This window comes from Streptomyces sp. NPDC058685 (assembly GCF_042714725.1).
Lineage (GTDB): Bacteria > Actinomycetota > Actinomycetes > Streptomycetales > Streptomycetaceae > Streptomyces.
In genome coordinates, this window is the sequence record NZ_JBHXSL010000001.1 from 56,425 (window position 1) to 150,726 (window position 94,302).

102 protein-coding genes and 4 tRNA genes (1 of these 106 only partly in view) are annotated in these 94,302 nt (G+C 69.3%); 85 read left to right on the forward strand and 21 right to left on the reverse strand.

Translation table 11 applies throughout. The annotated features are described in order from the left end of the window. The 5 genes from ACFWU3_RS00260 to ACFWU3_RS00280 all read left to right on the forward strand — a co-directional run. On the forward strand, window positions 1–1,998 hold the 3' portion of the coding sequence (locus tag ACFWU3_RS00260) for an NADH-quinone oxidoreductase subunit L (RefSeq protein ID WP_384428932.1). Its footprint begins 9 nt before the window's first position; only the last 1,998 of its 2,007 coding nucleotides appear in the window; its start codon lies off the left edge, out of view; its stop codon occupies window positions 1,996–1,998. A 27-nt stretch (window positions 1,999–2,025) separates the two neighbouring features. Next, window positions 2,026–3,585: a NuoM family protein gene (locus tag ACFWU3_RS00265; protein WP_384429558.1), complete on the forward strand. Its 1,560-nt coding sequence runs from the start codon at window positions 2,026–2,028 to the stop codon at window positions 3,583–3,585. Further along, window positions 3,582–5,123, forward strand: coding sequence for an NADH-quinone oxidoreductase subunit N (locus ACFWU3_RS00270; protein ID WP_384428935.1), 1,542 nt, complete (start codon window positions 3,582–3,584; stop codon window positions 5,121–5,123). The genes ACFWU3_RS00265 and ACFWU3_RS00270 overlap by 4 nt, the downstream gene beginning before the upstream one ends. 146 nt (window positions 5,124–5,269) lie before the next feature. Further along, the gene (htpX, locus tag ACFWU3_RS00275; RefSeq protein WP_384428938.1) at window positions 5,270–6,133 is read left to right on the forward strand and encodes a zinc metalloprotease HtpX; all 864 of its coding nucleotides are present in this window, start codon (window positions 5,270–5,272) and stop codon (window positions 6,131–6,133) included. Next, window positions 6,130–6,522 (forward strand): YccF domain-containing protein, encoded by a 393-nt coding sequence (locus ACFWU3_RS00280; protein ID WP_384428940.1) that lies wholly within the window; start codon window positions 6,130–6,132, stop codon window positions 6,520–6,522. The genes htpX and ACFWU3_RS00280 overlap by 4 nt, the downstream gene beginning before the upstream one ends. Window positions 6,523–6,583: 61 nt before the next feature. On the opposite strand, the gene ACFWU3_RS00285 is transcribed toward ACFWU3_RS00280, so the two are convergent. After that, a complete protein-coding gene (locus ACFWU3_RS00285) occupies window positions 6,584–7,804 on the reverse strand; it encodes an APC family permease (protein ID WP_384428943.1) in 1,221 nt (406 codons plus the stop codon). Window positions 7,805–7,890: 86 nt separating this feature from the next. On the opposite strand from ACFWU3_RS00285, the gene ACFWU3_RS00290 reads away from it, so the two are divergent. Further along, the gene (locus tag ACFWU3_RS00290; RefSeq protein WP_313944718.1) at window positions 7,891–8,160 is read left to right on the forward strand and encodes a GlsB/YeaQ/YmgE family stress response membrane protein; all 270 of its coding nucleotides are present in this window, start codon (window positions 7,891–7,893) and stop codon (window positions 8,158–8,160) included. Between the two features lie 126 nt (window positions 8,161–8,286). Here the strand turns inward: ACFWU3_RS00290 and ACFWU3_RS00295 are convergent, their stop codons facing one another. The 3 genes from ACFWU3_RS00295 to ACFWU3_RS00305 all read right to left on the reverse strand — a co-directional run bounded on the left by ACFWU3_RS00295 (window position 8,287) and on the right by ACFWU3_RS00305 (window position 10,220). Beyond that, window positions 8,287–9,000 carry an alpha-ketoglutarate-dependent dioxygenase AlkB family protein gene (locus ACFWU3_RS00295; protein WP_384428947.1) on the reverse strand — a complete coding sequence of 238 codons (714 nt, stop codon included), beginning with the start codon at window positions 8,998–9,000 and terminating at the stop codon, window positions 8,287–8,289. Continuing rightward, window positions 8,997–9,509, reverse strand: coding sequence for a methylated-DNA--[protein]-cysteine S-methyltransferase (locus ACFWU3_RS00300; protein WP_384428950.1), 513 nt, complete (start codon window positions 9,507–9,509; stop codon window positions 8,997–8,999). Before ACFWU3_RS00300 ends, ACFWU3_RS00295 begins: the two co-directional genes overlap by 4 nt. Window positions 9,510–9,731: 222 nt before the next feature. Beyond that, window positions 9,732–10,220: a YajQ family cyclic di-GMP-binding protein gene (locus ACFWU3_RS00305; RefSeq protein WP_313944715.1), complete on the reverse strand. Its 489-nt coding sequence runs from the start codon at window positions 10,218–10,220 to the stop codon at window positions 9,732–9,734. A gap of 193 nt (window positions 10,221–10,413) precedes the next feature. On the opposite strand from ACFWU3_RS00305, the gene ACFWU3_RS00310 reads away from it, so the two are divergent. Together ACFWU3_RS00310 and ACFWU3_RS00315 are read left to right on the forward strand one after the other, a co-directional pair. Next, window positions 10,414–10,495, forward strand: a tRNA-Tyr gene (locus tag ACFWU3_RS00310). A 225-nt stretch (window positions 10,496–10,720) separates the two neighbouring features. Further along, entirely contained in the window at window positions 10,721–11,188 is a 468-nt protein-coding gene (locus tag ACFWU3_RS00315; RefSeq protein ID WP_384428954.1) for an SRPBCC family protein, read from the forward strand. Between the two features lie 71 nt (window positions 11,189–11,259). Here the strand turns inward: ACFWU3_RS00315 and ACFWU3_RS00320 are convergent, their stop codons facing one another. The 4 genes from ACFWU3_RS00320 to ACFWU3_RS00335 form a co-directional block, all read right to left on the reverse strand. Then, the gene (locus ACFWU3_RS00320) at window positions 11,260–11,826 is read right to left on the reverse strand and encodes a GNAT family N-acetyltransferase (RefSeq protein ID WP_384428957.1); all 567 of its coding nucleotides are present in this window, start codon (window positions 11,824–11,826) and stop codon (window positions 11,260–11,262) included. A 77-nt stretch (window positions 11,827–11,903) separates the two neighbouring features. Beyond that, entirely contained in the window at window positions 11,904–12,401 is a 498-nt protein-coding gene (locus tag ACFWU3_RS00325; RefSeq protein WP_384428960.1) for a GyrI-like domain-containing protein, read from the reverse strand. A gap of 89 nt (window positions 12,402–12,490) precedes the next feature. After that, window positions 12,491–13,147 carry an SDR family oxidoreductase gene (locus ACFWU3_RS00330; protein WP_384428963.1) on the reverse strand — a complete coding sequence of 219 codons (657 nt, stop codon included), beginning with the start codon at window positions 13,145–13,147 and terminating at the stop codon, window positions 12,491–12,493. 255 nt (window positions 13,148–13,402) lie between these two features. Further along, window positions 13,403–14,635 (reverse strand): amidohydrolase family protein, encoded by a 1,233-nt coding sequence (locus ACFWU3_RS00335; protein WP_384428966.1) that lies wholly within the window; start codon window positions 14,633–14,635, stop codon window positions 13,403–13,405. 274 nt (window positions 14,636–14,909) lie between these two features. On the opposite strand from ACFWU3_RS00335, the gene ACFWU3_RS00340 reads away from it, so the two are divergent. The 8 genes from ACFWU3_RS00340 to ACFWU3_RS00375 all read left to right on the forward strand — a co-directional run bounded on the left by ACFWU3_RS00340 (window position 14,910) and on the right by ACFWU3_RS00375 (window position 19,767). Further along, a tRNA-Thr gene (locus ACFWU3_RS00340) sits at window positions 14,910–14,982 on the forward strand. 46 nt (window positions 14,983–15,028) lie between these two features. Further along, window positions 15,029–15,101: transfer RNA gene (locus ACFWU3_RS00345), tRNA-Met, on the forward strand. A gap of 89 nt (window positions 15,102–15,190) precedes the next feature. Further along, window positions 15,191–15,355, forward strand: coding sequence for a 50S ribosomal protein L33 (gene rpmG, locus ACFWU3_RS00350; RefSeq protein WP_003956487.1), 165 nt, complete (start codon window positions 15,191–15,193; stop codon window positions 15,353–15,355). Window positions 15,356–15,439: 84 nt separating this feature from the next. Next, window positions 15,440–15,892, forward strand: coding sequence for a MaoC family dehydratase N-terminal domain-containing protein (locus ACFWU3_RS00355; RefSeq protein WP_313944709.1), 453 nt, complete (start codon window positions 15,440–15,442; stop codon window positions 15,890–15,892). Further along, window positions 15,892–16,320, forward strand: a complete 429-nt coding sequence (locus ACFWU3_RS00360) for a MaoC family dehydratase (RefSeq protein ID WP_340474744.1) — start codon at window positions 15,892–15,894, stop codon at window positions 16,318–16,320. Before ACFWU3_RS00355 ends, ACFWU3_RS00360 begins: the two co-directional genes overlap by 1 nt. A gap of 137 nt (window positions 16,321–16,457) precedes the next feature. Further along, window positions 16,458–17,015, forward strand: a complete 558-nt coding sequence (locus ACFWU3_RS00365) for a TetR/AcrR family transcriptional regulator (RefSeq protein ID WP_384428970.1) — start codon at window positions 16,458–16,460, stop codon at window positions 17,013–17,015. A gap of 76 nt (window positions 17,016–17,091) precedes the next feature. After that, entirely contained in the window at window positions 17,092–18,531 is a 1,440-nt protein-coding gene (locus ACFWU3_RS00370; protein WP_384428973.1) for an MFS transporter, read from the forward strand. 135 nt (window positions 18,532–18,666) lie between these two features. Further along, window positions 18,667–19,767, forward strand: a complete 1,101-nt coding sequence (locus tag ACFWU3_RS00375; protein ID WP_384428976.1) for a UDP-N-acetylmuramate dehydrogenase — start codon at window positions 18,667–18,669, stop codon at window positions 19,765–19,767. A gap of 179 nt (window positions 19,768–19,946) precedes the next feature. On the opposite strand, the gene ACFWU3_RS00380 is transcribed toward ACFWU3_RS00375, so the two are convergent. Beyond that, the gene (locus ACFWU3_RS00380; RefSeq protein ID WP_384428979.1) at window positions 19,947–21,008 is read right to left on the reverse strand and encodes an adenosine deaminase; all 1,062 of its coding nucleotides are present in this window, start codon (window positions 21,006–21,008) and stop codon (window positions 19,947–19,949) included. Between the two features lie 119 nt (window positions 21,009–21,127). Further along, entirely contained in the window at window positions 21,128–22,354 is a 1,227-nt protein-coding gene (locus ACFWU3_RS00385) for a pyridoxal phosphate-dependent aminotransferase (RefSeq protein WP_327681310.1), read from the reverse strand. Window positions 22,355–22,523: 169 nt separating this feature from the next. Between ACFWU3_RS00385 and ACFWU3_RS00390 the strand changes: the two genes are divergently transcribed. The 14 genes from ACFWU3_RS00390 (at window position 22,524) to tuf (ending at window position 40,550) form a co-directional block, all read left to right on the forward strand. Further along, window positions 22,524–22,596: transfer RNA gene (locus tag ACFWU3_RS00390), tRNA-Trp, on the forward strand. A 107-nt stretch (window positions 22,597–22,703) separates the two neighbouring features. Then, window positions 22,704–22,985, forward strand: coding sequence for a preprotein translocase subunit SecE (gene secE / locus ACFWU3_RS00395; RefSeq protein ID WP_313944702.1), 282 nt, complete (start codon window positions 22,704–22,706; stop codon window positions 22,983–22,985). Between the two features lie 76 nt (window positions 22,986–23,061). Continuing rightward, window positions 23,062–23,961 carry a transcription termination/antitermination protein NusG gene (gene nusG, locus ACFWU3_RS00400; protein WP_384428983.1) on the forward strand — a complete coding sequence of 300 codons (900 nt, stop codon included), beginning with the start codon at window positions 23,062–23,064 and terminating at the stop codon, window positions 23,959–23,961. 163 nt (window positions 23,962–24,124) lie between these two features. After that, window positions 24,125–24,559: a 50S ribosomal protein L11 gene (rplK, locus tag ACFWU3_RS00405; protein ID WP_123188882.1), complete on the forward strand. Its 435-nt coding sequence runs from the start codon at window positions 24,125–24,127 to the stop codon at window positions 24,557–24,559. Window positions 24,560–24,641: 82 nt separating this feature from the next. After that, complete coding sequence (gene rplA, locus ACFWU3_RS00410; RefSeq protein ID WP_352205671.1) at window positions 24,642–25,364, forward strand: 50S ribosomal protein L1; 723 nt, start codon at window positions 24,642–24,644, stop codon at window positions 25,362–25,364. A 136-nt stretch (window positions 25,365–25,500) separates the two neighbouring features. Beyond that, the gene (locus ACFWU3_RS00415) at window positions 25,501–26,442 is read left to right on the forward strand and encodes a hypothetical protein (protein WP_384428987.1); all 942 of its coding nucleotides are present in this window, start codon (window positions 25,501–25,503) and stop codon (window positions 26,440–26,442) included. 351 nt (window positions 26,443–26,793) lie between these two features. After that, entirely contained in the window at window positions 26,794–27,321 is a 528-nt protein-coding gene (gene rplJ, locus ACFWU3_RS00420) for a 50S ribosomal protein L10 (protein WP_384428990.1), read from the forward strand. A gap of 108 nt (window positions 27,322–27,429) precedes the next feature. Beyond that, window positions 27,430–27,810, forward strand: a complete 381-nt coding sequence (gene rplL, locus ACFWU3_RS00425; RefSeq protein WP_384428993.1) for a 50S ribosomal protein L7/L12 — start codon at window positions 27,430–27,432, stop codon at window positions 27,808–27,810. Window positions 27,811–28,360: 550 nt separating this feature from the next. After that, entirely contained in the window at window positions 28,361–31,843 is a 3,483-nt protein-coding gene (rpoB, locus tag ACFWU3_RS00430; RefSeq protein ID WP_384428996.1) for a DNA-directed RNA polymerase subunit beta, read from the forward strand. Between the two features lie 96 nt (window positions 31,844–31,939). Then, window positions 31,940–35,854: a DNA-directed RNA polymerase subunit beta' gene (locus ACFWU3_RS00435; RefSeq protein ID WP_384428999.1), complete on the forward strand. Its 3,915-nt coding sequence runs from the start codon at window positions 31,940–31,942 to the stop codon at window positions 35,852–35,854. A gap of 331 nt (window positions 35,855–36,185) precedes the next feature. Beyond that, entirely contained in the window at window positions 36,186–36,557 is a 372-nt protein-coding gene (gene rpsL, locus ACFWU3_RS00440; protein ID WP_003948652.1) for a 30S ribosomal protein S12, read from the forward strand. Between the two features lie 2 nt (window positions 36,558–36,559). After that, on the forward strand, window positions 36,560–37,030 hold the full coding sequence (gene rpsG / locus ACFWU3_RS00445) for a 30S ribosomal protein S7 (RefSeq protein WP_147987673.1): 471 nt from the start codon (window positions 36,560–36,562) through the stop codon (window positions 37,028–37,030). A 38-nt stretch (window positions 37,031–37,068) separates the two neighbouring features. Continuing rightward, on the forward strand, window positions 37,069–39,195 hold the full coding sequence (fusA, locus tag ACFWU3_RS00450; protein WP_384429002.1) for an elongation factor G: 2,127 nt from the start codon (window positions 37,069–37,071) through the stop codon (window positions 39,193–39,195). Between the two features lie 161 nt (window positions 39,196–39,356). Continuing rightward, window positions 39,357–40,550, forward strand: coding sequence for an elongation factor Tu (tuf, locus tag ACFWU3_RS00455; protein ID WP_384429005.1), 1,194 nt, complete (start codon window positions 39,357–39,359; stop codon window positions 40,548–40,550). A gap of 119 nt (window positions 40,551–40,669) precedes the next feature. On the opposite strand, the gene ACFWU3_RS00460 is transcribed toward tuf, so the two are convergent. Continuing rightward, entirely contained in the window at window positions 40,670–42,784 is a 2,115-nt protein-coding gene (locus ACFWU3_RS00460) for a PIG-L family deacetylase (protein WP_384429561.1), read from the reverse strand. A gap of 942 nt (window positions 42,785–43,726) precedes the next feature. Between ACFWU3_RS00460 and rpsJ the strand changes: the two genes are divergently transcribed. The 31 genes from rpsJ (at window position 43,727) to truA (ending at window position 60,908) form a co-directional block, all read left to right on the forward strand. Next, entirely contained in the window at window positions 43,727–44,035 is a 309-nt protein-coding gene (gene rpsJ / locus ACFWU3_RS00465) for a 30S ribosomal protein S10 (RefSeq protein WP_003948644.1), read from the forward strand. A gap of 14 nt (window positions 44,036–44,049) precedes the next feature. Further along, complete coding sequence (gene rplC, locus ACFWU3_RS00470) at window positions 44,050–44,694, forward strand: 50S ribosomal protein L3 (RefSeq protein WP_313944689.1); 645 nt, start codon at window positions 44,050–44,052, stop codon at window positions 44,692–44,694. A gap of 5 nt (window positions 44,695–44,699) precedes the next feature. Further along, entirely contained in the window at window positions 44,700–45,359 is a 660-nt protein-coding gene (gene rplD, locus ACFWU3_RS00475; protein WP_313944688.1) for a 50S ribosomal protein L4, read from the forward strand. Beyond that, window positions 45,359–45,682, forward strand: coding sequence for a 50S ribosomal protein L23 (gene rplW / locus ACFWU3_RS00480; protein WP_313944687.1), 324 nt, complete (start codon window positions 45,359–45,361; stop codon window positions 45,680–45,682). Before rplD ends, rplW begins: the two co-directional genes overlap by 1 nt. Window positions 45,683–45,721: 39 nt before the next feature. Further along, the gene (gene rplB / locus ACFWU3_RS00485; RefSeq protein WP_384429010.1) at window positions 45,722–46,558 is read left to right on the forward strand and encodes a 50S ribosomal protein L2; all 837 of its coding nucleotides are present in this window, start codon (window positions 45,722–45,724) and stop codon (window positions 46,556–46,558) included. 12 nt (window positions 46,559–46,570) lie between these two features. Then, complete coding sequence (gene rpsS, locus ACFWU3_RS00490; protein ID WP_030351437.1) at window positions 46,571–46,852, forward strand: 30S ribosomal protein S19; 282 nt, start codon at window positions 46,571–46,573, stop codon at window positions 46,850–46,852. A 40-nt stretch (window positions 46,853–46,892) separates the two neighbouring features. Further along, the gene (rplV, locus tag ACFWU3_RS00495) at window positions 46,893–47,240 is read left to right on the forward strand and encodes a 50S ribosomal protein L22 (protein WP_004571827.1); all 348 of its coding nucleotides are present in this window, start codon (window positions 46,893–46,895) and stop codon (window positions 47,238–47,240) included. After that, window positions 47,240–48,088: a 30S ribosomal protein S3 gene (gene rpsC / locus ACFWU3_RS00500; RefSeq protein WP_313944686.1), complete on the forward strand. Its 849-nt coding sequence runs from the start codon at window positions 47,240–47,242 to the stop codon at window positions 48,086–48,088. The genes rplV and rpsC overlap by 1 nt, the downstream gene beginning before the upstream one ends. Window positions 48,089–48,093: 5 nt before the next feature. Next, a complete protein-coding gene (gene rplP / locus ACFWU3_RS00505) occupies window positions 48,094–48,513 on the forward strand; it encodes a 50S ribosomal protein L16 (protein WP_313944685.1) in 420 nt (139 codons plus the stop codon). Continuing rightward, a complete protein-coding gene (rpmC, locus tag ACFWU3_RS00510; RefSeq protein WP_142214203.1) occupies window positions 48,513–48,737 on the forward strand; it encodes a 50S ribosomal protein L29 in 225 nt (74 codons plus the stop codon). Before rplP ends, rpmC begins: the two co-directional genes overlap by 1 nt. Continuing rightward, window positions 48,737–49,021 (forward strand): 30S ribosomal protein S17, encoded by a 285-nt coding sequence (rpsQ, locus tag ACFWU3_RS00515; RefSeq protein WP_313944684.1) that lies wholly within the window; start codon window positions 48,737–48,739, stop codon window positions 49,019–49,021. Before rpmC ends, rpsQ begins: the two co-directional genes overlap by 1 nt. Window positions 49,022–49,145: 124 nt before the next feature. Beyond that, a complete protein-coding gene (gene rplN, locus ACFWU3_RS00520; RefSeq protein WP_003956455.1) occupies window positions 49,146–49,514 on the forward strand; it encodes a 50S ribosomal protein L14 in 369 nt (122 codons plus the stop codon). A 2-nt stretch (window positions 49,515–49,516) separates the two neighbouring features. After that, complete coding sequence (rplX, locus tag ACFWU3_RS00525; RefSeq protein ID WP_142214201.1) at window positions 49,517–49,840, forward strand: 50S ribosomal protein L24; 324 nt, start codon at window positions 49,517–49,519, stop codon at window positions 49,838–49,840. Beyond that, on the forward strand, window positions 49,840–50,397 hold the full coding sequence (rplE, locus tag ACFWU3_RS00530) for a 50S ribosomal protein L5 (RefSeq protein WP_313944683.1): 558 nt from the start codon (window positions 49,840–49,842) through the stop codon (window positions 50,395–50,397). The genes rplX and rplE overlap by 1 nt, the downstream gene beginning before the upstream one ends. Window positions 50,398–50,400: 3 nt before the next feature. After that, complete coding sequence (locus ACFWU3_RS00535; RefSeq protein ID WP_003948630.1) at window positions 50,401–50,586, forward strand: type Z 30S ribosomal protein S14; 186 nt, start codon at window positions 50,401–50,403, stop codon at window positions 50,584–50,586. A 209-nt stretch (window positions 50,587–50,795) separates the two neighbouring features. Further along, window positions 50,796–51,194: a 30S ribosomal protein S8 gene (gene rpsH, locus ACFWU3_RS00540; protein WP_005313538.1), complete on the forward strand. Its 399-nt coding sequence runs from the start codon at window positions 50,796–50,798 to the stop codon at window positions 51,192–51,194. Between the two features lie 21 nt (window positions 51,195–51,215). Continuing rightward, a complete protein-coding gene (gene rplF, locus ACFWU3_RS00545; protein WP_313944682.1) occupies window positions 51,216–51,755 on the forward strand; it encodes a 50S ribosomal protein L6 in 540 nt (179 codons plus the stop codon). A gap of 3 nt (window positions 51,756–51,758) precedes the next feature. Next, a complete protein-coding gene (gene rplR, locus ACFWU3_RS00550; protein WP_313944681.1) occupies window positions 51,759–52,142 on the forward strand; it encodes a 50S ribosomal protein L18 in 384 nt (127 codons plus the stop codon). Window positions 52,143–52,188: 46 nt separating this feature from the next. After that, window positions 52,189–52,794, forward strand: coding sequence for a 30S ribosomal protein S5 (rpsE, locus tag ACFWU3_RS00555; RefSeq protein ID WP_313944680.1), 606 nt, complete (start codon window positions 52,189–52,191; stop codon window positions 52,792–52,794). Continuing rightward, window positions 52,794–52,976, forward strand: coding sequence for a 50S ribosomal protein L30 (gene rpmD, locus ACFWU3_RS00560; RefSeq protein ID WP_018550611.1), 183 nt, complete (start codon window positions 52,794–52,796; stop codon window positions 52,974–52,976). Before rpsE ends, rpmD begins: the two co-directional genes overlap by 1 nt. 1 nt (window position 52,977) lies before the next feature. Further along, complete coding sequence (gene rplO / locus ACFWU3_RS00565; RefSeq protein WP_313944679.1) at window positions 52,978–53,433, forward strand: 50S ribosomal protein L15; 456 nt, start codon at window positions 52,978–52,980, stop codon at window positions 53,431–53,433. A 250-nt stretch (window positions 53,434–53,683) separates the two neighbouring features. Next, window positions 53,684–55,003, forward strand: coding sequence for a preprotein translocase subunit SecY (gene secY / locus ACFWU3_RS00570; protein ID WP_384429021.1), 1,320 nt, complete (start codon window positions 53,684–53,686; stop codon window positions 55,001–55,003). Then, window positions 55,003–55,662 carry an adenylate kinase gene (locus tag ACFWU3_RS00575; protein WP_384429024.1) on the forward strand — a complete coding sequence of 220 codons (660 nt, stop codon included), beginning with the start codon at window positions 55,003–55,005 and terminating at the stop codon, window positions 55,660–55,662. Before secY ends, ACFWU3_RS00575 begins: the two co-directional genes overlap by 1 nt. Before the next feature lie 100 nt (window positions 55,663–55,762). Then, window positions 55,763–56,605, forward strand: coding sequence for a type I methionyl aminopeptidase (gene map, locus ACFWU3_RS00580; protein ID WP_384429027.1), 843 nt, complete (start codon window positions 55,763–55,765; stop codon window positions 56,603–56,605). 157 nt (window positions 56,606–56,762) lie between these two features. Beyond that, entirely contained in the window at window positions 56,763–56,984 is a 222-nt protein-coding gene (gene infA, locus ACFWU3_RS00585) for a translation initiation factor IF-1 (protein ID WP_003956442.1), read from the forward strand. Between the two features lie 58 nt (window positions 56,985–57,042). Beyond that, window positions 57,043–57,156 carry a 50S ribosomal protein L36 gene (gene rpmJ, locus ACFWU3_RS00590; protein ID WP_003956441.1) on the forward strand — a complete coding sequence of 38 codons (114 nt, stop codon included), beginning with the start codon at window positions 57,043–57,045 and terminating at the stop codon, window positions 57,154–57,156. A 202-nt stretch (window positions 57,157–57,358) separates the two neighbouring features. Continuing rightward, on the forward strand, window positions 57,359–57,739 hold the full coding sequence (gene rpsM, locus ACFWU3_RS00595) for a 30S ribosomal protein S13 (RefSeq protein ID WP_313944675.1): 381 nt from the start codon (window positions 57,359–57,361) through the stop codon (window positions 57,737–57,739). 65 nt (window positions 57,740–57,804) lie between these two features. Next, on the forward strand, window positions 57,805–58,209 hold the full coding sequence (rpsK, locus tag ACFWU3_RS00600; protein ID WP_003956432.1) for a 30S ribosomal protein S11: 405 nt from the start codon (window positions 57,805–57,807) through the stop codon (window positions 58,207–58,209). Window positions 58,210–58,339: 130 nt separating this feature from the next. Further along, window positions 58,340–59,362: a DNA-directed RNA polymerase subunit alpha gene (locus tag ACFWU3_RS00605; RefSeq protein ID WP_003956430.1), complete on the forward strand. Its 1,023-nt coding sequence runs from the start codon at window positions 58,340–58,342 to the stop codon at window positions 59,360–59,362. Between the two features lie 97 nt (window positions 59,363–59,459). Further along, window positions 59,460–59,960, forward strand: a complete 501-nt coding sequence (gene rplQ, locus ACFWU3_RS00610; RefSeq protein ID WP_313944674.1) for a 50S ribosomal protein L17 — start codon at window positions 59,460–59,462, stop codon at window positions 59,958–59,960. A 78-nt stretch (window positions 59,961–60,038) separates the two neighbouring features. Then, the gene (gene truA, locus ACFWU3_RS00615) at window positions 60,039–60,908 is read left to right on the forward strand and encodes a tRNA pseudouridine(38-40) synthase TruA (protein ID WP_384429032.1); all 870 of its coding nucleotides are present in this window, start codon (window positions 60,039–60,041) and stop codon (window positions 60,906–60,908) included. On the opposite strand, the gene ACFWU3_RS00620 is transcribed toward truA, so the two are convergent. After that, entirely contained in the window at window positions 60,879–61,808 is a 930-nt protein-coding gene (locus tag ACFWU3_RS00620; RefSeq protein WP_384429035.1) for a hypothetical protein, read from the reverse strand. The two genes, truA and ACFWU3_RS00620, sit on opposite strands and share 30 nt — an antisense overlap. Window positions 61,809–61,863: 55 nt before the next feature. On the opposite strand from ACFWU3_RS00620, the gene ACFWU3_RS00625 reads away from it, so the two are divergent. From ACFWU3_RS00625 to glmM, 4 genes are all read left to right on the forward strand, one after another. Further along, a complete protein-coding gene (locus tag ACFWU3_RS00625; RefSeq protein WP_384429038.1) occupies window positions 61,864–63,486 on the forward strand; it encodes an ABC-F family ATP-binding cassette domain-containing protein in 1,623 nt (540 codons plus the stop codon). Window positions 63,487–63,712: 226 nt separating this feature from the next. Next, on the forward strand, window positions 63,713–64,156 hold the full coding sequence (gene rplM, locus ACFWU3_RS00630; RefSeq protein WP_266381617.1) for a 50S ribosomal protein L13: 444 nt from the start codon (window positions 63,713–63,715) through the stop codon (window positions 64,154–64,156). A 44-nt stretch (window positions 64,157–64,200) separates the two neighbouring features. Next, complete coding sequence (gene rpsI / locus ACFWU3_RS00635; RefSeq protein WP_313944669.1) at window positions 64,201–64,719, forward strand: 30S ribosomal protein S9; 519 nt, start codon at window positions 64,201–64,203, stop codon at window positions 64,717–64,719. Window positions 64,720–64,860: 141 nt separating this feature from the next. Beyond that, window positions 64,861–66,219 (forward strand): phosphoglucosamine mutase, encoded by a 1,359-nt coding sequence (gene glmM, locus ACFWU3_RS00640; protein ID WP_384429043.1) that lies wholly within the window; start codon window positions 64,861–64,863, stop codon window positions 66,217–66,219. A 206-nt stretch (window positions 66,220–66,425) separates the two neighbouring features. Here glmM and ACFWU3_RS00645 read toward each other — a convergent pair whose 3' ends face one another. Next, window positions 66,426–67,370, reverse strand: a complete 945-nt coding sequence (locus tag ACFWU3_RS00645) for a DUF389 domain-containing protein (protein WP_384429046.1) — start codon at window positions 67,368–67,370, stop codon at window positions 66,426–66,428. A gap of 11 nt (window positions 67,371–67,381) precedes the next feature. Next, a complete protein-coding gene (coaA, locus tag ACFWU3_RS00650) occupies window positions 67,382–68,377 on the reverse strand; it encodes a type I pantothenate kinase (protein WP_313944666.1) in 996 nt (331 codons plus the stop codon). A gap of 78 nt (window positions 68,378–68,455) precedes the next feature. Between coaA and glmS the strand changes: the two genes are divergently transcribed. The 7 genes from glmS to ACFWU3_RS00685 all read left to right on the forward strand — a co-directional run bounded on the left by glmS (window position 68,456) and on the right by ACFWU3_RS00685 (window position 76,099). Beyond that, on the forward strand, window positions 68,456–70,303 hold the full coding sequence (gene glmS, locus ACFWU3_RS00655) for a glutamine--fructose-6-phosphate transaminase (isomerizing) (protein WP_313944665.1): 1,848 nt from the start codon (window positions 68,456–68,458) through the stop codon (window positions 70,301–70,303). Then, complete coding sequence (locus ACFWU3_RS00660) at window positions 70,300–70,668, forward strand: holo-ACP synthase (protein ID WP_384429049.1); 369 nt, start codon at window positions 70,300–70,302, stop codon at window positions 70,666–70,668. Before glmS ends, ACFWU3_RS00660 begins: the two co-directional genes overlap by 4 nt. 100 nt (window positions 70,669–70,768) lie before the next feature. After that, the gene (locus ACFWU3_RS00665; protein ID WP_384429052.1) at window positions 70,769–72,211 is read left to right on the forward strand and encodes an NAD(P)H-hydrate dehydratase; all 1,443 of its coding nucleotides are present in this window, start codon (window positions 70,769–70,771) and stop codon (window positions 72,209–72,211) included. Window positions 72,212–72,605: 394 nt separating this feature from the next. Then, window positions 72,606–73,757: an alanine racemase gene (gene alr, locus ACFWU3_RS00670; RefSeq protein WP_384429055.1), complete on the forward strand. Its 1,152-nt coding sequence runs from the start codon at window positions 72,606–72,608 to the stop codon at window positions 73,755–73,757. A gap of 10 nt (window positions 73,758–73,767) precedes the next feature. After that, window positions 73,768–75,003 carry an alpha/beta fold hydrolase gene (locus ACFWU3_RS00675; protein WP_384429058.1) on the forward strand — a complete coding sequence of 412 codons (1,236 nt, stop codon included), beginning with the start codon at window positions 73,768–73,770 and terminating at the stop codon, window positions 75,001–75,003. Beyond that, window positions 74,975–75,487: a tRNA (adenosine(37)-N6)-threonylcarbamoyltransferase complex ATPase subunit type 1 TsaE gene (tsaE, locus tag ACFWU3_RS00680; RefSeq protein ID WP_313944660.1), complete on the forward strand. Its 513-nt coding sequence runs from the start codon at window positions 74,975–74,977 to the stop codon at window positions 75,485–75,487. Before ACFWU3_RS00675 ends, tsaE begins: the two co-directional genes overlap by 29 nt. 432 nt (window positions 75,488–75,919) lie before the next feature. Then, a complete protein-coding gene (locus tag ACFWU3_RS00685) occupies window positions 75,920–76,099 on the forward strand; it encodes a hypothetical protein (protein ID WP_384429062.1) in 180 nt (59 codons plus the stop codon). Between the two features lie 141 nt (window positions 76,100–76,240). Here ACFWU3_RS00685 and ACFWU3_RS00690 read toward each other — a convergent pair whose 3' ends face one another. Beyond that, window positions 76,241–76,792, reverse strand: a complete 552-nt coding sequence (locus tag ACFWU3_RS00690; RefSeq protein WP_384429065.1) for a L,D-transpeptidase — start codon at window positions 76,790–76,792, stop codon at window positions 76,241–76,243. 133 nt (window positions 76,793–76,925) lie between these two features. Here ACFWU3_RS00690 and tsaB point away from each other — a divergent pair, with 133 nt between their 5' ends. The 7 genes from tsaB (at window position 76,926) to ACFWU3_RS00725 (ending at window position 82,674) form a co-directional block, all read left to right on the forward strand. Beyond that, window positions 76,926–77,579, forward strand: a complete 654-nt coding sequence (gene tsaB, locus ACFWU3_RS00695) for a tRNA (adenosine(37)-N6)-threonylcarbamoyltransferase complex dimerization subunit type 1 TsaB (protein WP_384429068.1) — start codon at window positions 76,926–76,928, stop codon at window positions 77,577–77,579. 26 nt (window positions 77,580–77,605) lie between these two features. Next, complete coding sequence (gene rimI / locus ACFWU3_RS00700; protein WP_384429564.1) at window positions 77,606–78,058, forward strand: ribosomal protein S18-alanine N-acetyltransferase; 453 nt, start codon at window positions 77,606–77,608, stop codon at window positions 78,056–78,058. 3 nt (window positions 78,059–78,061) lie between these two features. Then, entirely contained in the window at window positions 78,062–79,177 is a 1,116-nt protein-coding gene (gene tsaD, locus ACFWU3_RS00705; RefSeq protein ID WP_384429071.1) for a tRNA (adenosine(37)-N6)-threonylcarbamoyltransferase complex transferase subunit TsaD, read from the forward strand. Further along, entirely contained in the window at window positions 79,174–79,431 is a 258-nt protein-coding gene (locus ACFWU3_RS00710) for a hypothetical protein (protein WP_384429074.1), read from the forward strand. Before tsaD ends, ACFWU3_RS00710 begins: the two co-directional genes overlap by 4 nt. A gap of 217 nt (window positions 79,432–79,648) precedes the next feature. Continuing rightward, window positions 79,649–80,002 carry a YciI family protein gene (locus tag ACFWU3_RS00715; protein WP_313944653.1) on the forward strand — a complete coding sequence of 118 codons (354 nt, stop codon included), beginning with the start codon at window positions 79,649–79,651 and terminating at the stop codon, window positions 80,000–80,002. 50 nt (window positions 80,003–80,052) lie between these two features. Further along, on the forward strand, window positions 80,053–81,285 hold the full coding sequence (locus ACFWU3_RS00720; protein ID WP_384429076.1) for an RNA polymerase sigma factor: 1,233 nt from the start codon (window positions 80,053–80,055) through the stop codon (window positions 81,283–81,285). A 495-nt stretch (window positions 81,286–81,780) separates the two neighbouring features. Then, the gene (locus ACFWU3_RS00725) at window positions 81,781–82,674 is read left to right on the forward strand and encodes a hypothetical protein (protein WP_384429078.1); all 894 of its coding nucleotides are present in this window, start codon (window positions 81,781–81,783) and stop codon (window positions 82,672–82,674) included. 77 nt (window positions 82,675–82,751) lie between these two features. Here ACFWU3_RS00725 and ACFWU3_RS00730 read toward each other — a convergent pair whose 3' ends face one another. After that, complete coding sequence (locus ACFWU3_RS00730; protein ID WP_384429081.1) at window positions 82,752–83,918, reverse strand: SAM-dependent methyltransferase; 1,167 nt, start codon at window positions 83,916–83,918, stop codon at window positions 82,752–82,754. A 118-nt stretch (window positions 83,919–84,036) separates the two neighbouring features. Here ACFWU3_RS00730 and ACFWU3_RS00735 point away from each other — a divergent pair, with 118 nt between their 5' ends. From ACFWU3_RS00735 to groL, 4 genes are all read left to right on the forward strand, one after another. Continuing rightward, a complete protein-coding gene (locus tag ACFWU3_RS00735) occupies window positions 84,037–84,963 on the forward strand; it encodes a polysaccharide deacetylase family protein (protein WP_384429084.1) in 927 nt (308 codons plus the stop codon). After that, window positions 84,960–85,358, forward strand: a complete 399-nt coding sequence (locus ACFWU3_RS00740) for a hypothetical protein (RefSeq protein ID WP_384429087.1) — start codon at window positions 84,960–84,962, stop codon at window positions 85,356–85,358. The genes ACFWU3_RS00735 and ACFWU3_RS00740 overlap by 4 nt, the downstream gene beginning before the upstream one ends. A gap of 298 nt (window positions 85,359–85,656) precedes the next feature. Further along, a complete protein-coding gene (gene groES, locus ACFWU3_RS00745) occupies window positions 85,657–85,965 on the forward strand; it encodes a co-chaperone GroES (protein WP_108151600.1) in 309 nt (102 codons plus the stop codon). Between the two features lie 118 nt (window positions 85,966–86,083). Next, complete coding sequence (gene groL / locus ACFWU3_RS00750) at window positions 86,084–87,712, forward strand: chaperonin GroEL (RefSeq protein ID WP_384429090.1); 1,629 nt, start codon at window positions 86,084–86,086, stop codon at window positions 87,710–87,712. A gap of 184 nt (window positions 87,713–87,896) precedes the next feature. Here groL and sigJ read toward each other — a convergent pair whose 3' ends face one another. From sigJ to ACFWU3_RS00770, 4 genes are all read right to left on the reverse strand, one after another. Then, window positions 87,897–88,778 carry an RNA polymerase sigma factor SigJ gene (sigJ, locus tag ACFWU3_RS00755; RefSeq protein WP_384429093.1) on the reverse strand — a complete coding sequence of 294 codons (882 nt, stop codon included), beginning with the start codon at window positions 88,776–88,778 and terminating at the stop codon, window positions 87,897–87,899. Window positions 88,779–88,926: 148 nt separating this feature from the next. Then, window positions 88,927–89,955 carry a hydroxyacid dehydrogenase gene (locus ACFWU3_RS00760; RefSeq protein WP_384429096.1) on the reverse strand — a complete coding sequence of 343 codons (1,029 nt, stop codon included), beginning with the start codon at window positions 89,953–89,955 and terminating at the stop codon, window positions 88,927–88,929. A gap of 235 nt (window positions 89,956–90,190) precedes the next feature. After that, window positions 90,191–90,964 (reverse strand): SDR family NAD(P)-dependent oxidoreductase, encoded by a 774-nt coding sequence (locus ACFWU3_RS00765; protein ID WP_384429099.1) that lies wholly within the window; start codon window positions 90,962–90,964, stop codon window positions 90,191–90,193. 98 nt (window positions 90,965–91,062) lie between these two features. Then, window positions 91,063–91,731 (reverse strand): MOSC domain-containing protein, encoded by a 669-nt coding sequence (locus ACFWU3_RS00770; RefSeq protein ID WP_384429102.1) that lies wholly within the window; start codon window positions 91,729–91,731, stop codon window positions 91,063–91,065. An 80-nt stretch (window positions 91,732–91,811) separates the two neighbouring features. Here ACFWU3_RS00770 and ACFWU3_RS00775 point away from each other — a divergent pair, with 80 nt between their 5' ends. Next, window positions 91,812–92,702, forward strand: a complete 891-nt coding sequence (locus ACFWU3_RS00775; RefSeq protein ID WP_384429105.1) for a LysR family transcriptional regulator — start codon at window positions 91,812–91,814, stop codon at window positions 92,700–92,702. Window positions 92,703–92,823: 121 nt separating this feature from the next. Here the strand turns inward: ACFWU3_RS00775 and ACFWU3_RS00780 are convergent, their stop codons facing one another. After that, window positions 92,824–93,147, reverse strand: a complete 324-nt coding sequence (locus tag ACFWU3_RS00780; protein WP_384429108.1) for a WhiB family transcriptional regulator — start codon at window positions 93,145–93,147, stop codon at window positions 92,824–92,826. A 442-nt stretch (window positions 93,148–93,589) separates the two neighbouring features. Here ACFWU3_RS00780 and ACFWU3_RS00785 point away from each other — a divergent pair, with 442 nt between their 5' ends. Beyond that, window positions 93,590–94,201: a response regulator transcription factor gene (locus ACFWU3_RS00785; protein WP_003948568.1), complete on the forward strand. Its 612-nt coding sequence runs from the start codon at window positions 93,590–93,592 to the stop codon at window positions 94,199–94,201. Window positions 94,202–94,302 lie beyond the last annotated feature (101 nt).

Genomic DNA, 94,302 nt, shown 5'->3' on the forward strand with positions numbered 1-94,302 from the left:
ACGACCCTCGCCGTCCTCGTCCCTCTCCTCCCCTTTCTCGGCGCGGCGGCCGGACTGCTGCTCGGCCGGACCGCCCCCGGATTCGTCCGCCCCCTGGCGGTCCTGCCCACCCTGACCGCGTTCGCGCTCGCCGTGGTGGTCGCCGTGCGCCAGGGCGGGGGCAAGGCGATCGACGCCTCGACCCAGCTCACGCCCACGGGTTCGGTCCCCATCGACCTCGCGCTGTACCTCGACGGCTTCGCGGTCCTGGTCGCCGTCCTCGTCGGCTTCGTCGCGACCTGCGTGCAGATCTACTCCACCGGCTATCTGCGCGACGACCCGCGCTACCCCTCGTACGCGGCTCTCGTCTCCCTCTTCACCTCCGCGATGCTGCTCGTCGTCTACTCCGGCGATCTGATGGTGCTCCTGGTCGGCTGGGAGATCATGGGCATCTGCTCGTACTTCCTCGTGGGCCACTACTGGGAGACGCCCGAGGCGCGCGCCGCCTCCCTCAAGGCCTTCCTGGTCACCAAGCTCGGCGATGTCCCCTTTCTGATCGGCCTGTTCGCGCTCGCCGCCGATGCCGGCACGTTCCGGATCACCGGGATCCTCGGCTCCGTGGCGGCCGGTGGCCTCGACCATCCGACGCTGGTGGCGCTGCTGCTCCTCGCGGGTGTGGCGGGCAAGTCGGCGCAGTTCCCGCTGCACACCTGGCTGCCCGACGCGATGGCGGGCCCCACTCCCGTCTCCGCGCTGATCCACGCGGCGACCATGGTCGCCGCCGGTATCTACTTCGTCGCCCGTCTCCTCCCTGTCTTCGCGGCTTCCGCCGCTGCCCTCACCGTCCTGGCCGTCATGGCCGCCGTCACGATGGTCGGCTCGGGCCTCGCCGCCCTCGCCCAGGACGACATCAAGCGCGTCCTCGCCTACTCGACCATCGGCCAACTCGGTTACATGTCGGGTGCCCTGGCCGTCGGAGACCGTGGCGCGGCCGTCTTCCACCTCATGGCGCACGGTGCGTTCAAGGCGCTGCTCTTCCTCGCCGCCGGCGTGGTCATCCATGCCGCCGGCACCAACTCCCTGGCCGCCATGTCCCGGATGACGGGCCTCCCCAAGCGCATCCCCGACGCCTACTGGACGATGACCGTCGCCCTGCTGGCCCTTGCCGCGATCCCTCCCTTCGCCGGCTTCTTCTCCAAGGAAGCCGTTCTCGTGGCCGCCGAGCACACCGCGCTCGGAGACTCGGCCGTCGCCCCGGTCGGCGCGGGCTGGATCGTCCTCGTCGCCGGCCTGGTGACGGCCCTGCTGACCGCCGCTTACGCGATGCGCCTGTGGCTCCTCGCCTTCCACGGCCGCGGAGCCGAAGCTCCCGACCACGGCCGCGAACCCCTCTCCATGAACGCCGTGCTCTGGGTGCTGGCCGTCCCCTCTCTCGGTTTCGGTCTCACGGTCGGCTACTTCGACGACTGGTTCGACGGGCACAGCCTCACCCCGACCGTCACAACAGCCGTCCTCGGCACAGGAGTCGCCCTGGTCGGCGGACTGATCACCTACGCCGCCTGGCGCGCGCTGCAGTACCGCCGGGGCCCCGCCGCGACGCCCATGGGTGCCGTCGCCGCCCACCCCGACGCGGCTCCCTCGGTCTCCGAGGCCGAGGCCGTCGCGACCCACACCCCCGCCTACGGCGACATCGCGTCAGCCCCCGACCCGTCCGACCCGGGCCGCCTGCTGCTCGGCCCGCTGCACGGCGCGGCGGCCACCGGCTTCCATCTGGATGCCGTCTACCGCGCGCTGTTCGTCCGGCCCGTCCAGGCCGCCGCCGTACTGGTGCGTTTCCTCGACCGCGAGGTCGTCGACACCTACGTCCGCGGGGCGGGCACCGGCAGCAACTGGCTCGGATGGCTCGTCCGGCGCGCCCAGACCGGCAATGTGCAGACTTACCTCGGCGCGCTGCTCGCCGGCTCCGCGGTCCTGGCGATCGCCGCCGTCATCCTGTCCACCGTCAACGCGGGATCGTGAGCCGTGATCGATATCAGCGAGTCCGTGATGCAGTTCCTTCTCGCGTTCATCGTCGTCGCCCCGCTCGCCGGCGCGGCCGCGGCCCTGCTGCCCGCCCCGCCCGGTCTCCGCGGCACCGGCCCCGACCAGGCGGTCCTGCGCCACGGCATCACGGTCACCGGAGCCGTCCTCGTCGCCACCGTCGTGCTGGCGCTCGGCTTCGACCACGACCACCCGTCGAGGATGCAGGCCACGACGGACATCAACTGGATCCCGGCACTCGATGTGCGGATCCACCTCGGCATCGACGGCATTTCCCTCCCCCTTGTCGTGCTGACCGCGCTGCTGACCTTCCTCTGCGCTCTCTACAGCTACTTCAAGATGCCTTCGGGCCCGTCCCCGAAGGCCTTCGTCGCGCTGCTGCTCGTCCTCGAATCCGGGACGCTCGCCACCTTCGCCGTACTCGATCTGCTGCTGTTCTTCCTGGCGTTCGAGATGGTCCTCATCCCGATGTACTTCCTCATCGCCCGCTGGGGCGGGGAAGCGCGGCAGGCCGCCGCCTGGAAGTTCATCCTCTACACGCTGCTCGGCTCCGTGGTCATGCTGCTCGGCCTGCTGCTGATCGGGCTGAAGACCGGCACATTCGACATGGTGGCACTCGCCACTGACAACGGCCGTGGACTCACCTCGTCCGTGCAGGTCATCGCCGTTCTGGCGATCGGTCTCGGCCTCGCCGTGAAGACCCCGATGTGGCCGCTGCACAGCTGGCTGCCCGATGCCCACACCGCCGCCCCGACCGTCGGCTCCGTCCTGCTCGCCGGGGTCCTGCTGAAGATGGGTACGTACGGATTCGTCCGTATCGTGCTGCCGATCGCGCCCGACGGCATGCACACCTTCGCGCCGTACCTCGCTGCCTTCGCCGTCGCGGGCATCATCTACGGATCACTCGCCTGCCTCGCCCTGGCCAAACAGGGCGCCGGCGGCGACCTCAAGCGCCTGATCGCCTACTCCTCCGTCGGTCACATGGGCTTCGTCCTTCTCGGCATCGCGACGATGACCCCCACCGGCGTCAACGGCGCGCTGTTCGCCAACATCGCCCACGGCCTCATCACCGGCCTGCTCTTCTTCCTGGTCGGCGCCCTCAAGGACCGCTACGGGACCGCCGACCTCGACACCCTCGCCGGCGCCACCGGAGCCGCCCTCTACGGCCGCGCTCCCCGCCTCGGCGCCCTCCTCGCCTTCGCCGCCGTCGCCTCGCTCGGTCTGCCCGGTCTCGCCGGGTTCTGGGGCGAGATGCTCGCGCTGTTCGGCGCCTTCGACCCCGCCGACGGCCTGAGCCGGCCCGCGTTCCTCACCTTCATGGCGATCGCCGCGTTCGGCACGCTGCTCACCGCCGCTTACCTCCTGGTCGTCGTGCGCCGTGTCTGCATGGGCGCGCTGCGGTCCGAGGAGCAGGAGACCCCGGCCCTCGCCGACGTCCAGACATACGAGTTCGCCGCCTGGACGCCGCTCGTCGCCCTCACCGTCCTCGCGGGACTGTGGCCCGCGGTCCTCCTCGGCCTCACCGACCCGGCCGTGCAGAAGCTCCTCTCAGGAGGCAAGTCGTGACCGTGGCAGCCGACAGCGGCACCAGCCTCGTCCAGTCCGTCGACTGGCTCGCGATCGCACCGCCGACCATCGTGGCGGTCGTCGGTCTGGTCGTCCTGGTGGCCGACCTGTTCACGCCGGAGAAGCGGAAGCATCTGCTCGGCTTCGTCGCGACCGCCGGTCTGGCCGCCGCGCTCGTCATGCTCGTACCGCTGCGCAAGGGCGACCGGGAAACCTTCTGCCTGACCACCGACACCGCGGCGTGCAGCTACACCGCGGACCACTTCACCCTGGTCATCCAGTTCCTCGTGCTCGGCGGCGCGCTGCTCACCGCGCTGCTGTCGCTCCACGAGACGCGCACGAAGCTCCCCGCGGGCGAGTTCTGGTTCCTGCTGCTGTCGTCCGCCGCCGGAGCCGCCCTGCTGCCCGCGTCCCGGGACCTCGCCACCCTCGTCGTCGCCCTCGAGGTCGCGTCGCTGCCCGCCTTCGCCCTCGTCGGTCTCCGCCGCGGCGACCGGCTCTCCAGCGAGGCGGCGCTCAAGTTCTTCCTCTCCTCGGTCACCGCGACCGCCGTCATGTTGCTGGGCGTCAGCTTCGTGTACGCCACGACGGGCACCCTCCACCTCACGCGGATCGCCACCGAGCTCGACGACGTCCCCGCACAACTGGACACGCTGGCGCAGGCTGGGGTCGCGCTGACCCTCGTCGGCTTCGCGTTCAAGACGGCCGCCGTCCCGTTCCACTTCTGGGTTCCCGACACCTATGTGGGCGCGCCGCTGCCCATCGCCGCCTATCTCTCCGTCGTCGGAAAGGCCGTCGGTTTCTCCGGCCTCATCCTGGTCACCGTCATCGCCTTCCCGGGCTACGCGGACATCTGGGGCCCGGCGATCGCCGTGCTGGCAGCCCTCACCATGACCGCGGGCAATGTGGCCGCCCTGCGCCAGTCGGCCACGCGCGCGTGGAGCGCGGTACGCCTGCTGGCCTGGTCGTCCGTGGCCCAGGCCGGCTACCTCCTGGTGCCGATCGCTGCCGCCGCCTATTCCAGCGACGACCAGATCGGTGCCACGGTCGCGTACGCCCTCATGTACGCCGTCGTGAACCTCGGTGCCTTCGCCGTGGCGGCCCTGGTCGCCCGCAGCCGGCCGCTCAACCGCGTCGCCGACTACCGCGGTCTCTACGCCACCCGCCCGCTGGCCGCCCTCGCCATGGGCTTCTTCCTGCTCTGCCTGGCGGGCCTGCCGCCCGGCATCATCGGCCTGTTCGCCAAGGTGACCGTCTTCTCCTCGGCGGTCGACGCGGGCCTGGGATGGCTGGCGGTCGTCATGGCCGTCAACGTCGTGATCGCCCTGTACTACTACCTGAAGTGGACGGCGGTCCTCTTCCGGGCCCCCGAGGGTGTGGCCGAAGGCGCCGAGGCAGGTTCCGGCGAGGCCGAACCCGTCCACAAGGGAGCGCCGGCCCCGGTCACCGTCGTCATCGTGCTGGCCGCCGTCGCCGGCATCGCTCTCTCCGGATACCCCCAGCTGATTCTGCGCTTCGCGGCGGGCACCCTGTTCTGAGGCTCACCCGAACGGCTCACTCCGAGGCCGGTAGCACAAGGGAACTAGCGTCCTTCGCCTGGCGTTGACCAGTACAGAAGGGTCCACTGGACAGTGGAGCACCACCACGCAAAGGGTCCCCTGCCGCACCACTTGGAGGGCGTACCGTGCACCGCCGGCACAATGGGCTGAAGACCGCCGTACTCCTCGGGGGACTGTCCGCAGTCATCCTCGTCATCGGCAGCTTCTTCGGCCGTACGGGCCTGCTCGTCGCTCTCCTCGTGGCGATCGGCACCAATGCGTACGCCTACTGGAACAGCGACAAGCTCGCGCTGCGGGCCATGAGGGCCCGCCCGGTCAGCGAGTTCGAGGCCCCCCAGCTCTACCGGATCGTCCGCGAGCTCTCCACCGCCTCGCGCCAGCCCATGCCCCGGCTCTACATCTCGCCCACGCAGGCGCCCAATGCCTTCGCGACCGGCCGCAACCCGCGCAACGCCGCGGTCTGCTGCACCGAGGGCATCATGCAGATCCTCGACGAGCGGGAGCTGCGCGGCGTCCTCGGCCACGAGCTCAGTCATGTCTACAACCGCGACATCCTGATCTCCTCGGTCGCCGGAGCGCTCGCTTCCGTGGTGATGTTCCTGGTGAACTTCGCCTGGCTGATCCCCGTCGGCCGCTCGGACGACGACGACGGCCCCGGCATCCTGGGCTTCCTGCTGATCCTGATCCTCGGGCCGCTGGCCGCCTCCATCATCCAGCTCGCCATCAGCCGTTCCCGGGAGTACGAGGCGGACGCCTCGGGCGCCCAGATCACCGGCGATCCGCTGGCCCTGGCGAGCGCCCTGCGCAAGCTCGACGCCGGTACGAAACAGCTGCCCCTGCCGCCCGAGCCGCGCCTCGAGACCGCAAGCCACATGATGATCGCGAACCCCTTCCGGCCGGGCAGGGGTCTGTCCAAGATGTTCTCCACGCATCCACCGATGGCGGAGCGCATCGCCCGACTCGAACAGATGGCAGGTCGTCGACCGTGAAGACAATCCTGAACGTCATTTGGCTCATCCTGTGCGGCTTCTGGATGTTCCTCGGATACATGGTGGCGGGCCTGGTGCTCTGCATCACCATCATCGGCATCCCGTTCGGTCTGGCCGCGTTCCGGATCGGTATCTACGCGCTCTGGCCCTTCGGTTACACCGTCATCGACCGCCGGGACGCGGGCGCCCCGTCCTTCGTCGGCAACATCCTGTGGCTGATCCTCGCCGGCTGGTGGCTGGCTCTCGGCCACATCTTCACGGGCATCGCCCTGTGCATCACCATCATCGGCATCCCGCTGGGCGTCGCGAACTTCAAGCTGATCCCCGTCTCCCTCGTGCCGTTCGGCAAGGAAATCGTCCCGTCGGACGAGGCGTTCGGGGTCCGCTGACGCGCGGGGCGAACACCGCCGCGAGCGCGGACTCGCATGGGCGGTGCGCCGTGCCGGTGCCTCAGCCGCGGCGTCGTATTCCGTAGACGAGTGCGCCCGCCCCCACGACGGCCGCGCCGGACAGCACTGATGACAGGGGCAGCGCGAAGGCGAGCAGCACACAGCCGGCGAAGCCGAGAATGGCCACCACTCGCCATCGGGAACCGAGCGTGAAGGCCGAAGCGTTGGCAATTGCGTAGTACATGAGCACGGCGAACGACGAGAACCCGATGGCGCCCCGCACATCGGCCGTCGCCGCCACCACCGCGACGACGGCTCCCACCGCCAACTCCGCCCGGTGGGGGACCTGAAAGCGCGGGTGCACGGCTGCCAGAGCGGTCGGCAGGTGACCATCCCGAGCCATGGCCAGCGTCGTCCGTGAGACGCCGAGAATCAGCGAGAGCAACGACCCGAGCGCCGCCACCGCGGCACCCACCCGCACCACCGGTACGAGCCACTGCGCGTCCGCGGCCCGCGCCGCCGCCGCGAGCGGAGCGGTGGCCCGCCCCAACTCGCCCGCGCCCAGGACGGAAAGGACCGAGACGGCCACACACGCATAGACGACCAGAGCGATGCCGAGCGCCAGCGGGACGGCGCGTGGGATCGTCCGTGCCGGATCGCGCACCTCCTCGCCGAGCGTCGCGATCCGCGCGTACCCCGCGAACGCGAAGAACAGCAGCCCGGCCGCCTGGAGCACACCGCCCGCCGAGACATCCGCATCCACACCGAGGCGCCCGAAGCCGGCCGAGCCCGAGGTGAGAGAGGAGACGACCACCGCCGCCAGGACGGCCAGCACGACCGCGACGATCACCCGTGTCAGCAGCGCCGATTTCTGCACACCGGTGTAGTTCACGGCCGTCAGAGCGATAACCGCGGCGACCGCCACCGCATGCGCCTGCCCCGGCCAGGCGTACGTCCCCACCGTCAGCGCCATGGCCGCACACGAGGCCGTCTTACCAACGATGAACGCCCAGCCCGCCAGACAGCCCCAGAACTCGCCGAGCCGCTCACGCCCGTAGACGTAGGTCCCGCCCGACGCCGGGTAGCGAGCGGCCAGCCGGGCCGACGACATCGCATTGCAGTACGCGACGGCCGCGGCGAGTGCCAGTCCCAGCAGCAGCCCCGAGCCGGCGGCCCGTGCCGCCGGGCCGAGCGCGGCGAAAATGCCCGCCCCGACCATCGACCCCAGGCCGATCACCACGGCATCGGACAAGCCGAGCGACCGTCTCAGCTGCTGTGTCATGTGCCGCACCTTACGGATCTTTGCAACCGCGGCCCGACGGCGGGACGTCTTCGAGAACACCACCGTACGAAAGGCAGGTCACGGCAATGAGCATCATCGGCTGGATCATCCTCGGACTGCTCGCCGGGGCCATAGCCAAGATCCTGCTGCCGGGCCGCGACCCGGGCGGCCTGATCGGCACCACGCTCATAGGCGTCGCGGGAGCGTTCATCGGCGGCTGGATATCGGCCCGCTTCCTGGACCGGTCGATCAGCAACGAGTTCTACGACGGGCCGACCTGGGCCGCCGCGATCGGTGGATCTCTCGTGCTCCTGATCGTCTACCGGCTGCTGTTCGGCCACTCCCGCTCGCGCTGACCCGCCGGCGGGCCGTTCCACGGAAGCGAGGCCGCGCTCGCGCTGACCCGCCGAGGGGCGCGTGCCACGGAAGCGAGCCCCCGCTCGCGCTGATCCGGCCCCGGGCAGTTCCACGCAGCCGAGCCCTCAGCCGGGCAGGCCCGTCTCCCGCAGGGTGATGTTCAGCCGTCCGCTGCTCAGGCCCGTCGCGGGGTCGGCGGTGCCCGGGTACACCTTCGGCACCCCGTGGTACGCGAAACGAGCCGGCCCGCCGAAGACGAACAGATCGCCGGAGACCAGCTCCACATCGCGGTAAGGGCGCCCGCGCGTCTCGGTGTTGCCGAAGCGGAAGACGCAACTGTCCCCGATGCTCAGCGACACCACCGGGGCACCCGACCGCTCTTCCTTGTCCTGGTGCATCCCCATCCGGGCCGAGCCCTCGTAGAAGTTGATGAGCGCGGTGTCGGGGGTGTACTCCGCGCCCTCCGCGCCCTCCGCCACGTCATCGCCCTCCACGGCGGCCCGGCCGTACACACCGCCCAGGTCGTACGCCGCCTGCACAGCGGTACGGCCCAACTCGACCAGCCAGCCCGGGAACGGGGCGACCCGGGCGCCGTTCACATCGTCAGCCGTGCGGGTGTAGCGGTACGGCTGCCAGTGCCAGCCGAGACACACCGTCTGCACCGACATGACGCCCCCGCCCGGCAGCGCGGTGTGCCGGAGCGGGACGGGGCCGCGCGCCCAGGACCGGCACGCCTCGACCAGCTCCCGCTGGCCTTCCGGCGGAAGCCACCCCGGCACATGCACCGCGCCGGGGGCGATCACCGCCGGGTCCCTGGGGAACAGGGCCGCGCCGCTCACGACGCGGGCGTGCCCTCGAGACCGAGGAGCCGTTCCTTGCGCTCCACTCCGGCGGCGTAGCCGCGCAGGGCTCCGTCCGAGCCGATCACCCGGTGGCACGGCCGGACGACCAGCAGCGGATTGCGCCCGATCGCGGTGCCCACCGCCCGCACGCCGACCCGCGACGTACCGACACGGGAGGCGATCTCCGCGTACGTCGCCGTGGCGCCGTACGGGATCTCCTCCAGCGCTGCCCATACGCGCCGCTGGAACTCCGTGCCGCCGTCCACGTACTCGATGTCGAAGTGGGTGAGACCGCCGGCGAAGTACGCGGTCAGCTGCCGGCCGATCTCCTCGAAGGCGACGGGATCGTGCCGCCAGCCGTCGAGGACGACGGCGCCGCCCTTCTGCTCCGGCAGCGAGAGGGAGGCGAGCGCGGTGCCGCCGTTCGCCGTGGCCGACTTCTCGCCGACCAGCAGCAGTTCGCCCAGGGGGCTGTCGATGGTCGTGTAGACCGTCGTGGCGGTCATGGCCCTGTCCTTTCCTCGCGGCATGTTCTGCGTCCTTGCGCCTACGAGTCTGCGCCGCCCGGGCCGCCGAAGCTGGCGGGATTCGGACATCGCGCCAGGCACCGCCCACCGGTCCCGAGCCGCCTGCCACCGGCGTCCCGGTCCCGCCTCGCCCGCCCGGACGAGGCGGGGGAGGAGCGGCCCGGCCGCTCCGCCCCCGGTCCGCCCGGCGAGCACCCGTGGTCAGCGGTAGTTCACGAACTGAAGGGCGAAGTCGAAGTCCTGCCCCTTCAGCAGTGCCTGCACGGCCTGCAGGTCGTCCCGGCTCTTGGAGCTGACCCGGAGCTCCTCGCCCTGGACCTGAGCCTTGACGCCCTTGGGGCCCTCGTCACGGATGATCTTGGCGACCTTCTTGGCGTTCTCCTGGGAGATGCCCTCCTCGATGGAGGCGAAGATCTTGTACTCCTTGCCGGACAGCTGCGGCTCGCCCGCGTCCAGAGCCTTCAGCGAGATACCGCGCTTGACCAGCTTGGACTGGAAGACGTCGAGGATGGCCGTGACCCGCTCCTCGGAGTTCGCCTGCATGAGGATCTTTTCGCCGGACCAGGCGATCGAAGCCCCGACGTTCTTGAAGTCGTAGCGCTGAGAGATCTCCTTGGCGGCCTGGTTGAGGGCGTTGTCGACCTCCTGCCGCTCGACCTTCGAGACGATGTCGAAACTGGAGTCGGCCATGTCCTGTGGCTCCTTGTATCGGGTGCGTGGAGGAGCGGCCGGAATCCCCGAACCGCACGGGCAAGCCTAGCCACCCGCACCCGCCCCGAGCGCTGATCAATCCGGTGGCGGAGCACCCCCGGGCATCAGGTATCGTTTACGTCGTTGCCACGGAGCACCGCCGACAAGCGGACCTCCAGAGGCGACATCCCATGGCGGTGTGCCCGAGTGGCCAATGGGAGCGGACTGTAAATCCGTCGGCTTAGCCTACCCAGGTTCGAATCCTGGCGCCGCCACGCGAAGTGATGGCCCCTGATCTGCGGAAACGCAGGCCAGGGGCCATCGTCGTATACCCGCGGCGCGACCGTCCCGCCCGGCCCGATCGCGCTCGCCCGCCGTGGCCGTCGACGCGCCGTGGCCGCGATCCACCGGCCCGAACTGCACCGGTGCCGTGCCCTCTTCGCCGGGCCGTTCGAAGGCGACGGACCCCGCCCGGCTCTCCTTCCTCCTAGGATCGGGTCATGAGCCGGACCGACCGTGGCAGCCGCGTGATCGCGGCCCCACCGGCGACCGTCTACGGCGCCCTCCTCGACCGGACGTCCCTCGAAGCCTGGCTGCCGCCGGACGGTATGCGCGGGCGGATCGAGCGATGGGATCCCCGGCCCGGCGGCGGGTTCCGGATGGTCCTCACGTACCTCGACGCCGCCGACAGCCCCGGCAAGACCTCGGACGCGACGGATGTCGTCGATGTCGGGTTCGCCGAGCTGGTGCCGTCCGAGCGTGTGGTGCAGACGGCGGTGTTCGAGGCCGACGACCCGGCGTACGCGGGCACCATGACGATGACCTGGTATCTCACTGCCGCCGGCGACGGGACCGAGGTGACCGTCACCGCCACGGACGTGCCGCCCGGCATCGATCAGGCGGATCACGAGGCCGGGATCGCCTCCTCGCTGGCCAACCTCGCCTCGTACGTCGAAGCCCTCGGCTGAAGGTCCCCGGAGACGGGTGACAGCGAGCGCGATGCCCGGCCGGCACCGTCCGTCAAGGCCGGCGGACAGCCCTACCGGAGCGCCTGCCGCTCCCATTCCGCGCGGGTCAGTTCGTACTCGACGTCGCCGTGCTCCGAGCCCTCGATCACGTCCGGCCAGTCCTCGGTGAAGCTGCGGACGTACGACAGGCCGGCCTTCTCCATCACCCGGCGGGACCGTGTGTTGACGGTCATGGTGTTCGCGGTCACCCGCTCCACGCCGAGGTCCGTGAACCCCTTCCGGATCAGGGCGAGCGATCCCTCCGTGGCGTAGCCGGTGCCCCAGGCCGATGGGTTCAGGCGGTAGCCGAGTTCGACGACGGCAGGGCTGTCGTCGAACAGCGGACGGAAGGCGAACCAGCCCAGGAAGGTCCCCGTGGCCTTCTCCTCCGCCGCCCAGTAGCCGCGGGTGCCGAAGCACGGGTATGCGTGGAGCAGCCGGGGCAGCGTCTGTTCCCGGATCGCCTCGCGGCTCGTCGGACGGCCCCCGTTGATGAAGCGCATCACGGCGGGATCGTTGTCCAGTTCCAGCAGCCGGTCCTCGTCGGCCTCGGTGAACGCACGCAGGGCGAGCCGCTCGGTCTCCAGGAAGATGCGCATGGCCGCATCCTCACGAGCGGCCGGCGGGCCCGCCACCGGATTTCGGACCGGTGGCGGCGAGGGCCGGGCAGGCCGCCTCAGTCGGCCAGCCGGAAGGCCAGCTCCATCTCCCACTTGTTCATGTCCGGCTCGACGCGCGGGTCCGTCAGATACGACTCCAGCCGGCAGCCCCACAGCTCGGAGCCGCCGACCTCCCTCATGTCCCACACGAGGCCCTCCTGCGTGGCCCACTCGCGCAGCGCCGTGATGACGTCGAACAGCTGGTCCGGGTGGCCGACATGGGTGACGGTCGCGTAGCGCCCGGCCGGCAGCATCCCGACCCTGATGTCGCCCTCGGGCTCCGGCAGGGAGTCGACGGGCAGACCGGCCTCGACCTCCGACTCCCCTTCCATGTCGATGCTGTTGAAGCGGAAGAAGGGGGCACCGGCGAACTCGACGCCCTGGCCGGTCAGCCAGGCGATCAGCTCGCCCAGCCGATCGGCGATCGCGGCGAAGGAGTCCATCCGCACGGAACCGCGGATGAACACGTACGGCTGTTCCTCGAGCTCGACAACCGCGGGATGAATTTCAGGCATGTCTTTCCTCATGACATCAACGACTGTCCACAGGAGGCCGATTCATCGGCCCCGCCCGACGCGGTCCTGGCCGGGGGACCGCTTGACGCTCAGCCGCGCGCGACCGCCTTCACCGCGTCGATCACCGGCACCGCGCCGCTGATCAGCTCCAGCGTCAGCCCGGCCGTGCCCGGGGTCTCCAGCAACTCCGCGAGCACAGCCGCCACATCGTCCCGCGGAATCGGGCCGCGGCCAGTGGACGGCGCCAGCTGGACCAGGCCCGCTCCGGCGTCGTTCGTCAGCGCACCCGGCCGCAGGACCGTCCAGTCCAGGCCGGTGCGGGAGCTGACGTACGCGTCCGCCTCGCCCTTCGCCCGCAGGTAGTGGTCGAAGACGTCGTCACCCGTGTGCTGAGGGTCCGCACCCATCGACGACACCACGACGAACCGCCGTGCGCCCGCGCGTTCCGCCGCGTCCGCGAGCAGTACCGCCCCGTCCCGGTCCACCGTGTACTTGCGGTCCACGCTGCTGCCCGGCCCGGCGCCCGCCGCGAAGACCGCGCCGTCCGCGCCCTGCAGGACCTCGGCCACCTCGTCGACGGAGGCCGACTCCAGGTCCAGCAGGACCGGTTCGGCTCCCGCGTCCCGCAGGTCGTCGGCGTATTCCGGTTTGCGGATGAGGCCCACCGGCTCGTGGTCGCGCGCCGAGAGCAGCCGCTCCAGGCGCAGGGCGATCTGACCGTGTCCTCCTGCGATGACAATGCGCATGAGTACGACGGTACGTCCGATGCGCCCCACGCGCGCACGGACAGACACGGGCCGGGCGCGGTCGGCTCACACGGGCAGCCGCCGTTCGCACGCGGTCGGCCCGCACGCAACAGGCACCGGCAGGGCACGGCCAACGCGCCCGCACCTCACGCGCCCGCCCCGCACCCAAGCCCGCACCTCACGCGCCCGCCCCGCACCCAAGCCCGCACCCGCACGCGGCCACCCCGCACCAAGAAGGGCGCACGCCCTCCCCGTTCACGGGCAGGTGTCCGACCGTCCCTGCCGGGGCAGTTCGAGTGCGACCGCCGCCGCCGAGTCGCAGTACTCCCGTACCGCGCTCGTCCGCGCGACCACCCGCCCCCGGTGGATGACGATCCGGCTGTAGGCGAGTGACAGCACGCCCGAGAGCCGTTCGCCCCGTACCGCGAGCAGTTCCGCGGGGAAGCCGGCCTCCACCCGTACCTCCGGCAGGCCCATCGCCGCGCGCGCGTCCGCCGACACCGCCCCGTACGCCTCCCGCGGGCGCATTCCGCCCTGAGAGGCCAGCAGATAGGCGGGTTCGAGCGGATCGCCGCGGCCCACCGGGTTCGACACGTCCCGCAGTGTCCCGCCGCCGGCCGCCACCCGGACGCCGGCGGCGCGGAGCAGCCGGACCGGCGCGTTGCCGCGCTGTTCCACGGCGGCGCAGCCGCCTTGCGGCAGACAGACGACGGTCACGCCGGCGGCCGCGAGCTGGTCGGCGGTCCGGGACGCGATGTCGCGCGGCAGCCGGGCGAGGCCCGCGCACGGCCCGATGACCACACCGGGCCGCAGCCCGCCCGCCATCGCCGCCAGCCGGGCCAGCCGGGCGGGGTCGTCGCCGTGGGTGTGCAGATCGACCGGGCAGCCGTGTTCGGAGGCGACCTCCAGGACGGCTTCCACGTATCCGCTCGGGTCGGGGTCGGCGTCCGGGCAGCCGCCCACCACGCCGGCGCCCATCTTCACCGCGTCCCGCAGCATCGCCAGCCCGTCCGCGCCCGCCGTGCCGGTGAGCAGCCGGGGGACGGCGACGGCCGTCAGATCGGCGAGCCCGCGCAGCGAACGCCGCGCCTGGAGCACCGCCTCCAGCGGACCGAGTCCCTGCACGTCCCCGATGCGCACATGCGAGCGCAGCGCCGTCGCCCCGTGCCCGAGCTGGAGCAACGCGGCCTCGGTGGCGCGCCGCTGGACATCCTCGGTCTCGTACGAGACGGGGCCGGGGCAGTCCGCGGTGAGGGCGGTGTCGCCGTGACCGTGTGCCTCGGCCGGTGCGGGCAGCAGGAGATAGCCGCGGAGATCGACGCGGGAGGAGTGCGGGGTGAGGCTGCCCGCCGTGCCGACCGCCTCGATGAGCCCGCCGCTGAGCCGTACGTCGACGATGCGGCCGTCGGCCAGCCGGGCGCCGCAGAGCAGCAGCGCGGTGGTGTCAGCGGTGGCGCCGTCGAAGGGCTGCGGCTGGCTGTCGGGCATCGCGCTCCTGAGTGGGGCGGTGGGGCTCGGGCCGCGGGACGGAGAGGCATGATCACGCAGCGTGTGCTCGAGCCTAGGGGCGCACCGACCGCGCTTCGAGGAGGAGCGCAATAGTCGTACTGGAGTGGCCTCGTGTGGCGTACGGGACGGGCGGGGCGAGGTCCGTGCGTCACGCCCGCTCAGAGCCGTCCGCGCGGCGGGTCGGAGGCCGGACAGGGGGCCACGAAACGGATTTGGGCGAACGGCGAGAGACCGTGTAATGTCTTCATCGCTCGCCCCAATAGCTCAGTCGGTAGAGCGTCTCCATGGTAAGGAGAAGGTCTACGGTTCGATTCCGTATTGGGGCTCTGATGTCGGTGATCCTCGCCTTCGGGCGAGGGGATCCGGTATCGCAGCGGTGTAGCTCAGTCGGTAGAGCAAGCGGCTCATAATCGCTGTGTCACCGGTTCAAGTCCGGTCACCGCTACACACAGTAGCCGATTGCGGGGTCGGTCCTTCGATCGGCTACTCTTTTATGCGTTCATCCGTCCAATAGTCCGTCCAAGGAGCACTCACGTGGCTGCCACCGACGTCCGCCCGAAGATCACGCTGGCCTGCGTGGAGTGCAAGGAGCGGAACTACATCACCAAGAAGAACCGGCGTAACAACCCGGACCGTCTTGAGATGAAGAAGCACTGCCCGCGCTGCAACTCGCACACGGCGCACCGCGAAACGCGCTGAATCAGGCTCGTATACGAGGCCGTCCCCACTCGGGGGCGGCCTCGTGTCGTTTGTATGGTCAATCTGTCAGGAGGGAGCCAGTCCATGGCGCTCGACCAGTCCTTCGTGGGGCGGTCCTATCCGCCCACCTCGCCCTATGAGGTCGGCCGGGAAAAGATCCGCGAGTTCGCCGAGGCGGTGGGTGACGCCAACGCCGCGTACACCGACCCGGAGGCCGCGAAGGCGCTCGGGCACGCCGATGTGATCGCCCCGCCGACGTTCGCCTTCGCGATCACCTTCCGGGCCGCGGAGGACGTCGTCGCCGATCCGCAGCTGGGCCTGGACTACTCCCGTGTGGTGCACCGCGACCAGCGGTTCGCGTACACCCGGCCGGTGCGGGCGGGCGACCGCCTGACCGTCGTGTCCACCATCGAGAGCATCAAGTCCCTTGCGGGCAACGACGTCGTGGAAGTCCGCGGCGAGGTGCACGACGAGACCGGCGAGCACGTGGTGACCGCGTGGACGAAGCTGGTGGCGCGCGCCGCCGAGGAGGCGTGATGACGGCGAAGATCTCTTACGCGGACGTCGAGGTCGGCACCGAACTGCCGGCCCAGAGCTTCCCGGTGACGCGGGCGACGTTGGTGCAGTACGCGGGCGCCTCGGGGGACTTCAACCCGATCCACTGGAACGAGAAGTTCGCGACCGAGGTCGGACTGCCCGACGTGATCGCGCACGGCATGTTCACCATGGCCGAGGCGGTCCGCGTGGTGACGGACTGGGTCGGCGACCCGGGCGCGGTCGTCGAGTACGGAGTCCGCTTCACCCGGCCCGTCGTCGTGCCGAACGACGAGAAGGGCGCGCTGATCGAGGTCAGCGGCAAGGTCTCGGCGCTGCTCGACGACAAGCGGGTGCGGGTGGACCTGGTCGCCATGAGCGAGGGCGAGAAGGTGCTGAGCATGTCCCGCGCCGTCGTTCAGCTGGCCTGATCTCCGGTACGCAGCAGAGGCATACGCAGGGGCGCCCGTGGTCGCGGGCGCCCCTTCCGTATGTCACGCTCCGCGTTTTCGTACGTGATGTCCCTCACGGCTTGCCAAGCTAGTGATTGGTCACTAACTTTGTTCACATGGTCAGGATGAGCGCAGAAGAGCGACGTGAGAGCGTCATCCGTGCGGCGATCTCGGAGTTCGCGCTGGGGGGCTACCACGGCACCTCCACCGAGGCGATCGCCAAGCGGGTCGGCGTCTCGCAGCCGTATCTCTTCCGCCTCTTCAAGAACAAGAGAGAGCTCTTCCTCGCCGCCGCGCAGCGCTGCCTCGAAGAGACGCCCAGGGCGCTGGCCGATGCTCTGGAGGTGCGGTCGGACGTCACGCCCAAGGAGGCGATGGCCGCCGCGTACATGGGGCTGATCGACGACCGGGAGCAGCTGCTGATGCAGATGCAGACCTATGTCGCGGTGGCCTCGGCCGAAGCCGCGGGCGATCACGAGTTCGGGGACGCGATCCGGGCCGCCTGGGCGGAGATCTGGGACCAGGCACAGGTCGCGTTGGGGGAGGCCCGGGACACGGCCGAGTTCGCGGGCTGCGGCATGCTGATCAACGTGCTGGTGGCGTTGGGCTTTCCCCGGGATCACCGGGTGTGGTCCGGATTCAACATGGCCGAGCTGGACGCCGTGCGTCGGTGACGGACGCCCCGCCCTGTGCCGGGGTGACGTCTGTCCATAAAAGTTAGTAATCAATAACTAATCTACTGGGGGAGTTATGGACCAGCAGTCCGCCCGGGGCGGTTCCGCCGTCTGGGCGCTCGTCATCACCAGCGTCGCCGGCTTCATGGCGGCACTCGACAATCTCGTCGTCACCACCGCTCTGCCGTCCATCCGCGAGGATCTCGGCGGGGCGCTGGAGGACCTCGAGTGGACGGTGAGCGCCTACACCCTCACCTTCGCCGTCCTGCTCATGCTCGGAGCCGCGCTCGGCGACCGATTCGGCCGCCGCCGGCTGTTCATGGCCGGCCTCGCGATCTTCACCGGGGCCTCGGCCGCGGCGGCGCTCGCGCCCGGCATCGACTCCCTCATCGCCGCCCGGGCCGTCCAGGGCGTGGGCGCGGCCATCATGATGCCGCTCACCCTCACGCTGCTCACGGCCGCCGTCCCGGCCGCGCGACGCGGAGCCGCGCTCGGCATATTCGGCGCGGTGACCGGTCTCGCCGTCGCCAGCGGGCCGCTCATCGGCGGCAGTCTCACCGAACACATCTCCTGGCAGTGGATCTTCTGGCTGAACGTGCCGATCGGGATCGCCCTGCTGCCGCTCGCCCGGCTGCGCCTCGCCGAGTCGTACGCGCCGAACGCCCGGCTCGACATCCCCGGCACGCTTCTCGTCAGCGGCGGCCTGTTCGGCATCGTCTACGCGCTCGTCAACGGACAGGCGGACGGCTGGAGCAGCTTCCCGATCCTGACCGGACTCATCGTGGGCACGCTGCTGATCCTGGCGTTCATACGCCACGGCATCGTCGCCAAGAACCCCATGCTCCCCATGCGTCTCTTCCGCGACCGTGCCTTCTTCGGGATCAACATCGCCTCCCTGCTGATGTTCCTCGGCATGTTCGGATCGATATTCCTGCTCAGTCAGTTCCTTCAGGGCGTGGTCGGCTACTCGCCCACCGAGGCCGGGCTGCGGATGCTCCCGTGGACCGGAATGCCGCTGATCGTCGCGCCCATCGCCGGGTACCTCTCCGACCGGGTCGGCGGGCGGCCCGTCGTCGCCACGGGTCTGGCGCTCCAGGCGGTCGGCCTCGGCCTGTTCGCCATGGTCCTGGAGCCGGGGGTGTCGTACGCGGCCCAGCTTCCCGGCCTGATCCTCAGCGGCATCGGCATGGCGATGTACTTCGCCCCCGCCGCCAGCGTGGTCATGTCCAGCGTCAGGCCGGGCGAGCAGGGCATCGCATCCGGCGCCAACAACGCCCTGCGCGAGGTCGGCGGGGCGCTCGGTGTCGCGGTGCTGGGTGCGGTCTTCGCCGCCCAGGGCGGGTACGAGACCCCCGAGGCGTTCAGCGACGGCACCGTCCCGGCGCTGTGGATCGGAGCCGCGGCCGTCGCGCTCGCCGCGGTGACCGCGCTGATGATCCCGGGCCGCGGCCGCACGGGCGGGTCCGTGGGGGAGACGGCGCAGGATCTCAAGGAGCGGGAGCCGGCCGTGGCATGACCGGCGCCGGGCGCACCGACCCGGCCGCGGCGTGCCCGCCCTTCGGCCTGTGCACCCGGGCCGGGCCGTGGCCGTGACCCGCGGCGCCGGTCGCAGGCATCTGACCCCGACCCCGGCCGTACGCACCCCCGGTCCGTGGCCCCGCCGAGCGGCGCGGCCACGGACCGTACCCTTGTCCCCGTGCAGGAACTCCACGACGCTCCCCTCGCCCCCCTGACCACCTTCCGGCTCGGCGGCCCCACGACCCGGCTCGTCACGGCCACGACCGACGACGAGGTGATCGCCGCCGTACGCGCGGCGGACACGGCGGGCACCCCGCTGCTGATCATCGGCGGCGGCAGCAATCTCGTCATCGGCGACAAGGGCTTCGAGGGCACGGCCCTGCGCATCGCGACCGAGGGCTTCCGGCTGGAGGGCACACAGCTGGAGCTCGCCGCGGGTGAGGTCTGGACCGATGCCGTCGCCCGTACCGTCGAGGCGGGACTCGCGGGCGTCGAGTGCCTGGCCGGCATCCCCGGCTCGGCCGGCGCGACCCCGATCCAGAACGTCGGCGCGTACGGCCAGGAGGTCTCCTCGACCATCACCGAGGTGGTCGCCTACGACCGCGGCAGCGGCGAGACGGTCACCCTCTCCAACGCCGAGTGCGCCTTCTCCTACCGCCACAGCCGGTTCAAGGAGCACCCCGAGCGCTACGTCGTGCTGCGCGTCCGCTTCGAGCTGGAGGAGGCGGGAGGTCTGAGCGCGCCCCTGAAGTACGCGGAGACCGCCCGCGTGCTCGGTGTGGAGCCCGGTGACCGCAAGGAGCTCGGTGAGGTCCGCCGGGCCGTCCTGGGCCTGCGCGCGGGCAAGGGCATGGTCCTGGACCCCGAGGACCACGACACCTGGTCGGCCGGGTCCTTCTTCACCAACCCGATCCTGGAGGCCGACCAGTACGCGGCCTTCCTCGACCGCGTCCGCGAGCGCCTCGGCGACGAGACCGCCCCGCCCGCCTATCCGGCCGGCGACGGCCGCACGAAGACATCGGCCGCCTGGCTGATCGACAAGGCCGGCTTCACCAAGGGCTACGGCACGGGTCCCGCCCGCATCTCCACGAAGCACACCCTCGCGCTCACCAACCGCGGCGAGGCCACCACGGAGGACCTGCTGGCTCTCGCCCGCGAGGTCGTGGCCGGCGTCCGTGAGGCCTTCGGGGTGACGCTGGTCAACGAGCCGGTGACGGTCGGCGTCAGCCTCTGACGCCGGTGACGGTCAGCCCCCGCCCCTGACGCCGGTGAGGGGCGGCGCCCGCCCCTGACGCCGGTGAGGGGCGGCGCCCGCCCCTGACGCCGGTGACGGTGGGCCTCAGCCTCTGAGCGTCGGAGGCCGCCCGCCTCCACCCGCCGCGCGCGTCCAAGTGCCGCCGCGGGAGGCCGACTTCAGGCCCCCGGGGCGGCCAGCCAGTCGTCGACCCCCGCCAGCAGCTTCTGCTTGGTCTCGGCCGGGGCCGCGGAGCCGCGCACCGACTGGCGGGCCAGTTCCGCCAGCTCCTCGTCGGTGAAGCCGTGGTGCCTGCGGGCCAGTTCGTACTGAGCGGCCAGGCGGGAGCCGAAGAGCAGCGGGTCGTCGGCGCCCAGCGCCATCGGGACGCCCGCGTCGTACAGCGTCCGCAGCGGCACGTCCGAGGGCTTCTCGTACACCCCCAGCGCCACGTTGGAGGACGGGCACACCTCGCAGGTGATCCCGCGCTCGGCGAGCTTGCGCAGCAGCCGGGGATCCTCCGCCGCCCGGACCCCGTGGCCGACGCGGGAGGCGTCCAGGTCGTCCAGACAGTCGCGTACGGATGCCGGGCCCGACAGCTCGCCGCCGTGCGGCGCCGCCAGCAGTCCACCCTCCCGGGCGATCGCGAAGGCGCGGTCGAAGTCCCGTGCCATGCCCCGGCGTTCGTCGTTGGAGAGCCCGAAACCCACCACCCCGCGGTCGGCGTACCGCACGGCCAGCCGGGCGAGCGTCCGCGCGTCCAGCGGGTGCTTCATACGGTTGGCGGCCACCAGCACGCGCATCCCCAGACCGGTCTCCCGCGCCGCGCTGTCCACCGCGTCCAGGATGATCTCCAGCGCCGGGATCAGTCCGCCCAGCATCGGCGCGTACGAGGTGGGGTCGACCTGGATCTCCAGCCAGCCGGAGCCGTCGCGGACGTCCTCCTCGGCGGCCTCGCGCACCAGTCTCTGGATGTCCTCGGGGGAGCGCAGACAGGACCGCGCCATGTCGTAGAGCCGCTGGAAGCGGAACCACCCGCGCTCGTCGGTGGCCCGCAGCTTGGGCGGCTCGCCGCCGGTCAGTGCGTCCGGCAGGTGCACGCCGTACTTGTCGGCCAGTTCGAGCAGGGTGCCGGGCCGCATCGACCCGGTGAAGTGCAGGTGCAGATGCGCCTTGGGCAGCAGGCTCACATCTCGTACGGGAGGGGGGTTCGGGGAGTGTCCCTCGGAAAAGTCCAGCATTCCAGGATCTTGCCGCACCTCGCCGTGTCCGGGCAGCCCCTTTCCCTGATCGTGGCCTTGCCCGAACGAAGAAGCGGGCCCGGGCAGCAGCCCGGACCCGCTTCTCGTGACAGCGAACGTCAGTCGCGCGCTTCCGCGAGGAGCTTCTGGAGGCGGGAGACGCCCTCCACCAGGTCCTCGTCGCCCAGCGCGTAGGAAAGCCGCAGGTAGCCCGGCGTACCGAAGGCCTCGCCCGGGACGACCGCGACCTCGGCCTCGTCCAGGATCAGCGCCGCCAGCTCCACCGACGACTTCGGGCGCTGTCCGCGGATCTCCTTGCCCAGCAGCCCCTTCACCGACGGGTACACGTAGAACGCGCCCTCCGGCTCCGGGCAGACCACGCCGTCGATCTCGTTGAGCATCCGCACGATCGTCTGCCGCCGGCGGTCGAAGGCGGTGCGCATCTCGGCCACCGCGTCCAGGCTGCCGGACACCGCGGCCAGCGCCGCGATCTGGGCGACGTTGGACACGTTGGACGTCGCGTGCGACTGGAGGTTGGTCGCGGCCTTGACCACGTCCTTCGGACCGATGATCCACCCCACACGCCAGCCGGTCATGGCGTAGGTCTTCGCCACACCGTTGACGACGATGCACTTGTCGCGCAGCTCGGGAACGAGCGCCGGCAGCGAGGAGAAGGTGGCGTCGCCGTACACCAGGTGCTCGTAGATCTCGTCCGTCATCACCCACAGGCCGTGCTCGACGGCCCAGCGGCCGATGGCCTCGGAGTCCTCGCGGCTGTAGACGGCGCCGGTCGGGTTGGAGGGGGAGACGAACAGGACGACCTTCGTGCGCTCGGTGCGCGCGGCCTCCAGCTGCTCGACGGAGACCCGGTAACCGGTCGTCTCGTCGGCCACCACCTCGACCGGGACGCCGCCCGCGAGCCGGATGGACTCGGGGTAGGTCGTCCAGTACGGAGCGGGCACGATGACCTCGTCACCCGGGTCCAGGATCGCCGCGAACGCCTCGTAGATCGCCTGCTTGCCGCCGTTGGTCACCAGGATCTGCGCGGGGTCCACGGCGTAACCGGAATCCCGCAGCGTCTTGTCGGCGATGGCCTTCTTCAGCTCGGGCAGACCGCCGGCGGGCGTGTAGCGGTGGTACTTCGGGTTGCGGCAGGCCTCGATCGCAGCCTCGACGATGTAGTCGGGCGTGGGGAAGTCGGGCTCACCCGCGCCGAAGCCGATCACCGGACGCCCGGCGGCCTTGAGGGCCTTGGCCTTGGCGTCGACGGCGAGGGTGGCGGACTCGGAGATCGCACCGATGCGGGCGGAGACCCGGCGCTCGGTCGGAGGGGTTGCAGCGCTCATACGGCCATCGTCCCAGACGGCAAACGCGCCCGGCACACGTGTTTCGCGTAGCGGACAGGAACCGCTTCGGAGCTATCTGTTCGACGCGGGGCCCCTGACCACGTACACTCACTCGTCGTTGGCCCTCACCGACCACGTCTGCGGATGCGGTAGGTTGGGGAAACCACAAAGGGTCGTAGCTCAATTGGTAGAGCACTGGTCTCCAAAACCAGCGGTTGGGGGTTCAAGTCCCTCCGGCCCTGCTACACACACCTTCGCCAGGTTGTGTGCGCATGTACGTTATTCAATGAACCGCCGTGCGGCTCCACCGGGCGCGGCACGGCCACGACCCGGAATCAGGTGAAAGAACGTGACGGACGCCGTGGGCTCCATCGACACGCCTGATGCCGAGGACGAGGCGCCCTCGAAGAAGTCCCGCAAGGGCGGAAAGCGCGGGAAGAAGGGCCCTCTGGGCCGCCTCGCGCTCTTCTACCGGCAGATCGTCGCCGAGCTTCGCAAGGTCGTCTGGCCGACTCGGAACCAGCTGACGACGTACACCACAGTGGTGATTGTCTTCGTAGTCGTCATGATTGGTCTGGTGACCGTGATTGACTATGGGTTCCAGGAAGCCGTCAAGTACGTCTTCGGCTGATGCCCGCGAAGGGCGCCGGTAGCGGCGCCCCTTTCGCATGTTCCACCCCGTCTGTAGTCAGGAAGAAGCAGCCACCGTGTCTGACCCGAACGTGAACGACGCCGTTGAGCCGAGCGACAGCCTCGAGTCCCCTGAGGACGAGCTCGACATCGTCGAGGCGGCCGACGAGGACCAGGCGGAACTTGCTGACGCCGCCGCGGACGAGCCGGCCGAGGAAGAAGCGGTCCAGGCCGACGACGACGCTGCCGCCGAGGCAGAGGTCGACGAGGACGAGTCCGACGAGGACACTGACGCCGCCGAGGACGAGTCCGCCGAGGACGCTGCCGCCGACGAGGAGCCCCTCGTCGAGGAGGCTCCGGCCGACCCGGTCGCCGCGCTCCGCGACGAACTGCGCGGTCTGCCCGGCGAGTGGTACGTCATCCACACCTACGCGGGCTACGAGAAGCGCGTGAAGGCGAACCTGGAGCAGCGTGCCGTCTCGCTGAACGTCGAGGACTTCATCTACCAGGCCGAAGTGCCCGAGGAAGAGATCGTCCAGATCAAGAACGGCGAGCGCAAGAACGTCCGGCAGAACAAGCTGCCCGGCTATGTGCTCGTCCGCATGGACCTGACGAACGAGTCCTGGGGCGTCGTCCGCAACACCCCGGGTGTCACCGGCTTCGTGGGCAACGCCTACGACCCGTACCCGCTGACGCTGGACGAGATCGTCAAGATGCTCGCCCCCGAGGCCGAGGAGAAGGCCGCCCGCGAGGCCGCGGAGGCCGAGGGCAAGCCGGCTCCGGCCCGCAAGGTCGAGGTCCAGGTGCTGGACTTCGAGGTCGGCGACTCGGTCACCGTCACCGACGGTCCGTTCGCGACGCTCCAGGCGACGATCAACGAGATCAACCCGGACTCGAAGAAGGTCAAGGGTCTCGTCGAGATCTTCGGCCGCGAGACCCCGGTCGAGCTGAGCTTCGACCAGATCCAGAAGAACTGATTCTGGAACACACGCCTCCGAACAGGTCAGAACGGCTCTCGCAGCCGCTCTGACCTGCTCGGTTTTTGGCCGCACAGTCATACCCGTTATCGTTGTGCGGTATGCCTCCATCCGGATGATCGGCTGGAGCGCTGGAAACTCTCACTAGGACCCGGAGAGAGCAATGCCTCCCAAGAAGAAGAAGGTCACGGGGCTTATCAAGCTCCAGATCCAGGCCGGCGCGGCCAACCCGGCTCCGCCGGTCGGCCCCGCACTGGGTCAGCACGGCGTCAACATCATGGAGTTCTGCAAGGCCTACAACGCCGCGACCGAGTCGCAGCGTGGCATGGTCGTGCCGGTGGAGATCACGGTCTACGAGGACCGTTCCTTCACCTTCATCACCAAGACTCCGCCGGCCGCCAAGCTGATCCTCAAGGCCGCGGGTGTGGACAAGGGCTCTGGCGAGCCGCACAAGACGAAGGTCGCCAAGCTGACGCGCGACCAGGTCCGTGACATCGCCACGACGAAGATGCCCGACCTGAACGCCAACGACCTTGACGCCGCCGAGAAGATCATCGCCGGCACCGCCCGTTCCATGGGCATCACGGTCGAGGGCTGACAGCCCCCGTACGACCTCAGTGGTAGGGCCAAGCGCTGGTCCGAACCACGACTCCACGCCTGAACACACCACAGGAGCAGAAGTGAAGCGCAGCAAGAACCTCCGCGCTGCGGATGCCAAGATCGACCGGGAGCGCAACTACGCCCCGCTCGAGGCCGTCCGTCTCGCCAAGGACACCGCCGCCACCAAGTTCGACGGAACCGTCGAGGTCGCCTTCCGCCTGGGCGTCGACCCGCGCAAGGCCGACCAGATGGTCCGTGGCACCGTCAACCTTCCGCACGGCACCGGCAAGACCGCCCGGGTCCTGGTCTTCGCGACCGGTGACCGTGCTGCGGCCGCGGAAGCCGCGGGCGCCGACATCGTCGGCTCCGACGAACTGATCGACGAGGTTGCGAAGGGCCGTCTGGACTTCGACGCCGTCGTCGCCACCCCGGACCTCATGGGCAAGGTCGGCCGCCTGGGCCGCGTGCTCGGTCCGCGTGGTCTGATGCCGAACCCGAAGACCGGCACCGTCACCCCCGATGTCACCAAGGCTGTGAACGACATCAAGGGCGGCAAGATCGAGTTCCGCGTCGACAAGCACTCGAACCTGCACTTCATCATCGGCAAGGTCTCCTTCGACGAGACGAAGCTGGTCGAGAACTACGCCGCGGCTCTGGAGGAGATCCTCCGTCTGAAGCCGTCCGCCGCGAAGGGCCGCTACATCAAGAAGGCGACCCTGACCACGACGATGGGCCCCGGCATCCCGCTGGACTCCAACCGCACCCGCAACCTCCTCGTCGAGGAGGACCCGGCCGCCGTCTGAACCTGACGGCAGCCGCGGGTCTCGCGCACGAAGCCGGCCCCCGCACCTCTCCGGAGGTGCGGGGGCCGGTTTTTTCTCGTCCCACTGTCGTACGTGTGCGCTACGGTTCGAATTCGTTCACGACGAGGGGTGGGGCATGAGCATGTCCGCATGGAGGCGCGCGGGCGTCTCGCTGACGGCCGTGGCCGTCATATCCGCAGCAGCGGCCGGATGTCAGGGCGGGAACGGCACCGAGAAGGCCGCCGGTGCGCCGGGGAAGGACCGGACGACGCAGTCCCGCGACGCGGTGACGCAGGTCCTCACGGCGGCCTACAAGAAGACGTCGGCCGCGAAGTCGGCCAAGGTCCGGATGACGATGACCGCGCCCGCCACGATGGACGACGGCGGCACCATGGAGCTGTCCGGGGTCATGGGCTGGGACCCCACCGTGATGGACATGACCATGAAGGGGTCCATGCTCAAGGCGGACCCGGGCATGCCCGCGCAGGTCCGCATGGTCTGGCAGAACGACGTCATGTACATGGACATGGGCACCAAGATGGCTCAGGACATGGACGGCAAGCGCTGGATGAAGCTGGATCTCGGCGCCATGGCGGCCGGGTCGGGGGACAAGGCGCTGCAGAAGCAGATGACCGGCGGCCTGCAGAACATGAACCAGGACCCGGCCCAGCAGCTCGCCATGCTGCTCGACTCTCCGAACGTCAAGCACGTCGGCGCGGAGAAGATCGACGGGGTGGAGGCCCAGCACTACAAGGGAACGCTCACCGTCGCGGAGATGGTGGCCTCCAACGAGTCGCTGAAGGTGCTCGGTGAGAAGGAGCGCAAGGACCTGCTCGCCGGTGTCGAGAAGGCCGGCATCAAGGGGTACGAGACCGAGGTCTGGGTCAACGAGGACGAGTATCCGGTGCGGATGAACGTCGGCATGGACACCCCCGAGGGCAAGGTCACGATCGTCACCCACTACACGGACTACGGCTCCGAGGCCGCCGTCCAGGCGCCGCCGGCGAAGGACACCTTCGACCTCATGGGGATGCTCAAGGAGCTCGGTGAGGGCCTGGAGTCCTCCGGCCGGAGCTGACCCGAGCGGCCGTCGGCGAGCCCGTCGGCGGCCCCGTAGGCCCGATTTGCTTGACCTGGACCGCTTCACGTACTCTTCCCCAGAAGCCAAAGACCGCTGGTCGTTGCTGCTCCTTCGCAAGAGGGTGCGGCGGCCGAAGGATTCGCTGAACTGCGAACGACCCGCGCAGGTGACTGTGGAAGTACTCCCGGACGGTTCCGTCCGGTCGAGTTCACGCCCCGTGCACCTGTGCCGGGGCGTTTCGTTTTGTGCAGAGCCCCTTCTCCACGTGCCTGATTCAGGCGGTCCGGCGACGTGCGGTTGATCGAAAGGTCAGCCGAGGATCATCACCCCGGAAGGAGGCCGAGGCACATGGCGACGTCCGACAAGGTCGCAGCCGTTGCAGAAATCACGGAGAAGCTCCGCGGTTCCAATGCAGCTGTTGTGACGTCCTACACCGGACTGACCGTGGCGCAGCTCAAGGAGCTTCGCCGTTCTCTCGGCGAGAACGCTCAGTACCGAGTGGTGAAGAACACGCTGACCCAGATCGCGGCCAAGGAGGCCGGGATCGAGCTGGACGAGCACCTCAAGGGCTCGACGGCTGTTGCCTTCGTCACCGGTGACCCGGTGGTGGCGGCGAAGGGACTGCGTGACTTCGCCAAGGACAACCCCGCTCTCGTCATCAAGGGCGGTGTCCTTGAGGGTAAGGCGCTGTCCGCCGACGAGATCAAGAAGCTTGCGGACCTCGAGTCCCGCGAGGTTCTGCTCGCCAAGCTGGCGGGCGCTCTGAAGGGCAAGCAGTCGCAGGCTGCCACGCTCTTCCAGGCGCTCCCGTCGAAGTTCGTCCGCACCGCGGAGGCGCTTCGTGCCAAGAGGGCCGAGCAGGGCGGTGCCGAGTAATCGGCTCGCGCATTGACCGGGGCTATGTGACGCACCGGTCGTAGCGGGCCTGTACGCCCGCCTTCATGTACATCCGGCACCAGCCGATTTAGTGGAAGGACCGCCATCATGGCGAAGCTCAGCCAGGACGACCTGCTCGCGCAGTTCGAAGAGATGACCCTCATCGAGCTCTCCGAGTTCGTGAAGGCCTTCGAGGAGAAGTTCGACGTCACCGCCGCCGCCGCGGTTGCCGCCGCCCCCGCCGGCCCGGCCGCTGCCGCCGAGGCCCCCGAGGAGCAGGACGAGTTCGACGTCATCCTCACGGGCGCCGGCGACAAGAAGATCCAGGTCATCAAGGTCGTGCGTGAGCTGACCTCCCTGGGTCTGAAGGAGGCCAAGGACCTCGTCGACGGCACCCCGAAGCCGGTTCTCGAGAAGGTCGCCAAGGAGGCCGCTGAGAAGGCTGCCGAGTCCCTCAAGGCCGCTGGCGCCTCCGTCGAGGTCAAGTGACCTTCTGAGTCTCCCACCGCCGGTTCCGCTCAGGTTCCGCGGGAGACACAGCGAAGGGCGATCACCCATTCGGGTGGTCGCCCTTCGGCGTTGTGGACAGGGCGCATTGCGCTTCCGTTTGCGACGAGTATCGTGATCTTCGCCGTGCGTCCCGCACCCTGGTCAGTGACGATCCCGTCAGCCGGTTGGGTTGGGGGGCCTTGACGAACCGCACGGAGCGCGCAATTCTCAGGACGCGTCGTCACAACGATCCGGATCCGAGGCATGGATCGACGACCGAACGGGCAGTAAGGATGTGCGCCTCCCGGCGCGAGGGCTTACGCGGAGTTGAGAACAACGAGGGTCTCGAAAACCCGCACTGGACATCAGTGTGCCAAGTGGCTACACTGACCCTTTGCGCTGCCTGTTAGCTGCCTCCTGCCCGTCACCAGGGGCATCCCCACGCATGAGCACAGTGGACTGAACATCCCCCAGCTGGGATTTCTTCCTCTGTGTCCGGCATGGGACCGGTACGCGCGTAGTGAGTCCGAGCCCTCGGAAGGACCCCCTCTTGGCCGCCTCGCGCAACGCCTCGACCGCGAATACGAACAACGGCGCCAGCACCGCCCCGCTGCGCATCTCTTTTGCAAAGATCAAGGAGCCCCTCGAGGTTCCGAACCTCCTCGCGCTGCAGACCGAGAGCTTTGACTGGCTTCTCGGCAATGCCGCCTGGAAGTCTCGAGTCGAGGCGGCCCTGGACAGCGGACAGGACGTCCCCACGAAGTCCGGTCTGGAGGAGATCTTCGAGGAGATCTCCCCGATCGAGGACTTCTCCGGGTCGATGTCCCTGACCTTCCGCGACCACCGCTTCGAGCCTCCGAAGAACTCCATCGACGAGTGCAAGGAGCGCGACTTCACGTACGCGGCCCCGCTCTTCGTCACCGCCGAGTTCACCAACAACGAGACCGGCGAGATCAAGTCTCAGACGGTCTTCATGGGCGACTTCCCGCTCATGACCAACAAGGGCACGTTCGTCATCAACGGCACCGAGCGTGTCGTGGTGTCGCAGCTGGTCCGCTCGCCGGGTGTCTACTTCGACTCCAACATCGACAAGACGTCCGACAAGGACATCTTCACGGCCAAGATCATCCCGTCCCGGGGTGCCTGGCTCGAGATGGAGATCGACAAGCGCGACATGGTCGGTGTCCGCATCGACCGCAAGCGCAAGCAGTCCGTCACCGTCCTCCTGAAGGCTCTCGGCTGGACCACCGAGCAGATCCTCGAGGAGTTCGGCGAGTACGAGTCGATGCGCGCCACCCTGGAGAAGGACCACACCCAGGGCCAGGACGACGCGCTGCTCGACATCTACCGCAAGCTCCGCCCGGGCGAGCCGCCCACGCGTGAGGCTGCTCAGACGCTGCTCGAGAACCTCTACTTCAACCCGAAGCGCTACGACCTCGCCAAGGTCGGCCGCTACAAGGTGAACAAGAAGCTCGGCGCGGACGAGCCGCTGGACGCCGGCGTGCTCACCACCGACGACGTCATCGCGACCATCAAGTACCTGGTCAAGCTGCACGCCGGTGAGACCGACACGGTCGGCGAGAGCGGCACCCAGATCGTCGTCGAGACCGACGACATCGACCACTTCGGCAACCGTCGTCTGCGCAACGTCGGCGAGCTCATCCAGAACCAGGTCCGCACGGGCCTGGCTCGTATGGAGCGCGTCGTGCGTGAGCGCATGACGACCCAGGACGTCGAGGCGATCACGCCGCAGACTCTGATCAACATCCGGCCGGTCGTCGCCTCCATCAAGGAGTTCTTCGGCACCAGCCAGCTGTCGCAGTTCATGGACCAGAACAACCCGCTGTCGGGTCTCACCCACAAGCGCCGTCTGTCGGCGCTCGGTCCGGGTGGTCTCTCCCGTGAGCGGGCCGGCTTCGAGGTCCGAGACGTTCACCCGTCGCACTACGGCCGCATGTGCCCGATCGAGACCCCTGAAGGCCCGAACATCGGTCTGATCGGCTCGCTCGCGTCCTACGGCCGCGTCAACGCGTTCGGTTTCGTCGAGACGCCGTACCGCCGTGTCGTCGACGACCAGGTGACCGACGACGTCGACTACCTGACCGCCGACGAGGAGGACCGCTTCGTCATCGCGCAGGCCAACGCCGCGCTGACCGACGACATGCGGTTCGCCGAGAACCGCGTGCTGGTCCGCCGTCGTGGCGGAGAGGTCGACTACGTCCCGGGCTCCGACGTGGACTACATGGACGTCTCGCCGCGCCAGATGGTGTCGGTCGCGACCGCCATGATCCCGTTCCTCGAGCACGACGACGCCAACCGTGCCCTCATGGGCGCGAACATGATGCGTCAGGCCGTTCCGCTGATCACGGCGGAGGCGCCGCTGGTCGGTACCGGCATGGAGTACCGCTGTGCGGTCGACGCCGGTGACGTCATCAAGGCCGAGAAGGACGGTGTGGTCCAGGAGGTCTCCGCGGACTACGTCACGGTCGCCAACGACGACGGCACGTACACCACGTACCGCGTCGCGAAGTTCTCCCGCTCCAACCAGGGCACCTCGGTCAACCAGAAGGTCGTCGTCAACGAGGGCGACCGCGTCGTCGAGAGCCAGGTTCTCGCCGACGGTCCGGCCACCGAGCAGGGCGAGATGGCGCTGGGCAAGAACCTGCTCGTCGCCTTCATGCCGTGGGAGGGCCACAACTACGAGGACGCGATCATCCTGTCGCAGCGCCTCGTGCAGGACGACGTCCTCTCCTCGATCCACATCGAGGAGCACGAGGTCGACGCCCGTGACACCAAGCTCGGCCCCGAGGAGATCACCCGGGACATCCCGAACGTCTCCGAGGAGGTCCTCGCGGACCTCGACGAGCGCGGCATCATCCGTATCGGTGCCGAGGTCGTCGCCGGCGACATCCTCGTCGGCAAGGTCACGCCCAAGGGTGAGACCGAGCTGACCCCGGAGGAGCGTCTGCTCCGCGCGATCTTCGGTGAGAAGGCGCGCGAAGTGCGTGACACCTCGCTGAAGGTGCCCCACGGTGAGATCGGCAAGGTCATCGGCGTCCGCGTCTTCGACCGCGAAGAGGGCGACGAGCTGCCGCCGGGCGTGAACCAGCTGGTCCGCGTCTACGTCGCGCAGAAGCGCAAGATCACCGACGGTGACAAGCTCGCCGGCCGTCACGGCAACAAGGGCGTCATCTCGAAGATCCTGCCGATCGAGGACATGCCGTTCCTGGAGGACGGCACCCCGGTCGACATCATCCTCAACCCGCTGGGTGTGCCGTCCCGAATGAACCCGGGACAGGTCCTCGAGATCCACCTCGGCTGGCTCGCCAGCCAGGGCTGGAAGGTCGAGGGCAGCGAAGAGTGGATGGAGCGGCTGAAGGTCATCGGCGCCGACGAGGTCGCCGCCGGTACCAACGTCGCCACCCCGGTCTTCGACGGTGCGCGCGAGGACGAGATCTCGGGTCTCTTCGAGTCCACGATCCCGAACCGCGACGGCAACCGGATGGTCCAGCCGTCCGGCAAGGCCAACCTGTTCGACGGCCGCTCCGGTGAGCCGTTCCCGGACCCGGTTTCGGTCGGGTACATGTACATCCTCAAGCTCCACCACCTGGTCGACGACAAGCTCCACGCACGTTCGACCGGTCCGTACTCGATGATCACGCAGCAGCCGCTGGGTGGTAAGGCACAGTTCGGTGGCCAGCGCTTCGGTGAGATGGAGGTGTGGGCGCTCGAGGCTTATGGAGCCGCCTACGCCCTCCAGGAGCTGCTGACCATCAAGTCCGACGACGTGACCGGCCGCGTGAAGGTCTACGAGGCCATCGTCAAGGGCGAGAACATCCCCGAGCCGGGCATTCCCGAGTCCTTCAAGGTGCTCATCAAGGAAATGCAGTCGCTCTGCCTCAACGTGGAGGTGCTGTCCTCGGACGGCATGTCCATCGAGATGCGCGACACCGACGAGGACGTCTTCCGCGCGGCGGAGGAGCTCGGTATCGACCTGTCCCGGCGTGAGCCGAGCAGCGTCGAAGAGGTCTGACGGGCCTGACGGGGGGCTCGCTCAGAGCCCCCCGTCATCCCCGGGACCGTTCAGACCATGATTGAGACTCGACCCCGAAAGAGGGATTGACGCACAGTGCTCGACGTCAACTTCTTCGACGAGCTGCGGATCGGCCTTGCCACCGCGGACGACATCCGAACCTGGTCGCACGGCGAGGTCAAGAAGCCGGAGACCATCAACTACCGCACGCTCAAGCCCGAGAAGGACGGACTCTTCTGCGAGAAGATCTTCGGTCCGACCCGGGACTGGGAGTGCTACTGCGGCAAGTACAAGCGTGTCCGCTTCAAGGGCATCATCTGTGAGCGCTGTGGCGTCGAGGTCACGCGTGCCAAGGTGCGCCGTGAGCGGATGGGCCACATCGAACTGGCCGCCCCCGTCACCCACATCTGGTACTTCAAGGGTGTCCCGTCCCGTCTGGGCTACCTGCTGGACCTGGCGCCGAAGGACCTCGAGAAGGTCATCTACTTCGCCGCCTACATGATCACGTTCGTGGACGAGGAGCGCCGTACGCGCGACCTGCCCTCGCTGGAGGCCCACGTCTCCGTCGAGCGTCAGCAGGTCGAGAACCGTCGCGACTCCGACCTCGAGGCCCGTGCCAAGAAGCTCGAGACCGACCTGGCCGAGCTCGAGGCCGAGGGTGCGAAGGCCGACGTGCGCCGCAAGGTGCGCGAGGGTGCCGAGCGTGAGATGAAGCAGCTGCGCGACCGTGCGCAGCGCGAGATCGACCGCCTCGACGAGGTGTGGAACCGCTTCAAGAACCTCAAGGTCCAGGACCTGGAGGGTGACGAGCTGCTCTACCGCGAGCTGCGTGACCGCTTCGGCACGTACTTCGACGGCTCGATGGGTGCCGCGGCGCTGCAGAAGCGCCTGGAGTCCTTCGACCTCGACGAGGAGGCCGAGCGCCTCCGCGAGATCATCCGTACCGGCAAGGGCCAGAAGAAGACCCGTGCGCTCAAGCGCCTCAAGGTCGTCTCCGCGTTCCTGCAGACCAGCAACAGCCCCAAGGGCATGGTGCTGGACTGCGTGCCGGTCATCCCGCCGGACCTGCGTCCGATGGTGCAGCTGGACGGTGGCCGCTTCGCGACCTCCGACCTGAACGACCTGTACCGCCGTGTGATCAACCGCAACAACCGCCTCAAGCGTCTTCTCGACCTCGGCGCCCCCGAGATCATCGTGAACAACGAGAAGCGGATGCTGCAGGAGGCCGTCGACGCGCTGTTCGACAACGGCCGCCGCGGTCGCCCGGTCACCGGTCCCGGTAACCGCCCGCTGAAGTCCCTCAGCGACATGCTGAAGGGCAAGCAGGGTCGTTTCCGTCAGAACCTGCTCGGCAAGCGAGTCGACTACTCGGCGCGTTCCGTCATCGTCGTCGGTCCGCAGCTGAAGCTGCACCAGTGCGGTCTGCCCAAGGCCATGGCGCTGGAGCTCTTCAAGCCGTTCGTGATGAAGCGCCTGGTGGACCTGAACCACGCGCAGAACATCAAGTCGGCCAAGCGCATGGTCGAGCGTGGCCGCACCGTCGTGTACGACGTCCTCGAAGAGGTCATCGCCGAACACCCGGTGCTGCTGAACCGTGCGCCGACCCTGCACCGCCTCGGCATCCAGGCCTTCGAGCCGCAGCTGGTCGAGGGCAAGGCCATCCAGATCCACCCGCTCGTCTGCACCGCGTTCAACGCGGACTTCGACGGTGACCAGATGGCCGTGCACCTGCCGCTCTCCGCGGAGGCGCAGGCCGAGGCCCGCATCCTGATGCTGTCCTCGAACAACATCCTCAAGCCGGCCGACGGCCGTCCGGTCACCATGCCCACCCAGGACATGGTGCTCGGCCTCTTCTTCCTCACCACGGACGAGGAGGAGCGCGAGGTCAAGGGCGAGGGCAGGTCCTTCGGCTCCACCGCCGAGGCGATCATGGCGTTCGACGCCAAGGAGCTCTCGCTCCAGGCGAAGGTCGACATCCGCTTCCCGGTGGGCACCATCCCGCCGCGCGGCTGGACCCCGCCGGCCGCCGAGGAGGGCGAGGACGGCGTCGGCGAGCGTGTGTACCAGCAGGGCGACAGCTTCCGGCTGCGCACGACGCTGGGCCGCGCGCTCTTCAACGAGCTGCTGCCCGAGGACTACCCGTTCGTCGACTACTCGGTGGGCAAGAAGCAGCTCTCCGAGATCGTGAACGACCTGGCCGAGCGCTACCCCAAGGTCATCGTGGCGGCGACGCTCGACAACCTGAAGTCCGCGGGCTTCTTCTGGGCGACCCGTTCCGGTGTCACCGTGGCCATCTCCGACGTCGTGGTCCCCGAGGCCAAGAAGGCGATCGTCAGGGGCTACGAGGAGCAGGACGAGAAGGTCCAGAAGCAGTACGAGCGCGGCCTGATCACCAAGCAGGAGCGCACGCAGGAGCTCATCACCATCTGGACCAAGGCGACCAACGAGGTTGCCGAGGCGATGAACGCGAACTTCCCGAAGACCAACCCCATCTTCATGATGGTGAACTCGGGTGCTCGCGGAAACATGATGCAGATGCGTCAGATCGCCGGTATGCGTGGTCTGGTGTCCAACGCCAAGAACGAGACGATTCCGCGTCCCATCAAGGCGTCGTTCCGTGAGGGCCTGTCCGTGCTGGAGTACTTCATCTCCACGCACGGTGCCCGTAAGGGTCTGGCGGACACCGCCCTGCGTACCGCCGACTCGGGTTACCTGACCCGTCGTCTGGTGGACGTCTCGCAGGACGTGATCATCCGCGAGGAGGACTGCGGCACCGACCGTGGCCTCAAGCTGAAGATCGCCGAGCGGGGTGCCGACGGCTCGCTGCGCAAGACCGAGGACGTCGAGACCTCCGTGTACGCGCGGATGCTCGCCGAGGACGTCGTCGTCGACGGCAAGGTCATCGCGCCGGCCAACGTCGACCTGGGTGACGTGCTCATCGACGCCCTGGTGGGCGCCGGTGTCGAGGAGGTCAAGACCCGCTCGGTCCTGACCTGTGAGTCCGCGGTCGGCACCTGTGCCTTCTGCTACGGACGCTCGCTGGCCACCGGCAAGCTGGTCGACATCGGTGAGGCGGTCGGCATCATCGCCGCCCAGTCCATCGGTGAGCCCGGTACCCAGCTGACGATGCGTACCTTCCACACCGGTGGTGTGGCCGGTGACGACATCACCCAGGGTCTGCCCCGTGTCGTCGAGCTCTTCGAGGCTCGTACGCCCAAGGGTGTCGCCCCGATCTCGGAGGCGGCCGGCCGCGTCCGTATCGAGGAGACCGAGAAGACCAAGAAGCTCGTCGTCACCCCGGACGACGGCAGCGACGAGACGGCGTTCCCGATCTCGAAGCGTGCCCGTCTCCTGGTGGGCGAGGGCGACCACGTCGAGGTGGGCCAGAAGCTCACCGTGGGTGCCACCAACCCGCACGACGTGCTGCGGATCCTCGGTCAGCGCGCGGTCCAGGTCCACCTGGTCGGCGAGGTCCAGAAGGTCTACAACTCGCAGGGTGTGTCGATCCACGACAAGCACATCGAGATCATCATCCGGCAGATGCTCCGCCGGGTGACGATCATCGAGTCCGGCGACGCCGAGCTGCTTCCGGGCGAGCTCGTCGAGCGGTCGAAGTTCGAGACCGAGAACCGTCGTGTGGTCACCGAGGGCGGTCACCCCGCCTCCGGCCGTCCGCAGCTGATGGGTATCACCAAGGCCTCGCTCGCGACCGAGTCGTGGCTGTCGGCGGCGTCCTTCCAGGAGACGACCAGGGTTCTGACCGACGCGGCGATCAACGCCAAGTCGGACTCCCTGATCGGCCTCAAGGAGAACGTCATCATCGGTAAGCTCATCCCGGCCGGTACGGGTCTGTCCCGCTACCGCAACATCCGGGTGGAGCCCACCGAGGAGGCCAAGGCCGCGATGTACTCGGCCGTCGGCTACGACGACATCGACTACTCGCCGTTCGGCACCGGCTCCGGCCAGGCTGTTCCGCTGGAGGACTACGACTACGGTCCGTACAACCAGTAAGCAGTAGTACGTCCCTCAGGACGTCCACAGGGCGGCCATCCCTCGCGGGATGGCCGCCCTGTGTCGTATGTTGCAGGCTCGTGTGTGCTGCGCGTGGGCAGTTGTTTTGACCGGAGCCGATGCGGTAGGTACGCTCTGACCTTGTGCCTGGGGTGTGCCTGGGCTCGTGTGCGTGTCTTCAGCCGCACGGCGAGCCTGAGAACGAGGCCACCGTAATCTGCGCTCTTTTCGCCTGGCGGCGAAGGTCTGCAGTATTCGACACACCCGACCGCGTGGGTCGGAGATGTTCCAGGTTAGTTTCACTACACGGCACACAGAAACCGGAGAAGTAGTGCCTACGATCCAGCAGCTGGTCCGTAAGGGCCGGCAGGACAAGGTCGAGAAGAACAAGACGCCCGCACTCGAGGGTTCCCCTCAGCGCCGCGGCGTCTGCACGCGTGTGTTCACGACCACCCCGAAGAAGCCGAACTCGGCCCTGCGGAAGGTCGCGCGTGTGCGTCTGACCTCCGGCATCGAGGTCACGGCCTACATTCCGGGTGAGGGACACAACCTGCAGGAGCACTCCATCGTGCTCGTGCGTGGTGGCCGTGTGAAGGACCTGCCGGGTGTTCGCTACAAGATCATCCGCGGTTCCCTGGACACCCAGGGCGTCAAGAACCGCAAGCAGGCCCGCAGCCGCTACGGCGCCAAGAAGGAGAAGTAAGAATGCCTCGTAAGGGCCCCGCCCCGAAGCGCCCGGTCATCATCGACCCGGTCTACGGTTCTCCTCTTGTCACGTCGCTGATCAACAAGATCCTGCTCAACGGCAAGCGTTCCACTGCCGAGCGGATCGTCTACGGCGCCATGGAAGGCCTCCGCGAGAAGACCGGCGCTGACCCGGTCATCACGCTGAAGCGCGCCCTCGAGAACGTCAAGCCGTCTCTCGAGGTCAAGTCCCGCCGTGTCGGTGGCGCCACCTACCAGGTGCCGATCGAGGTCAAGCCCGGTCGCGCCGCCACCCTCGCGCTGCGCTGGGTCGTCGGTTACTCCCGCGCCCGTCGCGAGAAGACCATGACCGAGCGCCTCATGAACGAACTGCTCGACGCCTCCAACGGCCTCGGCGCTTCGGTCAAGAAGCGTGAGGACACGCACAAGATGGCCGAGTCCAACAAGGCCTTCGCGCACTACCGCTGGTAGTCGCTACCCACATCGAGACCGAGAGAAGATTGAGCCTTATGGCCACCACTTCGCTTGACCTGGCCAAGGTCCGCAACATCGGGATCATGGCCCACATCGACGCGGGCAAGACGACGACCACCGAGCGCATCCTGTTTTACACCGGTGTGAGCTACAAGATCGGTGAGGTCCACGACGGCGCTGCCACGATGGACTGGATGGAGCAGGAGCAGGAGCGCGGCATCACGATCACGTCCGCCGCGACGACCTGTCACTGGCCGCTCGAGGACGTCGATCACACCATCAACATCATCGACACCCCGGGCCACGTGGACTTCACGGTCGAGGTGGAGCGTTCGCTCCGCGTCCTCGACGGTGCCGTCACCGTGTTCGACGGTGTCGCCGGTGTTGAGCCGCAGTCCGAGACCGTCTGGCGTCAGGCGGACCGCTACGGCGTGCCGCGTATCTGCTTCGTCAACAAGCTCGACCGCACCGGCGCTGAGTTCCACCGCTGCGTCGACATGATCGTGGACCGCCTCGGCGCGACCCCGATCGTGATGCAGCTGCCGATCGGTGCCGAGGCAGACTTCAAGGGCGTCATCGACCTCGTTCGTATGAAGGCTCTTGTCTGGTCCGCAGAGGCCACCAAGGGCGAGATGTACGACGTCGTCGACATCCCGGCCACGCACACCGAGGCGGCCGACGAGTGGCGCGGCAAGCTGCTCGAAGCCGTGTCGGAGAACGACGACGAGATGATGGAGCTCTACCTCGAGGGCCAGGAGCCCACCGAGGAGCAGCTCTACCAGGCGATCCGTCGTATCACCATCGCGTCCGGCAAGGGCGGCGGCACCACCGTCACCCCCGTCTTCTGCGGTACCGCGTTCAAGAACAAGGGCGTTCAGCCCCTGCTCGACGCGGTTGTGCGCTACCTCCCCTCGCCCCTCGACGTCGAAGGCATTGACGGCCACGACGTCAAGGACGCGGAGCAGGTCATCACGCGCCGTCCGTCCGACGACGAGCCGCTGGCCGCCCTGGCCTTCAAGATCGCGAGCGACCCGCACCTGGGCAAGCTCACCTTCATCCGGGTCTACTCGGGTCGCCTGGAGTCCGGCACCGGGGTGCTGAACCCCACCAAGGGCAAGAAGGAGCGCATCGGCAAGATCTACCGCATGCACGCGAACAAGCGTGAGGAGATCGAGTCGGTGGGTGCCGGCGACATCGTCGCCGTCATGGGCCTGAAGCAGACCACCACCGGTGAGACGCTGTGCGACGACAAGAACCCGGTGATCCTGGAGTCCATGGACTTCCCGGCGCCGGTCATCCAGGTCGCGATCGAGCCCAAGTCCAAGGGTGACCAGGAGAAGCTGGGTGTCGCCATCCAGCGTCTCGCGGAGGAGGACCCCTCCTTCCAGGTGCACTCGGACGAGGAGACCGGCCAGACCATCATCGGTGGTATGGGTGAGCTTCACCTCGAGGTCCTCGTCGACCGCATGCGGCGCGAGTTCCGCGTCGAGGCGAACGTCGGCAAGCCGCAGGTCGCGTACCGCGAGACGATCCGCAAGGCCGTCGAGCGTATCGACTACACGCACAAGAAGCAGACCGGTGGTACCGGTCAGTTCGCGAAGGTGCAGATCGCGCTGGAGCCCATCGAGGGCGGCGACGCGACCTACGAGTTCGTGAACAAGGTCACGGGTGGCCGCATCCCCCGTGAGTACATTCCGTCGGTCGACGCCGGTGCGCAGGAAGCCATGCAGTTCGGCATCCTGGCCGGCTACGAGATGGTGGGCGTCCGCGTCACCCTCCTCGACGGTGGCTACCACGAGGTCGACTCCTCCGAGCTGGCGTTCAAGATCGCCGGTTCGCAGGCGTTCAAGGAGGGTGCCCGCAAGGCGTCCCCCGTGCTGCTCGAGCCGATGATGGCCGTCGAGGTCACCACGCCCGAGGACTACATGGGTGATGTCATCGGCGACCTCAACTCCCGCCGTGGCCAGATCCAGGCCATGGAGGAGCGCAGCGGCGCTCGCGTCGTGAAGGGCCTTGTGCCCCTCTCGGAGATGTTCGGCTACGTCGGAGACCTCCGCAGCAAGACCTCGGGTCGCGCAAGCTACTCGATGCAGTTCGACTCCTACGCCGAGGTTCCGCGGAACGTCGCCGAGGAGATCATCGCGAAGGCCAAGGGCGAGTAACTCTCCCGAGTTCACGCTTTAGGCTTGTCACCGGAGCCTGCTGGGGCATTCCGGCCGTTACGCAAGTAATCGGTGGGAATGCCCCGGGCCCCGGCATCCCAGCAAAGATCACCTGGCGCCGATGAAGCAAGGCGTACAGAACCACTCCACAGGAGGACCCAGTGGCGAAGGCGAAGTTCGAGCGGACTAAGCCGCACGTCAACATCGGCACCATCGGTCACATCGACCACGGTAAGACGACCCTCACGGCCGCCATTACCAAGGTGCTGCACGACGCGTACCCGGACCTGAACGAGGCCTCGGCCTTCGACCAGATCGACAAGGCTCCCGAGGAGCGCCAGCGCGGTATCACCATCTCCATCGCGCACGTCGAGTACCAGACGGAGTCGCGTCACTACGCGCACGTCGACTGCCCGGGTCACGCCGACTACATCAAGAACATGATCACGGGTGCCGCGCAGATGGACGGCGCGATCCTCGTGGTTGCCGCCACCGACGGCCCGATGCCGCAGACCAAGGAGCACGTGCTCCTGGCCCGCCAGGTCGGCGTTCCGTACATCGTCGTCGCCCTGAACAAGGCCGACATGGTGGACGACGAGGAGATCCTGGAGCTCGTCGAGCTCGAGGTGCGTGAGCTCCTCTCCGAGTACGAGTTCCCGGGCGACGACGTTCCCGTCGTCAAGGTCTCGGCGCTCAAGGCGCTCGAGGGCGACAAGGAGTGGGGCCAGTCGGTCCTGAACCTGATGGCCGCCGTCGACGAGTCGATCCCGCAGCCCGAGCGCGACGTCGACAAGCCGTTCCTGATGCCGATCGAGGACGTCTTCACGATCACCGGTCGTGGCACCGTCGTCACCGGTCGTATCGAGCGTGGCATCCTCAAGGTCAACGAGACCGTCGACATCGTCGGTATCAAGACCGAGAAGACCACCACCACGGTCACCGGCATCGAGATGTTCCGCAAGCTGCTCGACGAGGGCCAGGCCGGTGAGAACGTCGGTCTGCTCCTCCGTGGCATCAAGCGCGAGGACGTCGAGCGCGGCCAGGTCATCATCAAGCCGGGTTCGGTCACGCCGCACACGAGCTTCGAGGCCCAGGCCTACATCCTGTCGAAGGACGAGGGTGGCCGTCACACCCCCTTCTTCAACAACTACCGCCCGCAGTTCTACTTCCGTACCACGGACGTGACCGGCGTCGTGACCCTCCCCGAGGGCACCGAGATGGTCATGCCGGGCGACAACACCGTCATGACGGTCGAGCTGATCCAGCCCGTCGCCATGGAGGAGGGCCTGAAGTTCGCCATCCGTGAGGGTGGCCGGACCGTGGGCGCCGGCCAGGTCACCAAGATCAACAAGTAAATCTTGTCGGTCTGACCTGGTAGCTCCTGATCGAGCACCAAGCAGGAGGCCCCGCACCGAAAGGTGCGGGGCCTCTTCGCGTTGTCGGCGGGGGTGGTCAGCCGGCGGTGCGGGGGTGGTCAGCCGGCGGTGCCGGCCTGCGGGTACCAGAGCCAGGGGTGCGCGTCCGCGCCCAGGCCCACGGCCGTGGTGCCGGAGCGGGTCACCGTCAGCGTCGGTCCGGAGAGCGGCTCGGTTCCCTGAGTACGCGTCAGGACGCCCCGGGGCGTGTGGAGTTGGACCCGTCCGCGGAGGTCGGTGCCCAGCAGCACCGGGCCACCGGGCGCGGTGGCCGCGCTCACCGGGCCGTGGCCGTCGAACCGCAGGGTCCGGGCGCGCGCCGGGGCCCCGCCGGCGCGTACCGCCGTCACGGGCACCGCGGTCGGTCTGCGGTAGTAGAGCTCGATGCCGCCGCCGGGGGCGGGCAGCGCGGCGATCGCGTCGCCCGGCGCGGGCAGGTCGGCGCCGTCGTCCGCGCGGAAGGTCATCTCCTCGCCCAGGACGTCCTGCGCCCAGTGGTGCACACGCTCCCGGCCGGCCGCGAAGACATGGACCCGGCCCGAGCCGTCGACGACCGCGGACAGCCCGTCCTGGACCTCCTCGCCGCCGAGGTCCTGCCAGCGGCCCCAGCGTCCGTCGGTGGTCCGCACCCGCGTGCTGAGGCCCTTGTCCGCGTTGCGTACGAAGAGATGCACCCGGCCGTCGGGGGCGGTCACCGCGACCGGAACGCCGATGCGCCGACCGCGGTCCTCGTCCCGCTCGGGGTTGCCGAGACCGTCCCAGGCGAGGAACTCCCCACCCGGGGTGCGCTGTTCGAGAACGACCACCTCGCGGCGGTTCGGTCCGCCGTGGCCGCCCAGGGAGGCGAACCGCAGCCCGAAGACGAGCTGCCGGCCGTCGGGCAGCGCCGCCGAGCCGAGGGCGGGGGCGAGCGGGCCTCCGCCCAGGTCGTCGGGGGCGCCCCACTGGCCGCTGCCGGGCCGGGTCTCACGCCAGCGCACCGCCCGCAGTCCGAGCACTCCGTACGCAGCGAGGCGCCCGTCGGGGTCCGCGGCGACCACGGGGCGCGCGCCGGGGTAGCGGTGGTGGGTGGAGCGCACCCAGCCCTTCTTGTTGGTCAGTGGCCGCATGCCGCTCACGTTGTAGTCGCCGCAGCCGGACGGATTGCCGCACTCCCAGGCGGGGTCGCCGCCGTACGGGACGAGGTGCGCGGCCTTCTTCTGGACGACCGGCGCGGGGAGGTTCTTGGGCCAGTGCCGGTTGTAGTAGCCGCGGAAGGCGGTCGCCACGAACCCGGGCACCTGCCCGCCGTCCGCGGTCGCGTCCGCCACCCAGCGCACCATCGCGGCCCAGCTGAAGCAGGCGACGGCCGTGTGGTCGGCGTGGTCGGAGTAGCCGCGCTGCTCGCTGTCCTTCTTCCGGGTGGCCTCGTCGCTGTGCTGGATGTCCGGGTCCGGATCCAGCGTCTGGACGACGGTCGGCCGGTACTGCTCCATCAGCCCGACGAGGACGTCGACGAGGCTGTCGTAGTCGTACGCGACGGCTTTGCGCAGCGGGGAGTCCTCGGCCACGACGGTCTGGAGCCCGAGTGCCCGGTCGCGCCAGAGGCTGGGCAGCGCCATCCAGCGGCGGGTGGTGTGCATCGGCAGATTGAGGAAGATCAGCTCGACCCGGCGGTTGCCGTTGGTGAGGGTGTTGATCTCGGCGAGCCGGTCACCGCGCAGGGAGGCGATGCCCTTGGTCCAGTCGGTGAACTTGTCGAGCCCGAGGAGCGTGGCGTACGCCTGCCGCAGACCCTGGTGCCGGGCGGAGGAGTAGGCCGGCCGGTCGGCGGGGACGCCGGGAGCGCCGGGTATGTGGTTGCGCCCGTCGTGCTCGCCGGCGGAGACGTACACGCAGACGAGGGGCACTCCGGCGTCGAGCATCCGCTGGGTGTCCGGGTTCATGAAGTACAGGTCGTCGTCGGGGTGGGCGAGTATCTGCATCAGCTGGGCGCGGCGGGTGCTGGCTATCGCCAGGCCGGGGGCCGGGTCTGCGGTGCGGGTGGACCGCCGGGAGGCGGGGACGGAGCAGGAGGAGAGGACGCCGGCGCCGAGGAGCGCGGTGGCGGCGGCGACGACGCTGCGACGGCGGGGGCGGGTACGGCCGGTGCTCTGTGCGGGATCGCTTGTCGCGGCGGGCCGGTTGAGGCCGATGCCCTGCCAGGGCGCGGGGCCCGCGGGCTCGTCCGCCACGGAGGCCGCCACGGAGGGCCGGGGGCTCGTGGGCCCCTCTGCCGACGCGAGGAGCCGGGCGTCGGCGGCCGGTGCGGGACCGGCCTTTCGCGCACCCGGTATCTCCCGGCGCTCGCCGCCGGCCGTGCGCGCGCCCGGTATGCGTCCCGGGCGCGTCGGGGCATGGGCAGGTCTGTCGTTCACGTGTCGCGCTCCGTCCGCTTCCCCCGCAGCGGACGGGTCATGGCCCCCGGCTGCGTCCAGTGATGTCCCCCACAGCGCGGACGGGCTGGTCAGGGCCGCATTCCGCGATCGACTAGACGGCTGTTCGATGCCGGGGGTTGCTCTGAACGCGACTTTTGTTCGACCGGGGGAGAGGCGCCGGAGATCGTCTGTGCAAGGCTCCGGACCGGTTGGACGCGGTCGGCGGGGAGGCAGGGACCACGGCCGGGGGACTCAGCGGAGACCCGGGGAACGCCCGCGGGCAGGTCCCGCGGACGTGAGTCCGCCGCGCGCCGGGGTTTGACAGCAAAAGCCGCCGCGGTAACCTCTTCGGCTCGATTGGCCAGGGCGCGGGCCCGTATGGCAGACTATCCGGGTTGCTCGGTTGAGTGCCGATGCTGCGCGCCTCCCGCCGGGAGGACCGGAAGCGAGTCCCACAGTACTCGTCGCCCCAACTGCCCGATGGGCAGCGCTGGAGCGGACGTACGGGAATCTTCCGGGAAGTGTCAGCGGGGTACCAGCCAGGCACTCGGTGGGTGTTCTTCCCCCGATGCGCGGCTCAGGCCCGCACCCCCTTGGTTGGGAAATCCTTCGGGAGATCTTCGTAGAGGGAGTGCGACACGCCCGACCGCGGGGGTCGGAGAAGAATGCAGTACCCGCCGAGTTCCGGAGCGTTACGAGAGACAGGACTACTGAGTAGCCATGGCGGGACAGAAGATCCGCATCCGGCTCAAGGCCTACGACCACGAGGTCATCGACTCTTCGGCGAAGAAGATCGTCGAGACGGTGACCCGCACTGGTGCGTCGGTCGCAGGCCCGGTGCCGCTGCCCACTGAGAAGAACGTGTACTGCGTCATCAAGTCGCCGCACAAGTACAAGGACTCGCGCGAGCACTTCGAGATGCGCACGCACAAGCGCCTGATCGACATCCTCGACCCGACGCCCAAGACCGTTGACTCGTTGATGCGCCTGGACCTTCCGGCCGGCGTCGACATCGAGATCAAGCTCTGAGAGGCGCGGAAGAGATGGCAAAGCAGATCAAGGGCGTCCTGGGCGAGAAGCTCGGCATGACCCAGGTCTGGGACGAGAACAACCGTGTCGTCCCGGTGACCGTCGTCAAGGCCGGGCCGTGTGTTGTCACCCAGGTCCGTACGAATGACTCCGACGGCTACGAGTCGGTCCAGATCGCCTTCGGCGAGATCGACCCTCGCAAGGTGAACAAGCCCCTCAAGGGCCACTTCGCCAAGGCCGACGTGACCCCCCGCCGCCACCTGGTGGAGCTCCGTACCTCCGATGCTGCCGAGTACACGCTCGGCCAGGAGATCACTGCCGAGGTGTTCGAGTCCGGCGTCAAGGTTGACGTCACGGGCAAGAGCAAGGGCAAGGGCTTCGCCGGTGTCATGAAGCGTCACAACTTCAAGGGCCTCGGCGCCGGTCACGGTACCCAGCGCAAGCACCGCTCTCCCGGCTCCATCGGTGGCTGTGCCACCCCGGGCCGTGTGTTCAAGGGCCTCCGTATGGCGGGCCGCATGGGCAACGAGCGGGTCACCACCCAGAACCTGACCGTTCACGCCGTTGACGCGGAGAAGGGCCTGCTGCTCATCAAGGGCGCGGTTCCCGGTCCCAACGGCGGCCTGGTCCTGGTCCGCACTGCGGCCAAGGGGGCCTGAGGACTATGAGCACCATTGACATTCTGTCGCCCGCGGGCGACAAGTCCGGGACCGTTGAGCTCCCGGCCGAGATCTTCGACGCCAAGGTCAGCATCCCGCTGATCCACCAGGTCGTCGTCGCGCAGCTGGCCGCCGCCCGTCAGGGCACGCACAAGGTCAAGACGCGTGGCGAGGTCCGTGGTGGTGGCAAGAAGCCCTACCGCCAGAAGGGCACCGGCCGCGCCCGTCAGGGTTCGACCCGTGCGCCGCAGTTCGCCGGCGGTGGCGTTGTCCACGGCCCCGTGCCGCGTGACTACTCGCAGCGGACCCCGAAGAAGATGAAGGCCGCCGCCCTGCGCGGTGCCCTCTCCGACCGGGCCCGTCACTCCCGTATCCACGTCGTCTCCGGCGTGGTCGAGGGTGCGGCTTCCACCAAGGCCGCCAAGACGCTGTTCGGCAAGATCTCGGAGCGCAAGAACCTGCTCCTGGTCGTCGACCGCGCCGACGAGGCCGCGTGGCTGTCCGCCCGCAACCTGCCCCAGGTGCACATCCTGGAGCCGGGCCAGCTGAACACGTACGACGTGCTCGTCTCCGACGACGTGGTCTTCACCCAGGCCGCTTTCGAGTCCTTCGTGTCCGGCGCGCCTACTGGCCGGAACGCTGAGACCGAAGGGAGCGACGCCTGATGACTGAGGCCGTCGTCACCAGCAAGACGTACTCGGACCCGCGCGACATTCTTGTCAAGCCGGTTGTGTCCGAGAAGAGCTACGCGCTTCTGGACGAGAACAAGTACACGTTCATCGTCGACCCGCGCGCGAACAAGACCCAGATCAAGCAGGCCGTCGAGGCGGTCTTCTCGGTCAAGGTCACCGGGGTCAACACGATCAACCGCCAGGGCAAGCGCAAGCGCACCCGCACCGGTTTCGGCAAGCGCTCCGACACGAAGCGCGCCATCGTGACCCTCGCCGAGGGCGACCGTATCGACATCTTCGGCGGCCCGACCTCCTGACGGAGGTCGAGTCGTCCGGAATCGGACGAGGACTGAGAAATGGGTATCCGCAAGTACAAGCCGACGACCCCGGGCCGTCGTGGCTCCAGCGTCGCCGACTTTGTCGAGATCACGCGGTCCACGCCGGAGAAGTCGCTGGTCCGCCCCCTGCACAGCAAGGGCGGCCGTAACAACACCGGTCGTGTGACCGTCCGTCACCAGGGCGGTGGCCACAAGCGCGCCTACCGCGTGATCGACTTCCGTCGTCACGACAAGGACGGCGTGCCGGCCAAGGTCGCTCACATCGAGTACGACCCGAACCGCACCGCGCGCATCGCGCTCCTGCACTACGCAGACGGCGAGAAGCGCTACATCATCGCGCCCAAGGGCCTGTCGCAGGGCGACCGTGTCGAGAACGGCCCGGCCGCCGACATCAAGCCCGGCAACAACCTGGCGCTGCGCAACATCCCGGTCGGTACGACCATCCACGCCATCGAGCTGCGGCCCGGCGGCGGCGCGAAGTTCGCCCGTTCCGCGGGTGCCTCCGTGCAGCTGCTGGCGAAGGAGGGCACGATGGCCCACCTTCGTATGCCGTCCGGTGAGATCCGGCTGGTCGACGCCCGCTGCCGCGCCACGATCGGCGAGGTCGGCAACGCCGAGCAGTCGAACATCAACTGGGGCAAGGCCGGCCGCCTGCGCTGGAAGGGCGTCCGCCCGACCGTCCGCGGTGTCGCGATGAACCCGGTTGACCACCCGCACGGTGGTGGTGAGGGCAAGACCTCCGGTGGTCGCCACCCGGTCAGCCCGTGGGGTCAGAAGGAGGGTCGTACTCGTTCTCCCAAGAAGGCGAGCAACAAGTACATCGTCCGCCGCCGCAAGACGAACAAGAAGCGCTAGGAGCGGGTTTAGATGCCGCGCAGTCTCAAGAAGGGGCCCTTCGTCGACGACCACCTGATCAAGAAGGTGGATGTCCAGAACGAAGCCGGCACCAAGAACGTCATCAAGACCTGGTCCCGTCGCTCGATGATCGTCCCGGCCATGCTGGGTCACACCATCGCGGTGCACAACGGCAAGATCCACGTCCCGGTGTTCGTCACCGAGTCGATGGTCGGCCACAAGCTCGGCGAGTTCTCGCCGACTCGCACCTTCCGCGGCCACGTCAAGGACGACCGGAAGTCGAAGCGCCGCTAAGGCGGGGTGACTGACTATGACTTACACCGAAGGGACAACCATGGAAGCCAGGGCCCAGGCGCGGTACATCCGCGTCACGCCCATGAAGGCCCGCCGAGTGGTGGACCTCATCCGTGGCATGGATGCCACGGAGGCTCAGGCGGTCCTGCGTTTCGCCCCGCAGGCCGCGAGCGTGCCGGTTGGCAAGGTGCTGGACAGTGCCATTGCCAACGCTGCACACAACTACGACCACACCGACGCCTCTTCGCTGGTCATCAGCGAGGCGTACGTGGACGAGGGCCCGACCCTGAAGCGGTTCCGTCCGCGTGCTCAGGGCCGTGCCTACCGGATCCGTAAGCGGACCAGCCACATCACCGTGGTCGTCAGCAGCAAGGAAGGAACCCGGTAATGGGCCAGAAGGTTAACCCGCATGGGTTCCGGCTCGGCATCACCACGGACTTCAAGTCCCGTTGGTACGCCGACAAGCTGTACAAGGACTACGTCAAGGAAGACGTCGCCATTCGTCGCATGATGACGAAGGGCATGGAGCGGGCCGGCATCTCGAAGGTCGAGATCGAGCGCACCCGCGACCGCGTCCGCGTTGACATCCACACCGCCCGCCCGGGCATCGTCATCGGCCGCCGCGGCGCCGAGGCCGACCGCATCCGTGGCGAGCTGGAGAAGCTGACCGGCAAGCAGGTCCAGCTGAACATCCTCGAGGTCAAGAACCCCGAGGTGGACGCTCAGCTGGTGGCCCAGGCCGTCGCCGAGCAGCTCTCCTCCCGCGTCTCCTTCCGTCGTGCGATGCGCAAGTCGATGCAGAGCTCGATGAAGGCCGGCGCCAAGGGCATCAAGATCCAGTGCGGTGGCCGTCTCGGTGGCGCCGAGATGTCCCGCTCGGAGTTCTACCGCGAGGGCCGTGTGCCCCTGCACACGCTCCGCGCGAACGTCGACTACGGCTTCTTCGAGGCCAAGACGACCTTCGGCCGTATCGGTGTGAAGGTCTGGATCTACAAGGGCGACGTCAAGAACATCGCCGAGGTCCGCGCCGAGAACGCCGCTGCGCGCGCCGGTAACCGTCCGGCTCGTGGCGGCGCCGACCGCCCGGCCGGCGGCCGCGGTGGCCGTGGTGGCGAGCGTGGTGGCGGTCGCGGCCGCAAGCCGCAGCAGCAGTCCGCGCCGGCTGCGGAGGCCCCCAAGGCCGACGCTCCCGCCGCCGCTGCCGCTCCGGCTGAGAGCACTGGAACGGAGGCCTGACCGAAATGCTGATCCCCCGTAGGGTCAAGCACCGCAAGCAGCACCACCCCAAGCGCCGCGGTATGGCCAAGGGTGGTACGACGGTTGCGTTCGGCGAGTACGGCATCCAGGCCATGACTCCGGCGTACGTGACCAACCGCCAGATCGAGGCGGCTCGTATCGCGATGACCCGCCACATCAAGCGTGGCGGCAAGGTCTGGATCAACATCTACCCGGACCGCCCGCTGACCAAGAAGCCTGCCGAGACCCGCATGGGTTCCGGTAAGGGTTCCCCGGAGTGGTGGGTCGCGAACGTTCATCCCGGTCGGGTGATGTTCGAGCTGTCCTACCCGAACGAGAAGATTGCGCGTGAGGCGCTTACCCGCGCTGCTCACAAGCTTCCGATGAAGTGCCGGATCGTTCGGCGCGAGGCAGGTGAGTCGTGATGTCTACCGGTACCAAGGCGTCCGAGCTGCGCGAACTGGGCAACGAGGAGCTTGTTGCCAAGCTCCGCGAGGCCAAGGAAGAGCTGTTCAACCTCCGCTTCCAGGCGGCGACCGGTCAGCTCGAGAACCATGGCCGGCTCAAGGCCGTCCGCAAGGACATCGCGCGGATCTACACCCTCATGCGTGAGCGCGAGCTGGGCATCGAGACGGTGGAGAGCGCCTGATGAGCGAGAGCAACGTGACTGAGAAGACCGAAACGCGCGGATTCCGCAAGACCCGTGAGGGTCTCGTCGTCAGCGACAAGATGGACAAGACCGTCGTCGTCGCCGTCGAGGACCGCGTCAAGCACGCGCTGTACGGCAAGGTCATCCGCCGTACGAACAAGCTCAAGGCGCACGACGAGCAGAACGCTGCCGGCGTCGGCGACCGCGTCCTCATCATGGAGACGCGTCCGCTGTCGGCGACCAAGCGCTGGCGCATCGTCGAGATCCTCGAGAAGGCCAAGTAGTTCCCGCGAGGGGACCGCTGAGAAACAGAATCCCTGAGGGGTTTCCCTCAGGACAGTTCCGCCAGGCTCGGCAGGGGCACCCAGGTGCCCCTGCCGGGAACCGGCAGACGATCAGGAGATAGACGTGATCCAGCAGGAGTCGCGGCTGCGTGTCGCCGACAACACTGGTGCCAAGGAGATCCTTTGCATCCGTGTTCTCGGTGGTTCCGGCCGCCGCTACGCGGGCATCGGTGACGTCATCGTCGCCACCGTCAAGGACGCGATCCCCGGTGGCAACGTGAAGAAGGGTGACGTCGTCAAGGCGGTCATCGTTCGCACCGTGAAGGAACGCCGCCGCCAGGACGGCTCGTACATCCGCTTCGACGAGAACGCCGCTGTCATTCTCAAGAACGACGGCGACCCTCGCGGCACCCGTATCTTCGGCCCGGTGGGCCGTGAGCTGCGCGAGAAGAAGTTCATGAAGATCATCTCGCTCGCGCCGGAGGTGCTGTAAGCATGAAGATCAAGAAGGGCGACCTGGTTCAGGTCATCACCGGTAAGGACAAGGGCAAGCAGGGCAAGGTCATCGCGGCCTTCCCCCGCGAGGACCGCGTCCTGGTCGAGGGTGTCAACCGGGTCAAGAAGCACACCAAGGCCGGTCAGACCGCTCGCGGTTCGCAGACCGGTGGCATCGTCACGACCGAGGCCCCTGTTCACGTGAGCAACGTTCAGCTCGTCGTGGAGAAGGACGGCAACAAGGTCGTCACGCGCGTCGGTTACCGCTTCGACGACGAGGGCAACAAGATCCGCGTTGCCAAGCGGACGGGTGAGGACATCTGATGGCTACCACCACCACTCCGCGTCTCAAGACGAAGTACCGCGAGGAGATCACCGGCAAGCTGCGTGAGGAGTTCTCCTACGAGAACGTCATGCAGGTTCCGGGCCTCGTCAAGATCGTGGTCAACATGGGTGTGGGCGACGCCGCCCGCGACTCCAAGCTGATCGACGGTGCCATCAAGGACCTCACCACGATCACCGGCCAGAAGCCGGCCGTCACCAAGGCCCGTAAGTCCATCGCGCAGTTCAAGCTGCGTGAGGGCCAGCCGATCGGTGCCCACGTCACGCTTCGTGGCGACCGCATGTGGGAGTTCCTGGACCGCACCCTGTCGCTCGCGCTTCCGCGCATCCGCGACTTCCGTGGTCTGTCTCCCAAGCAGTTCGACGGCCGTGGCAACTACACCTTCGGTCTCACGGAGCAGGTCATGTTCCACGAGATCGACCAGGACAAGATCGACCGCGTCCGGGGTATGGACATCACCGTGGTCACCACGGCGACCAACGACGATGAGGGCCGCGCCCTCCTTCGTCACCTCGGCTTCCCGTTCAAGGAGGCGTGAGCCGTGGCGAAGAAGGCTCTCATTGCCAAGGCCGCCCGCAAGCCCAAGTTCGGCGTGCGTGGCTACACGCGCTGCCAGCGTTGCGGTCGTCCCCACTCCGTCTACCGCAAGTTCGGCCTGTGCCGCGTGTGCCTTCGTGAGATGGCTCACCGTGGCGAGCTGCCGGGCGTGACCAAGAGCTCCTGGTAATTCCCTTCTTGGGAATTCCCGGAGACTCTCGGTAAGCATCTGGTCGGCGGGAGCCCTCCCTCACATGCCGTAGGCTTGTGGGGTTGGGCGTCCGCCGCCCGTACGACTTACTACGCCGTAGGTCCCCGCACCGCACCCGTCCCGCCACTGAGTGGGGAGAGGGATGGCGCATACAGGAAACCCCGGCGAGAGAGGCCGAAGGCCAATTCATGACCATGACTGATCCGATCGCAGACATGCTCACGCGTCTGCGTAACGCAAACTCGGCGTACCACGACTCCGTCGTGATGCCGCACAGCAAGATCAAGTCGCACATCGCGGAGATCCTCCAGCAGGAGGGCTTCATCACCGGCTGGAAGGTCGAGGACGCCGAGGTCGGCAAGAACCTCGTCCTCGAGCTGAAGTTCGGCCCGAACCGCGAGCGCTCGATCGCCGGCATCAAGCGGATTTCGAAGCCGGGTCTGCGCGTGTACGCGAAGTCCACCAATCTGCCGAAGGTTCTCGGCGGCCTGGGCGTGGCGATCATCTCCACGTCCCACGGTCTCCTGACCGGCCAGCAGGCTCAGAAGAAGGGCGTGGGTGGGGAAGTCCTCGCCTACGTCTGGTAGTCGGGAACGGAGGAAAAGCTCATGTCGCGTATCGGCAAGCTCCCCATCCAGGTTCCCGCCGGTGTGGACGTCACCATCGATGGCCGCACGGTCGCGGTGAAGGGCCCCAAGGGGTCCCTCGCGCACACCGTCGCCGCGCCGATCGAGATTGTTAAGGGCGAGGACGGCGTTCTCAACGTCACCCGTCCCAACGACGAGCGTCAGAACAAGGCCCTTCACGGCCTGTCCCGCACGCTGGTGGCGAACATGATCACCGGCGTGACCCAGGGATACACGAAGGCGCTCGAGATCAGCGGTGTCGGTTACCGCGTCGCCGCGAAGGGCTCCAACCTGGAGTTCCAGCTCGGCTACAGCCACTCGATCCTGGTGGAGGCGCCCGAGGGCATCTCCTTCAAGGTCGAGTCGCCGACCAAGTTCTCGGTCGAGGGCATCGACAAGCAGAAGGTCGGCGAGGTCGCCGCTAACATCCGCAAGCTGCGCAAGCCCGACCCGTACAAGGCCAAGGGCGTCAAGTACGCGGGCGAGGTCATCCGCCGCAAGGTCGGAAAGGCGGGTAAGTAAGCCATGGCATACGGTGTAAAGATCGCCAAGGGTGACGCGTACAAGCGCGCCGCCATCAAGCGTCGTCACATTCGCGTCCGTAAGCACGTCTCCGGCACGCCGGAGCGTCCGCGCCTCGTCGTGACGCGCTCCAACCGCAACATCGTGGCGCAGGTCATCGACGACATCGCGGGCCACACGCTCGCGTCGGCGTCGACCCTGGACACCTCGATCCGCGGTGGCGAGGGCGACAAGAGCGCCCAGGCCAAGCAGGTCGGCGCGCTCGTCGCCGAGCGTGCGAAGGCTGCCGGTGTCGAGGCTGTCGTGTTCGACCGTGGTGGCAACAGGTACGCCGGGCGCATTGCCGCTCTGGCTGACGCCGCCCGCGAAGCCGGGCTGAAGTTCTGAGCCCCGGTTCCGGGACTAACGGACGTAACAGAGAGAGGTAATTCCAATGGCTGGACCCCAGCGCCGCGGAAGCGGTGCCGGTGGCGGCGAGCGGCGGGACCGGAAGGGTCGCGACGGTGGCGCTGCTGCCGCCGAGAAGACCGCGTACGTTGAGCGCGTTGTCGCGATCAACCGCGTCGCCAAGGTTGTCAAGGGTGGTCGTCGCTTCAGCTTCACCGCGCTCGTCGTGGTCGGAGACGGTGACGGCACCGTAGGTGTCGGTTACGGCAAGGCCAAGGAGGTGCCGGCCGCCATCGCCAAGGGTGTTGAGGAGGCCAAGAAGCACTTCTTCAAGGTCCCCCGTATCCAGGGCACCATCCCGCACCCCATCACGGGTGAGCGTGCCGCGGGCGTCGTGCTGCTGAAGCCGGCTTCCCCCGGTACCGGTGTTATCGCCGGTGGCCCGGTGCGCGCCGTGCTCGAGTGCGCCGGCGTTCACGACATCCTGTCGAAGTCGCTTGGCTCGTCCAACGCGATCAACATCGTGCACGCGACCGTGGCGGCCCTCAAGGGCCTGCAGCGTCCCGAGGAGATCGCGGCTCGCCGTGGTCTGCCCCTCGAGGACGTCGCCCCCGCGGCTCTGCTTCGTGCACGTGCGGGAGCGGGTGCGTAATGGCCCGCCTCAAGATCACGCAGACGAAGTCCTACATCGGCAGCAAGCAGAACCACCGCGACACCCTGCGTTCGCTCGGGCTCAAGCGCCTGCACGACGTGGTTGTCAAGGAGGACCGCCCCGAGTTCCGCGGAATGGTGCACACCGTCCGCCACCTCGTGACGGTTGAGGAGGTCGACTGACATGGCGGAGAACAACCCGCTGAAGGTCCACAACCTCCGGCCCGCCCCGGGCGCCAAGACCGCCAAGACCCGTGTGGGTCGTGGTGAGGCGTCCAAGGGTAAGACCGCTGGTCGTGGAACCAAGGGCACCAAGGCCCGTTACCAGGTTCCGGAGCGCTTCGAGGGTGGGCAGATGCCCCTCCACATGCGTCTCCCGAAGCTCAAGGGCTTCAAGAACCCGTTCCGTACCGAGTACCAGGTTGTCAACCTGGACAAGCTCTCTTCGCTCTACCCCGAGGGTGGCGAAGTCACGGTGGCCGATCTGGTCGCCAAGGGTGCGGTTCGCAAGAACAGCCTCGTCAAGGTCCTTGGCCAGGGCGAGCTTTCCGTGGCGCTGCAGGTGACGGTCGACGCCGTCTCCGGCTCCGCCAAGGAGAAGATTGCCGCTGCCGGCGGCACCGTCACCGAGCTCGTCTGAGACGAGTTCAGTGGCTGAAAGCTGAAACACCGACCGGGGATGCCTCTCAAATGGGGCATCCCCGGTTGGTCGTTCCTAGGGGGGCACATCCGCCGGTAAGGTGGCGTGCACTGTTGCTGTAACAAGGGGGTTACTGCCCCCGGACCGTGCGGTCTGTCCGACTAAGATCGTGCGGATTGCCTGTTTCGTATTCGTCGATCCTCAAGACCGTCACCTCTGACGCAGTAGCGCGGGGGTCGCAGGAGGCACCGTGCTCACCGCGTTCGCCCGGGCGTTCAAGACGCCCGACCTGCGCAAGAAGCTGCTCTTCACACTCGCCATCATCGTTTTGTACCGGCTCGGATCGCACATCCCGGTTCCGGGTGTGGACTACGGCAATGTGCAGATTTGTGTAGACGCCGCGCAGAAGAACAACAACAGCCTGTTCGGGCTGGTGAACATGTTCAGCGGCGGAGCGCTGCTGCAGATCACCATCTTCGCGCTCGGCATCATGCCGTACATCACGGCGAGCATCATCCTGCAGCTGCTGACCGTCGTGATCCCACGGCTCGAGGCCCTCAAGAAGGAGGGCCAGTCCGGCACGGCGAAGATCACGCAGTACACCCGCTACCTCACTGTCGCCCTCGCCGTGCTGCAGGGCACCGGTCTTGTGGCGACGGCTCGCAGCGGTGCGTTGTTCGGCGGCTGTCAGGTGGCCGACCAGATCGTCCCCGACCGGTCGATCTTCACCACCATCGTCATGGTGGTGACCATGACCGCCGGTACTGCCGCCGTCATGTGGCTCGGTGAGCTGATCACCGACCGTGGCATCGGCAACGGCATGTCGATCCTGATGTTCATCTCGATCGCCGCCGGCTTCCCCGGCGCTCTCTGGGCGATCAAGCAGAGCGGCAAGCTCGCCAAGGGCTGGATCGAGTTCGGCACCGTCATCCTGATCGGCTTCGTGATGGTGGCCCTGGTCGTCTTCGTCGAACAGGCGCAGCGCCGCATCCCGGTGCAGTACGCGAAGCGCATGATCGGACGGCGGTCCTACGGCGGTACGTCCACGTACATCCCGCTCAAGGTGAACCAGGCCGGTGTGATTCCGGTCATCTTCGCCTCGTCGCTGCTGTACATCCCGGCGCTGATCGCGCAGTTCTCGAGCTCGCAGTCCGGCTGGAAGACCTGGATCGAGGCGCATTTCGTCAAGGGTGATCACCCTTACTACATCGCCACGTACTTCCTCCTGATTGTCTTCTTCGCCTTCTTCTATGTGGCTATCTCCTTCAACCCCGAAGAAGTTGCCGACAACATGAAGAAGTATGGTGGCTTCATCCCGGGTATCCGGGCAGGTCGACCTACTGCCGAGTATCTGAGCTACGTGCTCAACAGGATCACTTGGCCGGGCTCGCTGTACCTGGGTCTGATTGCTCTTGTGCCGACGATGGCGTTGGCGGGCTTCGGCGGCGCGAACCAGAACTTCCCGTTCGGCGGGACGAGCATCCTCATCATCGTGGGTGTGGGTCTGGAGACCGTGAAGCAGATCGAGAGCCAGCTCCAGCAGCGTAATTACGAAGGGTTCCTCCGCTGATGCGAATCGTCCTCGTCGGGCCGCCCGGTGCCGGCAAGGGAACGCAGGCTGCGTACCTTGCCACCAACCTGTCGATCCCGCACATCTCCACGGGCGACCTCTTCCGCGCCAACATCAGCAAGGGCACCGAGCTGGGCCGCAAGGCCAAGTCCTTCATGGACGCCGGTGAGCTGGTGCCGGACGAGGTCACCATCGCGATGGCGAAGGACCGCATGGCCCAGGAGGACGCCCGCAACGGCTTCCTGCTGGACGGCTTCCCGCGGAACGTCTCGCAGGCCGAGGCGCTCGACGAGATGCTGAAGTCCGAGGGCATGACGCTGGACGCGGTGCTGGACCTGGAGGTCCCCGAGGACGAGGTCGTGCGGCGCATCGCCGGCCGCCGTATCTGCCGCAACGACTCGAGCCACGTCTTCCACGTGTCGTACTCGTCGCCGAAGCAGGAAGGTGTCTGCGACACCTGCGGCGGCGACCTGTACCAGCGTGACGACGACTCCGAGGAGACCGTGCGCAAGCGGCTCGAGGTGTACCACACGCAGACGGAGCCGATCATCGACTACTACCGGAATCAGGGCCTCGTGGTCACGATCTCGGCGCTCGGCAAGGTCACCGACGTGACCAAGCGGGCGATGGAAGCGCTGGAGAAGCTCCAGAACGACTGAGCAGTACGCGCAGTACCTGTGGCCGCGGTGTCCGACGGACGCCGCGGCCGTACTGTTGAGCCAGAGTGACGACGACGTGCAGAGGTGGAAGGCAAAGTCCATGGTGCAGATCAAGACCCCGGAGCAGATCGCGAAGATGCGCGAGGCGGGGCTGGTCGTCGCCGCGATCCACGCCGCGACGCGTGAGGCCGCCGTGCCCGGTGCGTCGACGAAGGATCTGGACGAGGTCGCCCGCAAGGTGATCGCCGACCACGGTGCCAAGTCGAACTTCCTGGGATACGGAGGGTTCCCCGCCACCATCTGCACCTCGGTCAACGAGGTGGTCGTCCATGGCATCCCCGACGAGAAGACCGTCCTCAAGGACGGCGACATCATCTCGGTCGACGCCGGCGCGATCATCGACGGCTGGCACGGCGACGCCGCGTACACCGTCTTCGTGGGCAGCGGGCACGCGCCGGAGCTGGTGGAGCTCTCCCGGGTCACCGAGGAGTCCATGTGGGCCGGTATCGCCGCGATGAAGAACGGCAACCGTCTGGTGGACGTCTCCCGTGCCATCGAGACGTACATCCGCCGGCAGCCCAAGCCCGGCGGCGGCCGGTACGGGATCATCGAGGACTACGGCGGCCACGGCATCGGCACCGAGATGCACATGGACCCGCATCTGCTGAACTACGTCGCGCGCAAGCGCGGCAAGGGCCCGAAGCTGGTCCCCGGTTTCTGCCTGGCGATCGAGCCGATGGTCTCCCTGGGCACCCCGCGGACCGAGGTCCTCGCGGACGACTGGACCGTCATCACGACGGACGGCACCTGGTCCTCGCACTGGGAGCACTCCGTGGCTCTCACGGAGGAGGGCCCGCTGGTCCTCACCGCGCCCGACGGCGGCCGGGCGAAGCTGGCCGAGCTCGGGATCACCGCGGCGCCGGACCCTCTGGCGTCGTCCTGACGCCGTGGCCGGAGTAACGATCTACGTCACTGGGCAAACTTGCCGGATTCGTCTTTTCGGATGGCCTGACGTAGACTCATGCGTCGGCTCTGGTGTACCCGTGTGTCTCCATACGGGCGCAGGAGTCGATCAAGGTAGCCGATTCGAAGGGCGAAGCGTGGCCAAGAAGCAAGGTGCCATCGAGATTGAGGGCACCGTGATCGAGTCCCTCCCGAACGCCATGTTCAAGGTGGAGCTCCAGAACGGTCACAAGGTCCTCGCGCACATCTCCGGCAAGATGCGGATGCACTACATCCGAATCCTCCCGGACGACCGGGTCGTCGTGGAGCTCTCTCCGTACGACCTGACGCGTGGGCGGATCGTCTACCGCTACAAGTAGATCTTGTCGTCGCCCCGTCCGCGGGGTGAAGGCACTGACCCGGAGAACCTCACATCCCATGAAGGTCAAGCCGAGCGTCAAGAAGATCTGCGACAAGTGCAAGGTGATCCGCCGTCACGGCCGGGTCATGGTCATCTGCGACAACCTGCGCCACAAGCAGCGCCAGGGCTGACGCACGCCGACCGACCTGCACTCCGCAGTTCTTCGCGCGACGCAAGCAATTTCGTACATACGCAGAACCCGCCCAGCCCCGCACGGGGTCGGCGGCACCTCCGGCGGGGGCCGGGGACCCGGACGTACCACTGCTTCACCCGAGGCGGTCGGCGGTCGGGATCGGTTCTGCGGAAGACCCCCGATCACACAGGAGCCATTGAATGGCACGCGTTTCCGGTGTTGACATCCCGCGCGAAAAGCGTGTGGAGATCGCACTCACCTACGTCTTCGGTATCGGGCGCACCCGGTCGAAGGAGATTCTCTCCGCGACCGACGTGAACCCGAACACCCGCGTTCGTGACCTGGCCGAAGAGGACCTGGTCAAGATCCGCGAGTACGTGGACGCCAACCTCCGCACCGAGGGTGACCTCCGCCGCGAGATCCAGGCCGACATCCGCCGCAAGGTCGAGATCGGCTGCTACCAGGGTCTGCGCCACCGTCGTGGCCTGCCGGTCCACGGTCAGCGCACCAGCACGAACGCCCGTACCCGCAAGGGCCCGCGTCGCGCCATCGCCGGTAAGAAGAAGCCGGGCAAGAAGTAGTCCTCAGCGGACGCTCATCAGCGGTCTTCGCTGTAGGACCGACCACCTCCCTGTAGGAGAAATAGATGCCCCCCAAGGGACGTCAGGGCGCTGCCAAGAAGGTGCGCCGCAAGGAAAAGAAGAACGTCGCTCACGGCCACGCGCACATCAAGAGCACGTTCAACAACACGATCGTCTCGATCACGGACCCCTCGGGCAACGTGATCTCCTGGGCCTCCGCCGGCCACGTCGGCTTCAAGGGCTCGCGCAAGTCCACCCCCTTCGCCGCGCAGATGGCCGCCGAGTCGGCCGCCCGCCGCGCGCAGGAGCACGGCATGCGCAAGGTCGACGTCTTCGTCAAGGGTCCCGGCTCCGGCCGTGAGACCGCGATCCGTTCCCTCCAGGCCACGGGCCTCGAGGTCGGTTCCATCCAGGACGTCACCCCCACGCCGCACAACGGCTGCCGTCCCCCCAAGCGCCGTCGCGTCTGACCTTCAGCGACCGCTTGACCTGAGTGCCGGGCGGTACGCCTCGAAAGAGACGTACCGCCCGTACCCTTGCAGTACGCAGTACCCGTCGGACGTCAAATAGCGGGCGTCCACGACAAAAAGGATCACAGACATGCTGATCGCTCAGCGTCCCTCGCTGACCGAAGAGGTCGTCGACGAATACCGCTCCCGGTTCGTGATCGAGCCGCTGGAGCCGGGCTTCGGCTACACCCTCGGCAACTCCCTCCGCCGTACGCTCCTCTCCTCGATCCCGGGTGCGGCGGTCACGTCCATCCGTATCGACGGTGTCCTGCACGAGTTCACCACCGTGCCGGGCGTCAAGGAGGACGTCACCGACCTCATCCTCAACATCAAGCAGCTGGTCGTCTCCTCGGAGCACGACGAGCCGGTCGTGATGTACCTGCGCAAGCAGGGCCCGGGTCTGGTCACCGCCGCCGACATCGCCCCGCCGGCCGGTGTCGAGGTGCACAACCCCGACCTGGTCCTCGCCACGCTGAACGGCAAGGGCAAGCTGGAGATGGAGCTGACCGTCGAGCGCGGTCGCGGCTACGTCTCCGCCGTGCAGAACAAGCAGGTGGGCCAGGAGATCGGCCGTATCCCGGTCGACTCCATCTACTCCCCGGTGCTCAAGGTCACGTACAAGGTCGAGGCGACCCGTGTCGAGCAGCGCACCGACTTCGACAAGCTGATCGTCGACGTCGAGACCAAGCAGGCGATGCGTCCCCGTGACGCCATGGCCTCCGCCGGTAAGACCCTGGTCGAGCTGTTCGGTCTGGCGCGCGAGCTCAACATCGACGCCGAGGGCATCGACATGGGCCCGTCCCCGACGGACGCCGCGCTCGCCGCCGATCTGGCTCTGCCGATTGAGGAGCTCGAGCTCACGGTCCGTTCGTACAACTGCCTCAAGCGCGAGGGCATCCACTCCGTGGGTGAGCTCGTGGCGCGTTCCGAGGCGGACCTGCTCGACATCCGCAACTTCGGTGCGAAGTCGATCGACGAGGTCAAGGCGAAGCTGGCCGGCATGGGCCTGGCCCTCAAGGACAGCCCGCCCGGATTCGACCCGACCGCCGCCGCCGACGCCTTCGGCGCCGACGACGACGCGGACGCGGGCTTCGTGGAGACCGAGCAGTACTGAGCCTGACGGCTCTCGCACGCCTTCCCCGTGGCGTCCGCCACGGGGGAACTGACACCGGTACCTGATACGGCCGGTGCAGCACACAAGGAGAAACACCATGCCGAAGCCCGCCAAGGGCGCCCGTCTGGGCGGCAGCGCCGCGCACGAGCGTCTGCTCCTCGCGAACCTCGCGAAGCAGCTGTTCGAGCACGGCCGCATCACCACGACCGAGGCCAAGGCCCGTCGCCTTCGTCCGGTCGCGGAGCGTCTGATCACCAAGGCGAAGAAGGGCGACATCCACAACCGTCGCCTGGTCCTGCAGACGATCACGGACAAGGGCATCGTGCACACGCTCTTCACCGAGATCGCTCCGCGGTACTCCGAGCGCCCGGGTGGCTACACCCGGATCACCAAGATCGGTGGCCGTCGTGGCGACAACGCCCCGATGGCCGTGATCGAGCTGGTCGAGGGCGAGATCGCCAAGAAGGCGACCGTCGACGAGGCCGAGGCCGCGACCAAGCGTGCGGTCAAGGAGGACGCCCTCAAGAAGGACGCGTCCACCGAGGCCGAGGCCGTCGAGGACGCCAAGCCGGCGGACGAGGCGTCCAAGGACGCCTGAGGCCCTGCCGTGCTGTGAGCGGGCCCGCCCTTCGGGGCGGGCCCGCTCTCGCGTTCCGCCTTGCGAGAGGATCTGTTTGTGAGTGACGAGGCACTGCCGGGACACGTACGGCTGAGACTGGATCTCAGTTACGACGGCAAGGACTTCTCCGGCTGGGCCAAGCAGGCCGGCGGCCGGCGCACGGTCCAGGGGGACATCGAGGACGCGCTGCGCACGGTGACGCGCTCCTCCCGGACGTACGAGCTGACCGTCGCCGGCCGCACCGACGCCGGTGTGCACGCCCGTGGGCAGGTGGCGCACGTCGATCTGCCCGAGGACGTGTGGGCCGAGCACCGGGAGAAGCTGCTGAAGCGGCTCGCGGGGCGGCTCTCGCGCGATGTGCGGGTCTGGCGGGCCCAGGAGGCCCCGGAGGGGTTCAACGCCCGGTTCTCGGCCGTCTGGCGGCGTTACGCGTATCGGGTGACCGACCATCCCGGCGGGGTCGACCCGCTGCTGCGCGGTCATGTGCTGTGGCACGACTGGCCGTTGGACGTCGACGCGATGAACGCCGCGGCCGAACGGCTGGTGGGGGAGCACGACTTCGCCGCCTACTGCAAGAAGCGTGAGGGTGCGACGACCATCCGTACGCTCCAGCGGCTCGACTGGGAGCGGGACTCCTCCGGCGTCATCACGGCGACCGTCAAGGCCGATGCCTTCTGCCACAACATGGTGCGCTCCCTGGTGGGCGCGCTGCTGTTCGTGGGCGACGGGCACCGGCCGGTGGAATGGCCCGCGAAGGTACTGGCCGCGGGCGTACGGGACTCGGCCGTTCATGTCGTACGTCCGCACGGCCTCACGCTGGAGGAAGTGGGCTACCCCGCCGACGAGTTGCTCGCCGCGCGCAACCTGGAGGCCCGCAACCGGCGGACGCTGCCCGGGTCAGCCGGCGGGGGCGGTGGCTGCTGCTGAGGCCTGGGCCTCACCCCGGCGCACGATCTGGCGGAAGGTGAACTCCGCCAGGTCGTCGCCGGTCTGGAACGCCTTGGTGTCGCCCTTCGTGACCGACTTGGCCTTGGTGTAGCCGGTCGCGGTGAAGTAGGCGTAACGGCCGTAGGAGTTGGCCGTGAAACGGCACACCGGGCCGCCCTTGCAGAAGGTCGGCACGCCGGCGCCCGGCAGCGGGGCGACATTGCCGCTCGCCTGGGCGACGGCCTTCTTCGCCTCGGCCTCCAGCCCGAAGACCGCGACACCGACGGTGACCGCGATGCCGTCCTTGCTGTAGGTGGCGCGGAAGACCTGGTCGCAGCCGTTCTTCTCGAGGACCCCGCCCAGAGCGCCCTGGGTGGCCGACGAGCAGGTGCCCGTGCGGGCGGTCGCGCCCTTGGCGTAGACCCGGTTGCCCATGGTCAGCTTCTTGCCGGGGAAGAGGGTCTCGACGCTCAGTGGCGCCGTGTCCTTCTTCTCGCTGGAGATGAAGTCCTTCGGGTTCGGCGGCGGCAGCGGCGCGACCGAGGAGAACGACGGCTCGGGCCGCGTGGAGTCACTGGGCAGCGCCGGAGCCCCGGGCAGCTGACCGGTCGAGTTCCCGGACGCCGTGTTGTTGCCGTCGCCCGAGGAGACGATCGCCGTCGCCACGATGCCCGCGATCGCGGCCGTCGCGAGCGCCCCGCCACCGATCAGCAGCCATCGCCTGCGGCGGGCGCGGGTCGCGGAGGCGTCGGCGAGCGCGGCCCAGTCCGGAGTGTCTCCCGTACGGGACGAACGCGCGCCGAAGGGATCGAACGGATCCGACGCTCCCTGACGGGAGTTGTACGGATCCTGGTTCTGTGCACCGGACCCCCACTGAGGTCCCCCCTGCCCAAAGCTCATGCCGCGCATCCTAAACCTGTTGGGAGCACAGGGCCGCCGCCCTCAGAATCGGAGCATGGGACATCTAGAGGCCGCACATCTCGAGTACTACCTGCCGGACGGGCGGGTACTGCTCGCTGACGCGTCGTTCAGGGTCGGCGAAGGCGCGGTGGTCGCGCTGGTCGGAGCCAATGGCGCGGGCAAGACGACGCTGCTGCGGCTGATCGCGGGCGAGCTCCAGGCGCACGGTGGCACCGTGACGGTCAGTGGCGGACTGGGTGTGATGCGTCAGTTCATCGGCTCGGTACGTGACGAACGCACCGTCCGGGATCTGCTCGTCTCGCTCGCGCAGCCGCGGATACGCGAGGCGGCGAAGGCGGTCGACGAGGCCGAGCACCTGATCATGACCGTCGACGACGAGGCCGCGCAGATGCGGTACGCGCAGGCGCTGAGCGACTGGGCGGAGGCGCGCGGGTACGAGGCCGAGACCCTCTGGGACATGTGCACCACGGCCGCGCTGGGCGTCCCGTACGAGAAGGCGCAGTTCCGCGAGCTGCGGACGCTCTCCGGGGGTGAGCAGAAGCGGCTGGCGCTGGAGGCGCTGCTGCGGGGCCCCGAGGAGGTGCTGCTGCTCGACGAGCCGGACAACTATCTCGACGTGCCCGGCAAGCGCTGGCTGGAGGAGCGGCTCAAGGAGACCCGTAAGACCGTTCTGTTCGTCTCGCACGACCGGGAACTGCTGTCGCGTGCCGCGGAGAAGATCGTCAGCGTGGAACCGAGTCCGGCCGGCTCGGACGTGTGGGTGCACGGCGGCGGCTTCGGGACGTACCACGACGCCCGCAAGGAGCGGTTCGCGCGCTTCGAGGAGCTGAAGCGGCGCTGGGACGAGGAGCACGCCCGGCTGAAGGCGCTGGTGCTGCGGCTGCGGCAGCAGGCGGCGATCAGCCCCGACATGGCGTCGCGGTACCGGGCGATGCAGACCCGGTTCAAGAAGTTCGAGGAGGCGGGGCCGCCGCCGGAGCCGCCGCGCGAGCAGGAGATCCGGATGCGGCTGCGCGGCGGGCGCACCGGCGTGCGTGCTCTGACCTGCAAGGGCCTCGAACTCACCGGGCTGATGAAACCCTTCGACCTGGAGGTCTTCTACGGCGAGCGGGTGGCCGTCCTCGGCTCGAACGGCTCGGGCAAGTCCCACTTCCTGCGGCTGCTCGCCGGCGACACGTCCGTGGCCCACAAGGGCGAGTGGAAGCTGGGCGCGCGCGTGGTCCCGGGGCACTTCGCCCAGACGCACGCGCACCCCGAGCTCCTCGGGCGCACGCTGGTCGACATCCTGTGGACCGAGCACGCCAAGGACCGCGGCGGCGCGATGTCGGTGCTGCGGCGGTACGAGCTGGAGCGCCAGGGCGACCAGACCTTCGACAAGCTCTCCGGCGGTCAGCAGGCCCGGTTCCAGATCCTCCTCCTGGAGCTGGAGGGCACCACGGCGCTGCTCCTCGACGAGCCCACGGACAACCTGGACCTGGAGTCGGCGGAGGCGCTCCAGGACGGCCTGGAGGTCTATGAGGGCACCGTGCTCGCCGTCACGCACGACCGCTGGTTCGCGAAGTCCTTCGACCGCTATCTGGTCTTCGGCTCGGACGGCGTGGTCCGGGAGACGGCGGAGCCGGTGTGGGACGAGCGGCGGGTCGAGCGGGCCCGCTAGGGCGGGCGCGTTTTGACCCGTACGGGGCTGCGCGGGTAGTCTCGTCGATTGTTATGCGTATCGGCTTCGTCGTTCTCACGCGAAGGGCCCATACGTAGGTTCCCTGGAGCAGTTACCAGTGGCTCGCATACGGGCTTCGTCCCCGGCAGTGTGAGCCCCAGCTGCATGATCGCTTCAGAGGATTCGTGTGTCTGGAACCCATCCACAAGAAGCGAAGGCTACGACCGTGCGTACGTACAGCCCCAAGCCCGGCGATGTCACTCGCCAGTGGCACATCATCGACGCTCAGGACATCGTCCTGGGCCGTCTGGCGACTACGGCAGCGAACCTCCTCCGGGGCAAGCACAAGCCGATCTACGCCCCCCACATGGACATGGGCGACTTCGTCATCATCATCAACGCCGAGAAGGTTCACCTCTCCGGCAACAAGAAGACCCAGAAGATGGCCTACCGCCACTCCGGCTACCCGGGTGGTCTGCGCTCCGTCCGCTACGACGAGCTGCTGGCCAAGAGCCCGGAGAAGGCCGTGGAGAAGGCCATCAAGGGCATGATCCCGAAGAACACCCTGGGTCGTCAGATGCTCTCGAAGCTGAAGATCTACGCGGGCGAGAACCACCCGCACGCTGCTCAGCAGCCGGTCCCGTTCGAGATCACCCAGGTCGCGCAGTAGTTCCGGCCACCCCCTAAGACGTACAGAAAGATCTGAGGAGAATCGTGGCCGAGACCACTGCAGAGACCCCCGTCGAGGGCGAAGAGACCTACGCCGAGGTCACCACCTTCGAGTCGGAGACGCCCGTCGAGGGCGAGTACACCTCCGAGTCCCTCGCGTCCCGCTTCGGCGACCCGCAGCCCGCTGCGGGTCTGGGCCGTCGCAAGAACGCCATCGCCCGCGTCCGGATCGTTCCGGGCTCCGGCAAGTGGAAGATCAACGGTCGCACCCTTGAGGACTACTTCCCCAACAAGGTGCACCAGCAGGAAGTCAACGAGCCCTTCAAGGTGCTCGAGCTCGACGACCGCTACGACGTCATCGCCCGTATCTCGGGTGGCGGCGTCTCCGGCCAGGCCGGCGCCCTGCGCCTCGGTGTGGCCCGTGCGCTCAACGAGGCCGACGTGGACAACAACCGCGCCGCGCTGAAGAAGGCCGGCTTCCTGAGCCGCGACGACCGTGCGGTCGAGCGCAAGAAGGCCGGTCTCAAGAAGGCCCGCAAGGCCCCGCAGTACAGCAAGCGTTAATCGCCTGCTCGGCCTGCTTGTACGTACGCCCCGGCAGCACTCAGTGCTGCCGGGGCGTACGTCTTTCCACGACCTCGGGCGTATAACGGGCAACAGGCGCTCGAAGGCCTGCATTTTTCGGAGCATTCTCGGAGGACAGCTGTGGGACGACTCTTCGGCACGGACGGCGTGCGCGGTGTCGCCAATGCGGACCTGACGGCGGAGCTCGCGCTCGGTCTGTCGGTCGCGGCGGCGCATGTGCTCGCCGAGGCGGGGACCTTTGAAGGACATCGGCCGACCGCGGTGGTCGGGCGGGATCCGCGTGCGTCGGGAGAGTTTCTGGAGGCCGCCGTCGTGGCGGGTCTCGCGAGCGCGGGCGTCAACGTCGTGCGCGTCGGCGTGCTGCCGACGCCGGCCGTGGCGTACCTCACGGGTTCGCTCGGTGCGGACCTCGGCGTGATGCTCTCCGCGTCGCACAACGCCATGCCGGACAACGGCATCAAGTTCTTCGCGCGCGGCGGCCACAAGCTGGCCGACGAGCTGGAGGACCGTATCGAGACGGTGTACGAGCAGCACCGGACCGGCGAGCCGTGGGAGCGGCCGACCGGTGCGGGCGTCGGCCGGGTCACCGACTACGACGAGGGCTTCGACCGGTACGTCGCGCACCTCATCGCCGTCCTGCCGAACCGGCTCGACGGGCTGAAGGTCGTCCTCGACGAGGCGCACGGCGCTGCGGCCTGGGTCTCGCCCGAGGCGTTCGCGCGGGCCGGCGCCGAGGTCGTCACCATCGGCGCGGAGCCCGACGGGCTCAACATCAACGACGGGTGCGGCTCCACGCACCTGGGCCTGCTGAAGGCCGCGGTCGTCGAGCACGGCGCGGCGCTCGGCATCGCGCACGACGGCGACGCGGACCGCTGCCTCGCGGTGGACGCGTCCGGCAACGAGGTCGACGGCGACCAGATCCTCGCGGTGCTGGCCCTCGCGATGCGCGAGGCGGGCACCCTGCGCGGGAACACCGTCGTCGCCACCGTCATGTCCAACCTCGGCTTCAAGCTGGCGATGGAGCGCGAGGGCCTCTCGCTCGTGCAGACGGCCGTCGGAGACCGGTACGTCCTGGAGTCGATGAAGGAGCACGGGTACGCGCTCGGCGGCGAGCAGTCCGGGCACGTCATCGTGCTCGACCACGCGACGACCGGCGACGGCACGCTCACCGGTCTGATGCTGGCGGCACGGGTCGCGGCGACCGGCCGCTCGCTCGCCGACCTCGCCGCGGTCATGGACCGGCTGCCGCAGATCCTGATCAATGTGCCGGACGTCGACAAGTCGCGGGTGAAGACGTCGGCGGAGCTGGCGAGCGCGGTGGCGGAGGCGGAGCGGGAGCTGGGCTCCACGGGCCGTGTGCTGCTGCGTCCGTCGGGCACGGAGCCGCTGGTACGGGTGATGGTCGAGGCGGCGGACATCGAGCAGGCGCGGTCGGTGGCGAGCCGGCTCGCGGACGCGGTGAAGTCTTCGCTCGGCTGACGCGACGACTGCTTCTGGGTGTGTGCCCGTGCCCCGGGGTGGGTGCGGGCACACGCATGGTGCGGGTGGTGCGCGGGGCTCTGCCCCGGACCCGCGCCTCGATCGCCGGCGGGGCTGGGTTTGCCTCGATCGCCGGCGAGGCCCGGGTTCGCCTCAGTCGTCGGCGTGGCCCGGGTTCGCCTCAGTCGCCGGCGGGGCTCAGGTGCTCACGATGCCTTGGTCGCCGTGCGGTGCCGTTGCAGGGCCCACAGTGACTTCTGGATCAGCAGCGTCAGCGTGCCCGCCAGCACGATGCCCAGCAGGTTCAGCAGCAGCTGTTCCGTCGAGCCCCACGCCTGCGCGTACTCGCCGAAGCTGAACGCGACCGCCGCGTTCGCCGCCGCCGGGACCGTCGTCACCGAGATCGCCACGCCCACCAGCGCACCCGACTTCGCCGACGTCAGCGAGAGCATGCCCGCCGCGCCCGCGAGTACCGCGACGACGAACGAGAACCAGTCCGGGTTGTAGATGAAGCTGGTGTTGGGCCGTTCGGCCCGCACCTTCGCCGCGTCGAAGAGATCGACCCAGCTCATGAAGTGGCTGAAGCCGACCGTGATCAGCATGGCGAGGGCGAAACCGACGACCAGGGCCACGAACGAGCGCCACGCCAGCCGCGGAGCGCGCTGCACCAGCGCCGTGCAGAAACCGGCCAGTGGGCCGAACTCCGGGCCCACCGCCATCGCGCCCACGATGAGGATCGCGTTGTCGAGCACCACACCGCACGCCGCGAGCATCGTCCCGAGCGTCAGAAACGCTATGTAGGTGACGGAGAGCGTCGACTCCTCGTGGGTCGCGTCGGTCAGATGCTCCCAGAGCACCGCGTCCGCGCCCTCGCCCGGTGCGTCCTTCTCGGCCTTGTCGGCCCGCTTCGACAGCGACAGTTCGATGCCCTCGACGGCGATCGAACCGTGCTCGTCGAGGCCGAGGGTCCGCAGACCCCCGATCAGTTCGTCGGCCGCCTCGCGCGCCACGTCGCACTGCACCACGTCGCCGGCGGGATCGCGAGCCGCCCCCGCGAACACGGCGAGATGGGCCGTGCCGACCGTCCCCTCGATGAGACGTACCGCCTCGTCGGTCGTGTCCGCCGGGGTGATCAGGCGCAGATGCAGCACCCGCTGCCTCCTCAGAGCTTGCGCAGGGACAGACGCTGGACCTTGTGGTCGGGACCCTTGCGGAGCACCAGGGTGGCACGGCTGCGCGTGGGTGCCACGTTCTCCAGCAGGTTGGGCTTGTTGATGGTGCGCCACATCGTCCGGGCGTAGTCCAGTGCCTCGTCCTCGGAGACCTGGGTGTACTTCCGGAAGTACGAGAAGGGGTTCTGGAACGCCGTCTCCCGCAGTTTTCGGAAGCGGTTGAGGTACCAGTGCTCGATGTCCTCGGCGCGGGCGTCGACGTACACCGAGAAGTCGAAGTAGTCGGCGAGGCCGACGCGGGTGCGGCCGTCCTTGCCTGGCAGCGCGGGCTGGAGGACGTTGAGGCCCTCGACGATCAGGATGTCGGGGCGGCGGACCGTCAGGCGTTCGCCGGGCACGATGTCGTAGATCAGGTGCGAGTAGACGGGGGCCGTGACCTCGTCCTTGCCCGCCTTGATGTCGGCGACGAAACGGGTCAGGGCCCGGCGGTCGTACGACTCGGGGAAGCCCTTGCGGGACATCAGCCCGCGAGACTCCAGCTCCTTCATCGGCAGCAGGAAGCCGTCGGTGGTGACCAGTTCGACGCGCGGGTGCTCGGGCCAGCGGGCGAGCAGGGCCTGGAGCAGTCGGGCGACGGTGGACTTGCCGACCGCGACGGACCCGGCGACTCCTATGACGAACGGCGTGCCGCGCTGCGCGCCGTGCCCGCCGCCCGCGTCGCCGAGGAAGGTGTTGAGCGCGCCCCGCAGTTCACCGGTGGCCTGGACGTACAGATTGAGGAGTCGCGACAGCGGCAGATAGACGTCCCGCACCTCGTCCAGGTCGATGACGTCGCCCAGCCCTCGCAGCCGCTCGACCTCCTCGGCCGTGAGGGGGAGCGGCGTCTTCTCGCGCAGCGCGCTCCACTCCGCGCGGGTGAGGTCGACGTACGGCGTCGACGCGTGTTCGGCCCGGCGGTGGGCGCTTCGTGGCGGCGAAGAGATCACCTACACATTGTCGGGGGTGCGGGCGGGTTCTGGGTGGTGTGCTCGGTCACGCGGCGCGCGCCGCCGTAGGCTGCCGACATGTGCGGAATCGTGGGTTACGTCGGCGGACAGTCGGCGCTTGATGTGGTCATCGCGGGCCTGAAGCGGCTGGAGTACCGGGGCTACGACTCGGCCGGGGTCGCCGTGCTCTCCGACGGCGGGCTGGCCGCGGCCAAGAAGGCGGGCAAGCTCGTCAATCTGGAGAAGGAGCTGGTGGACCGGCCGCTGCCGAGCGGATTCACCGGCATCGGGCACACCCGGTGGGCCACGCACGGCGGGCCGACCGACATCAACGCGCACCCCCATCTCGACAACGCGGGCCGTGTCGCCGTCGTGCACAACGGCATCATCGAGAACTTCGCCGCCCTGCGGGCCGAGCTGGCGGAGCGCGGGCACGACCTCGCCTCGGAGACCGACACCGAGGTCGTGGCGCATCTGCTCGCCGAGAACTTCTCCTCCTGCGGTGACCTCCCCGAGGCGATGCGCCAGGTGTGCCGCCGGCTGGAGGGCGCCTTCACCCTGGTCGCCGTGCACGCGGACGAGCCGGACGTGGTCGTGGGCGCGCGCCGCAACTCACCGCTGGTGGTGGGCGTCGGCGACGGCGAGTCCTTCCTCGCCTCGGACGTGGCGGCGTTCATCGCCCACACCCGCTCGGCGCTGGAGCTCGGCCAGGACCAGGTCGTGGAGCTGCGCCGGGACGGGGTGACGGTCACCGACTTCGACGGCGCTCCGGCGGACGTGCGCGCCTATCACGTGGACTGGGACGCCTCGGCCGCCGAGAAGGGCGGCTACGACTACTTCATGCTGAAGGAGATCGCCGAGCAGCCGAAGGCGGTCGCCGACACCCTGCTGGGCCGTATCGACGCGGAGGGCTCGCTGACCCTCGACGAGGTGCGCATTCCGGCGTCGGTGCTGCGCGAGGCCGACAAGGTCGTCATCGTGGCCTGCGGCACCGCCTTCCACGCGGGCATGATCGCCAAGTACGCCATCGAGCACTGGACGCGGATCCCGTGCGAGGTGGAGCTGGCGAGCGAGTTCCGCTACCGGGACCCGATCCTCGACCAGCGCACGCTGGTGATCGCCATCTCCCAGTCCGGCGAGACCATGGACACCCTGATGGCGCTGCGGCACGCGCGGGAACAGGGCGCGCGGGTGCTGGCCATCTGCAACACCAACGGCTCGACCATCCCGCGGGAGTCGGACGCCGTGCTCTACACGCACGCCGGTCCCGAGGTCGCCGTGGCGTCCACGAAGGCGTTCCTGACCCAGCTGGTGGCCTGCTATCTGGTCGCGCTGTATCTGGGGCAGGTGCGGGGCACCAAGTGGGGCGACGAAATCCGCGCCGTCGTACGGGACTTGGCGAAGATCTCCGGCGAGGTCGACCGGGTGCTGGAGACCATGGAGCCGGTCCGTGCGCTGGCCCGCTCGCTCGCGGACAAGAACACCGTCCTGTTCCTCGGCCGCCATGTGGGCTACCCGGTGGCCCTGGAGGGCGCGCTGAAGCTCAAGGAACTGGCGTACATGCACGCGGAGGGCTTCGCCGCCGGCGAGCTCAAGCACGGGCCGATCGCGCTGATCGAGGAGGACCTGCCGGTGGTGGTCGTGGTGCCGTCGCCGCGCGGCCGTTCGGTCCTGCACGACAAGATCGTCTCGAACATCCAGGAGATCAGGGCGCGCGGGGCGCGGACGATCGTGATCGCGGAGGAGGGGGACGAGACGGTCGTGCCGTACGCGGACCACCTCATCCGTATCCCGGTCACGCCCACGCTGCTCCAGCCGATGGTGGCGACCGTGCCGTTGCAGGTCTTCGCCTGCGAGCTGGCGACGGCCCGCGGCAACGAGGTCGACCAGCCCCGCAACCTCGCGAAGTCGGTCACCGTCGAATGATCATCGGGGTGGGGATCGACGTCGCCGAGATCGACCGGTTCACCGCGTCGATGCGGCGCACCCCCGGAATGGCCGGACGGCTCTTCGTGGAGAGCGAGTTGCTGCTCCCCAGCGGGGAGCAGCGGGGCTACGCCTCCCTCGCGGCCCGGTTCGCCGCGAAGGAGGCGCTCGCCAAGGCGCTCGGCGCGCCTGCCGGACTGCACTGGACGGACGCCGAGGTGTACGTCGAGGACAACGGCAGGCCCCGGCTGCGGGTGCGCGGCACGGTCGCCGCGCGGGCCGAGGAACTCGGGGTGCGGTCCTGGCACGTCTCGCTCAGCCATGACGCGGGTGTGGCCTCCGCCGTGGTGATCGCGGAGGGCTGACGGGGGCCTGCGCCCGCGAGCTCGGCAGGGGCAAGTGCGCTCCCGCGCGGCGCACTTGGCTGCCGCGCGGGCCGGCACCCGGTGGGGCAGACTCGGGGGCATGCGTACTGCGTACAGCGTGGAGACCGTCAGGAACGCCGAGACCGAGCTGATGGCCCGGCTCCCGGAGGGCGCCCTCATGCAGCGGGCGGCGGCCGGACTGGCCGCCGCCTGTGCCGATCTGCTCGGCCGGGTGTACGGAGCGCGCGTCGTCGTGCTCGTGGGCAGCGGGGACAACGGTGGCGACGCGCTGTACGCCGGCGCCCGGCTCGCCCGCCGTGGTGCGGGTGTCTCCGCCGTGCTCCTCGCCCCGGACCGGACGCATCAGGGCGGCCTCGCGGCCTTCAGCGGCGCGGGCGGCCGGGTCGCGGACGACCCCTTCGAGGTGCTGGCCGTCGCCGACCTGGTGCTGGACGGCATCACCGGCATCGGCGGCAAGGGGGGCCTGCGGCCGGACGCCGTGCCGGTCGCCCGCGCGGCCCGCGGCTCGAACGCCGTCGTCGTCGCCGTCGACCTGCCGAGCGGTGTGGAGGCGGACAGCGGCGAGGTGCGCGCAGAGGCCCTGCGGGCGGACGCGACGGTGACGTTCGGCACGTACAAGCCGGGGCTGCTGATCGACCCGGCCCGTGAGTACGCCGGCACGGTACGGCTCGTCGGCATCGGCCTGGAGGCTCATCTGCCGTCCGTGCCGGACCTGGAGGCGCTCCAGCACGCGGACGTGGCCCGTCTGCTGCCCGAACCGGCGGCGGAGAGCGACAAGTACCGGCGGGGTGTCGTCGGTGTCGTCGCAGGCTCCGCCCGCTACCCGGGTGCGGCGGTGCTGGCCGTGGCGGGCGCCCTGCGCGGCGGTGCGGGGGCCGTGCGGTACGTGGGCCACGCGGCAGACGCGGTGATCGCCCGGTTCCCCGAGACGCTGGTCCACGCGGGACCGCCGGCGAAGGCGGGCCGGGTACAGGCCTGGGTCGTCGGCCCGGGTCTCGGCGACGACGACGAGGCGGTACGCGACGTCCTCGCCTCGGACGTCCCGGTGCTGGTCGACGCGGACGGACTGCGGCTGCTGGACGCCGCGGCCGTACGCGACCGCGAGGCGCCCACCCTGCTGACCCCGCACGCGGGCGAGGCGGCGGCGCTGCTCGGCGTACCGCGGGAGGAGGTGGAGTCCTCGCGGCTGGCCTCCGTCCGCGAACTGGCCGCGCGCTACGGCGCGACGGCGCTCCTCAAGGGCTCGACCACGCTGGTCGCCGCGCCGGACGGCACCGGTACGCCTGTCCGGGTCAACCCGATGGGCACCCCGTGGCTGGCGACGGCGGGCAGCGGCGATGTGCTCTCGGGCCTTGCGGGTTCCCTGCTGGCGGCGGGTCTGGAGCCGCGCGACGCGGGGTCGGTGGCGGCGTATCTGCACGGTCTCGCGGCACGGCTCGCGGTGGCGGAGGGCACGCCGATCACGTCGTACGACGTGGCGTCGGCGCTTCCGTCGGCGTGGCGCGACGTGACCCACAGCTGAGGGGGTGCCCCGCGCCTCAATCGCCGGCGGGGCTTGATGTGTGGCCGCATGCCCAAGCGGGGCTGGGTGTGCGGGTCCATGCCCCGGCGGGGCGGGTGTGTGGGCCGATCCCTGGCCGGGCTTGATGTGCGGGTCCTGCTCCGGCGGGCCGGAGGTGCGAGCCCATTTCCTGGCCGGGGCTTGATATGCGGCCGCATGGCCCGGCGGGGCACGCCGGCTGTGCGGGGCAGGCAATGTCAGCCCGTCCGGCGTTTGAGGACACGCCCGCAGGGCGTGCCGTGCGACGACAGCCGCGGCCGGGCGGCGGCGCGCCCCCCGCCCGCAGGACCCGGTTCGTGCGGCCGCCAGGCCGCCCCGCAGAGGATCCTCACCGCCCTCTGAGACACTGGGCGCGATGAGCCAGACACCGCCGCCGCGCGCCCGCGCCGAGATCGATCTCGCAGCCCTGCGCGCCAACGTCCGCGCCCTGCGCGCCCGCGCGCCCCACGCTGCCCTCATGGCCGTGGTGAAGTCGGACGCGTACGGACACGGCATGGTGCCCTGCGCCAGGGCGGCCCAGGCGGCCGGCGCGACCTGGCTCGGCACCGCCACCCCTCAGGAGGCGCTGGCCCTGCGCGCGGCAGGCATCCAAGGGCGCGTGCTGTGCTGGCTGTGGACCCCCGGCGACCCGTGGCGCGAGGGCATCGAGGCCGATCTCGACATGGGGGTGAGCGGCCTGTGGGCGCTCACCGAGGTCACCGCCGCCGCTCGGGATGCGGGACGCCCGGCGAGGATCCAGCTCAAGGCCGACACCGGCCTGGGCCGCAACGGATGCCAGCCGGCCGACTGGCCCGAACTGGTCGCCGCCGCGCTCGATGCCGAGGCCGAGGGCACGGTGAAGGTGACGGGCCTCTGGTCCCACTTCGCGTGCGCCGACGAGCCCGGTCACCCCTCGATCGCCGCCCAGTTGGACGTGTTCCGCGAGATGGTGGCGTACGCCGAGAAGGAGGGCGTCGAGCCCGAGGTCCGGCACCTGGCCAACTCCCCGGCCACCCTCACCCTTCCGGACTCGCACTTCGACCTGGTCCGCACGGGCATCGCGATGTACGGCATCTCGCCCAGCCCCGAACTCGGCACGCACGAGGAGCTCGGCCTGCGGCCGGTCATGACGCTCGCCGCCTCTCTCGCGCTGGTCAAGCAGGTCCCGGCCGGACACGGCGTCAGTTACGGGCACCACTACGTCACCTCGCACGAGACGACGCTCGGGCTCGTACCGCTCGGCTACGCGGACGGCATCCCGCGCCACGCGTCCGGCCGGGGCCCGCTGCTGGTCGGCGGCGAACGGCACACGATCGCGGGGCGGGTCGCCATGGACCAGTTCGTGGTGGACCTCGGTGGGCAGAAGATCCACGAAGGCGCCGAGGCACTGTTGTTCGGGCCGGGTGACCGGGGCGAGCCGACCGCCGAGGACTGGGCGGAAGCGGCAGGGACCATCGCCTACGAAATCGTCACCCGCATCGGAACGAGGGTTCCGCGCGTCCATCTGAACGAGGACTCCGACGAGTAGGAGCGGCACGGTGAGCGAGACCAGCACGGGGGACGCCGTGGCGGTGGCGGCTACGGCCGTTCAGTCCGCCGCGACGGGCAGCTGGCGCCGGGCGGGCGTCGCCGGCGCCGCGATAGGCGTGATCGCCGCCGGCGCAGCGGCCGGCGTCGCACTGGAGCGGCTGACGGTGGGCCGCGGCATGCGCAAGAAGGCCCGGCTCGCACTGGACGCGGCGGGCCCGTACGGCGCGCTGCGCGGACTGCCCGCCAAGGCGCTCGCGGACGACGGCAGCGAGCTGTACTACGAGGTGGACGACGTCGACCCGGACGCGGCGGGCCCGCGCCGCCGCCGGCTCTTCGGCCGCAAGGCGCCCGCGCAGGTCACGGTCGTCTTCAGCCACGGCTACTGCCTCAGCCAGGACTCCTGGCACTTCCAGCGCGCAGCCCTGCGCGGGCTGGTGCGCACCGTGCACTGGGACCAGCGCAGCCACGGCCGTTCCAGCCGGGGCGCCTCCCAGTCCGGCCCGGACGGCGTGCCGGTCTCCATCGACCAGCTGGGCCGCGACCTGAAGGCCGTCATCGACGCGGCGGCGCCCGAGGGCCCGCTCGTGCTCGTGGGGCACTCCATGGGCGGGATGACCGTGATGGCGATGGCCGACCAGTTCCCCGAGGTCGTGCGCGAGCGCGTCGTCGGCGTCGCCTTCGTCGGCACCTCGTGCGGCCGGCTGGGTGAGGTGAACTACGGCCTCCCGGTCGCGGGCGTCAACGCGGTACGCCGGGTGCTCCCCGGCGTCCTGAAGGCGCTCGGTTCGCAGGCCGAGCTGGTCGAGCGCGGCCGGCGCGCCACCGCCGACCTCTTCGCGGGCCTGATCAAGCGCTACTCGTTCTCGTCCAAGGACGTCGACCCGGCCGTCGCACGGTTCGCCGAGCGGATGATCGAGTCGACGCCCATCGACGTGGTCGCGGAGTTCTATCCGGCTTTCGTCGAGCACGACAAGGCCGAGGCGCTGCCCATCTTCCGCGAGGTGCCGGTGCTCGTCCTCGCGGGTGACAAGGACCTGGTGACCCCGAGCTCGCACAGCGAGGCCATCGCGGACCTGCTCCCGGACTCCGAGCTGGTGATCGTGCCGGACGGCGGACACCTGGTGATGCTGGAGCACCCGGAGGTCGTCACGGACCGGTTGGCGGACCTGCTGGCGCGCGTCGGAGCCGTACCGGCAGCGGCTAACGTTGGCCCGTATGGAAGCACCGCACAGCCCGGCGGCTGAGGCCGTCGCCCGTCTCGCCGTCGAATCCCCCGAGCAGATGCAGGACGTGGGACGTCGGCTCGCGAAACTGCTGCGCCCCGGCGACCTGGTGATGCTCACCGGTGAGCTCGGCGCCGGCAAGACGACGCTGACCCGGGGCCTCGGCGAAGGCCTCGGGGTCCGCGGCGCCGTCACCTCCCCGACCTTCGTCATCGCCCGGGTGCATCCCTCGCTCACCGGCGGCCCCGCCCTGGTCCACGTCGACGCGTACCGCCTGGGCGGGGGACTGGACGAGATGGAGGACCTCGATCTCGACGTCTCGCTGCCCGAGTCGGTCGTGGTCGTGGAGTGGGGCGACGGCAAGGTCGAGGACCTCTCCGACGACCGGCTGCACGTCGTCATCCACCGGGTCGTGGGCGACACGGACGACGACCGCCGCGATGTCACGCTGACCGGGTTCGGCGGCCGGTGGTCGGGTGTGGACCTGGCGGCGGCGGGGATCTGAGCGACGGGATTCGCGGACCCGGGCGACGGGATTCGCGGACCCGGCGGTACGGGCCGCGGCCTGGCTGCACCGTATCGACCGGGGCTCGGCACCGGGTCGACCGGGCCTCGCGGAATCCGCGCCTGAGCCTCGTGAACCCGTGCCCCTGAGCCTCGCGGTATCCGCGTCCCCACGCCTCGCTAACTCGCGCCGCTCAGGCTCCGCGAACTCGCGCCGCTCAAGCTCCGCGGACCCCGCCGTGGCCATGCCTCGCGGACCGTTGCGCCGCGCCGGACGACATCCGCTCAGGGGGGTCCGCGCGGTCCGAACAGACGATGTTCCGACATTCCGTCGGGAAGATGTTGCGCAGGTCGCACTGCGCATGGTCACATGGTACGGAGATCTGGTTAGGTCTACCTAACCGGCCTGCCCCCGGAGACCCAGGAGGCATCCATGCCGGCGTCCGAACGCGAGCATCAGCGGCACCAGCCGGCGCAGTCCGCGCCGCCGTCACCGTCCCTCCTGTCGATGCGCGATCTGCTGGCCTCGTGTGCGGCGGCCACCGCGGTGTCCACACCGCCCAGGGACGAACAGCCCGCAACCCGGGACGAGCCCCGCCGGGACGCCGCGTAGGCCGCGCGGCCCGCATCAAGGGGCGCGACTCGTCCGATTCGGTCACCGCTCGTCATTCGTACGAGCGGTTTCCCGAGCGGCTGCCGGTGGGCGACGGGCCGCGGCAGGAGCCGGTCCGCTGTGGCCCCGCGGGAGCCGTCCCTACGGGAGAACGACGACCTTCGAGCCGATCGTCGCGAACGTCCACATCGCGTCGCCGTCCGCCCGCTTCATCCGCACGCCACCGGTCTTCTTCTCCGGGTCGGGGCTCGACATCACGCCGTTCGTCGCGGCGCTGAAGCCGATCGCCACGTCGTCCACGCTGGCGAACCGCACCACATGCTCGATCGGCACCCCGTCCGAACCGGGCACCTGCCCGGATCGGGAGGTCACCGAATACGAGCCCGGCGCCGGGCTCACCGTCGACGGCATGACCGCGAACGTCCGTGTGACCTTGTTCTTCTCGTTCACCAGCCAGACCCGCCGGTCGCCCAGCGAGTACACGACACGGGGGCCGGCGCCCGAATCGGCAGGCAGCGCGAGAGGATTCTCCGGCTTCTGCTCGGGAGCCTTCGCCGAGGGGGCCGTACTCGGTGTCCGGGACGTGCCCAGTGAGTCGGGGGCGCTCGCCTGCGCCTGATAGGCGAGGAAACATACGGCCGCCAGAGCCGCCGCCGTGAGCCCGGCCACAAGACCCGAGCTGCTCCGTGCCACCGTGTCCGCCTCTCTCTCCCTCGGCCGCGCGGGCCGGGGAGTGCCCCCATGTCCTGGTGGAGGTGACGGTAGCAGCAGGCGTTCGGGCCGACGGCGCTCCATGCCCCCGGCGCGGGAGCCGTAGGCTGTTTGCGTGCTCCTGCTCGCCGTTGATACCGCCACGCCCGCCGTCACCGCCGCCCTCCACGACGGCACGTCCGTCGTCGCCGCCTCCAGCAGCGTCGACGCCCGACGGCACGGCGAACTGCTGCTGCCCGCCGTCGACCGTGTCCTCGCCGAAGCGGGGGTGAAACTCGACGCCGTCACCGCCGTGGTCGCCGGTGTCGGACCCGGCCCCTACACCGGCCTGCGGGTCGGACTGGTGACGGCCACGACCTTCGGCTCGGCGCTCGGTGTGCCCGTCCACGGCCTCTGCACGCTGGACGGCCTCGCGTACGCCTCCGGCCTGGAGGGACCGTTCGTCGTCGCCACGGACGCCCGCCGCAAGGAGGTCTACTGGGCCCGCTACGCCTCCCCGCGCGAGCGGATCGGAGAGCCCGCGGTCGACCGGCCCGCCGACATCGCCGACCAGGTGGCCGGGCTGCCCGCCGTCGGCGCCGGCGGACTGCTCTATCCGGAGACCTTCCCCGACACCCGTGCCCCCGAGCACGTGTCGGCCGCGGCCCTGGCATCGCTGGCCGCCGAGAAGCTGGCCGCGGGCGAGGAGTTCCTGCCCCCGCTGCCGCTGTATCTGCGCAGGCCGGACGCGCAGGTGCCGAAGAACTACAAGGTGGTCACGCCCAAGTGAGCGCTTCCCCGGCCGCGCTGCGTGAGATGCGCTGGTGGGACATCGGACCCGTGCTCGACCTGGAACACGCCCTGTTCCCGGAGGACGCCTGGTCGACCGCGATGTTCTGGTCCGAGCTCGCGCACTCCCGCGGGCCGCGTGCGACGCGCCGCTATGTGGTCGCCGAGGCGGAGGGAAGGATCGTCGGCTACGCGGGCCTGGCGGCCGCCGGCGGTCTCGCGGACGTCCAGACCATCGCCGTCGCCCGCGACCAGTGGGGCACGGGACTGGGCGCCCGGCTGCTCACCGATCTGCTCCAGCACGCCACCGCCTTCGAGTGCGACGAGGTGCTCCTCGAAGTGCGCGTGGACAACACCCGGGCCCAGAAGCTGTACGCGCGCTTCGGCTTCGAGCCCATCGGACTCCGGCGCGGCTACTACCAGCCGGCCAACGTCGACGCCCTCGTCATGCGGCTCCCCGTACAAGGAACAGAGACTTAACTGATGGCTGACGAACCGCTCGTACTCGGCATCGAGACCTCCTGCGACGAGACCGGCGTGGGCATCGTCCGCGGCACGACGCTGCTCGCCGACGCCGTCGCCTCCAGTGTGGACACCCACGCCCGCTTCGGCGGAGTGGTGCCCGAGATCGCCTCGCGCGCGCATCTGGAAGCGATGGTGCCGACCATCGAGCGCGCGCTCCGGGAGGCCGGTGTCTCGGCGCGCGACCTCGACGGCGTCGCGGTGACCGCGGGCCCGGGTCTCGCGGGCGCCCTGCTGGTGGGTGTGTCGGCGGCCAAGGCGTACGCGTACGCCCTCGGCAAGCCGCTGTACGGGGTGAACCACCTCGCCTCGCACATCTGCGTCGACCAGCTGGAGCACGGCCGGCTGCCCGAGCCGACGATGGCGCTGCTGGTCTCCGGAGGGCACTCCTCGCTGCTGCTCGCGCCGGACATCACCAGCGACGTACGGCCGCTGGGCGCGACGATCGACGACGCCGCCGGCGAGGCCTTCGACAAGATCGCGCGCGTGCTCGATCTCGGCTTCCCGGGCGGTCCGGTGATCGACCGGCTCGCCAAGGAGGGCGACCCGGCGGCGATCGCGTTCCCCCGCGGCCTGTCCGGCTCGCGCGACCCGGCGTACGACTTCTCCTTCTCCGGGCTGAAGACCTCCGTCGCCCGCTGGATCGAGGCGAAGCGGGCCGCGGGCGAGGAGGTGCCGGTACGCGATGTGGCCGCGTCCTTCCAGGAGGCGGTCGTCGACGTACTGACCCGCAAGGCGGTGCGCGCCTGCCTCGACGAGGGTGTCGACCACCTGATGATCGGCGGCGGTGTGGCCGCCAACTCCCGGCTGCGCGCGCTGGCCCAGGAGCGTTGCGAGAAGGCGGGCATCCGGCTGCGGGTGCCGCGGCCGAAGCTGTGCACGGACAACGGTGCGATGGTCGCCGCGCTGGGTGCGGAGATGGTGGCGCGCAACCGGCCGGCGTCCGACTGGGAGCTGTCCGCGGACTCCTCGCTCCCGGTGACGGACCCGCACGTCCCGGGCGCCGCGCACGCGCACGACCACCCTCACGACCACGACCATGTGCACGAGGTCAGCAAGGACAACCTGTACTCATGACGGCCGTCGCGCTGATGTGGGAGGCCCGCGCGGTCCGGGGCCGTGGCCCGGAACTGCTCGCCTGGGCCAGGGCGCAGGAACTGCCGCGGGAGCCCGTACGCGTCGAGTTCTTCCGCGCACCCGACGACCGCGTCCTGGTCATCACCTGGTGGGAGGCCCCGGGTCTCGACGCGGAGCTTCCGGAGCTGCCGGAGCCCGATGGGGAGCTGGTGACGCGTCCGGTGCACCGGTGGCGGTTCGAGGCGGTTCCGTAGGCGGTTCCGCGGGTTCCGGCGGCGGCTTCCGCAGGCGGCCGTGAGGGACTCGGGAGGCGGCTCGTGGCGGTCTCATCCGGCGGAGCCGGGCCGTTCCGATGGCAGCTCGGAAAGATTCTCAGAAGAATTCTCCGGGAGCTGTCGATCCGGCGGCCGCCCGTTCGACGCAGGGGCGAGAGGCAGGGAAAATCCCCGCCCTCCCGACCGAGGAGTCACCATGCCGCGCTTCCTGACCATGATCCGTATCGAGGAGCAGAACCTTCCCAGGGAGGCCGCCGGCCCCGAGTTCGACGAGCGCATGGGCGCGCTGTTCGAGGAGATCACCAAGGCCGGGGTCATGCTCGACACCGCCGGGCTCACCCCGACCGCCGACGGCACCCGGGTCCACTGGTCCACCGGAAAGATCAGCTACACCGACGGGCCGTTCACCGAGACCAAGGAAGTCATCGGCGGCTACTCGATCATCCAGGCCAAGGACAAGGCCGAGGCCCTGGAGTGGGCCAAGCGCTTCCTGGAGATCCACCCGGCGGAATGGAACGTCACCGCCGAGGTCCGCCAGATCGAGGAGTGAGAGCCGGTCGCGCTTGCCCCGCCCCGGCACGGCTGTTCTGATGGGTGGCCGTGACGGCAGCAAGCGCGACCGAAACGGTCGAAGCGGTGTTCAGGATCGAGTCCGCGCGGATCATCGCCGGCGTCGCCCGCATCGTGCGGGACGTGGGCATAGCCGAGGAACTCGCGCAGGACGCCCTGGTCGCCGCGCTGGAGCAGTGGCCGGAGTCGGGCGTGCCGGACAGACCCGGCGCCTGGCTCATGGCCACCGCCAAGCACCGCGCGATCGATCTCGTACGCCGCAAGGAGACGTACGCCCGCAAGCTGGCGGAGGTCGGGCGGACTCTGGAGGACGTGCCGCCGCCCGAGCCCTCGGACGTGGACGACATCGACGACGATCTGCTGCGGCTGATCTTCACCGCGTGCCACCCGGTGCTCTCCACCGAGGCGCGGATCGCGCTGACCCTGCGGCTGCTCGGCGGGCTGACGACCGAGGAGATCGCCCGCGCCTATCTCGCCCCGGAGCCGACGGTCGCGCAGCGCATCGTCCGTGCGAAGCGGTCGCTCGCGAAGGCCGGAGTCCCCTTCGAGGTACCGGGCCCCGCCGAACGCGCCGAGCGTCTGGACTCCGTGCTGGAGGTCATCTACCTGATCTTCAACGAGGGCTACTCGGCCACCGCCGGCGACGACTGGCTGCGCCCGGCCCTGTGCGAGGACGCCCTGCGCCTCGCCCGTGTCCTCACCGGCCTGATGCCCCGGGAGCCGGAGGTGCACGGCCTGACGGCGCTGCTGGAGTTCCAGGCATCCCGTATCGCGGCCCGCACGGGCCCCGACGGCGAGCCGGTGCTGCTCGCGGACCAGAACCGCGCCAAGTGGAACAGGATGCTGATCGGGCGCGGCATGGACGCCCTGCAACGGGCGGGCACCGGCCCGTACGCGGTCCAGGCGGCCATCGCGGGCTGCCACGCCCAGGCGGTCCGCTACGAGGACACCGACTGGCGGACGATCGCCTCCCTCTACGGCCGCCTGGCCGCGCTCATCCCTTCCCCGGTGGTCGAGTTGAACCGCGCGGTCGCGATCTCGATGGCCGAGGGCCCGGCGGCGGGCCTGGCCCTGGTGGACGCCCTCGCCGGGGAACCGGCCCTGAAGGACTACCACTTGCTGCCGAGCGTGCGGGGGGACCTGCTGGAACGCTTGGGGCGGGGTGCGCAGGCGCGTACGGAGTTCGAGCGGGCGGCGTCGCTGACGCGCAACGAACGGGAGAGGGACCTGCTGCTGGAGCGGGCCGCACGCTGCGCGCCGTAGGCGTCCACGGCGAGCTTCGAGATCCCACCGACAGGTACGGTCCGGAACGACCGGACGGACGTCCGGTACATGGACAACCGGGGTGCCGTCCGCAGCCCGATCACTGTCGACGAGCGCTCCGGCGAGGCGTGCCTCCAGAGCCCTCCGCGGGCGGCCTGCCGGGGCTCGAAGCTCAGGTGCGGTCTCGCTGACGCATCACAACTCCGCACGCCCCGGGCCCGGTTCGTCTCACGCATCGGCGCACGTAGCGGCATGTCGGGGCTTGAGCTTCGGGGCTCGGGATTCGAGCTCCCTCATCAGGGATTGGGTGGGGGGATTGTTCCCGCCCACCCACCCCAACTCGGCCGCGCACCAGGCGAGATGACTTTTGGTGATCGAGTCGCGACGCACTGCCGTTGCCGTGTAGCGTGCGCCCCGAAGGCAGACAGAACGACCCCCATGCGGTGCTGGAACACCACACAGGGGTCTGACCTACAAGATCGTGGAGCCGATCTCATGGCTGTTCAGCAGTTTAATCCTGCGCCGCGCCCGACCGCCCATCCGATGGCCAATCCGGGCTACGGCAAACGACTCGCCCCTTCCCAACGCCCCCGCCGCGCGGACGACTTCGCACATCTGGCCAGGCGTGAAGCGGCGGTCGCGGACTACATCGACCGGCAGTCCGAGGGCGCGGACATCTCGGTGAAGACGCTCGCCAAGCACCTGCCGGGTTACGGCCAGTGCGCGGTGGCGACCATCCTGAACAGCCTCTCGGCGGCGGGCCATTACCGCCGTGTCCGCCAGTGCGTCACCAGCGCGTCCGGTACGAACATCTGGGTCTGGCGCTCGTACTGGTCCCGCACGCCCCGCGACGACGCCTGGTGGGCGCACTTCGCGGCCGGCGAGCTCGGAGCCTCGACGATCCCGGCCGCACTGGCGAGGACGGCGGGCTACGACGTGCTGGCCCGCCTCGGGCGTATCGAGGCGCGGCTGACGCTCTCGGCGTCGGACTGCGCGGCACTGGAGGCCGCGGCGGGCGCGTGGTTCGAGCGCGGCGCGACCGAGAGCCACCTGCTCTCGGCCCTGACGGCGGGCCTCCCGGCACAGATCTCCCACCCGTACGGTTTCGTCCGCGCCCGCCTGCTGTCGAAGCTCCCACCGGAACCCCCGGCCCCTCGCATGATCCTGGAATGCACGGACTGCGGAGCCCCGGGCGAACCGGCGTCGCTCCCCGGAGGTCTGTGCCGCACGTGCACGGGCACGGGCACGGTCCGGCTTGCCGCACCGCCGCCCGCGTCCGCTGGGGTCCACGACCGGGTGAGGCGCCTGCGCTCGGCGCTGCGGGAGGAGGCGGGGGCTGAGAGGCGGGATGAGAGTGCCGGCGACGTCCTCCGCCCGCTGCGTCGGTAGTCCCGTGAACTCCTAGTACCGCGCCAGCACTTGCGACGATTCGCCGAGCCGGCATTCGCCAGTCTCTGTCCGGTGCGCTACGCCGGACGCCCCACCAGCATCGTCGGCGCCCCCGCCACCCTCGTCAGGAACACCGTCGCCGCGTTCCTCCCCTGCGGTTTCACCTTCCTGCGCAGTTCCTCCGGCTCCACCGCCGAGCCGCGCTTCTTCACCGTCAGGTTGCCGACCTCCCGCTCCCGCAGAAGCGCCTTCAGCTTCTTGAGGTTGAAGGGGAGTTCGTCCGTGATCTCGTACGCGGTGGCGAACGGCGTCGGGCGCAGGTCGTCCGACGTGATGTACGCGATCGTCTCGTCGATCAGGCCGCCGTTCAGGTCCTCCGCCACCTCCGCCACCAGGTGCGCCCGGATCACCGCGCCGTCCGGCTCGTAGAGGTAGCGGCCCACCGTGCGGACCACCGGGTCCGGCAGGCCGCGGCCGGGCAGGGAGTGCGGGCCCGGGAGCAGGGTCGCGCGGCGGGTGCCGGGGGTTGTGCCGAACCAGAGCACCGCCTCCTTCACGTCGCCGCCGTCCGAGATCCACTCCGCCTCGGCGTCGTCCGGGATCAGTTCGTGCGGGATGCCGGGAGCGATCTTCACCGCGCCGGTGCCCGCCCGGCGTACCGCCTCGATCGCCCAGGACAGCGGAGGGGAGTACGCCTCGGGGTCGAAGATGCGGCCCCGGCCTCCCCGGCGTGCCGGGTCCAGGAACACCGCACCCGGTCCGGCCGCGATCTGCGTGACGTCCGCGCAGCGCACCTCGATCCGGTCGCCGAGCTCCAGCGCGTCCGCGTTCGCGCGCGCCGTCTCCGCCGTCAGCGGGTCGCGTTCCACCGCGAGTACGTGGATGCCGGCCCGGGCCAGGGCGATCGCGTCGCCGCCGATCCCACAGCACAGGTCGGTGACCTCGGCCGTGCCGAGTTCCCCGAAGCGCCGGGCCCGGTACTCCGCGACCGGCTTACGCGTCGACTGCTCGACGCCGTTCGGCGTGAAGTACATCCGGTACGCGTCCTGGTCGCCGAACTTCGCCACCGCCCGCTGCCGCAGCCGCGCCTGACCGAGGGCCGCCGAGACCAGCTCGGTGGGGTGTTCGCGGCGCAGCCGGGTGGCGATCGCCAGTTCCTCGGCCGGGTCGTGGTCCCGCAGGGCGGCGAGCAGGGTCCGGCCTTCCTCGGAGCGGAGGGCGGCGAAGAGTGGGAGGTCGTTCACCGGCCCATTGTGGGCCAGGTGGGCGATGGTGTGCCCGCGGGTGGAGGTGTCGGCCCGGCCACCGGGATCCGTGCTGACAGGATCCAGCGCCATGCAGCTAGTCGGACAAAACGGAAACATGCCAGCAAAAACCACCCGATCGCGTCGCGGCCGGGCGCACCGCCGTGCCGTCGCGGCCGCCCTGCTCGTCGCCCTGTTCGGCTCCGCCTGCGCGGCCGAGTCCACGGACGGGGCCGGCGGCCCGAAGGCCGACCGCGGTCCCGAGGTCCGGAAGGAGGCCGGCGCGGCCGGGGCGCTCGCCGCCCGCGCGGCCCGGATCAAGCGTGACCAGACGGCTCGGGCCGCCGCCGCGAAGAAGTGGGGCCTCGCCCGCACCCCGCTGGCCGCGCCCCCGCCGCCCGCCGTCAAGCCGAAGATCACCACCCGCAAGGGCTTCGAGGTCGAGGGGCAGGAGTCGATGCCGCCCGTCTTCACGACCGTGCCGGTCAAGGAGAAGATCGTCTTCCTGACGATCGACGACGGCTCGGAGAAGGACCCCGACCTGCTGCGGATGATGAGCGATCTGCGGATCCCGTACAGCGCGTTCCTCAGCGACTACGTCATCAACGACGACTACGACTACTTCCAGCGGATGCAGGACCGCGGGGTCTCGCTGCACAATCACACCCTCAACCACCGCTACCTGCCCGGTCTTTCCTACGCCGCGCAGAAGCGGGAGATCTGCGACCAGCAGGACAAGCTCGAGAAGCGGTACGGGAAGCGGCCGCCGCTCTTCCGGCCGCCGTACGGCAACTACAACCGGGACACCCTGCGGGCCGCGCGCTCGTGCGGCGTCAAGGCGGTGCCGCTGTGGGCCGCCGAGGCGTTCCCCGACCACATGGAATGGCGCGAGTGGGACCGGGATCTGCACCCGGGCGACATCATCCTCACCCACTTCCGCGGCAGCGACGAGTGGAAGGGCACGATGCCCGACATGATCCGCAAGGTCATGAAGACGGTGACCGACAAGGGGTACGCCGTGGCCAAACTGGAGGACTACGTATGAGCCGCGCGCTCCGGCCGTCGGCCGCCACGGCGGTCGTCGCCGGTGCGCTGCTCGTCTGTGTCGGCTGTGCCCCGGCGTCCGTGGACCCGCTCGAACGGCTCGGCCGCAGAGCGGTCGAGAAGGTCGAGCCGGGGGCCGCGGCGCCGGCGGCACGCCGAGTGGACGCACTTCCGGGGCCGCCGCGCGCCGGTGACGGCCGTGTCCGCCCGCAGGGCCTCGACGCTCCCGGTCCGGCCGAACCGGCGACCCGGCTGCTGAGCCGTATCCACCGGGTCCATCGCGCCCACGGCACTCATCGCGCTCATCGCCCGCACCGTGCGGACGCCGCGGCGCCGGGCCGTACGCCCGAAGCCCGGCCGGGCCGTGCACGCGAAGCCGCGCCCGGTCGCCCGTGAGGGGCAGTCCCCGGGCCGGCCCCCGGCATGCCCGGTCCCCTGACACGCCCGGCCCGGGGGAACGCCCCGCGCCGCCCGTGCGTTTCCCCCACACGGGCGGATCGGGCCGCCGCAGGGTGGTGAATTGGCACTCCGCTTGACCGAGTGCTAATCGCAGTCATAGTCTCGGCACTGGCACTCCCCACCGGAGAGTGCCAACACAGCGACAGGCAGGTCCGGCACCCGCGACGACGGATCGACCTGGTCGCCACCTCTGCTCAGTTAACCCCGTGAGATCTCCGAAGGGGGAGGTCGGATCGTGACGACCGCCAGCTCCAAGGTTGCCATCAAGCCGCTCGAGGACCGCATTGTGGTCCAGCCGCTCGACGCCGAGCAGACCACGGCCTCCGGCCTGGTCATCCCGGACACCGCGAAGGAGAAGCCCCAGGAGGGCGTCGTCCTCGCCGTGGGCCCGGGTCGCTTCGAGAACGGCGAGCGCCTGCCGCTCGACGTCCAGACCGGCGATGTCGTTCTGTACAGCAAGTACGGCGGCACCGAGGTGAAGTACAACGGCGAGGAATACCTCGTCCTCTCGGCCCGCGACGTGCTCGCGATCGTCGAGAAGTAATTCACCACATAGTTTGTGCTTGTGAGCTGCGCCCCCGGCCCGCGCGACCCCGAGAGGGCCGGGCGACCGGGGGCGCAGTTCGTTCACCCCCAGCTTTCCGAGAGGGCTGAATCGCTCCATGGCGAAGATCCTGAAGTTCGACGAGGACGCCCGTCGCGCCCTCGAGCGCGGCGTCAACAAGCTTGCCGACACGGTCAAGGTGACGATCGGCCCCCGCGGCCGCAACGTCGTCATCGACAAGAAGTTCGGCGCACCCACCATCACCAACGACGGTGTCACCATCGCCCGTGAGGTCGAGGTCGAGGACCCGTACGAGAACCTGGGCGCCCAGCTGGTGAAGGAGGTGGCGACCAAGACCAACGACATCGCTGGTGACGGCACCACCACCGCCACCGTGCTGGCCCAGGCGCTGGTCCGCGAGGGCCTGCGCAACGTCGCCGCGGGTGCCTCCCCGGCCGCCCTGAAGAAGGGCATCGACGCCGCGGTCAAGGCCGTGTCCGAGGAGCTCCTCGCGACCGCCCGGCCGATCGACGACAAGGCCGACATCGCCGCCGTGGCCGCGCTCTCCGCGCAGGACCAGCAGGTCGGCGAGCTCATCGCCGAGGCGATGGACAAGGTCGGCAAGGACGGTGTCATCACCGTCGAGGAGTCCAACACCTTCGGCCTGGAGCTGGAGTTCACCGAGGGCATGGCCTTCGACAAGGGCTACCTCTCGCCGTACATGGTCACCGACCAGGAGCGTATGGAGGCCGTCCTCGACGACCCGTACATCCTGATCAACCAGGGCAAGGTCTCCTCGATCCAGGACCTGCTGCCGCTGCTGGAGAAGGTCATCCAGGCGGGTGGCTCGCGGCCGCTGCTGATCATCGCCGAGGACGTCGAGGGCGAGGCGCTCTCCACCCTCGTCGTCAACAAGATCCGTGGCACCTTCAACGCCGTCGCGGTGAAGGCCCCGGGCTTCGGCGACCGCCGCAAGGCGATGCTCCAGGACATGGCGAGCCTCACCGGCGCGACCGTCATCTCCGAGGAGGTCGGCCTCAAGCTCGACCAGGCCGGTCTCGACGTGCTGGGCAGCGCCCGCCGCGTGACGGTGACGAAGGACGACACCACCATCGTCGACGGTGGCGGCAACCAGGACGACGTCGCCGGCCGTATCAACCAGATCAAGGCCGAGATCGAGTCCACGGACTCCGACTGGGACCGCGAGAAGCTCCAGGAGCGCCTCGCGAAGCTGGCCGGCGGCGTGTGCGTGATCAAGGTCGGCGCCGCCACCGAGGTGGAGCTCAAGGAGAAGAAGCACCGTCTGGAGGACGCCATCTCCGCGACCCGCGCCGCGGTCGAGGAGGGCATCGTCTCCGGTGGTGGCTCCGCGCTCGTCCACGCGGTCAAGGTCCTCGACGGCAACCTCGGCAAGGAGGGCGACGAGGCCACCGGTGTCGCCGTCGTCCGCCGCGCCGCCGTCGAGCCGCTGCGCTGGATCGCCGAGAACGCGGGCCTCGAGGGCTACGTCATCACCGCGAAGGTGGCGGAGCTCGACAAGGGCCAGGGCTTCAACGCCGCGACCGGCGAGTACGGCGACCTGGTGAAGGCCGGCGTCATCGACCCGGTCAAGGTCACGCGCTCCGCCCTGGAGAACGCCGCGTCCATCGCCTCCCTGCTGCTCACGACCGAGACCCTGGTCGTCGAGAAGCCGGCGGAGGACGAGGCCGACGCGGGCCACGGCCACGGTCACGGCCACTCCCACTGACGTCCGACGCCTGACGTCCGACATCACCACCGAGCCCGGTGTCCCCGTCGCGGGGGCACCGGGCTCGGTGTTTCTCCGCGCCCGCTGGGGGTGTTCGCCGGGCCCGGCGGTGGAGCGGTCGGTGCCTGCCGGGCCCGGCGGGGGAGAGCGAAGAGTGCCTGCCGGGCCCGACGGCGGGTACGGATCAGTCGCCGATGAAGGTCAGATCGAGTCGGCTCAGCCGGTCCGGATCGGCCAGGATGTCGATCGCGACGATCTTTCCGCCCGTGATGGTGAAGCCCATGACCGACAGCGTCCGGCCGCCCGGCGCGGTGACGATTCCGGCACCGCCGTTGACGAGCACGCGCCGTGAGAACTGCGAAAACTGCTGGAAGGCGAGCGCCTGTCCGGCGACCTGACGTGCACCGCGCACCTCGCGGGACGGCATCGCCGGCAGGGCCCCGGCATCCGCGCGCAGCACCACGTCCGGGTCGAGCAGCGCCACCAGCGCGTCGAAGTCGCCTCCGCGCGACGCGGCGATGAACGCGTCGACGACTTCGCGCTGGCGGTTCTGATCGTCGGGTACGGAGGTCGTGCCCTGCACCCGGCGACGGGCCCGGCTGGCGAGCTGCCGGGTGGCGGCAGGGGTGCGTCCGACGATGGGGGCGATCTCCTCGAAGGGCAGCGCGAACATGTCGTGCAGGACGAAGGCGAGACGCTCCGCGGGCCCGAGGGTCTCCAGCACCACGAGCAGCGCGAGCCCGACCGAGTCGGCCATCAGCACCTCGTGCTCGGGGTCGACCGTGCCCTCCCGGTGCACCACGGGATCCGGAACGCGTACGTCCCAAGACTCCTCGCGGCGGGACTTGCGCGAGCGCAGCATGTCGAGGCAGACCCGGCCGACCACCGTCGTCAGCCAGCCGCTCAGATTCTCGACCGCGCTCGTGTCGGCGCGGTGGAGCCTGAACCAGGCTTCCTGCACGGCGTCGTCCGCCTCGCTCAGTGAGCCGAGCATCCGATAGGCCACTGCCTTGAGGTGGGGCCGGTCGGCGTGGAAACGCTCCGCCAGGACCTCTTGGTCATCCATCGCTCATTCCTCCGTCGTCGTCCTCGTAGGGATGACGCGGGAAACGGGCGGGATGTGACAGCCTCCGGCCGGAGAGTCGGGCTCCGCTTGCTGGGGCGGGTCCGGGTCCGGGTCCGGGTCTGGGTCCGGGTCCGGGTCTCCGGGCCTCCTACGCGGAATGGCCCAGCGTCTGCGCGTGAACCGGCTCCTCGAACGGCAGGCCCTTGCCGTACCGCTCCAGTTCGTCGAGTGCGTGCTCCGTCATCCGGTGCAGCTCGTTGCCGAGCGAGCCGGCGACATGGGGGGTCAGCAGCACGTTCGGCAGGGTGTAGAGCGGGGAGTCCGCGGACGGGATCTCCGGCTCGGTGACGTCGAGTACGGCGTGCAGCCGGCCCGGCACCAGTTCGCGCAGCAGCGCGTCCTGGTCGACCAGCGAGCCGCGCGAGGTGTTGATCAGTGTCGCGCCGTCCGGCATCAGCGCGAGCCGGCGGGCGTCGATCATATGGCGAGTACTCGCCAGTTCGGGGGCATGGACCGAGACGATGGGACTGGCGGCGCACAGGTCGTCGAGCTCCGCCTTCACGGCACCGAGCGCCTCGGCTTCTGCGGCGCCGACGTACGGGTCGTACAGCAGCACGTCCAGGTCGAAGGGGCGCAGCAGCTCGGTCACCCGGCGGCCGATGCGGGACGCGCCGACGATCCCGACGGTGCCGCGGAAGTTCCCGGCACCGGCCAGTTCCTCCCGCCAGTCGTGCGCGGCACGCAGCCGGCCGTACTGCTGGGCCGAACGCAGCACCCGTTTACCCGCGAAGAGGACGGCGGCGAGCGTGTACTCGGCGACGGGCAGCGCGTTGGCGGACGCGGCGGAGGCCACGGTGATGCCGCGTTCCCAACAGGCGTCCGTGACGTGGTGCTTGACGGAGCCGGCCGCGTGGACGACGGCACGCAGCCGGGGCGCCGAGTCGAGCACCTCGGCGGTGAGCACGGGCGCGCCCCAGCAGGTCAGCAGGACCTCGGCGGTGGCGAGCGCCGAGGCGACCCGGGGGGTGGGGGCGGCCAGATCGTGCGCGACCAGGTGCGGATCGGTGTCGGCGAGGCCCACCAGCCGGGCCCGCAGGGGATCGGTGAACAGCTGGTCCGCGATCCCCGGGCCCATGGCGAGGAGGACGGCGGGACGTTCGTCGGTGCGCTGGTGCATGACCCTGCTCCCTTGTGCCTGGCCGGAGTCCGCTCACGCTGCCCGGCGCGGAATCTGTTCACGCGGCCGGCAGATCGGGAAGCGCGGGCCGCCCGGCGCGGACGGACATCCGCTCATACTGCCCGGCCCGGAGGGGATGTGACGGCGTGCCGGGACGTACGCCCGCCGGTGGCCGCAGTCCTTCGACCGCGGCCACACGTGCGACCTGCTCGCCCGCGACCGACGCGCGTGCGGCTTACTGCGGTCCGTACTTGCGGCCCGTCTTGGACGTCACCCCGCCCAGCAGATTGCGCGGCGCCAGCTTCGCCACTCCCATCAGCGCCTTGTACCGCGGGTCCGGGATCGAGACCGCCTTGCCGCGGGCCAGGTCCGCGAGTCCTGCCTCCACGACCTTGTCGGCGTCCAGCCACATCCAGTTCGGGATGTTGTCGGTCCCCATGCCGGCGCGCTCGTGGAACTCGGTGCGTACGAATCCGGGGCAGAGCGCCATCAGCCGTACGCCCGATCCCGCCAGGTCCCGTGCGGCGCCCTGCGTGAACTGCACGACCCATGCCTTCGACGCTCCGTAGGTCCCGCGGGGGACGAACGCCGCGACCGAGGCCACGTTCACCACACCGCCGCGCCCGCGGTCGCGCATCACCGCGGTCGCCGCGGCCGTGAGCCGGAGCACCGCCTCGCAGTGCACCTTCAGCATCGTCAGCTCGTCGGCCATGGACACTTCCAGGAAGCTGCCCTTGTTGCCGAACCCGGCATTGTTGACCAGCAGGTCCACCGGGTTCCTGCGGTCGCCCAGCCGCTTCTCGACGGCCGCGATCCCCTCCTCCTCGGACAGGTCCGCGGTCAGCACCTCCGCCTCGATGCCGTGCCGGTCGTGCAGCTCGGTGGCGTGCTCCTGCAGCCGTTTGGTGTCACGGGCCACCAGCACCAGGTTGTGTCCCTCGGCGGCGAGCCGCCGCGCGAACGCGGCACCGATGCCCGCGGTCGCTCCCGTAATCAGTGCAGTCGTCATAGGCGGCACGTTAGTGCCCCGCGTGTCGGTGCCGTGTACACGCCCGGCCTGCGGGACGGCCTCTCGCGCACTGTGCCCGCCGGTCCACACAGGCGTGCCTAAGCGCCGTACTTCTCCACATACGTCCGTGCCGTCGCGAGCAGTTCGGGGTGGAGCGCGTCGCCCGCGGCGAGGATCTGCGGCAGCAGCGCCCGCTCGGTGGTCCCGGCGCGGAACGCGAGTCCCACCGTCACCGCGTGGCCGGGGCTGTGCACGATCTCGACGGGGTCGCCCGCCCGGATCTCCCCCGGTTCGACGACCCTCAGATACGCGCCCGGCGCGGCATTCCGCGTGAAGCGCCTGACCCAGCCCTTCTCGCCCAGCCAGGATCCGAACGTACGGCACGGGATGCGACCGCTCGTCACCTCCAGCACGAGGGAGTCACCGATCCGCCAACGCTCCCCGATCTTCGCGTTGTTGACGTCGAGACCGATCGTGGTGAGGTTCTCGCCGAAGGTGCCGTTCGGGATCGGGTGGCCCAACTCCCGCTCCCAGTAGTCCAGATCCTCCCGGGCGAAGGCGTACACCGCCTGATGCGTCCCGCCGTGATGGCGCAGATCGCAGATCGTGTCCCCGGCGAGGCCGCTGCCGCCCCTGCCCTTCGGCCCGGGGTCCGTGACCATGACGGCCGTCTCGGCGGGCTGCTTGTCGATCCCCGTCGTCCCGTCCGGGGTGTCGGTGTACTCCACCGTCTTGGCGCGGCCCACATTGACCGTCAGAACCTTCATGACTGCACGCTAACCCCGGCTTGCCCAAACGATCCAGCCGATAATTGCCCCGGCCTCCAAGGTCCCCTTATATTCAAGGGGTGATCGAAGCCCGTCATCTCCGAGTGCTCCGCGCGGTCGCCGCCACCGGGTCCTTCTCCGCCGCGGCCCGCTCGCTCGGCTGCACCCAGCCGGCCGTCAGCCAGCAGATGAAGGCGCTCGAGGCGTCGGCGGGGACCCCGCTCCTGATCCGTACGGGTCGCGAGATGCGGCTGACGCAGGCCGGGGAGGCGCTCGTGCGCCACGCGTCCGGCATTCTCGCGGGTCTCACCGCCGCCGAGGAGGAGATCGCCGCCATCGCCGGGCTGCGCGCGGGGCGGGTGCGTCTGGTCTCCTTCCCCAGCGGCAGCTCCACGCTGGTCCCCACCGCGCTGGCCGCGCTGCGGGCGGCCCATCCCGGCACCCGGGTCTCGCTCGTCGAGGCGGAGCCGCCGCGGTCGGTGGAGATGCTGCGCGGGGGCGACTGCGACGTGGCGCTGGCGTTCCGCTACGACGGCGGAGAGGCCGAGTGGGACGACCTGGTCGTCCGGCCCCTGCTCACGGACCGGCTCGTCGGCCTGGTTCCGGAGGGGCACCGGCTCGCCGCGTCCGCCACGGTCACCGTCGCCGATCTCGCCGAGGAGTCCTGGATCGCGGGCTGCCCGCGCTGCCGCCGCCAGCTGGTCGAGGTCTGCGAGAAGGCCGGCTTCACGCCCCGGATCGACTTCGCCACCGACGACTACCCGGCGGTGATCGGCCTGGTCGGAGCGGGTCTGGGCGTCGCGGTGCTGCCGGAGCTGGCGCTGGAGTCCGTACGCCCCAAGGGTGCGCGGACCGTCACCGTCGTCCCCGCCGTCGAACGCGAGATCGTCGCGCTCACCCTCCCCGACCTCGCCCAGGTCCCCGCGGTCTCGGCGACGCTCGACCGACTGGCCCTCGCCGCGGCCCGCTGACACCCCTGCACGTCTCTGCGCGTCTCTGTACATCTCGGCCGCGGACGCGACTCACCCCTGCCGGCATGCGGGCAGGGGTGAGTGCAGGAACGTTTCTTCGAACGGTTGGGGCAAACGGGTGTCAACCGCTCCCCATGCCCGTGACGCTCGTCGCGGGGATCAGCCGGTGACGGGCCCGCCCCATGAGCTCCTCGCGTTCGTCCTCGGTCAGTCCGCCCCACACGCCGTACGGCTCCCGCACCGCCAGCGCGTGTGCCGCGCACTCCGCGCGGACCGGGCACCTCATGCAGACCTCTTTCGCCGAGTTCTCACGTGCACTGCGTGCCGCGCCCCGCTCGCCCTCGGGATGGAAGAAGAGCGAGCTGTCCACCCCACGGCAGGCCGCGAGGAGCTGCCAGTCCCACAGATCGGCGTTGGGTCCGGGAAGGCGGGAGAAATCTGCCATAGCGCTTGCCCCTTGAAACCGTGCTGAGCGGATACAGGTCAGGTCGGTCAGGTCGCGCACGAGCGGCGGATACGAGCCGTATCCGGCACCCGCACCATGCCCCACGACCGTACATCTACTGTGTAAGTAGATGTAAATATGACTCATTGCGAATCTAGCCACAGACACCGCAGAAAGTGAAGAAAAGCCGCTAAATGGGGCATAGCTTCTGGGTGAAGGCCTGTTGACCTGCATTGCTCTACGTCGTGTACGGCCCCTCACATAGAGTGCTGAAGTGGGCAGTCCGACCCGTAACTCTTTCGAGTGACCGTCGTTGGTAGTGCGGAGGCGGTTGAAAGAACAAGCGCTAGGGCACATGTCCGAGAGCGTTCAACCGCACAGGTGACGAAACGTACCCAGCCTGGAGGCTCAAGGTGACGCGCATCAGCTGCGGAGGACGGCCATGACATCCGTCCTCGTCTGCGACGACTCCCCGCTTGCCCGAGAGGCGCTCCGCCGCGCGGTCGCGACCGTGCCCGGCGTCGAGCGCGTGACGACCGCGGCCAACGGCGAGGAAGTCCTCCGCCGCTGGGGGGCCGACCGCTCGGACCTGATTCTGATGGACGTACGCATGCCCGGTCTGGGTGGCGTCGAGACGGTCCGCAGGCTGCTGTCCGCGGACCCCGGCGCCCGGATCATCATGCTCACCGTCGCCGAGGATCTGGACGGGGTCGCCCTCGCGGTCGCCGCGGGAGCCCGTGGATATCTGCACAAGGACGCCTCGCGCGCCGAACTGCGGGCCACGGTCACCCAGGCGCTCGCGGACCCGACCTGGCGGCTCGCCCCGCGTCGGCTGCGTTCGGCCGAGATGGGTGCCGCGCCCACGCTCACCGCACGCGAGATCCAGGTGCTCGAAGGCATGAGCCACGGCCGGTCGAACGCCGAGATCGGCCGGGAGCTCTTCCTGTCCGAGGACACGGTGAAGACGCACGCCAGGCGGCTCTTCAAGAAGCTGGGCGCCTCGGACCGTGCGCACGCCGTCGCGCTCGGATTCCGTTGGGGCCTGGTCCGCTAGGTCGTGTCCGCGACGTCTCGTCCGGTTCGCGACGCCCTGCACGCACCCTCGCCGCGTTGCCGATACGCCCGAGTAGCTCCGCTACGAGGGCGCACCGGCGC

Excerpts from the sequence above, each read along its gene's own strand:
- ACFWU3_RS00725 (WP_384429078.1), top strand. The coding sequence starts at position 81,781 with ATGGCTGTTCAGCAGTTTAATCCTGCGCCGCGCCCGACCGCCCATCCG.
- rplL (WP_384428993.1), top strand. The coding sequence starts at position 27,430 with ATGGCGAAGCTCAGCCAGGACGACCTGCTCGCGCAGTTCGAAGAGATG.
- rplK (WP_123188882.1), top strand. The coding sequence starts at position 24,125 with ATGCCTCCCAAGAAGAAGAAGGTCACGGGGCTTATCAAGCTCCAGATC.
- rpmD (WP_018550611.1), top strand. The coding sequence starts at position 52,794 with ATGGCCCGCCTCAAGATCACGCAGACGAAGTCCTACATCGGCAGCAAG.
- ACFWU3_RS00305 (WP_313944715.1), bottom strand. The coding sequence starts at position 10,220 with ATGGCCGACTCCAGTTTCGACATCGTCTCGAAGGTCGAGCGGCAGGAG.
- rplR (WP_313944681.1), top strand. The coding sequence starts at position 51,759 with ATGGCATACGGTGTAAAGATCGCCAAGGGTGACGCGTACAAGCGCGCC.
- ACFWU3_RS00605 (WP_003956430.1), top strand. The coding sequence starts at position 58,340 with ATGCTGATCGCTCAGCGTCCCTCGCTGACCGAAGAGGTCGTCGACGAA.
- ACFWU3_RS00380 (WP_384428979.1), bottom strand. The coding sequence starts at position 21,008 with ATGCTGGACTTTTCCGAGGGACACTCCCCGAACCCCCCTCCCGTACGA.
- ACFWU3_RS00290 (WP_313944718.1), top strand. The coding sequence starts at position 7,891 with ATGAGCATCATCGGCTGGATCATCCTCGGACTGCTCGCCGGGGCCATA.
- map (WP_384429027.1), top strand. The coding sequence starts at position 55,763 with ATGGTGCAGATCAAGACCCCGGAGCAGATCGCGAAGATGCGCGAGGCG.
- rpsK (WP_003956432.1), top strand. The coding sequence starts at position 57,805 with ATGCCCCCCAAGGGACGTCAGGGCGCTGCCAAGAAGGTGCGCCGCAAG.
- ACFWU3_RS00575 (WP_384429024.1), top strand. The coding sequence starts at position 55,003 with ATGCGAATCGTCCTCGTCGGGCCGCCCGGTGCCGGCAAGGGAACGCAG.
- rpsE (WP_313944680.1), top strand. The coding sequence starts at position 52,189 with ATGGCTGGACCCCAGCGCCGCGGAAGCGGTGCCGGTGGCGGCGAGCGG.
- alr (WP_384429055.1), top strand. The coding sequence starts at position 72,606 with ATGAGCCAGACACCGCCGCCGCGCGCCCGCGCCGAGATCGATCTCGCA.
- rpsH (WP_005313538.1), top strand. The coding sequence starts at position 50,796 with ATGACCATGACTGATCCGATCGCAGACATGCTCACGCGTCTGCGTAAC.
- ACFWU3_RS00710 (WP_384429074.1), top strand. The coding sequence starts at position 79,174 with ATGACGGCCGTCGCGCTGATGTGGGAGGCCCGCGCGGTCCGGGGCCGT.
- rpsJ (WP_003948644.1), top strand. The coding sequence starts at position 43,727 with ATGGCGGGACAGAAGATCCGCATCCGGCTCAAGGCCTACGACCACGAG.
- rplF (WP_313944682.1), top strand. The coding sequence starts at position 51,216 with ATGTCGCGTATCGGCAAGCTCCCCATCCAGGTTCCCGCCGGTGTGGAC.
- fusA (WP_384429002.1), top strand. The coding sequence starts at position 37,069 with ATGGCCACCACTTCGCTTGACCTGGCCAAGGTCCGCAACATCGGGATC.
- glmS (WP_313944665.1), top strand. The coding sequence starts at position 68,456 with ATGTGCGGAATCGTGGGTTACGTCGGCGGACAGTCGGCGCTTGATGTG.
- rpsG (WP_147987673.1), top strand. The coding sequence starts at position 36,560 with ATGCCTCGTAAGGGCCCCGCCCCGAAGCGCCCGGTCATCATCGACCCG.
- rplB (WP_384429010.1), top strand. The coding sequence starts at position 45,722 with ATGGGTATCCGCAAGTACAAGCCGACGACCCCGGGCCGTCGTGGCTCC.
- ACFWU3_RS00685 (WP_384429062.1), top strand. The coding sequence starts at position 75,920 with ATGCCGGCGTCCGAACGCGAGCATCAGCGGCACCAGCCGGCGCAGTCC.
- ACFWU3_RS00355 (WP_313944709.1), top strand. The coding sequence starts at position 15,440 with ATGGCGCTCGACCAGTCCTTCGTGGGGCGGTCCTATCCGCCCACCTCG.
- ACFWU3_RS00785 (WP_003948568.1), top strand. The coding sequence starts at position 93,590 with ATGACATCCGTCCTCGTCTGCGACGACTCCCCGCTTGCCCGAGAGGCG.
- rpsQ (WP_313944684.1), top strand. The coding sequence starts at position 48,737 with ATGAGCGAGAGCAACGTGACTGAGAAGACCGAAACGCGCGGATTCCGC.
- ACFWU3_RS00330 (WP_384428963.1), bottom strand. The coding sequence starts at position 13,147 with ATGCGCATTGTCATCGCAGGAGGACACGGTCAGATCGCCCTGCGCCTG.
- rplC (WP_313944689.1), top strand. The coding sequence starts at position 44,050 with ATGGCAAAGCAGATCAAGGGCGTCCTGGGCGAGAAGCTCGGCATGACC.
- rplJ (WP_384428990.1), top strand. The coding sequence starts at position 26,794 with ATGGCGACGTCCGACAAGGTCGCAGCCGTTGCAGAAATCACGGAGAAG.
- rplE (WP_313944683.1), top strand. The coding sequence starts at position 49,840 with ATGGCTACCACCACCACTCCGCGTCTCAAGACGAAGTACCGCGAGGAG.
- ACFWU3_RS00660 (WP_384429049.1), top strand. The coding sequence starts at position 70,300 with ATGATCATCGGGGTGGGGATCGACGTCGCCGAGATCGACCGGTTCACC.
- ACFWU3_RS00740 (WP_384429087.1), top strand. The coding sequence starts at position 84,960 with ATGAGCCGCGCGCTCCGGCCGTCGGCCGCCACGGCGGTCGTCGCCGGT.
- sigJ (WP_384429093.1), bottom strand. The coding sequence starts at position 88,778 with ATGGATGACCAAGAGGTCCTGGCGGAGCGTTTCCACGCCGACCGGCCC.
- rplV (WP_004571827.1), top strand. The coding sequence starts at position 46,893 with ATGGAAGCCAGGGCCCAGGCGCGGTACATCCGCGTCACGCCCATGAAG.
- ACFWU3_RS00735 (WP_384429084.1), top strand. The coding sequence starts at position 84,037 with ATGCCAGCAAAAACCACCCGATCGCGTCGCGGCCGGGCGCACCGCCGT.
- rimI (WP_384429564.1), top strand. The coding sequence starts at position 77,606 with ATGCGCTGGTGGGACATCGGACCCGTGCTCGACCTGGAACACGCCCTG.
- rplD (WP_313944688.1), top strand. The coding sequence starts at position 44,700 with ATGAGCACCATTGACATTCTGTCGCCCGCGGGCGACAAGTCCGGGACC.
- ACFWU3_RS00335 (WP_384428966.1), bottom strand. The coding sequence starts at position 14,635 with ATGCCCGACAGCCAGCCGCAGCCCTTCGACGGCGCCACCGCTGACACC.
- ACFWU3_RS00620 (WP_384429035.1), bottom strand. The coding sequence starts at position 61,808 with ATGAGCTTTGGGCAGGGGGGACCTCAGTGGGGGTCCGGTGCACAGAAC.
- rplW (WP_313944687.1), top strand. The coding sequence starts at position 45,359 with ATGACTGAGGCCGTCGTCACCAGCAAGACGTACTCGGACCCGCGCGAC.
- rpsS (WP_030351437.1), top strand. The coding sequence starts at position 46,571 with ATGCCGCGCAGTCTCAAGAAGGGGCCCTTCGTCGACGACCACCTGATC.
- tsaD (WP_384429071.1), top strand. The coding sequence starts at position 78,062 with ATGGCTGACGAACCGCTCGTACTCGGCATCGAGACCTCCTGCGACGAG.
- ACFWU3_RS00715 (WP_313944653.1), top strand. The coding sequence starts at position 79,649 with ATGCCGCGCTTCCTGACCATGATCCGTATCGAGGAGCAGAACCTTCCC.
- ACFWU3_RS00320 (WP_384428957.1), bottom strand. The coding sequence starts at position 11,826 with ATGCGCATCTTCCTGGAGACCGAGCGGCTCGCCCTGCGTGCGTTCACC.
- rpmJ (WP_003956441.1), top strand. The coding sequence starts at position 57,043 with ATGAAGGTCAAGCCGAGCGTCAAGAAGATCTGCGACAAGTGCAAGGTG.
- tsaE (WP_313944660.1), top strand. The coding sequence starts at position 74,975 with ATGGAAGCACCGCACAGCCCGGCGGCTGAGGCCGTCGCCCGTCTCGCC.
- groL (WP_384429090.1), top strand. The coding sequence starts at position 86,084 with ATGGCGAAGATCCTGAAGTTCGACGAGGACGCCCGTCGCGCCCTCGAG.
- ACFWU3_RS00765 (WP_384429099.1), bottom strand. The coding sequence starts at position 90,964 with ATGACGACTGCACTGATTACGGGAGCGACCGCGGGCATCGGTGCCGCG.
- ACFWU3_RS00385 (WP_327681310.1), bottom strand. The coding sequence starts at position 22,354 with ATGAGCGCTGCAACCCCTCCGACCGAGCGCCGGGTCTCCGCCCGCATC.
- rpmC (WP_142214203.1), top strand. The coding sequence starts at position 48,513 with ATGTCTACCGGTACCAAGGCGTCCGAGCTGCGCGAACTGGGCAACGAG.
- rpsC (WP_313944686.1), top strand. The coding sequence starts at position 47,240 with ATGGGCCAGAAGGTTAACCCGCATGGGTTCCGGCTCGGCATCACCACG.
- rplO (WP_313944679.1), top strand. The coding sequence starts at position 52,978 with ATGGCGGAGAACAACCCGCTGAAGGTCCACAACCTCCGGCCCGCCCCG.
- rpsM (WP_313944675.1), top strand. The coding sequence starts at position 57,359 with ATGGCACGCGTTTCCGGTGTTGACATCCCGCGCGAAAAGCGTGTGGAG.
- rplP (WP_313944685.1), top strand. The coding sequence starts at position 48,094 with ATGCTGATCCCCCGTAGGGTCAAGCACCGCAAGCAGCACCACCCCAAG.
- ACFWU3_RS00300 (WP_384428950.1), bottom strand. The coding sequence starts at position 9,509 with ATGACCGCCACGACGGTCTACACGACCATCGACAGCCCCCTGGGCGAA.
- ACFWU3_RS00325 (WP_384428960.1), bottom strand. The coding sequence starts at position 12,401 with ATGCCTGAAATTCATCCCGCGGTTGTCGAGCTCGAGGAACAGCCGTAC.
- ACFWU3_RS00625 (WP_384429038.1), top strand. The coding sequence starts at position 61,864 with ATGGGACATCTAGAGGCCGCACATCTCGAGTACTACCTGCCGGACGGG.
- ACFWU3_RS00760 (WP_384429096.1), bottom strand. The coding sequence starts at position 89,955 with ATGCACCAGCGCACCGACGAACGTCCCGCCGTCCTCCTCGCCATGGGC.
- rplX (WP_142214201.1), top strand. The coding sequence starts at position 49,517 with ATGAAGATCAAGAAGGGCGACCTGGTTCAGGTCATCACCGGTAAGGAC.
- ACFWU3_RS00780 (WP_384429108.1), bottom strand. The coding sequence starts at position 93,147 with ATGGCAGATTTCTCCCGCCTTCCCGGACCCAACGCCGATCTGTGGGAC.
- ACFWU3_RS00360 (WP_340474744.1), top strand. The coding sequence starts at position 15,892 with ATGACGGCGAAGATCTCTTACGCGGACGTCGAGGTCGGCACCGAACTG.
- rplQ (WP_313944674.1), top strand. The coding sequence starts at position 59,460 with ATGCCGAAGCCCGCCAAGGGCGCCCGTCTGGGCGGCAGCGCCGCGCAC.
- ACFWU3_RS00415 (WP_384428987.1), top strand. The coding sequence starts at position 25,501 with ATGAGCATGTCCGCATGGAGGCGCGCGGGCGTCTCGCTGACGGCCGTG.
- ACFWU3_RS00265 (WP_384429558.1), top strand. The coding sequence starts at position 2,026 with ATGCAGTTCCTTCTCGCGTTCATCGTCGTCGCCCCGCTCGCCGGCGCG.
- ACFWU3_RS00365 (WP_384428970.1), top strand. The coding sequence starts at position 16,458 with ATGGTCAGGATGAGCGCAGAAGAGCGACGTGAGAGCGTCATCCGTGCG.
- ACFWU3_RS00370 (WP_384428973.1), top strand. The coding sequence starts at position 17,092 with ATGGACCAGCAGTCCGCCCGGGGCGGTTCCGCCGTCTGGGCGCTCGTC.
- ACFWU3_RS00665 (WP_384429052.1), top strand. The coding sequence starts at position 70,769 with ATGCGTACTGCGTACAGCGTGGAGACCGTCAGGAACGCCGAGACCGAG.
- ACFWU3_RS00285 (WP_384428943.1), bottom strand. The coding sequence starts at position 7,804 with ATGACACAGCAGCTGAGACGGTCGCTCGGCTTGTCCGATGCCGTGGTG.
- ACFWU3_RS00315 (WP_384428954.1), top strand. The coding sequence starts at position 10,721 with ATGAGCCGGACCGACCGTGGCAGCCGCGTGATCGCGGCCCCACCGGCG.
- ACFWU3_RS00770 (WP_384429102.1), bottom strand. The coding sequence starts at position 91,731 with ATGAAGGTTCTGACGGTCAATGTGGGCCGCGCCAAGACGGTGGAGTAC.